The organism is Peteryoungia ipomoeae, from assembly GCF_004912165.1.
Taxonomy (GTDB): domain Bacteria; phylum Pseudomonadota; class Alphaproteobacteria; order Rhizobiales; family Rhizobiaceae; genus Allorhizobium; species Allorhizobium ipomoeae.
Map to the genome: position 1 here is coordinate 1 of NZ_STGV01000005.1, position 112,572 is coordinate 112,572.

General features: G+C 60.6%; 106 protein-coding genes, 1 tRNA gene and 2 pseudogenes (1 of these 109 only partly in view). 58 read left to right on the forward strand and 51 right to left on the reverse strand.

Going from position 1 to position 112,572, the window contains the following annotated elements; translation table 11 throughout:
• Window positions 1-510: 510 nt before the first annotated feature.
• Complete coding sequence (locus FAA97_RS14735; protein ID WP_136599330.1) at window positions 511-1,581, forward strand: hypothetical protein; 1,071 nt, start codon at window positions 511-513, stop codon at window positions 1,579-1,581.
• A gap of 57 nt (window positions 1,582-1,638) precedes the next feature.
• Here the strand turns inward: FAA97_RS14735 and FAA97_RS14740 are convergent, their stop codons facing one another.
• Complete coding sequence (locus FAA97_RS14740; RefSeq protein WP_136599331.1) at window positions 1,639-4,200, reverse strand: GcvT family protein; 2,562 nt, start codon at window positions 4,198-4,200, stop codon at window positions 1,639-1,641.
• 247 nt (window positions 4,201-4,447) lie between these two features.
• Window positions 4,448-4,879 carry a pyridoxamine 5'-phosphate oxidase family protein gene (locus FAA97_RS14745; protein ID WP_136599332.1) on the reverse strand — a complete coding sequence of 144 codons (432 nt, stop codon included), beginning with the start codon at window positions 4,877-4,879 and terminating at the stop codon, window positions 4,448-4,450.
• Between the two features lie 247 nt (window positions 4,880-5,126).
• Here FAA97_RS14745 and FAA97_RS14750 point away from each other — a divergent pair, with 247 nt between their 5' ends.
• Window positions 5,127-5,657 (forward strand): DUF992 domain-containing protein, encoded by a 531-nt coding sequence (locus tag FAA97_RS14750; protein WP_136599333.1) that lies wholly within the window; start codon window positions 5,127-5,129, stop codon window positions 5,655-5,657.
• Between the two features lie 210 nt (window positions 5,658-5,867).
• Here FAA97_RS14750 and FAA97_RS14755 read toward each other — a convergent pair whose 3' ends face one another.
• The 3 genes from FAA97_RS14755 to FAA97_RS14765 all read right to left on the reverse strand — a co-directional run bounded on the left by FAA97_RS14755 (window position 5,868) and on the right by FAA97_RS14765 (window position 8,768).
• The gene (locus FAA97_RS14755) at window positions 5,868-7,328 is read right to left on the reverse strand and encodes a protein adenylyltransferase SelO (RefSeq protein WP_136599334.1); all 1,461 of its coding nucleotides are present in this window, start codon (window positions 7,326-7,328) and stop codon (window positions 5,868-5,870) included.
• A gap of 203 nt (window positions 7,329-7,531) precedes the next feature.
• The gene (locus tag FAA97_RS14760; protein ID WP_136599335.1) at window positions 7,532-8,416 is read right to left on the reverse strand and encodes a CsgG/HfaB family protein; all 885 of its coding nucleotides are present in this window, start codon (window positions 8,414-8,416) and stop codon (window positions 7,532-7,534) included.
• A gap of 10 nt (window positions 8,417-8,426) precedes the next feature.
• A complete protein-coding gene (locus tag FAA97_RS14765) occupies window positions 8,427-8,768 on the reverse strand; it encodes a hypothetical protein (RefSeq protein ID WP_136599336.1) in 342 nt (113 codons plus the stop codon).
• A 248-nt stretch (window positions 8,769-9,016) separates the two neighbouring features.
• Between FAA97_RS14765 and FAA97_RS14770 the strand changes: the two genes are divergently transcribed.
• Complete coding sequence (locus tag FAA97_RS14770; protein WP_136599337.1) at window positions 9,017-9,433, forward strand: hypothetical protein; 417 nt, start codon at window positions 9,017-9,019, stop codon at window positions 9,431-9,433.
• A 48-nt stretch (window positions 9,434-9,481) separates the two neighbouring features.
• Here FAA97_RS14770 and FAA97_RS14775 read toward each other — a convergent pair whose 3' ends face one another.
• Window positions 9,482-10,549, reverse strand: a complete 1,068-nt coding sequence (locus FAA97_RS14775) for a hypothetical protein (protein WP_136599338.1) — start codon at window positions 10,547-10,549, stop codon at window positions 9,482-9,484.
• A gap of 97 nt (window positions 10,550-10,646) precedes the next feature.
• Complete coding sequence (locus tag FAA97_RS14780) at window positions 10,647-11,618, reverse strand: VOC family protein (RefSeq protein WP_136599339.1); 972 nt, start codon at window positions 11,616-11,618, stop codon at window positions 10,647-10,649.
• Between the two features lie 648 nt (window positions 11,619-12,266).
• On the opposite strand from FAA97_RS14780, the gene FAA97_RS14785 reads away from it, so the two are divergent.
• The 3 genes from FAA97_RS14785 (at window position 12,267) to FAA97_RS14795 (ending at window position 14,631) form a co-directional block, all read left to right on the forward strand.
• Window positions 12,267-13,040 (forward strand): amino acid ABC transporter substrate-binding protein, encoded by a 774-nt coding sequence (locus FAA97_RS14785; RefSeq protein ID WP_136599340.1) that lies wholly within the window; start codon window positions 12,267-12,269, stop codon window positions 13,038-13,040.
• Window positions 13,041-13,198: 158 nt separating this feature from the next.
• Entirely contained in the window at window positions 13,199-13,879 is a 681-nt protein-coding gene (locus FAA97_RS14790) for an ABC transporter permease subunit (RefSeq protein WP_136599341.1), read from the forward strand.
• Window positions 13,876-14,631, forward strand: coding sequence for an amino acid ABC transporter ATP-binding protein (locus FAA97_RS14795; protein ID WP_136599342.1), 756 nt, complete (start codon window positions 13,876-13,878; stop codon window positions 14,629-14,631). Before FAA97_RS14790 ends, FAA97_RS14795 begins: the two co-directional genes overlap by 4 nt.
• 78 nt (window positions 14,632-14,709) lie before the next feature.
• Here the strand turns inward: FAA97_RS14795 and FAA97_RS14800 are convergent, their stop codons facing one another.
• From FAA97_RS14800 to FAA97_RS14810, 3 genes are all read right to left on the reverse strand, one after another.
• Window positions 14,710-15,060, reverse strand: a complete 351-nt coding sequence (locus tag FAA97_RS14800; RefSeq protein ID WP_136599343.1) for a hypothetical protein — start codon at window positions 15,058-15,060, stop codon at window positions 14,710-14,712.
• Between the two features lie 74 nt (window positions 15,061-15,134).
• The gene (queF, locus tag FAA97_RS14805; protein ID WP_136599344.1) at window positions 15,135-15,599 is read right to left on the reverse strand and encodes a preQ(1) synthase; all 465 of its coding nucleotides are present in this window, start codon (window positions 15,597-15,599) and stop codon (window positions 15,135-15,137) included.
• Window positions 15,600-15,718: 119 nt separating this feature from the next.
• Complete coding sequence (locus FAA97_RS14810; RefSeq protein WP_136599345.1) at window positions 15,719-16,627, reverse strand: cation diffusion facilitator family transporter; 909 nt, start codon at window positions 16,625-16,627, stop codon at window positions 15,719-15,721.
• Window positions 16,628-16,812: 185 nt separating this feature from the next.
• Between FAA97_RS14810 and FAA97_RS14815 the strand changes: the two genes are divergently transcribed.
• The 4 genes from FAA97_RS14815 (at window position 16,813) to FAA97_RS14830 (ending at window position 17,990) form a co-directional block, all read left to right on the forward strand.
• Window positions 16,813-17,097, forward strand: a complete 285-nt coding sequence (locus tag FAA97_RS14815) for a type II toxin-antitoxin system RelE/ParE family toxin (protein WP_136599685.1) — start codon at window positions 16,813-16,815, stop codon at window positions 17,095-17,097.
• On the forward strand, window positions 17,069-17,383 hold the full coding sequence (locus FAA97_RS14820; protein ID WP_136599346.1) for a HigA family addiction module antitoxin: 315 nt from the start codon (window positions 17,069-17,071) through the stop codon (window positions 17,381-17,383). The genes FAA97_RS14815 and FAA97_RS14820 overlap by 29 nt, the downstream gene beginning before the upstream one ends.
• Before the next feature lie 62 nt (window positions 17,384-17,445).
• Window positions 17,446-17,697, forward strand: coding sequence for a type II toxin-antitoxin system ParD family antitoxin (locus FAA97_RS14825; RefSeq protein WP_136599347.1), 252 nt, complete (start codon window positions 17,446-17,448; stop codon window positions 17,695-17,697).
• A 2-nt stretch (window positions 17,698-17,699) separates the two neighbouring features.
• A complete protein-coding gene (locus tag FAA97_RS14830) occupies window positions 17,700-17,990 on the forward strand; it encodes a type II toxin-antitoxin system RelE/ParE family toxin (protein WP_136599348.1) in 291 nt (96 codons plus the stop codon).
• A gap of 67 nt (window positions 17,991-18,057) precedes the next feature.
• On the opposite strand, the gene FAA97_RS14835 is transcribed toward FAA97_RS14830, so the two are convergent.
• Window positions 18,058-20,241 (reverse strand): anthranilate synthase, encoded by a 2,184-nt coding sequence (locus FAA97_RS14835; RefSeq protein ID WP_136599349.1) that lies wholly within the window; start codon window positions 20,239-20,241, stop codon window positions 18,058-18,060.
• 287 nt (window positions 20,242-20,528) lie between these two features.
• On the opposite strand from FAA97_RS14835, the gene FAA97_RS14840 reads away from it, so the two are divergent.
• Window positions 20,529-21,527: an extensin-like domain-containing protein gene (locus tag FAA97_RS14840; protein ID WP_136599350.1), complete on the forward strand. Its 999-nt coding sequence runs from the start codon at window positions 20,529-20,531 to the stop codon at window positions 21,525-21,527.
• Between the two features lie 27 nt (window positions 21,528-21,554).
• Here the strand turns inward: FAA97_RS14840 and FAA97_RS14845 are convergent, their stop codons facing one another.
• Entirely contained in the window at window positions 21,555-21,923 is a 369-nt protein-coding gene (locus FAA97_RS14845; protein WP_136599351.1) for a TIGR03067 domain-containing protein, read from the reverse strand.
• A 46-nt stretch (window positions 21,924-21,969) separates the two neighbouring features.
• Window positions 21,970-23,637, reverse strand: a complete 1,668-nt coding sequence (locus tag FAA97_RS14850) for a formate--tetrahydrofolate ligase (RefSeq protein WP_136599352.1) — start codon at window positions 23,635-23,637, stop codon at window positions 21,970-21,972.
• A 201-nt stretch (window positions 23,638-23,838) separates the two neighbouring features.
• Here FAA97_RS14850 and FAA97_RS14855 point away from each other — a divergent pair, with 201 nt between their 5' ends.
• The gene (locus FAA97_RS14855) at window positions 23,839-25,392 is read left to right on the forward strand and encodes a DUF2235 domain-containing protein (RefSeq protein WP_136599353.1); all 1,554 of its coding nucleotides are present in this window, start codon (window positions 23,839-23,841) and stop codon (window positions 25,390-25,392) included.
• A gap of 93 nt (window positions 25,393-25,485) precedes the next feature.
• The gene (locus FAA97_RS14860; RefSeq protein WP_136599354.1) at window positions 25,486-26,007 is read left to right on the forward strand and encodes a TIGR00645 family protein; all 522 of its coding nucleotides are present in this window, start codon (window positions 25,486-25,488) and stop codon (window positions 26,005-26,007) included.
• 117 nt (window positions 26,008-26,124) lie between these two features.
• Here the strand turns inward: FAA97_RS14860 and putA are convergent, their stop codons facing one another.
• The gene (putA, locus tag FAA97_RS14865; protein ID WP_136599355.1) at window positions 26,125-29,244 is read right to left on the reverse strand and encodes a bifunctional proline dehydrogenase/L-glutamate gamma-semialdehyde dehydrogenase PutA; all 3,120 of its coding nucleotides are present in this window, start codon (window positions 29,242-29,244) and stop codon (window positions 26,125-26,127) included.
• A gap of 107 nt (window positions 29,245-29,351) precedes the next feature.
• On the opposite strand from putA, the gene FAA97_RS14870 reads away from it, so the two are divergent.
• Both FAA97_RS14870 and FAA97_RS14875 read left to right on the forward strand, forming a co-directional pair.
• Window positions 29,352-29,816 (forward strand): Lrp/AsnC ligand binding domain-containing protein, encoded by a 465-nt coding sequence (locus FAA97_RS14870; protein WP_136599356.1) that lies wholly within the window; start codon window positions 29,352-29,354, stop codon window positions 29,814-29,816.
• A 151-nt stretch (window positions 29,817-29,967) separates the two neighbouring features.
• Complete coding sequence (locus FAA97_RS14875) at window positions 29,968-30,684, forward strand: helix-turn-helix transcriptional regulator (protein ID WP_246041504.1); 717 nt, start codon at window positions 29,968-29,970, stop codon at window positions 30,682-30,684.
• Window positions 30,685-30,751: 67 nt separating this feature from the next.
• Here the strand turns inward: FAA97_RS14875 and FAA97_RS14880 are convergent, their stop codons facing one another.
• The 7 genes from FAA97_RS14880 to FAA97_RS14910 all read right to left on the reverse strand — a co-directional run bounded on the left by FAA97_RS14880 (window position 30,752) and on the right by FAA97_RS14910 (window position 38,882).
• Window positions 30,752-31,861 (reverse strand): DUF2333 family protein, encoded by a 1,110-nt coding sequence (locus FAA97_RS14880; protein WP_136599357.1) that lies wholly within the window; start codon window positions 31,859-31,861, stop codon window positions 30,752-30,754.
• Window positions 31,854-33,152 (reverse strand): DUF6638 family protein, encoded by a 1,299-nt coding sequence (locus tag FAA97_RS14885; RefSeq protein ID WP_136599358.1) that lies wholly within the window; start codon window positions 33,150-33,152, stop codon window positions 31,854-31,856. Before FAA97_RS14885 ends, FAA97_RS14880 begins: the two co-directional genes overlap by 8 nt.
• A gap of 4 nt (window positions 33,153-33,156) precedes the next feature.
• Window positions 33,157-35,070, reverse strand: a complete 1,914-nt coding sequence (locus FAA97_RS14890) for an AAA family ATPase (RefSeq protein ID WP_136599359.1) — start codon at window positions 35,068-35,070, stop codon at window positions 33,157-33,159.
• Between the two features lie 3 nt (window positions 35,071-35,073).
• Window positions 35,074-36,222, reverse strand: a complete 1,149-nt coding sequence (locus FAA97_RS14895) for a hypothetical protein (protein WP_136599360.1) — start codon at window positions 36,220-36,222, stop codon at window positions 35,074-35,076.
• 47 nt (window positions 36,223-36,269) lie between these two features.
• Entirely contained in the window at window positions 36,270-37,160 is an 891-nt protein-coding gene (locus tag FAA97_RS14900) for a prohibitin family protein (RefSeq protein WP_136599361.1), read from the reverse strand.
• Between the two features lie 37 nt (window positions 37,161-37,197).
• On the reverse strand, window positions 37,198-38,286 hold the full coding sequence (locus tag FAA97_RS14905) for a hypothetical protein (protein WP_136599362.1): 1,089 nt from the start codon (window positions 38,284-38,286) through the stop codon (window positions 37,198-37,200).
• 209 nt (window positions 38,287-38,495) lie between these two features.
• Complete coding sequence (locus tag FAA97_RS14910) at window positions 38,496-38,882, reverse strand: c-type cytochrome (protein WP_136599363.1); 387 nt, start codon at window positions 38,880-38,882, stop codon at window positions 38,496-38,498.
• A gap of 296 nt (window positions 38,883-39,178) precedes the next feature.
• Between FAA97_RS14910 and FAA97_RS14915 the strand changes: the two genes are divergently transcribed.
• From FAA97_RS14915 to aptA, 6 genes are all read left to right on the forward strand, one after another.
• Window positions 39,179-40,105 carry a choline ABC transporter substrate-binding protein gene (locus tag FAA97_RS14915; protein ID WP_246041522.1) on the forward strand — a complete coding sequence of 309 codons (927 nt, stop codon included), beginning with the start codon at window positions 39,179-39,181 and terminating at the stop codon, window positions 40,103-40,105.
• A gap of 92 nt (window positions 40,106-40,197) precedes the next feature.
• Entirely contained in the window at window positions 40,198-41,067 is an 870-nt protein-coding gene (gene choW, locus FAA97_RS14920; protein ID WP_136599365.1) for a choline ABC transporter permease subunit, read from the forward strand.
• Window positions 41,064-42,110 carry a choline ABC transporter ATP-binding protein gene (gene choV / locus FAA97_RS14925; protein WP_136599366.1) on the forward strand — a complete coding sequence of 349 codons (1,047 nt, stop codon included), beginning with the start codon at window positions 41,064-41,066 and terminating at the stop codon, window positions 42,108-42,110. The genes choW and choV overlap by 4 nt, the downstream gene beginning before the upstream one ends.
• Window positions 42,111-42,148: 38 nt before the next feature.
• Window positions 42,149-42,895: a HugZ family pyridoxamine 5'-phosphate oxidase gene (locus FAA97_RS14930; protein ID WP_136599367.1), complete on the forward strand. Its 747-nt coding sequence runs from the start codon at window positions 42,149-42,151 to the stop codon at window positions 42,893-42,895.
• 113 nt (window positions 42,896-43,008) lie between these two features.
• Window positions 43,009-43,326 carry an ArsR/SmtB family transcription factor gene (locus FAA97_RS14935; RefSeq protein WP_136599368.1) on the forward strand — a complete coding sequence of 106 codons (318 nt, stop codon included), beginning with the start codon at window positions 43,009-43,011 and terminating at the stop codon, window positions 43,324-43,326.
• A 387-nt stretch (window positions 43,327-43,713) separates the two neighbouring features.
• Window positions 43,714-45,042 carry an omega-aminotransferase AptA gene (gene aptA, locus FAA97_RS14940; protein ID WP_136599369.1) on the forward strand — a complete coding sequence of 443 codons (1,329 nt, stop codon included), beginning with the start codon at window positions 43,714-43,716 and terminating at the stop codon, window positions 45,040-45,042.
• A 72-nt stretch (window positions 45,043-45,114) separates the two neighbouring features.
• On the opposite strand, the gene FAA97_RS14945 is transcribed toward aptA, so the two are convergent.
• Window positions 45,115-45,738, reverse strand: a complete 624-nt coding sequence (locus FAA97_RS14945) for a thymidine kinase (protein ID WP_136599370.1) — start codon at window positions 45,736-45,738, stop codon at window positions 45,115-45,117.
• A 305-nt stretch (window positions 45,739-46,043) separates the two neighbouring features.
• Here FAA97_RS14945 and FAA97_RS14950 point away from each other — a divergent pair, with 305 nt between their 5' ends.
• Both FAA97_RS14950 and FAA97_RS14955 read left to right on the forward strand, forming a co-directional pair.
• The gene (locus FAA97_RS14950) at window positions 46,044-46,283 is read left to right on the forward strand and encodes a hypothetical protein (protein WP_136599371.1); all 240 of its coding nucleotides are present in this window, start codon (window positions 46,044-46,046) and stop codon (window positions 46,281-46,283) included.
• A gap of 172 nt (window positions 46,284-46,455) precedes the next feature.
• Complete coding sequence (locus tag FAA97_RS14955) at window positions 46,456-47,562, forward strand: branched-chain amino acid ABC transporter substrate-binding protein (RefSeq protein ID WP_136599372.1); 1,107 nt, start codon at window positions 46,456-46,458, stop codon at window positions 47,560-47,562.
• A 76-nt stretch (window positions 47,563-47,638) separates the two neighbouring features.
• Here FAA97_RS14955 and FAA97_RS14960 read toward each other — a convergent pair whose 3' ends face one another.
• Window positions 47,639-48,484, reverse strand: coding sequence for an SDR family oxidoreductase (locus FAA97_RS14960; RefSeq protein WP_136599373.1), 846 nt, complete (start codon window positions 48,482-48,484; stop codon window positions 47,639-47,641).
• A 103-nt stretch (window positions 48,485-48,587) separates the two neighbouring features.
• On the opposite strand from FAA97_RS14960, the pseudogene FAA97_RS14965 reads away from it, so the two are divergent.
• A pseudogene (locus tag FAA97_RS14965) lies at window positions 48,588-49,539 on the forward strand (LysR family transcriptional regulator).
• A 191-nt stretch (window positions 49,540-49,730) separates the two neighbouring features.
• Window positions 49,731-50,534: a hypothetical protein gene (locus FAA97_RS14970; RefSeq protein ID WP_136599374.1), complete on the forward strand. Its 804-nt coding sequence runs from the start codon at window positions 49,731-49,733 to the stop codon at window positions 50,532-50,534.
• 88 nt (window positions 50,535-50,622) lie between these two features.
• Here FAA97_RS14970 and FAA97_RS14975 read toward each other — a convergent pair whose 3' ends face one another.
• The 3 genes from FAA97_RS14975 to FAA97_RS14985 are packed head-to-tail and all read right to left on the reverse strand — an operon-like array spanning window position 50,623 to window position 51,611.
• Complete coding sequence (locus tag FAA97_RS14975) at window positions 50,623-50,838, reverse strand: hypothetical protein (protein WP_136599375.1); 216 nt, start codon at window positions 50,836-50,838, stop codon at window positions 50,623-50,625.
• Window positions 50,839-50,880: 42 nt separating this feature from the next.
• Window positions 50,881-51,291 carry an SRPBCC family protein gene (locus FAA97_RS14980; protein ID WP_136599376.1) on the reverse strand — a complete coding sequence of 137 codons (411 nt, stop codon included), beginning with the start codon at window positions 51,289-51,291 and terminating at the stop codon, window positions 50,881-50,883.
• Complete coding sequence (locus tag FAA97_RS14985; RefSeq protein WP_136599377.1) at window positions 51,288-51,611, reverse strand: ArsR/SmtB family transcription factor; 324 nt, start codon at window positions 51,609-51,611, stop codon at window positions 51,288-51,290. The genes FAA97_RS14980 and FAA97_RS14985 overlap by 4 nt, the downstream gene beginning before the upstream one ends.
• Before the next feature lie 141 nt (window positions 51,612-51,752).
• Between FAA97_RS14985 and FAA97_RS14990 the strand changes: the two genes are divergently transcribed.
• From FAA97_RS14990 to FAA97_RS15005, 4 genes are all read left to right on the forward strand, one after another.
• Window positions 51,753-52,154, forward strand: a complete 402-nt coding sequence (locus tag FAA97_RS14990) for a rhodanese-like domain-containing protein (protein WP_136599378.1) — start codon at window positions 51,753-51,755, stop codon at window positions 52,152-52,154.
• A gap of 124 nt (window positions 52,155-52,278) precedes the next feature.
• Window positions 52,279-52,641 carry a hypothetical protein gene (locus FAA97_RS14995; protein WP_136599379.1) on the forward strand — a complete coding sequence of 121 codons (363 nt, stop codon included), beginning with the start codon at window positions 52,279-52,281 and terminating at the stop codon, window positions 52,639-52,641.
• Between the two features lie 118 nt (window positions 52,642-52,759).
• The gene (locus FAA97_RS15000; RefSeq protein ID WP_136599380.1) at window positions 52,760-53,629 is read left to right on the forward strand and encodes an aldose 1-epimerase family protein; all 870 of its coding nucleotides are present in this window, start codon (window positions 52,760-52,762) and stop codon (window positions 53,627-53,629) included.
• 137 nt (window positions 53,630-53,766) lie between these two features.
• On the forward strand, window positions 53,767-54,579 hold the full coding sequence (locus FAA97_RS15005) for a cyclase family protein (protein ID WP_136599687.1): 813 nt from the start codon (window positions 53,767-53,769) through the stop codon (window positions 54,577-54,579).
• 145 nt (window positions 54,580-54,724) lie between these two features.
• Here FAA97_RS15005 and FAA97_RS15010 read toward each other — a convergent pair whose 3' ends face one another.
• Window positions 54,725-56,059: a hypothetical protein gene (locus FAA97_RS15010; protein ID WP_168801012.1), complete on the reverse strand. Its 1,335-nt coding sequence runs from the start codon at window positions 56,057-56,059 to the stop codon at window positions 54,725-54,727.
• Window positions 56,060-56,201: 142 nt separating this feature from the next.
• Here FAA97_RS15010 and ade point away from each other — a divergent pair, with 142 nt between their 5' ends.
• From ade to FAA97_RS15030, 3 genes are all read left to right on the forward strand, one after another.
• Window positions 56,202-57,896, forward strand: coding sequence for an adenine deaminase (gene ade, locus FAA97_RS15015; RefSeq protein ID WP_136599382.1), 1,695 nt, complete (start codon window positions 56,202-56,204; stop codon window positions 57,894-57,896).
• A 52-nt stretch (window positions 57,897-57,948) separates the two neighbouring features.
• A complete protein-coding gene (locus tag FAA97_RS15020) occupies window positions 57,949-58,149 on the forward strand; it encodes a hypothetical protein (protein ID WP_136599383.1) in 201 nt (66 codons plus the stop codon).
• A gap of 409 nt (window positions 58,150-58,558) precedes the next feature.
• The gene (locus FAA97_RS15030) at window positions 58,559-59,347 is read left to right on the forward strand and encodes a potassium channel family protein (protein WP_136599385.1); all 789 of its coding nucleotides are present in this window, start codon (window positions 58,559-58,561) and stop codon (window positions 59,345-59,347) included.
• A gap of 3 nt (window positions 59,348-59,350) precedes the next feature.
• On the opposite strand, the gene aac(6') is transcribed toward FAA97_RS15030, so the two are convergent.
• On the reverse strand, window positions 59,351-59,800 hold the full coding sequence (aac(6'), locus tag FAA97_RS15035) for an aminoglycoside 6'-N-acetyltransferase (RefSeq protein ID WP_136599386.1): 450 nt from the start codon (window positions 59,798-59,800) through the stop codon (window positions 59,351-59,353).
• Between the two features lie 2 nt (window positions 59,801-59,802).
• A complete protein-coding gene (bglA, locus tag FAA97_RS15040; RefSeq protein WP_136599387.1) occupies window positions 59,803-61,461 on the reverse strand; it encodes a beta-galactosidase BglA in 1,659 nt (552 codons plus the stop codon).
• A gap of 200 nt (window positions 61,462-61,661) precedes the next feature.
• Between bglA and FAA97_RS15045 the strand changes: the two genes are divergently transcribed.
• Window positions 61,662-62,756, forward strand: a complete 1,095-nt coding sequence (locus FAA97_RS15045) for a glycosyltransferase family 4 protein (protein WP_136599388.1) — start codon at window positions 61,662-61,664, stop codon at window positions 62,754-62,756.
• A gap of 26 nt (window positions 62,757-62,782) precedes the next feature.
• Here the strand turns inward: FAA97_RS15045 and der are convergent, their stop codons facing one another.
• The 3 genes from der to FAA97_RS15060 form a co-directional block, all read right to left on the reverse strand.
• Window positions 62,783-64,204 carry a ribosome biogenesis GTPase Der gene (gene der, locus FAA97_RS15050; RefSeq protein ID WP_136599389.1) on the reverse strand — a complete coding sequence of 474 codons (1,422 nt, stop codon included), beginning with the start codon at window positions 64,202-64,204 and terminating at the stop codon, window positions 62,783-62,785.
• A gap of 37 nt (window positions 64,205-64,241) precedes the next feature.
• Entirely contained in the window at window positions 64,242-64,913 is a 672-nt protein-coding gene (locus FAA97_RS15055) for a tetratricopeptide repeat protein (protein WP_136599390.1), read from the reverse strand.
• 113 nt (window positions 64,914-65,026) lie between these two features.
• Window positions 65,027-65,605: an NnrU family protein gene (locus FAA97_RS15060; RefSeq protein ID WP_136599391.1), complete on the reverse strand. Its 579-nt coding sequence runs from the start codon at window positions 65,603-65,605 to the stop codon at window positions 65,027-65,029.
• A gap of 126 nt (window positions 65,606-65,731) precedes the next feature.
• On the opposite strand from FAA97_RS15060, the gene FAA97_RS15065 reads away from it, so the two are divergent.
• Entirely contained in the window at window positions 65,732-66,790 is a 1,059-nt protein-coding gene (locus tag FAA97_RS15065; protein WP_136599392.1) for a polysaccharide deacetylase family protein, read from the forward strand.
• A gap of 12 nt (window positions 66,791-66,802) precedes the next feature.
• Here FAA97_RS15065 and FAA97_RS15070 read toward each other — a convergent pair whose 3' ends face one another.
• Window positions 66,803-67,687 carry a DMT family transporter gene (locus FAA97_RS15070; RefSeq protein ID WP_136599393.1) on the reverse strand — a complete coding sequence of 295 codons (885 nt, stop codon included), beginning with the start codon at window positions 67,685-67,687 and terminating at the stop codon, window positions 66,803-66,805.
• A gap of 382 nt (window positions 67,688-68,069) precedes the next feature.
• On the opposite strand from FAA97_RS15070, the gene FAA97_RS15075 reads away from it, so the two are divergent.
• The 4 genes from FAA97_RS15075 to FAA97_RS15090 all read left to right on the forward strand — a co-directional run bounded on the left by FAA97_RS15075 (window position 68,070) and on the right by FAA97_RS15090 (window position 71,876).
• Window positions 68,070-69,479, forward strand: coding sequence for a circularly permuted type 2 ATP-grasp protein (locus tag FAA97_RS15075; protein ID WP_136599394.1), 1,410 nt, complete (start codon window positions 68,070-68,072; stop codon window positions 69,477-69,479).
• Window positions 69,480-69,487: 8 nt separating this feature from the next.
• A complete protein-coding gene (locus FAA97_RS15080) occupies window positions 69,488-70,429 on the forward strand; it encodes an alpha-E domain-containing protein (RefSeq protein WP_136599688.1) in 942 nt (313 codons plus the stop codon).
• Window positions 70,430-70,443: 14 nt separating this feature from the next.
• Entirely contained in the window at window positions 70,444-71,274 is an 831-nt protein-coding gene (locus FAA97_RS15085) for a transglutaminase family protein (protein WP_136599395.1), read from the forward strand.
• An 89-nt stretch (window positions 71,275-71,363) separates the two neighbouring features.
• The gene (locus FAA97_RS15090; protein WP_246041506.1) at window positions 71,364-71,876 is read left to right on the forward strand and encodes a hypothetical protein; all 513 of its coding nucleotides are present in this window, start codon (window positions 71,364-71,366) and stop codon (window positions 71,874-71,876) included.
• On the opposite strand, the gene FAA97_RS15095 is transcribed toward FAA97_RS15090, so the two are convergent.
• Complete coding sequence (locus FAA97_RS15095) at window positions 71,867-72,334, reverse strand: MarR family winged helix-turn-helix transcriptional regulator (RefSeq protein WP_246041508.1); 468 nt, start codon at window positions 72,332-72,334, stop codon at window positions 71,867-71,869. The genes FAA97_RS15090 and FAA97_RS15095 overlap by 10 nt on opposite strands.
• Window positions 72,335-72,626: 292 nt before the next feature.
• On the opposite strand from FAA97_RS15095, the gene FAA97_RS15100 reads away from it, so the two are divergent.
• Window positions 72,627-72,703: transfer RNA gene (locus FAA97_RS15100), tRNA-Arg, on the forward strand.
• Between the two features lie 44 nt (window positions 72,704-72,747).
• Here the strand turns inward: FAA97_RS15100 and FAA97_RS15105 are convergent.
• Window positions 72,748-73,928, reverse strand: a pseudogene (locus FAA97_RS15105) (IS481 family transposase).
• Window positions 73,929-74,308: 380 nt separating this feature from the next.
• Here FAA97_RS15105 and FAA97_RS15110 point away from each other — a divergent pair.
• Window positions 74,309-75,244 (forward strand): HD-GYP domain-containing protein, encoded by a 936-nt coding sequence (locus FAA97_RS15110; protein ID WP_136599398.1) that lies wholly within the window; start codon window positions 74,309-74,311, stop codon window positions 75,242-75,244.
• A 24-nt stretch (window positions 75,245-75,268) separates the two neighbouring features.
• Here the strand turns inward: FAA97_RS15110 and FAA97_RS15115 are convergent, their stop codons facing one another.
• Window positions 75,269-76,891: an ABC-F family ATP-binding cassette domain-containing protein gene (locus FAA97_RS15115; RefSeq protein WP_136599399.1), complete on the reverse strand. Its 1,623-nt coding sequence runs from the start codon at window positions 76,889-76,891 to the stop codon at window positions 75,269-75,271.
• 150 nt (window positions 76,892-77,041) lie between these two features.
• Complete coding sequence (locus FAA97_RS15120; RefSeq protein ID WP_136599400.1) at window positions 77,042-80,710, reverse strand: beta strand repeat-containing protein; 3,669 nt, start codon at window positions 80,708-80,710, stop codon at window positions 77,042-77,044.
• Between the two features lie 659 nt (window positions 80,711-81,369).
• On the opposite strand from FAA97_RS15120, the gene FAA97_RS15125 reads away from it, so the two are divergent.
• Together FAA97_RS15125 and FAA97_RS15130 are read left to right on the forward strand one after the other, a co-directional pair.
• Window positions 81,370-81,759 (forward strand): globin domain-containing protein, encoded by a 390-nt coding sequence (locus FAA97_RS15125; protein ID WP_136599401.1) that lies wholly within the window; start codon window positions 81,370-81,372, stop codon window positions 81,757-81,759.
• 8 nt (window positions 81,760-81,767) lie between these two features.
• Complete coding sequence (locus FAA97_RS15130; RefSeq protein ID WP_136599402.1) at window positions 81,768-82,133, forward strand: DUF423 domain-containing protein; 366 nt, start codon at window positions 81,768-81,770, stop codon at window positions 82,131-82,133.
• Window positions 82,134-82,229: 96 nt separating this feature from the next.
• Here FAA97_RS15130 and FAA97_RS15135 read toward each other — a convergent pair whose 3' ends face one another.
• The 5 genes from FAA97_RS15135 to FAA97_RS15155 all read right to left on the reverse strand — a co-directional run bounded on the left by FAA97_RS15135 (window position 82,230) and on the right by FAA97_RS15155 (window position 84,524).
• Window positions 82,230-82,610 carry a VOC family protein gene (locus FAA97_RS15135; RefSeq protein WP_136599403.1) on the reverse strand — a complete coding sequence of 127 codons (381 nt, stop codon included), beginning with the start codon at window positions 82,608-82,610 and terminating at the stop codon, window positions 82,230-82,232.
• Between the two features lie 48 nt (window positions 82,611-82,658).
• Window positions 82,659-82,940 (reverse strand): hypothetical protein, encoded by a 282-nt coding sequence (locus FAA97_RS15140; RefSeq protein WP_136599404.1) that lies wholly within the window; start codon window positions 82,938-82,940, stop codon window positions 82,659-82,661.
• The gene (locus FAA97_RS15145; RefSeq protein WP_136599405.1) at window positions 82,912-83,316 is read right to left on the reverse strand and encodes a DUF2325 domain-containing protein; all 405 of its coding nucleotides are present in this window, start codon (window positions 83,314-83,316) and stop codon (window positions 82,912-82,914) included. Before FAA97_RS15145 ends, FAA97_RS15140 begins: the two co-directional genes overlap by 29 nt.
• A gap of 153 nt (window positions 83,317-83,469) precedes the next feature.
• Window positions 83,470-83,862 carry a FliM/FliN family flagellar motor switch protein gene (locus FAA97_RS15150; protein ID WP_136599406.1) on the reverse strand — a complete coding sequence of 131 codons (393 nt, stop codon included), beginning with the start codon at window positions 83,860-83,862 and terminating at the stop codon, window positions 83,470-83,472.
• A gap of 131 nt (window positions 83,863-83,993) precedes the next feature.
• Window positions 83,994-84,524 (reverse strand): hypothetical protein, encoded by a 531-nt coding sequence (locus tag FAA97_RS15155; RefSeq protein WP_136599407.1) that lies wholly within the window; start codon window positions 84,522-84,524, stop codon window positions 83,994-83,996.
• Between the two features lie 217 nt (window positions 84,525-84,741).
• On the opposite strand from FAA97_RS15155, the gene FAA97_RS15160 reads away from it, so the two are divergent.
• The 3 genes from FAA97_RS15160 to FAA97_RS15170 all read left to right on the forward strand — a co-directional run bounded on the left by FAA97_RS15160 (window position 84,742) and on the right by FAA97_RS15170 (window position 90,306).
• Window positions 84,742-86,103 carry an NAD(P)-dependent oxidoreductase gene (locus FAA97_RS15160; protein WP_136599408.1) on the forward strand — a complete coding sequence of 454 codons (1,362 nt, stop codon included), beginning with the start codon at window positions 84,742-84,744 and terminating at the stop codon, window positions 86,101-86,103.
• 27 nt (window positions 86,104-86,130) lie between these two features.
• Window positions 86,131-87,444: an NAD-dependent dihydropyrimidine dehydrogenase subunit PreA gene (preA, locus tag FAA97_RS15165; RefSeq protein WP_136599409.1), complete on the forward strand. Its 1,314-nt coding sequence runs from the start codon at window positions 86,131-86,133 to the stop codon at window positions 87,442-87,444.
• 186 nt (window positions 87,445-87,630) lie between these two features.
• Window positions 87,631-90,306, forward strand: a complete 2,676-nt coding sequence (locus tag FAA97_RS15170; protein WP_246041509.1) for a bifunctional diguanylate cyclase/phosphodiesterase — start codon at window positions 87,631-87,633, stop codon at window positions 90,304-90,306.
• A gap of 34 nt (window positions 90,307-90,340) precedes the next feature.
• Here FAA97_RS15170 and FAA97_RS15175 read toward each other — a convergent pair whose 3' ends face one another.
• A complete protein-coding gene (locus FAA97_RS15175) occupies window positions 90,341-90,979 on the reverse strand; it encodes an exopolysaccharide biosynthesis protein (protein ID WP_136599411.1) in 639 nt (212 codons plus the stop codon).
• Window positions 90,980-91,125: 146 nt separating this feature from the next.
• On the opposite strand from FAA97_RS15175, the gene FAA97_RS15180 reads away from it, so the two are divergent.
• On the forward strand, window positions 91,126-92,067 hold the full coding sequence (locus FAA97_RS15180) for a DMT family transporter (protein ID WP_136599412.1): 942 nt from the start codon (window positions 91,126-91,128) through the stop codon (window positions 92,065-92,067).
• On the opposite strand, the gene FAA97_RS15185 is transcribed toward FAA97_RS15180, so the two are convergent.
• Window positions 92,057-92,719, reverse strand: coding sequence for a TetR family transcriptional regulator C-terminal domain-containing protein (locus tag FAA97_RS15185; protein WP_136599413.1), 663 nt, complete (start codon window positions 92,717-92,719; stop codon window positions 92,057-92,059). The two genes, FAA97_RS15180 and FAA97_RS15185, sit on opposite strands and share 11 nt — an antisense overlap.
• Before the next feature lie 287 nt (window positions 92,720-93,006).
• On the opposite strand from FAA97_RS15185, the gene FAA97_RS15190 reads away from it, so the two are divergent.
• The 4 genes from FAA97_RS15190 to FAA97_RS15205 all read left to right on the forward strand — a co-directional run bounded on the left by FAA97_RS15190 (window position 93,007) and on the right by FAA97_RS15205 (window position 97,136).
• On the forward strand, window positions 93,007-94,260 hold the full coding sequence (locus FAA97_RS15190) for a Zn-dependent hydrolase (RefSeq protein ID WP_136599414.1): 1,254 nt from the start codon (window positions 93,007-93,009) through the stop codon (window positions 94,258-94,260).
• A 110-nt stretch (window positions 94,261-94,370) separates the two neighbouring features.
• On the forward strand, window positions 94,371-94,919 hold the full coding sequence (locus tag FAA97_RS15195) for an endonuclease domain-containing protein (protein WP_246041511.1): 549 nt from the start codon (window positions 94,371-94,373) through the stop codon (window positions 94,917-94,919).
• Between the two features lie 292 nt (window positions 94,920-95,211).
• A complete protein-coding gene (gene hydA, locus FAA97_RS15200; protein ID WP_136599415.1) occupies window positions 95,212-96,666 on the forward strand; it encodes a dihydropyrimidinase in 1,455 nt (484 codons plus the stop codon).
• A 2-nt stretch (window positions 96,667-96,668) separates the two neighbouring features.
• Window positions 96,669-97,136, forward strand: a complete 468-nt coding sequence (locus FAA97_RS15205; RefSeq protein WP_136599416.1) for a hypothetical protein — start codon at window positions 96,669-96,671, stop codon at window positions 97,134-97,136.
• A gap of 8 nt (window positions 97,137-97,144) precedes the next feature.
• Here the strand turns inward: FAA97_RS15205 and FAA97_RS15210 are convergent, their stop codons facing one another.
• Window positions 97,145-97,558: a cupin domain-containing protein gene (locus tag FAA97_RS15210; protein ID WP_136599417.1), complete on the reverse strand. Its 414-nt coding sequence runs from the start codon at window positions 97,556-97,558 to the stop codon at window positions 97,145-97,147.
• A gap of 121 nt (window positions 97,559-97,679) precedes the next feature.
• Here FAA97_RS15210 and FAA97_RS15215 point away from each other — a divergent pair, with 121 nt between their 5' ends.
• The 8 genes from FAA97_RS15215 (at window position 97,680) to FAA97_RS15250 (ending at window position 107,750) form a co-directional block, all read left to right on the forward strand.
• Window positions 97,680-98,468 (forward strand): ABC transporter ATP-binding protein, encoded by a 789-nt coding sequence (locus tag FAA97_RS15215; RefSeq protein ID WP_136599418.1) that lies wholly within the window; start codon window positions 97,680-97,682, stop codon window positions 98,466-98,468.
• A gap of 192 nt (window positions 98,469-98,660) precedes the next feature.
• Entirely contained in the window at window positions 98,661-98,996 is a 336-nt protein-coding gene (locus FAA97_RS15220) for a hypothetical protein (protein WP_136599419.1), read from the forward strand.
• A gap of 2 nt (window positions 98,997-98,998) precedes the next feature.
• A complete protein-coding gene (locus FAA97_RS15225) occupies window positions 98,999-99,883 on the forward strand; it encodes an ABC transporter permease (RefSeq protein ID WP_136599420.1) in 885 nt (294 codons plus the stop codon).
• Window positions 99,880-100,746, forward strand: coding sequence for an ABC transporter permease (locus tag FAA97_RS15230; protein ID WP_136599421.1), 867 nt, complete (start codon window positions 99,880-99,882; stop codon window positions 100,744-100,746). The genes FAA97_RS15225 and FAA97_RS15230 overlap by 4 nt, the downstream gene beginning before the upstream one ends.
• A 33-nt stretch (window positions 100,747-100,779) precedes the next feature.
• A complete protein-coding gene (locus FAA97_RS15235) occupies window positions 100,780-101,769 on the forward strand; it encodes an ABC transporter substrate-binding protein (RefSeq protein ID WP_136599422.1) in 990 nt (329 codons plus the stop codon).
• Between the two features lie 329 nt (window positions 101,770-102,098).
• Entirely contained in the window at window positions 102,099-103,289 is a 1,191-nt protein-coding gene (locus tag FAA97_RS15240; protein WP_136599423.1) for an efflux RND transporter periplasmic adaptor subunit, read from the forward strand.
• A gap of 14 nt (window positions 103,290-103,303) precedes the next feature.
• Entirely contained in the window at window positions 103,304-106,627 is a 3,324-nt protein-coding gene (locus FAA97_RS15245; RefSeq protein WP_136599424.1) for an efflux RND transporter permease subunit, read from the forward strand.
• Between the two features lie 421 nt (window positions 106,628-107,048).
• Entirely contained in the window at window positions 107,049-107,750 is a 702-nt protein-coding gene (locus tag FAA97_RS15250; RefSeq protein WP_136599425.1) for a Crp/Fnr family transcriptional regulator, read from the forward strand.
• A 12-nt stretch (window positions 107,751-107,762) separates the two neighbouring features.
• On the opposite strand, the gene ureG is transcribed toward FAA97_RS15250, so the two are convergent.
• The 6 genes from ureG to ureC all read right to left on the reverse strand — a co-directional run.
• Window positions 107,763-108,374 (reverse strand): urease accessory protein UreG, encoded by a 612-nt coding sequence (gene ureG / locus FAA97_RS15255; RefSeq protein WP_136599426.1) that lies wholly within the window; start codon window positions 108,372-108,374, stop codon window positions 107,763-107,765.
• 35 nt (window positions 108,375-108,409) lie between these two features.
• The gene (locus tag FAA97_RS15260) at window positions 108,410-109,117 is read right to left on the reverse strand and encodes an urease accessory protein UreF (protein WP_136599427.1); all 708 of its coding nucleotides are present in this window, start codon (window positions 109,115-109,117) and stop codon (window positions 108,410-108,412) included.
• On the reverse strand, window positions 109,089-109,550 hold the full coding sequence (gene ureE, locus FAA97_RS15265) for an urease accessory protein UreE (RefSeq protein ID WP_136599428.1): 462 nt from the start codon (window positions 109,548-109,550) through the stop codon (window positions 109,089-109,091). Before ureE ends, FAA97_RS15260 begins: the two co-directional genes overlap by 29 nt.
• 108 nt (window positions 109,551-109,658) lie before the next feature.
• Window positions 109,659-110,447 carry a GGDEF domain-containing protein gene (locus FAA97_RS15270; protein ID WP_136599429.1) on the reverse strand — a complete coding sequence of 263 codons (789 nt, stop codon included), beginning with the start codon at window positions 110,445-110,447 and terminating at the stop codon, window positions 109,659-109,661.
• A 221-nt stretch (window positions 110,448-110,668) separates the two neighbouring features.
• The gene (locus FAA97_RS15275) at window positions 110,669-111,349 is read right to left on the reverse strand and encodes a TIGR02117 family protein (protein ID WP_281281342.1); all 681 of its coding nucleotides are present in this window, start codon (window positions 111,347-111,349) and stop codon (window positions 110,669-110,671) included.
• Window positions 111,350-111,353: 4 nt separating this feature from the next.
• Window positions 111,354-112,572: the 3' portion of an urease subunit alpha gene (gene ureC / locus FAA97_RS15280; RefSeq protein ID WP_136599430.1), read on the reverse strand. The gene runs 494 nt beyond the window's last position; the window shows 1,219 of its 1,713 coding nt (coding positions 495-1,713); the start codon falls outside the window, past its right edge; it ends in the stop codon at window positions 111,354-111,356.

Consider the following 112,572-nt stretch of genomic DNA (forward strand, 5'->3'; position numbering starts at 1 on the left):
GGGGGTGAGTATGGGGCCTGTGCGGGAGACGGGGATGATTGAAGGCGCGGGGTGTTGATTTTGTTGGAGATTTTTCGGAATTCATCCCCCTTTTTTCGGGAATTGGGGCGCCGAGGCGGAACCTCTTCTCCCCGGCGGGGAGAAGGTGGCGCGAATGCGCCGGATGAGGGGGGCGGCGCAGCCGCACGTCACCAGGCACAAGATCAATATGAACCCTCAACCATCGTGCTATCCGGTTTTGCGCTTCGCGCCCCCTCATCTGCCCTTCGGGCATCTTCTCCCCGCTGGGGAGAAGCGGGAGCGCGCCGCTTACGCATTGAATATGGTTCTTTTCCCTCGCCCGGTTATTCCTGCAGAACAAATAATAATTTGAGAATCAAAATTGCTATTCAAATTCAGCCAAATCTTAAACGTCCTAAAGTTGCGCCTCCCAACTTAGAAGACCATGATGGTGTTAAAACGATTCGAATCTCACACAGTGATTGAGATCAGGAAAGACGGCGAACTGAAATGAATATGAATATACTGTCTGGGAAATGGATTGGAGATCTTCGAGGCACCATTTATGCCAACGCTTTTGCCGAAGTCCGATCGGAGAATGGAAAAGCTACGATCGAGCTTCGAGTGAATGCTCCTGGAAAGCCTTTGATACTCTGCGGCCCCATACAAATGGATGTCGACGGGAAGGTGTCGGGCACTCTGAGGCCTACTCAAACACCTGAGCACTTAAACCGCGATATGGTGGCGACAATAACTTTCAGCAGTATCTCTGAGGACCGACTGGAAGCCGAGTGGGGGCTAGACGATGGCAATGCTGGATTGCTAGCGCTTGTCAGATTCAATACGCAAGACGCGTCGCGCTCCAACCTCGCTCCTGCATCGCCCATACAGCAAATTCACAAGACACGACAGCTTCCCAAAATTACGCTTTATAGAGATCAAATCAAAGAGTTAGTTGAAATTCTCAAGTCGTCCATAGAGACTCCGTTTGAGGTGGTGATTGCGGTAAACAGCGACCGCAAAGGACTAAAGCGGCTCGCGTCAAATTTCTGGGACATCCCAAATCTGCCAGCAGAAGCACAATCGCTAAGCCTTTCCATTAGCGAACCCGGAGAGGGTGTGAATAGGCAGATCACAATAAACGTGAGTGAAGAAGACAGTTCATTTAATGTTGTCGGCCGCGATGAAATCTGGGTTTCAGGCACGACAATCGAAATCGAAGAAGCGTTACGGAGTAAATCTAGCAGAGTTAGGTGGCTTTACGAGAAACATGGCCTTAACATAAACAGCGTTGCGTTCTTGACAACGCTAGCATTACTTCCAGATTTATCAATTGGTCAAAGATTTATCTTAATAGGAATAACAATTATTTTGGCACTTGGACTGAAAAAGCTTCACGACTCCACTACCGCCGTTCGGATATTTCTTAAAAAAGACTACAAAGAAGCTAGCTACATAGATGTGCCCAGACTAGCGACCACACTCGCGGGTGCGGCAATCCTTGCACTAATTGGCGGCACATACAGACTGCTAACAGATGGCAGCGCTCAGCGTGTCGTTGAGTGGCTAGTATCAAATTAAAACCCGCCGGTCTCCCAACCGACGGGTCCATAACCCCCTGAGCAAACCGCCCTGCCCTCAGCTGCGCGGCTTCAAATTCTCCGGGTCATACAGCGGCTTATACCCCACCGCCGCCACCTCGACCGGGAAGCTCTCGGCAAAGTATTCCACGTTCAGCTTCCGCCCCACCTCGCAATACTCCGCCGGCAGATAGGCGAGTGCGATATTCTTGCCAATGGTTGGGCCGAAGGCGACGGAGGTGGTGTAGGAGCGACGGCCGAGGCTGTCGACCAGGACTTCGCCGGTGGTGGGGTCGACGACCGGCATGGAGCCGACCGGGTAGCGGGCCACGCCTGACTTGTCGACATTGTCGGTCATGACAAGCGTGCAGAGCATGGCCGGCTGCTGGGCGCGGGCCTTGTATTCCAGATGCTTTTCCTTGCCGCGGAAATCGGCTTCCTTGACCTTCGGACGCGCCAGATCGGCTTCGATCAGGTTGTACTGGGTCAGAAGGTCGCCGTTCTGCAGACGCAGGCTCTTTTCCATGCGGCGCGAATTGGCATAGGTCTCGACGCCGAAGGCCATGACGCCGGTGGAGCGCAGTGCATCCCAGACGGCGAGGCCATCTTCATACTTCATATGCAGCTCCCAGCCCTGCTCGCCAACATAGGAAATGCGGAAGGCAGCGACGGACTTGCCGGCAATCTCGATCGGCTTGATCGACGCGAACGGGAAGTTCTCGATGTCGAGGCCGGCGGGGTCGGCGACAACCTTCTTCAGGTTTTCTCGGGCGTTCGGGCCCCAGATGCCGATGGTGATGAACTTCTCCGACACATCGGTGATGGTGACGTCAAGGCCGCGATCCTCGGCCACGCGCTTCATGTAGTGGAAGTCGCGCGGGCCGGCATCGGCGCCGTTGACGAGGCGGCAGCGGTCACCTAAGCGGAAGACGGTGAAGTCGGCCCGCACCATGCCCTCGTCGTCGAGGAAGTGGGTGTAGATGCCCTTGCCGATATTGGCGTCGCCACCGATCTTGGCGGCGCAGAGCCATTCGAGAAGCTCGACATGATCGGGGCCTTCGATGTCAACCATGTGGAAATGGCTGAGGTTGACGATGCCGCAATCGTCGCTCATCGCCAGATGTTCGGCATTCGAAACGCGCCAGAAGTGTCTGTTATCCCACTCGTTTTCGCGAACCGGAACGCGATCGCCATACTTTTCCAAGAGGTGCTCGTTGGCGGCGTAGCCATGCGCACGCTCCCAGCCGCCAAGCTCCATGAAGTAGCCGCCGAGCTCGACCTCGCGTTCATACATCGGCGAGCGCTTGGCGCCGCGACCGGAAGCATAGGGTTCGCGGGTGTGAACGGCCGGGAAGTAGATCTTCTGGGCGGCCTCGTAGCAGCGACCGGCGATGAAGTCTTCGGTCAGCTGGTGCGGATAGAAGCGGGCATAGTCGATCGAGTTATGGTCGATCTCGGTGCGGCCATCGGTCATCCAGTCGGCAATCAGCTTGCCATAGCCGGGGCCGTCCTTGACCCAGATGGCGACGCAGTACCAGAGGCCGCGCACCTTCTGGCTTTCGCCACAGGACGGACCGCCGGCAGCGGAGACCTGGAGAAGACCATTGAAGGAATGGCCTTCGTTATAGCCGAGCTCGCCGAGGATCGGCGTCAGTTCCATCGCACGCTCGAGCGGCTCGAGGATCTGCTCCATGTCGAGATCGCGCTGCGAGGGCGAGAGGCGCGCCTCGTGCTTTTCAAGGAGTTCGCGCGGATGGCACATGCGCGGATTGTGCTGCTCGTAGTAACCCCATTCGATCTGGCCGCCCTCGGTGGTCTTCGGGTCACCGGTATCGCGCATATAGGCCGAATTGCCCTGGTCGCGCAGCAGCGGATAACCGATTTCCTTGCCGGTGCCTTCGAATTCGTTATACGGACCGAAGAAGGTGAGCGGATGGTCGACCGGCATGACGGGCAGGTCTTCGCCAACCATTTCGGCAATCAGGCGGCCCCAGAGGCCGGCGCAGACGATGACGTGATCGGCCATAACAGTGCCGCGATGGGTGACGACACCCTTGATGCGACCGCCCTCGACGATCAGCGATTGCGCCGGCGTATTGCCGAACATCTGAAGCTTGCCGGATTTTTCCGCCGCATCGACGAGCTTGCCGGCAACCGTCTGGGAGCGCGGGACGACGAGACCGGCATCGGGATCGAACATGCCGCCCATGACCTGATCTTCCTCGATCAGCGGGAACATCGCTTTGATCTCGGAGGGGGAGACATAATGGGCGCGGGTACCGAAGGCGCGAGCCGACGAAAGCTTGCGCTTGATTTCTTCCATCCAGGTGTCGTCGCCGGTACGGGCAACTTCCAGACCGCCGATGCGGGCGTAGTGGCCCATCTTTTCGTAGAAATCGATGGAGTACTGCGTGGTCCAGACCGACAGATAGTCGTGGCTCGTGGTGTAGCAGAAATCCGACGCATGGGCGGTGGAGCCGATATCGGTCGGGATGCCCGACTTGTCGATACCGACGATGTCATCCCAGCCGCGCTCGATCAGGTGATGGGCGATGGAGGCGCCGACAATGCCTCCAAGCCCGATGATGACGACCTTTGCCTTGGACGGAAACTCTGCCATAGCCGAAAACCCTGATGTCTGGGAGTGAATGATGTGACGCCGATCTTAAGAGGCGTAACGAGACAATTGCAGCCTGTCTGCGACATTCTGCAAGGGACGCACGACCAGTTATCCACGCTGCAATCTGTCAGATCGCGGCGGCAGGAGCATTTGTGATGTCGCCGGCGGAATAGAAAACAGGCGCCGGGGCAAACCAACGCCTGATTTTACACCATCGGGTGAAAGCGAAAGGGCGCCGATACGCCGCTTAAAGGCTGATGACGCCGTTCTCCTCGCCGTCCCAGTATTCGGCCTTGTCGGCATGCACCTTGATGAGCACGATGCCGGGGGTATCGATGCCATCCTTGAACCAGCGATCAAGATCCTTGGTCCAGTGCGCCTCGAAGACGGCTTTGTCGGCAATCAGGCTCGCGCGACCGGAGACGGCGACGAAGATGCCGGGCTTGCCGAGCAGGCTGGGCGGCGCGGTGAAGGTGAGCGAGACGGTCGGATCGGCTGTCAGCTCGCGGACCTTGCGGGTCTCCATATAGGAGAAGAAGTAGCTGTCGCCATCATAGTCGACATCACCGTTGTTGCTCATCGGTCGGCTGGAAATGGTGCCGTCGCCCGAATGGGTGATCATCATGCAGAAATCGATCTTCTGCATCTTCTTGGAAAGCTCTGGCAGGGTCAGCGTCATCGTCGATCTCCTCGGGTTCTGTGCGCCGGGATAAGACGGGCGGCAGAAGAAGGTTCCGAGGCCCTCCCCGCGGGCCATCAAGAGCCCTTGCCGAGCGCCGGATTGCCTGAGCGCTCAGCCGCGGACACACCAATCTCTGCCACACTTGGATCATTCTTCGCATTTAAGCGTTTGTTCCCGGAACTGTCCGAAGAAGCCGAAAGTGGCCACCTTCCGACGGGCAGTCTGATGCAAGGAGATTATCACCATGAAGAAACTGATCGCGGCGAGCATCGCCACTCTTTCTGTTGCCGCCCATGCCGGCATCGCCACCGCCGCCGACATGACCTATGCCGACCCGGCTCCCGTCTATGAGGAAACCGGCGCCTCGGGCGGCGTTCGCATCGGCTACCTCGATTGTGCTGTTGGCCCCGGCTTCGGTTATGTTCTCGGTTCGGCCAAGACCGCAGACTGCGCCTTTACCTCCGTGATGGGCGGCGAGCCGCTCGACATGTATTCCGGCGCCATCAAGAAATTCGGCGTCGACCTCGGCTACACCGCCAAGGGCCGCATTGTCTGGGCCGTGTTTGCCCCGACGGCCGGCTACCACAAGGGCTCGCTCGGCGGCCTTTATGGCGGTGCAAGTGCGGAAGCAACCGTCGGCGCGGGCGTCGGTGCAAACGTGCTGTTCGGCGGCACGGAAGGTTCGATCCACCTGCAGCCGGTCAGCGTTTCCGGCCAGCTGGGCCTGAACGTGGCTGCCACCGGCACGTCCATGACGCTGACGCCGGCAAGCTAAGATCCGGATCAGACAGATCGACGGAAAAAGGGCGCTCTGTTCGGGAGCGCCCTTTTTTCGGTCTTGCCTGGATGATGTGGCCTCGCCGCACGGCAAACAGGCTGCGCCTGATGAGCGTCGGAGAGAAGGCGCCCGCCTCCTCAGCCCGCACGACATGGGGTCAAGGCCGAAACTGCGGATCCTGATCTGGAAATCGTTGCGCCGGAGACATCACGTGCCGCAAAAGGTGCGCGTGACGCGCTCCTCAGGCCTCGGAGGCAATCGCAGATCAGCCGAGGCCAAGCTTTCCGTAAAGGGGGCGGCGACGGCATCCACCAGCCGGTGGAAGATAGAGAAGTCACCGTAAACGGCCGCGGCAATCGCCTCTTCAATGCGGTGATTGCGAGGGATCAGCGCCGGATTGACCGCTTCCATAGCCGCTTGCAGCGCCGCCGGCGAGCGACCATCATCAAGCCGTGCACGCCAGCGCATGAGCCAATCGCCAAGATCGACCGATGGATTGAACTGCTCGACAAGAACCTCGTCGGCAGCACCGCCCGCCAGTTTCGAGAGTGCCCGAAAGGTCAGGGTAAAATCAGCCTCGCCCCGATGCATCACGTCGAGGAAATCGCTGACGAGCAGACGATCATCCGCCCCCTCGCCGACAAGACCGAGCTTTGCCCGGAAGCGCTGCAGCCAGGCTGCCTGGAAGAGATCACCGAAGGCTTGCAAGACGCCGTTTGCAGCCGCAACCGCCTTCTCCTCATCCGGATCAAGAAGCGGAAGCAGGCACTCGGCAAGACGGGCAATGTTCCACTGGGCAATGCCCGGTTGATTGGCATAGGCATAACGGCCGCGCTGATCGATGGACGAGAATACCTTGCGGGGATCGTATTCATCAAGGAAGGCGCAAGGGCCGAAATCGATCGTTTCCCCCGACACGGCCATGTTGTCGGTGTTCATCACGCCGTGGATGAAGCCGATGGACAACCATTGCGCAACAAGTCGCGCTTGCGCCGCAGCGACCTCGTGAAGCAATGCAAGATAGGGATTTTCCTCCGCCAAAACAGAGGGATAGTGACGTTTGATGACATGATCGGCCAACTGCCGAACGGCGGCGTCATCGCCCTGGGCGGCAAAATACTGGAAGGTGCCAACGCGGATATGGCTCAACGCAACGCGGGTGAGCACTGCGCCCGGCAGGGGCACCTCGCGCCGTACGATCTCGCCCGTCGCGACAGCCGCCAAGGCTCGCGTGCTCGGCACGCCGAGGGCGGCAAAGGCTTCCGACAGGATGTATTCCCGCAAGACGGGGCCGAGCGCGGCCAGTCCATCGCCATTGCGGGAAAAAGCGGTTGGCCCGGAACCCTTCAGCTGAATATCCCGGCGCTGACCGCTGCGATCCACGACCTCTCCGAGCAGAAGGGCGCGCCCATCGCCGAGTTGCGGATTGAAATGGCCAAACTGGTGGCCGGCATAAGCCTGGGCGATCGGCTCTGCGCCGACAGGAAGAACCTGCCCTGCGAGAACGGCGGCCAGTCGCTCTTCATCGACGCCTTCGACATGAAGACCCAAAGCCTGCGCCAGATCCGCGTTGAACCGAATGAGCTTCGGCGCGCGGGCGGGCGCCGGTTTTGCCGGACGATAAAAGATCTCGGGCAAACGGGCATAGCTGTTGTCGAAGGCAAACAAGAAGAACTCCTCGCCCGAAGGTCTCGGGCCGCCTGGCTTTCTTCCGCATATAGGCTCCACGCCCCTGACTGCAAGACAACCGCGCATCACCATGCAAGAAGGACGGACTGAAACCCGCGCTTCAGAGGCGATCACAGACGATGAAAACGCATCGTCGGCTGAGGCTTGTCACCGATGGCCGCGCAAGCCTGAGCTCAAGCGCATCAGCCAGCGGTCGCGACCTCGGTGCCGGTCTGGCCTGCGCGATCATCCTGGGATGCCGCCGGCAAAAGCGCATCGCAGGCGCCCTTGTGACCGGTCAGCTCCTTGACCAGATCATAGGTGGCATCCGCCAGGGTCCAGCGCACGGCGGCCTGCAGCCCTTCCTGCGATTTGCTGCCGATCTTGATGTCGAACAACTCATCGGAGAAGAAGCGGAAGACGGAAGCGAAGACTTCGCGGCCAACCGCCTGTTTGGAATAGGATTTCGCCCTGATGATGCGGGTGGACTTGGTGTCGGTGACACGGATGTCCATCGCGGCGGTCACGGCGAAGCGCCGCGCGCCCCCACCTGCCCCACCGACAGTCGCCTCAAGCCCGCCGGAATAGGTGTTGAAATCGAGCTGCGTGATCACCCCGTCAATGACATAATCGGAGCCGCGCAGCGCGCCCTTGACCAGCGGCCGGAACGGCAGGCTTTCATCGCCGACCACGACATTGCCACCATCGCCGAGGATCTGCTCGCGCGCTCTGGCGATTTCCCACTCCGAAACGGCCGTATTGGAGCGGTTGACCTGCTTGACGCCCGCCTTTTGCAGAAGCGATACCATCATGCCGGCGCTATCACGCGGCAGATAATTGCCAGTCTCATCCGCCGAATAGCGCCCCGTCTGATCGGTGATCACGTGGACGGCAAAGATGCGCGGATAGCGCTGCACCTCCGGCGTCTTCGCCAGGCATTCGAGAGCGGCATCAACCGGCGTACGGGTGGCAATCGGCACCGGCCCGAGAAACGGTTCCTTCGGCGCTTTCTCAGCGGTCTGCGACTGGCAGGCCGCGAGAAGAAGGACAGGTGCGACGACGAGACTGCGGAATTTCCCCCAAATCATGCAGACCGCCTCAGTTGTTCAGAATGGAATTGTTGCTGTCAGTCTGGGTGATGGTCTGGTTCCCATCATTATCCTGCGTCACCGTGACAGTATTGCCGGACCCATTGATGTTGATGGTCGTGGCATTGCCGGTCTGCTGGGTGCCCAGTCCCGAGCCTGAGCCGACACCGGTATTGGCGCGGAACTCCCCCTTCAACTCAAGGCGGGTGCGCTCCAGGTTGAGCAGCACCTGACGTTCATTGGCGGAGCGGAACTGATAGGGGCGATCATCGCCCAGACCGTTTCCCGACGCGATCGACGGCGCCGCCACAACCAGTGCGACAAGCCATGCGATGTCCCGATGAGCAATCATAAAACCCCCAAAATTTTAAGGCTTTCAGCAACGCCTGTAAAAGTCATCCCTCGACGGGATAGCACTAAAGATACTGGCACACAGCGAAAATCTACCAATAGAACGGTGTAAACACAAAGAGACCGGCCACTCGTTGCCAAAAGACAACACGTATTTTCTATAACAAACCTACGAATCAGACCTATGGACAATAGAATACAAATGACGCAACAATCCCGAAACGACAAGTGGATGTATAGGCGGCTCATATGCGCATATTTATATCTTTGACGATTGTAATGAGCTTTGGCGCCGCATCGGCCGCGGCCCAAACCAGTCCGGTGGAAAACTTCGTCCGCGCCATGGTGGAGCTGAAACGCACCAGTGCCACCTGCGACCGTTATGTACAAGGCTCTCCACTGAGCCTGATGACCGGGATCGACGCCTATTTCACGGCCTTGAAACAGCCGGTTCCGGCGCCTGTCGATGAAAAAACGCGCGACAGTATTGGCAAGCTGATCAAGCAGCATGCCGCTTACATATGCTCGACGAAACTTGTGAAAGCGCAAAACAATTACATGCGCGCGGCAGCGGCTTACATGGACAAGAAACCGGCGCAATGGCCGGATGCGCCCTGGATCGAATTTCCGCAATGGTGCCAGGATCCGGCTTGCGCTGAGTATTGAACCGATATTCTACATCTCAGGATGGCTGCGGCTTTCGGATGATCTTGCCTATCGCTCGATGACGACGGCATTGCCGGTCTGGGCGGTCGCAGCGCCATTGGCGCCCTGGACGGACTGGCCGTAATCGGCCTTTTGCAGGACATCGACCACCTGCGAGCTGCCATCCGGCAGCTTCGTCTTCAACACGATCATGTTGACGAAGTTGTTGGAACTCTGCGTGATATTGGGGGACGTGATCGACTTCGTCAGTCCGTCGAGCGTGACCACATCGACGCGATTGTTGACCTTCTGCTCCCCATTCTCGGTGGTCTGCTTCAGATAATTGATGCTTTCCGCCTCGATATAGTTGGCAATATTGGTGCCGCTCTGACTGATCGATCCCCAGGTTGCCCCTTCCTGTAGCGTCACCACATTGTTGATGATCTGGCTGCCGGAGAAATCGCGCACGACTTCATCGACCTTGCTGGCGACAATGATATTACCGAGATTGGTGCCTTCCTGGACAATTGAACCATTGCCACCGGACCCTGTCACTGTCAGACGGTTGTCGACGAGCTGCTGCGCCGTCCTGGTGAAATTCTGCGAGCTCAGCGCGACCGACTGTTCGGAATAGACCATGTTCATGGTGTTCGAGCCAGACTGCCTGAGCGTGCCCGGGAGATCGGGAAGCGTCAGGCTGTTGATCGCATTCTGCACCGAGCCATCGGCGAAGTACTGCTCGACATTGCCGATATCACCGCCGATGACGGCATTGCCGACATTCGAAGCATCCTGCTCGATCGTTTCCAGCGCCGACACGGCATTGAGCACGATCTCGTTGATGGAGAACTGCTTCCCTTCAAAATTCTGGCGAACGCTGTTGAGCGGCCGGTCACTGACATCGACCACGTTGCCGGCATTGCTTCCAGTCTGGCGGGCGGACTTGGCAACCGAAACATTGGACCAGCCGATCGACTGGTTCGCATCCTGACGGCCCTTGAAATCCTGAAGGATCTGGACGGGCGAGAGCGCCTCCTGCGACGGGATCAGGTCCAAGGGCTCCGCGACCGGGAGACCGGGTACCGAAACCACGACCGCACAGGTCACGGCGAAGGAAACTCGCAAACTCCGGGACATGGAAACACGCATTCCGGTTCGTTATGAACCGGCTCCCTGACGTCTTATTCTCACGAAAAAGGGCCAGGCTGAATGATCAGCCTGGCCGATGACCGGATCAGTTGAGATCGCCGATCGAGTTGGCAACATTGGTTGCGCTCTGCACGACAGCCTGCACGGTGCCGTTTGCATCGATCAGGTTCGATGCATTCTGCGAGACGAAAGCAACCTGGCTGATACCAAGACCGGTATCGATAGAATCGATGGATACGAGGTTGGCCGCGTTGACGGCAGTCTGCTCGAAATCCCAGATCTGCGAATTGCTTCCGACGGAATCGGCGACGTTGCGTGCCTTCTGGTCAACAGCGGAAAACTGCGCCAGCGTCAGGTTGACGCTCGGAACGGAGACGCTGTTGATGACGTTGGTGGCATCCTGAGTGGATGGAACCACCTTGCCGGCGACAACCTTGTTGCCGTCGATCCATTTCTTGAACTCGATCGTATTCAGGGCATCCTGATCACCGACGGCGAACTGCTTGATTTCATCCAGATCCGGAGCGTCCATTTCGAGCGAAATCAGGTTGGCAGCATTGACCGCTGTCTGGGCCACATCTTCGACCGTATAGGCAACCTTGATGTCGTTGGTCGCGTACTGATCAACGAAGGCCTTCTGCTTGATCGAATCCAGGACGCCAGCCGTGCCGATTGGCGGCGTAGAAGCGCCGAGCGACACAGAGTTCGCCACATTGGTCGCATTCTGCGTAACACCCTTGATCGTTACGTAGTCAGGCTCCCACTTCCACTTCCAGACGTTGAACTTCCAGCCGGATTCGATGCTGTTTTCCGCATCCTGCTCGACAGCGGACTTTTGCAGGATCGTGTCGAGATTGGCGGCATCAGCAAGCGAGACCAGGTTGACAGCGTTGACGGCATCCTGAGCTACGTCGGTAGCCTTGGTGACGTCCTTGATGTCGTTCAGAGCTTCCTGGACGCCAACGGCGAACTGCATGATGTCGGCGTCGTAGTCTGTGGCGAACGCCGATGTCGACGTCATCAGGGCAAGCGCTGAAGCTGCGATAATCGTTTTCATGTTAAACTCCCCTTGTTTACTGTAACACTCTGATCAACGCTAGCATTCAAATCCGATCTCGAAGATCGGTTTGACCAAGGCAGCAGAGCACACCTTCCGTTGACCCATGCCAACGAAACCCTTCGATGGGATAACCGAGCATCTGAAACTCAGTCTAACCCACTATAATTGCTAGTATTATACCGAACGATCCGACGGCACGCGCATTTGCCCGGCAAGCCGCCATTCCTGACCAGCGTTCAAGCTGCATCAAGTTAGTCTCGGTCTATAGTCTGTGTTTTTTTATTCAACCCTCAGGTAGCAAGTATAAACACAATAACTGCTACAGGTCCACGACGTTTAACAATTTGTTAAGGACGAAAACTTGGGTCACACATTCAAAGAATCTGCTTGACGAATCAGAGGCTTGCACGAGAGACCCTGAATTTAAACAGGTATAAGTTGCAAAAACCCCCAAAAATGGCCTGGCGAAATTGGCCCCTTTCTGGCCCTCGATACGAGGGCGGGAATGGCCAGATATCAAAGTATTCCTGCATGTCTGAGCAAAAATTTCTCCTAATTGGCAAAAATTCGCGCAAATCGCCCCTCCGCCGTCGGCGGCTTTGGCCTACATGGAAGCCATCGAAATGCGGCCGAAAGGACATCATCATGCGCTTCATCAAAACCATTGCCGTTGCAGCGGCTCTCCAGACCCTCGCCTTTGCCCCGACGTTTGCAGGTGAAAACCTCGACGCCATCAAGGCAGCCGGCGTTTTCAAGATCGGCACCGAAGGCACGTATGCGCCCTTCACCTTCCACGACGCTTCAAACAAGCTTGTCGGTTTCGATGTCGAGATCGGCGAAGCAGTCGCGGCCAAGCTTGGCGTCAAGGCCGAATTCGTGGAAGGCAAATGGGACGGCCTGATCGCCGGCCTCGACGCCAACCGCTATGACGCCGTCATCAACCAGGTGGGCATCACGGAAGCGCGTAAAGAGAAGTACGACTTCTCCGATCCCTACATCGTCTCCAAGGCCGTGCTCGTGGTGAAGGAAGGCAATGAGGACATCAAGAGCTTCGAGGACCTGAGGGGCAAGAAGTCGGCCCAGTCCCTGTCGAGCAATTTCGGCAAGATCGCCGAAGCGGCCGGCGCCGAACTTGTCGGCACCGATGGCTTCGACCAGTCGATCCAGCTGGTTCTGACCGGTCGCGCTGATGCGACGATCAATGACAGCCTGTCCTTCCTCGACTTCAAGAAGCAGAAGCCGGATGCGCCGGTGAAGATCGCCGCTGAAAAAGCCGAAGCCGATGCCTCCGGCATCATCGTGCGCAAGGGCGATGCAGAACTGGTGACCGCCATCAACCAGGCCCTGACCGACATCAAGGCCGACGGCACCTACAAGGCCATTGCCGACAAGTATTTCGGCCAGGACGTTTCGAAGTAAGGCAAGCTTGCCTCAGCAGGCGACGCAAACGGTAAACGCCGGATTGGCGCGCGCCGGGTGTCGCCTTCTTCGCCATATGTCTATAATCGAGATCGCAGCAGAGGTGCCTCCCGCCTCTGCTGCATTCCGTTTTCGTCCGCACCGCCAAGGACATCTCCATGCCGCACTGGCTTCAACTGATGCTCGATTCCCTGCCGACACTTTTGTGGGCCGGGGTGAAGTTCACCATTCCACTCACTCTGCTGTCCTTCGCGTTCGGCCTGACGCTCGGCCTGATCACCGCCATCACGCGCCTGTTTGCGGCCAAGCCGCTGGTCATGATCGCCCGCTTCTATGTCTGGGTCATCAGGGGCACGCCGCTTCTGGTGCAGCTCTTCGTCATCTTTTACGGCCTGCCAAGCATCGGCATTCTGCTCGACGCCTTCCCGGCGGCCCTCATCGGCTTCACGCTCAATATTGGCGCCTACTCATCCGAGATCATCCGCGCGGCAATCTCCTCTGTGCCCAAGGGCCAGTGGGAGGCGGCCCATTCGACCGGCATGACCTGGAGCCAGGCGATGCGCCGCACGATCCTGCCGCAGGCCGCCCGCGTTGCCGTACCGCCACTGTCCAACACCTTCATCTCGCTGGTCAAGGACACCTCGCTGGCGGCCGCGATCACCGTGCCGGAGCTCTTCCAATCGGCCCAGCGCATCGTCGCGACCACCTATGAGCCGCTGATCCTCTATATCGAGGCAGCCCTGATCTACCTCGCGCTGAGCTCGGTCCTGTCCAACCTGCAGGCGCGCCTGGAGGCCCGCTTCGGACGTTATGGCGGCATGCTGGAGGCCAACCGATGATCACCCTGTCCCACATCATCAAGCGTTTCGGCACGGCGACGATCCTCAACGACATCTCGCTCTCGTTTCCCGAAGGCAGCGTCACTGCGCTCGTCGGCCCGTCTGGCGGCGGCAAGAGCACGCTGCTGCGCTCGATCAACCTTCTGGAACAGCCAACCTCCGGCAGCGTCCAGATCGGCGAGCACACGGTGGATTTTGCGCCCGGCCGCAAGGTGCCGTTCAGCCAGATCCAGAAGATCCGCTGCGAAACCGGCATGGTCTTCCAGAACTTCCAGCTGTTTCCGCATCGCACGGCACTCGAGAATGTCATGGAAGGCCTCGTGACGGTACAGAAATGGTCGCGTGAAAAGGCCCGGGCCCGGGCGGTCGATCTTCTGGAAAAGGTCGGCATGGGTCACAAGATCGAGTCTTGGCCGGCCGAACTTTCCGGCGGCCAGCAGCAGCGCGTGGCAATCGCCCGGGCGCTCGCCCCCTCGCCCAAGGTTCTGCTCTGCGACGAGCCAACCTCGGCGCTCGATCCGGAACTGGCGGGCGAAGTGGTCGACGTGCTTGGCCAACTCGCGGCTGAAGGCACGACCATGGTGATGGCAACGCATGATTTGCGGCTTGCCTCGAAGATCGCCAATCAGGTGGTGTTTCTCGAAGCCGGACAGGTGGTCGAGACCGGCAGCGCCGAGCAGATATTCCGCGATCCGCAGCGCGAGCGCACCAAGCGCTTCGTCTCCTCGATCAGCGCTGCCCAGACGCTCTGAGCAGACGTGATGGGCTGATGCGAAAAGGGCCGCCGGGAGACCGGGCGGCCCTTTTGTTTGCACAGGAGATCGGCCGGTTCAATCCGGCGGATCGGTGACAAAAGGCATGATGTCGACCCCATCGCCGGGAAAGACGGTGATATGCGGATGGTCGCGGAAGAGTTCGGCGGCCGCCTGCGCACTCTCAGCCTCGACGATCAGATAGCCGCAGATCGGATTGGATGTCGCGGCAATGCCGTTGCGGGTGACGCGCGTCGTCTTGCCCACCATGCCGCCGCGATTGACGATGTGGGCTGCATTGCGCTCCTCCCATGCGACCCATTTTGGAATACCCTCGGCATCGATCGCATCCTGCTCGGCCTTGGAGAGATTGCGAAAACGCGCGAAATCCTCCGCTTTCATCGTATAGACGGCGAGAAATGTCGGCATGTCGCGGCTCTCCTTTTTTGTCAGACAGCGCTTATTTAGGAATGAGAGAGGCCGAAGTCACCCCGTGCAGGCGCTCAGCCACGGCCGCGATAGGTGGCGACACCCTGATCCGGCAGCCAGACACCTTCCGGCGGCGCACCGGTCTGCCAGAAGACATCGATCGGAATGCCGCCGCGCGGATACCAGTAGGCGCCGATCCGGAGCCATTTCGGATCGAGCAGTTCGACGATGCGCTTGGCGATATAAACGGAGCAATCCTCGTGGAAGGCGCCGTGATTGCGGAAGGCAAACAGGAAGAGCTTCAGCGACTTCGATTCCACCAGCCAGTCGCCGGGAATGTAGTCGATGACGATATGGGCGAAATCCGGCTGGCCGGTCATCGGGCAGAGCGAAGTGAATTCGGGCGCGGTGAAGCGCACGACATAATCGGTGCCGGCATTGCCGTTCGGTACACGCTCGAGCACGGCGGTCTCGGGGCTGGTCGGGGCTTCGACGGCCTGGCCGAGCTGGGTCAGGCCGGATGTATCGGTTTTGCTCATGATGGATCCTTTAATTCTAGAGTATTTCCGGTGAACACAGGTTCACCGGAAATACTCTATCTTTTTGATTTTGCCGCATTGTCCGACGCCGAAGCGATCCCGCTTCGGCTGGAAATGCTCTAACGCCCGAGTTCGACGCCGGCGCCATGCGCCATTTCGTCTTCGGGCTCGACATGAATGGTGACGCGGGTACCCGGCACGGCCTTGTGGACCGCCATTTCCAGCCGGTCGCAGATGACATGCGCGTCGCGCACCGTCATTGCCTCGGGCACGACAAGATCGAAGGCGACGAAGGTGGCAGCCCCGGCGCGGCGCGAGCGCAGGTAGTGCACACCAAGCGAACCTTGTGAATTTTCCTTGATTGCGGCACGGATCGCCTCGGCCTCCTCCGGCGACACCGCGACATCCATCAGCCCTGCCACCGACTGCGCGATCACCTTCCAGCCCTGCCAGATGATGTTGAGCGCCACGAGAATGGCAAGCACCGGATCGAGGATGGCATACCCCGTGGCGAGCACGAGAACGAGACCGATTAGAACGCCGATCGAGGTGACGACATCGGACATGATGTGCTGACCATCGGCGGAAAGTGCCGGCGAACGGTGACTACGGCCGACACGGATCAGCAAGGTTGCCCAGACGGCATTGATGACGCCCGCAATCGCGTTGATCGCCAAGCCCAGATACGGCGCATCCGGCAGCGTCGGCGCCTGCAGCGCCGGGATCGCCTCGCGAATAATGAGGAGCGCGGCCACCACAATCAGCACACCTTCGAGAACGGCCGAGAGATATTCCGCTTTGTGGTGACCGTAAGGATGATCGTCATCGGCCGGTTTCTGCGCATAGCGGATGACGAAATAGGCGATGAAGGCGGCAATCACATTGACGGTGGATTCAAGCCCGTCGGACAAAAGCGCCACGGACCCCGTGACCCACCAGGCAAGAAGCTTCAGGCCCATTACCCCGAAGGCCAGAGGAATGCCCCAGAAGGCCAGCCTTTGCACCAGATTGTCTTGGTTCGCCACCATGGCCTTGATCCCTGCAGATGCGAGTGAATTGCAGACGCAATCCCGAAAACGACAAAACCGCCCGGCAAAGCGGGCGGTTCGGTTGGATGGCAGCGTAATGCCGCAGGGTTGAGGAAAGGTCAAGGCGGGAGGTGGGATGGAAAGTGGACAGTTGCCAGCTATAACGCACTGCGTTATAAATGAACATGATCCAAAGTTTCGCAGAAGGTGAAACCGAGCGCATCTTGTCCGGCCAGCGAAGCCGAAAGCTTCCGCCGGACATACAAGGCGTCGCGTTGAGAAAACTGCGCTTGATGAACAGTGCGCGAAACCTCAACGACCTGCGGGTGCCGCCGGGGAACCGACTGGAAGCGTTGAAGGGCAACCGGCTTGGACAACACAGCATCCGAATCAATGACCAATGGCGCATTTGCTTCACCTGGAATGAAGGAGGACCAACCGATGTCGAGATCGTCGACCACCATGACTGACCTGCTCCCCAACCCGCATCCGGGAGACATCCTGCTGGAGGATTTCCTGAAGCCCATGGGATTGAGCCAGAATGCTTTGGCACGCGCGGTAAACGTCCCGCCCCGCAGGATCAATGAGATCGTGCTGGGCAAGCGATCTCTGACGGCGGACACCGATCTGCGTCTATCACGCTACTTCGGCGTTTCCGAAGGTTTTTTCCTCGGGCTGCAGGCGGATTACGACCTCATGCAGAGGCGGCGCGAGATCGGAGCGGAGTTGCAGCGAATTGAGCCGAGGGCCGCTTGATGCCCCCTTGCTGCAATGCCTCCCGTTAGAGATACTTTCCGCGTTGAAGATTGGAGACCCCAATGCCGGGCATCACCATCGCACTTCCGGACGATCTGAAAGACTGGATCGACGAGAAAACCCAGAGCGGCGAATTCTCTGATTCCGGCGCCTATGTCTCGGATCTGATCCGCCGGGACCGGGAGCGGTCCGAAAAAATCGCAGCGATGCAATCTGCCGTGGATGCAGGCCTGGCAAGCGGCGTGGGCGATCGCACGGCAGAAGATCTGTTCGAGACGGCAAGGCGCCGGGTACAAACGGCCCGTGGCGCGTGAAGATGCGCTATCGGCTGTCTCGAAAAGCGGAAGCCGACATCATCGACATTGCCGAAACCGGCATCCGCAACTGGGGCCTTCGACAGGCGCGAACATATCACGACGGGCTTTTTGAACTCTTCGAGCTGATCGCATCCACACCGGAAATGGCAAGGGAGCGAGACGAGCTCATTCCTCCCATGCGCGTCCAGCGGTTCAGGGCGCATCTGATTGTCTATCGGATCGAAGACAACGAAGTCCTTATCGTCCGCATTCGCCACAGCCGGGAAGATTGGCAGTCAGCCTCTAGATGACAGTCATATAGCGTGGTTCAGGTGCCCCCAATGCAATCGGGGCGCCGAAGCGCCCCGCTCTGTTGGCTCACGCCGCCTTCACCTTCTTCCGCTTTGCCAGCTTCTCCACCACGTTCTCGATCATCCGCATGCCGGCGTCGCCGCCGAGCGTCATGATCGATTCCGGGTGGAACTGGACGGCGGCGACCGGTTCCTTCGTGTGCTCGATGCCCATGATCGTGCCGTCCTCGCTTTCGGCCGTGATGATGAAGTCACGGTGAAGCGTCGAGGGATCGGCAAAGATCGAATGGTAGCGGCCAACGGTGACTTCGTGGCCGAGGCCATCAAAGACGAGACCCGGCTCGAGCACGCGGATGCGCGACGGCTTGCCATGCATGGGAACGGCGAGCTGGCGCAACTCCCCGCCATAGGATTCGGCCAGCGCCTGAAGGCCAAGGCAGACGCCGAAGATCGGCAGCTCGCGGGCGCGCGCCTTCTTGATCGTCGCCTTGCAGTCGAAATCGGTCGGCGAGCCCGGACCGGGCGAGAGCACGACGAGATCGGGGTTGAGACGATCGAAGATCTCTTCCGGCACCGGCGTGCGCACCGTGTTCACGGTCGCCCCCGTCTGGCGGAAGTAATTGGCGAGCGTATGGACAAAACTATCCTCGTGGTCGACGAGCAGGATGTTGACGCCCTGCCCCACGCTTGCCACGCCGCGCTTGGATTTCGGATCGGACTTGGCGTCGCGGATGGCTGCAATCATGGCGGATGCCTTCAGTTCGGTTTCGGCCTCTTCCTCATGCGGATCGCTGTCGTTGAGCAGCGTCGCACCGGCACGCACTTCAGCAATACCATCCTTGATGCGCACTGTGCGCAACGTCAGCCCCGTATTCATGTCGCCATTGAAGCCGACCATGCCGATCGCGCCGCCATACCAGGCGCGCGGGCTCTTCTCATGCTTCTCGATGAAACGCATGGCCCAGAGCTTTGGCGCACCGGTCACCGTGACGGCCCAGGCGTGAGAGAGGAAGCCGTCAAAGGCGTCCATGCCGTCGCGCAGGCGGCCTTCGATGTGGTCCACGGTGTGGATGAGGCGCGAATACATCTCGATCTGGCGGCGGCCGATGACCTTGACCGAGCCCGGCTCGCAGACGCGGGACTTGTCGTTTCGGTCGACATCCGAGCACATGGTGAGCTCGCTCTCGTCCTTCTTGGAGTTGAGCAGCTTCAGGATCTGGGCGGAATCCTCGATCGGATCCGCGCCGCGCCGGATCGTGCCGGAGATCGGGCAGGTCTCGATGCGGCGACCATTCACCCGCACGAACATCTCCGGCGAGGCGCCGACGAGATATTCCTGATGGCCGAGATTGATGAAGAAGGAATAAGGCGACGGATTGATGTCCTTCAGTCGCTTGGAAATCTGCGACGGCTTGGAATCGCAGCGTTCCATGAATTTTTGCCCCGGAACCACCTCGAACAGGTCGCCCTTGCGGAAGCTTTCCTTCGCCTTGACAACGAGTTCGGCATATTCGCCCGGCCGGTGATCGCCACGCGGCGGGATCGTATCGACATGCTGGAAAGGCTCCGGCGCGATCTCTTCCGCCTGGCCGATTGTCGTCACGTCACCCTTGGTGAAGTCGTAACGATCGATCCAGGCCTTGGCCGAATAGTGGTCGACGACAAGGATCTCGTCCGGCAGAAACAGCACCATGTCGCGCTGGTCGTCCGGCCGGGTGAGCTTGAGCTCGATGGCATCAAACTGGAAGGCCAGATCGTAGCCGAAGGCGCCGAACAGGCCGATGGCGGAATCTTCTTCCGAATAGAACAATGCAGTGATCGCACGCAGAACCGTGAAGACGGTCGGCATCTTCGAGCGTTCTTCCTCGGTGAACACGCGCGACGGCAGCTTGACGTCGAGATCAAGCCGGGTGGCAGTGCGGGCGCCGAGCGCCAGATCCTCGACGCCGGCCAGCGCCTCGGCAATCATGGTCAACAAGGCCTCGCCGCGACCGTTATAGGCCTCGATCCAGACCTTGCGGCCAAAGGAGGAAATGCCGAGCGGCGGATCGACGATGGCCGTGTCCCAGCGGGTGTAGCGGCCGGGATATTCGTAATTGGAGGAAAACACCGCGCCGCGCCGCTCGTCGAGCTTGTCGACATAGGTCGAGATCGCATCGGCATAGGAGGTCGGCCGCCGCTTGCGCGTGACGGTCACGCCGCCGCGCGTCTGATAGGCTTCCGAGCCGTCTTCCTGCAAAATCGTCGACATGTCTGTCCTTCTCCATTCATGAGGCCCGCCTGATGAGCAGGCCTTGAATACAAAAAAGCCGCCTCAGGAAAGTTTCCGGGCGGCTTTGGGGTCAATCCTATCAAGACATGACTGGTCAAGGCCGCGTTAGCGTGCCCACCACCAAGCAAAGGTCTTCGATACGATCTTCATGGACGAATGCATAACGCGACGGCCCCGCCTTAGCAAGGGCGTTTTGCGGACCGACAAGCGGGAAACCTTTCGCGTGTTCGCGCTTTTTACCTCCGGGCTGGGGATAGGGAGACGAGATGACAAAGACGATAGTCCCTGCCCTGATCGGATTGGCTCTGGTTTGGCCCCTGGCAACCGGCGTGACGCTGCCGAACCGCGGACCAAAGCCTGCCAAGCGGCCGGAGATCACAGCACCCGCTGCTCCGGCAAATCCGCAAGCGGATGCTGCCGCTGACGAAACAGAGGCCGCCCCGCCGGCGAGCGTGCCGAAGCCGGACCCGAAGCCTGCAACACCACCCGAAGACGTGGCGAAGCCCAAGCCGGCGCCCGAGGACCCAAAGACTGAGACGTCGCCTAAGTCGGAGGCGCCCGCAGGCTCGTCGCAAGAGGATGGGCCATCGCCGAAACAGGGTGCCGATACGTCCGCGCAGGACAAGGACGTCGACAGGGAAAACACAGAGGACGACAAGGCGGAGGAAAAGGCGGAACCCATCAATCCGCCACCGCCCGCCGAGGATCCACAGGAGCTGGCGGCCTGCCTTGCCGAACTGAAGGCCATTGGCGCAAGCTTCGAAGTCAAACCGGTGATCGACGATGCCGGCGGTTGCGGCATGGCAAGCCCGGTCATTCTCAAAAAGCCCATGCCGGATGTGGCGCTTGAGCCGGAGGCAACACTCCGATGCGAGACCGCGCTGCAGCTGTCGCGGATGACGCGCGACATGATCGGTCCGGCGGCAGCGATCGCCTTTCCCGACAAGCCGAAGCTCAGCGCCATCCTGCAGGCATCAGGCTATGTCTGCCGCAACCGTAATAGCGCGGAGACCGGCAAGGTTTCCGAACACGCCTATGGCAATGCCATCGATATCGCCGGCCTGCGGTTCGGCAAGGAGGATCAGGCCGTGATGATTGCCAAGCAGGACGACGGCACCGCCGAAGCCGCCTTCCAGCGCGCCTTCAATGCTTTTGCCTGCCTCTACTTCACGACCGTGCTCTCGCCGGGCAGCGATGCGACCCATCAGGATCACATGCATCTTGATGTGATCGAGCGAAAGAGCGGCTATAGGTATTGCCGCTAGGGGGCGCGGTCGCCGCCCTCGCCCGCCTCAGGCTCTGGAAAATCCGCGAAGGGTAACACCGGGCCCGCCGCGAAAATCGGCGGGTCTTTGCATATCCGCATCGGCGGCGGCGAAGGCAAAACTGTCGCTCGAAAGGGTGTAGATGGCCGGCAACGGCCGCCCCGCATCCGGCCCGACACTGTCGATCCAGTCGATCGCCTTGGGCGACGTCGTCTCGTCGAGCACGAAGGCCCCTTCGATCAGCGTCTCCCCGCCGGGAATGGCGACATGGAAGCGATTGCCTGAAATCGTCATGATCGCGCCGTCGGCGCCATGCGTGTCCGGCGGATCGACCACGCCATTTTCTTCAAAACGAACCTGTCGCCATCGCCCCTGAAGCGCGTCGAAATCAGTCATCAGCAATCCCGTCTATCGCCTTTAAAGCCGCTCCTGCTCCAGCGTCTCAAAACAGCCCCTCGATTGCCCCGGCCTCGTTGAGACGGATGCGCTCGGAAGAAGGTACGCGTGGCAGGCCGGGCATGGTCATGATCTCGCCGGTGATGGCGACGACGAAGCCAGCACCTGCCGAGAGACGCACTTCACGCACATGCACGCTGTGGCCTTCCGGCGCGCCGCGCAGTGTCGGATCGGTCGAAAACGAATACTGTGTCTTCGCCATGCAGACCGGAAGATTGCCATACCCCTTGGCCTCCCAGTCGGCGAGCTGGTCGCGCACTGCCTTTTCGGCCGTCACCTCGCCGGCGCGGTAAATCTCGGTGGCGACGCGCTCGATCTTGGCAAACAGCGGCATTGCGTCAGGATAGAGCGGGCGGAAATCCGAAGGTTTGTCCGCCATGCGAACCACGGCTTCGGCAAGATCCGTGATGCCGGCGGAGCCTTCGGCCCAGTGGCGACAAACATGAACCTCGGAGCCGAGGCCGGCGGCCACCGCCCGGATCGCCTCGATTTCGGCCATGCTGTCGCCGGTGAAGTGGTTGATCGCGACGATCGCCGGGACGCCGAATTTGGCGAGGTTTTCGAGATGCCGGGCAAGGTTGACCGAGCCGCGCTTCACTGCCTCGACATTTTCCGCGCCAAGATCGTCCTTGGCGACGCCGCCGTTCATCTTGAGCGCGCGGACTGTGGCGACCAGCACCACCGCTGCCGGGGAAAGACCGGCCTTGCGGCATTTGATGTCGAAGAATTTTTCCGCTCCGAGATCGGCGCCGAAGCCTGCTTCGGTCACGACATAGTCGCCGAGTTTCAGCGCCGTCTTCGTCGCGATCACCGAATTGCAGCCATGCGCGATATTGGCGAAGGGACCGCCATGCACGAAGGCGGGATTGTTCTCCAGCGTCTGCACGAGGTTCGGCTGCAGCGCCTCCTTGAGCAGCACGGCCATGGCGCCATCCGCCTTCAGGTCACGGGCGAAGACGGGGCTCTTGTCGCGCCGGTAACCCACGATGATCGCGCCGAGGCGGCGCTCCAGATCGTCGAGATCCGTGGCAAGGCAGAGGATCGCCATGATCTCGGAGGCAACCGTGATGTCGAAACCGGCTTCACGCGGAAATCCGTTGGACGGGCCACCGAGCGAGGTGACAATGCCGCGCAGTGCCCGGTCGTTCATGTCCATGACCCGGCGCCAGGTGATGCGCCGCGTATCGAGATCCAGCGCATTGCCCCAGTAGACGTGATTGTCGATCAGGGCTGACAAGAGATTGTGCGCAGACGTGATGGCGTGAAAGTCGCCGGTGAAGTGGAGATTGATCTCCTCCATCGGCACCACCTGGGCATAACCGCCGCCAGCAGCCCCGCCCTTGACCCCGAAACAGGGGCCAAGCGACGGTTCGCGCACGCAGATCACGGCGCGCTTGCCGATCCGGTTCAGCCCGTCGCCGAGGCCGACGGTTGTCGTGGTCTTGCCCTCGCCTGCTGGCGTCGGGTTGATGGCCGTGACGAGAATGAGCTTGCCGTCGGGACGATCGGCGAGGCTATCGATGAAGGCAGAGGAGACCTTGGCCTTGTCATGGCCGAAAGGAATGAGGCTTTCTGCGGGAATTCCGAGCCGAGAGCCGATGTCCTGAATGGGGCGTTTCTGCGCCGCGCGGGCGATCTCGATATCGGAGGTCATGTCGTTCCTGCTTCAGATTATGTCGCGTGACCATCGTTTGCCGCTGCTTCCGAGGCAAGAGGGACAGCGGCCTTTTCCACGGCGGGGCGCGCCTTGGTGGCATGAGCCCGTCCCGCATTGCACTTTCTGCGGATCTTGGCATCATTCTGCAACGCAAGGCGGCAGGCCACATCATCAACCCAAGGCAGCGTGGAGGCAGGCATGAAGACGATCGTGATCTGTGCCGATGGCACCTGGAATACGCCTGACATGAGCGACAACGGCATCCCGTCGCCGACCAATGTCTGGAAATTCTTCCATGCCGTCGCCGAACGCGAAGCCTCCGGCATCAAACAGGAGAAATACTACCACCCCGGCGTCGGCACCGACGGCGGCAAGCTGCGACGGCTGATCGGCGGCGGCACGGGAAAGGGCCTCGATCAGAACATCAAGAGCGCATATCGCTGGCTTGCAGGCACCTATGCGGCCGGCGACCGGATCTTCCTTATCGGCTTCAGCCGGGGTGCCTATACGGTGCGGAGCCTTGGCGGCATGATATCGAAATGCGGCCTGGCCGATCTGCCCTTTGGCAACCATCCAAAGCAGGCTTGGGCGGCGGTTGATCGCATCTTCGATGCTTACCGTGCCGACGGCCCAAGCTCCGTTGCGGCCGCAGCCGACCTGCCCTTCCACAATGCGGAAGCCGGTACCCTGCCGGCCAAATCGACACGGATCCGCTTCATCGGCGTCTGGGATACGGTGGGCGCGCTCGGTATTCCCGACGATCTCGCCTTTCTCAACCTGCTCGACAATCCCGACAAGCACCGTTTCCACGACACGGAAATCAGCACGGTGGTGGACATCGCCCGCCACGCGGTGGCAATCGACGAATGGCGCCAGAGTTTTCTGCCGACACTGTGGCAACCCAACCCCGACATCGACATGCAGCAGGTCTGGTTTCCCGGCGTGCATGGCAATATCGGCGGCGGTTATGCGAGAACCGGGCTCTCGGATGGCGCGCTCGAATGGATGGTGGGCGAAGCGCAGAAGGCAGGCCTTGGCTTCAATCCCGATACGATTGCACAGATCAGGCCAGATCCGCGCGACATGCTGCATGACAGCCTGAAGGGTGTGTTCAAATCCTTGAAGACCCGTCCCCGCGCCGTGCCGCGCTTGAGCAATGCCCATCCCGATCCCGCCATTCATGCCTCTGCGCTGGAACGCCAGAAAGATCCGCCGATCACCGCTGGCAGCTATTGGCCGCATCGCCCGCTTCCCGCGACCGTCGACGTGTTTGCCCGCGAACTGTGGAACGCGACCGGCATCTATCTGGAAAAGGGCCAGCGCTACCGGCTGGAGGCGCAAGGCGAATGGAAGGACGCCGAAATCACGGCGGGGCCGGCAGGCACCGGCGACGGAAAATTCCAGCCGCGGGAGTTCCTTCACCTGGCCGGCACGGCCATGGGCAAGCTGGAATCGCTGACCCGCAGGCTGATGAAAAACGAACAGCTGGATTTCTGGCTGACAAAACGGGTGGAGGATGCCGCCTGGTTCGCGTTGATCGGCGTGATCGCCAACAATCATCCACCGCCGAAACGCAAGAATGATGAGCGGATCGTCGACCGCCTGCCGCACGAGGTTTTTGTCATCGGCACCGGCCTCGACATCACGCCGCAGGCAAGCGGCTATCTCTACTGCTTCGCCAACGATGCCTGGCAGACCTATGGCAACAACCGCGGCAACCTACGTCTATCGGTCACTCCGCTCACCGTCTGATCCAGCAAGTCGCACGACATCGGGCATTGCATCTTGTTCTTGTCATCGTCAGCCATTATCTGGCCCGAGCGTTGCCCCTGCATGAGGATTGCCATGAAATCTCTGGAACTGCTGATCGAAAAAATCATCCTGTCGAGCCGTTGGATCCTCGTGGTCTTCTACCTGGGGCTCGTCGCGGCGCTTGCCGTCTACGCTTTGTCTTTCGGCTACAAGTTCCTGAAGATCGCGCAGAATGTCTTCGTCTATGAAGACTTCGAGATGATCCTTGCCATGCTGGCCCTCATCGATGCGGCCTTGGTCGCCAGCCTGATCGTCATGGTGATGATTTCCGGTTACGAGAATTTCGTCAGCCGCTTCGACGAGGCAGACGATCAGGTCTCCTTCCTCGGCAAGCTCGATTCCGGCAGCCTGAAGATCAAGGTCGCCTCCTCGATTGTCGCGATCTCCTCGATCCACTTGCTTCAGGTTTTCCTGAATGCCAATCACTATACCGACAGCAAGCTGATGTGGCTGACGCTCATCCACCTCGCTTTCGTCGTCTCAGCGGTCATGCTCGGCTATCTCGAAGTGATGATGAACGGCAAGAAGAAGACGGGCGACGCCGACAAGATCTAGAGGACTGCCAGCCGAAGCGCACTTGCTCGGGCGTCGGACAATGCGGTCAAATCAAGAGCCCCAGCTGCCTACAGTATGAAAACCCGCCCGCTGAGGCGGGTTTTCCGTTCCTGGCGTTCACCCCTCGCCGATCGCAATCAGGCTGGCATTGCCGCCGGCAGCAGCCGTGTTGACCGAGATCACCTGCTCCAGCGCAAAGCGGCTGAGATAGGCAGGTCCGCCCGCCTTGAACCCCGTGCCGGACATGCCCGAGCCACCGAAGGGCTGGGTGCCGACGACAGCGCCGATCATGTTGCGGTTGACGTAGATATTGCCGGTGTCGAGCGCGTCTGTGACCTTGCGGATCGTCGCCTCGATGCGGCTGTGCACGCCAAGCGTCAGGCCGTAACCGGTGGCCGAGATCGACGCGATGACCTGATCGAGCTGATGCGCCTTCCAGCGCACGACGTGCAGGACCGGACCGAAGATTTCCCGCGTCAGTGCCTCGGCGCGATCGAGCTCGATGATGTGCGGCGCGAAGAAGTTACCCGTGGCCGGAACGGAACCGGCATAGCGAACCTTCTGCGTGCGGCTCATCGCAGCGACGTGATCCGACAGCATCGCCTTTTGCCGCTCGTCGATGACCGGGCCGATATCGCTGGTGACCTCGAGCGGGTTGCCGAGATTGAGTTCGCGCGCCGCCCCTTCGATCATCTCCAGCATGCCGTCTGCGATATCTTCCTGCAGATAAAGGATGCGCAGAGCCGAGCAGCGCTGGCCGGCCGAGCGGAAGGCCGACATCACGACGTCGTCCGCCACCTGTTCCGCAAGCGCCGTCGCATCGACGATCATCGCGTTCATCCCGCCGGTTTCGGCAATCAGCGGCACGATCGGGCCGTTCTTGGCGGCCAGCGTCCGGTTGATGGCCTGCGCCGTTGCCGTCGAGCCGGTAAAGGCAAGGCCGGCGAGCTGCGGATGGGCGGCGATCGCTGCCCCGATATCGCCGGCACCGGGCAGCAGCATCAGCACGTCTTCCGGCACGCCCGCCTTGTGGAACAGCTTCACCGCCTCAAAGGCAATCAGCGGCGTCTGCGGCGCGGGCTTGGCGATGACGGCATTGCCGGCAACGAGGGCTGCCGAAACCTGTCCGAGGAAGATGGCGAGCGGGAAGTTCCAGGGCGAGATGCAGGCAAAGACGCCGCGTCCGCGCCAGGAGAGGCGGTTGAGCTCACCCGTCGGACCGGGCATCACCTCTGCTTCGCCGAACTGCTTGCGGGCCTGCACGGCATAGTAGCGGCAGAAATCCACCGCTTCGCGGATCTCGGCCATGCCGTCGTCCAGCGTCTTGCCGGCTTCGAGCGCAAGCAAGGCGAGCAGACGCTCGCGATCCGCTTCCAGAAGGTCGGCGAGTTTTTCGAGCGCTGCGGCGCGGGTGTCCACCGGCAGCCGCGACCAGCGCGCAAAGCCTTGGCGACCGGCGGCAAAGGCACGGTCGACATCAGCGGGTGCCGCATTGCGAACCGTGCCGACCTTACGCGCGCGATCCGAGGGCGAAGTGATCGCCTCCTCGCTCGTGGCTCCGGCAGCGCCGGGCACCAGCGGCCGTGCGGCAATTTCCGCAACCGGCTGGGCAAGGCGCGCCATCAGGCGATCAAGCGTTTCGCGATGGCCGAATTCGAGGCCCGCGCTGTTCTTGCGGTCGCCGTAGAGACCGAGCGGCAGCGGGATCTGGCTGTGGCGGGCACTTACGCCCTGCCCCAGACCGAGCTTTGCGGCGGGGCGCTCCAGCAGAGATGCGATCGGGATATTCTTGTCGCCGGCAACCGCGACGAAGGAGGAATTCGCGCCGTTTTCGAGCAGGCGGCGAACGAGATAGGCGAGAAGATCCCGGTAGCCGCCAACCGGTGCATAGATGCGGCAAGCGATGCGGTCATTGCCGGAGAGAAGATTGTTGTAGAGCGCCTCGCCCATGCCATGCAGGCGCTGGAATTCGAAGCCGGTGCGATCGGCCCCGGCAAGCTCGAGGATCGTCGCAACCGTCAGCGCATTGTGCGTGGCAAACTGCGGGAAGATGCGGGCCCGCTTGTCGAGAAGCTTCGCCGCGCAATGCTGGTAGGCAAGGTCGGTCGCCGGCTTGCGGGTCCAGACCGGGTAATCGTCAAGACCGCGCTCCTGCGCCCGCTTTACTTCGGTGTCCCAATAGGCGCCCTTGACCAGACGCACCATCATGCGACGGCCATGCTGACGGCAGAGATCGTCAATGTAGTCGATGACCTGCGGCGCGCGCTTCTGATAGGCCTGGATCGCGAGCCCAAAACCGTCCCAGCCGGAGAGCGAGGGATCGGCGAAGACGGCGGCAATCACGTCGAGCGACAGTTCCAGCCGGTCAGCCTCCTCGGCATCGACGGTGAAGTTAAGCTGATGCGCTTTGGCCATCTGCGCGAGCGACAGAAGGTCCGGCACGAGTTCGCGCATCACGCGGTCGCGGTGGGTAGCGAGATAATGCGGATGCAGCGCCGAGAGCTTCACCGAAATGCCCATGCGGTTCGGCAGCTGCTGGCTCTTGCCATGCTTGGCCATGAAGGCGCCGATGGCCTCGATGGCGCTGGCATAAGACTTGAAGTAGCGCTTGGCATCGGCAGCCGTCCGAGCGCCCTCGCCCAGCATATCGAAGGAATGGCGGTAGCCCTTTTCCTCGCTCTTGGCAGCGCGGGACAAAGCGTCCTTGATGGTTTCACCGAGCACGAAGTGATGACCGAGGAAGCGCATGGCCTGCTTGGTCGCAGACCGCACCGTCGGCAGGCCGAGCCGCTTGACGAGGCCACGCATGACACCCTCTGGCGTTTCACCGGGGCGGATGACGCGGGCGGAAAGGCCGAGCGCCCAGGCCGAGGCCGAGACGAACCAGCTTTCGCCCTGCGCCTCGTGTTCGCTCCAGCCGCCCTCTTTCAGCTTGTCCTCGATTAGCCGATCCTGGGTCAGCGCGTCCGGCACGCGCAAAAGCGCCTCCGCGAGCACCATCAGCGCCAGACCTTCGCGGGTCGACAGGCCGTATTCGCGTAGGAAATCCTCGACGCCGCCAATTGAGCCCGACCCATCGCGGATCGCCTCGATGAATGTCGTCGCACGCCGATCGATCGCGGCATTCTGACTGTCCGTCAACGCCATCCTGGCAGAAAACTGCCGGATCAACGTGTCATCATCGCCGGCAAAGGGAGCATCGAATTGCGGAAAATCGGTCATGGCAGCCTTGATCATTGTTATCTCCGTGTGATCCGCAACATATCTTTGGATTTCTCGCGTTTCCCACTATTATTAGGGCACCGCTCCGCGTTATTCTCCAGAAAACGCCGACGAGATAGAGAATGAGTAAAGAAATAGACCGCCTCGACCGCAAGATCCTCAGGGCGCTTCAAAGCGAGGGTCGGTTGACCAATATCGAGCTTGCCGAACGGGTGAACCTTTCGCCGACGGCAACGGCTGAGCGCGTGCGCCGGTTGACGCGTGAGGGCTACATTACCGGCTACATGGCCATGCTGTCACCCCAGAAGCTGGGGCGCAATCTGCTCGTCTTCATCGAGGTGAAGCTCGACCGCACCACGGCCGACGTCTTCGACACCTTTGCCGCAGCCGTGAAGCGCTCAGACGATGTGATGGAATGCCATATGGTTGCTGGCGGCTTCGATTATCTGGTAAAGGCCCGCGTGACGGGAATGGAAGCCTATCGGCAGTTTTTGTCCGAAGTCATCCTGCCGCTGCCGGGGGTGCGCGAGACGCATACCTACGCAGTCATGGAAGAGGTCAAAGCGGTTGCAACGCTACCTGTATGACAAAATTGGAACGTGTGTGACTTTTTAACTGGCGACGTTCAGAAATTAATCATATTAATGCACCCCAGTTCCAAAAAGAGCTGGCATTTCCCATCGCCTGGGATATGTCTCCCAAACCATCACCTTTTTGTCAACTTTCGAAATAGCGAACATGTTTCCAGAACGTCAGACGCTCTTGAGTGAGGGGATCGGGAGTTGTCACAACCGCGCCGAGCTCATGGACCATTGGCGCCGAGCCGCCCAGGAATATGGCTTCGAGCATATTACGCTCGCCCACGCGCCCACACCGCAGGACCGGCATTTTTCGCCGCTGGTGCGGGAAACCACGCTGCCAAGTGAATTTAGCTTGGAATTCGACCGTCTTGAGCTTCTCAAGGTTTGCCCGACGGTCACGCATATGGCCCGCTCGATCATGGCGACGACATGGGACGTCGGCCTTGAGGGCGACAAACCCGATTTCGATTGCCCACCCCATTTTGCCAAGCTCTTCCGCCGCTTCGGTTTGCGCTCCGGCGTTTTGTTCACGCTGCATGCCCTTGATGGCGGCCGCTTCATGGTCCGATACGACGGCAATCGCGAGCCTCCATCACAGGCCGAAATGAACGAATTGTCGATGTTGAGCACCCAGGCTTTCGATGTCTTCGATCGATTGCGCCGCACCGCCAGCAACACGAATGTGCTTTCGGCCCGCGAACTGGAAGTCGTACGCTGGACCGCGCAGGGCAAAACCTCGCTTGAGATCGGCCAGATCCTCTCGCTCTCCGACCACACCGTGAATGCTTATATGACAAATGCCATCCGCAAGCTGGATTGCGTCAACCGCACGCAGCTGGTGGCGAAAGCCATCCGGATGAAGATCATCACCTAAATCGTCATGGCCTTGGAGCGGCCCAGTGACCGCTCCTCCGAAGCGCCGCAGTCGGCGCTCTCCATCCTCAGCGATCAAGGATCGACTGGATCTCCACCATGTTCGAGCGCACGCGCAGAATGTAAAAGCCCATGGTGGCAAGGTGGGTCGGCATGATCCAGCCGTCTTCGCTGCCATTGGAAATGATGGCGGGCTGGATTCTGAGTGCTGCCTGCAGCTGCCGCTCCATCTCCGTCCAGATCGCCGTCAGATTGCGTTCCCGCACCACATTGCTGAAATCGGCGCGCGTGGCCTGCATCAGCGCATATTGCGCATAGAGCTGGCCATAGGCGAACCAGAAGCGGTCATCGGCGCGCGTATCGAACCAGCCGGCGTTGAACTCTTCCGAACGGCGACGCAGAATATCCGAGGTATTGCCGAGATCGCTCGCCATGCCGTCCAGCAACTGCAAGAGGTTATCGGCGCGCGTGTCGAAGACGGCCTCGCAGGTGACGAGCGACTGATTGAACTTGCCCCAGCTTTCGACGGCTGCCCGGTAGTAGCTCGGGGTCGGCGTCTTGAAGCCGAACGGATCGACACCGAAATACCAGGTGCTCTCGTCGAACTGGATGTTGCCGCGTGCATTTTGCAGGTCGCTGTTGATGCCGGACGTTCCGCGAACGCGGCCGAGATTGTCAGCCAGCTGGATGGCGGTGCGGCGCACCACCTGATTGACGCCCCGCTGGAACGACGCCTTGTTGTCCATGAAAGGCGTGTTGTCCCAGTCGAGACCGAACAGGCCGAGCTTGTAGAGAAGCGTCGAGGAGACCCAGGAGTTCTGGTTGACGTTCTGATCGGTCAGCGCAGCACTCACGGTGACGATTGCCGAATCCTGGCAGGCATTCTGCTGATCGGGGAGCGCTGTCCCCGCCGGCACTGTGCGTTCCTCGAACTTGTAGGCCTGCACGAAAGCAGGATCGAAGCCGTTCCACATCTGGGTGCGATAGAGGAAGAGCCCGTAAAAGATGACGAGCAGCACAAGCACCGCGAGGATTGGCCCGCGGATGATCCAGGTACGATCGCGGTACCATCCATGCGCAGCCAGGAACGGCCACAGCAACCAGGCAACCACCATGCCGATCCCGCGTCCGATGGCAGCAAAGACACGCTGGAAGAACGCAATGATCGGATCAAGCATGGTCGTCGTCTCCTAGGCCGAAGAGGCGTTTGCGAAAGAGTGGCTTGTCTTGCAGATAGGTGGAGACCAGCCGCGATACAACATAATCGCGATATGCCTCCGGATAATCTTCATAGGCGCGGTAGAAGCCCTGTTTGTCAAAGACAAAACGGGAGACGAAATCCTCCGCCGTCAGATGCGCGATCAGCCGGCTCGTCAGCCACTGATCCGCATGGCCTGGCAGGGCGCGGACAAGCCAGAGGCGCAGCTTCGGATCGATATCGGCCATCCTGATGACACCGGCCCGGCTGAGACTGCGCATTGCCTCCTGCAACATCGGATAGACCTTGTGCTCGGCAAGCGCACGGGCCTGGGAATGCTGCAAGGTCTGCAGCCAGACCGGATCGACCCGCTTGAAATCCGGCACCGGATCGAGACGGGCGGCGATGGACAGAAGCACCATCTCGGCGCGGTGGGCAAAAAGCCCGCTCTCTTCGACCCAGCCCGTGCGCGGCAGTTCGATGCGGCCCGTACGGGCGAGGAAATCGAAGATCTGGGCGTGATCATCAAGCGCGATGTAGCTCACCTGCCAGGGGCGCGAGCGGCGAAAGCCCGGTGCATCCGGATTGCAGATCACTGTCGTCAGCTTCTCATCGACAAAGACGAAAACGCCGCCGAAGTGATCGGCCCAGAAGGCATCGTGGCGAAAGACCAGCTGGTCCGGCACCAGGGCATTCTGCCGGATATCGCCTGTAACCTTTGCGAGGTCGACCATGCGGTTGATGAGCGCATCGTCGCGCCAGGCCGTTTCGCTCGTTGTCAGTTGATCGCAGAGCTTTCGCAGCTCGCCGGCGCGCCCGAGCAGATCCTCAGCCGAGAGAACCCGGAACGTCACTTCGTTGATCGACAGCAGATGCTCGAGCGTCTGCACTTCCGCAACGCTGTCTTCGATCTCGCCATACAGCGCATCCTTCAGCGTGATCGCATGGATCGCCCGACGATTTGCCGCAAAGAATTCGTGCATCAGGCCAGCGGTGTTGGAGAAGCTGGTATGGACCACGGGCAAACGATCCTGCTCGGGCGTCAGAATGATGAAGCGGCGATTGACCTTCTTGGGATCGAGATAATCGGCATCGCCAAGCTCGGCTGCGATCTGGGGGGAAAAGCCGGTGATATCGATATCGAACTCGGCAAGCCCGGTCTCCGGCAAGCCGAACCCGGCAAGCGCCTTGTTGTAACGCGCAATCAGATGCGGCTCGCGAATGGTCAGCAACCGACCATAGATGAGTTCGGCTTCGAGGAGACGGTTCATCGGCTCACCACTTCCCCTCGCCCTTCATCCGCTCGATTTCGCCGATGGCTCGCTCGCGCTGGCGTTCGCGGCGGATGATGTCGTCGATGGCGGCATCGTCGGATTTGTCGGCATAGCGGAATTCGGAATCGGCGTAGCGGTTGATCTCCTGCAGGATCAGTTCGAGCGTCACCGGGCCGCGCAGCTCCGCGATCATGGATTTTTTCTCGTCATAGCTCTTGTGCAGGAAGGTTTCGGGATTTTCGAACCAGGCGTCCGGCAGCTCGATATCCATCGCCCGCATCTTGATGGCGTCGGTGATGTTCTTGATGGCGCGGCCGGTGAAGCGCGGTTCGGCAAGCTTGATCTCGTGCAGATAGGCACCGACATCGGCAAGCGTCGCGATTGCCCCATGCGCCTTCTCATAGCGCTCCCAGACGGCTACGAGCCCTTCCTCCTTCGGGCGATCATGCTCGCCATAGGAGCGGCTGACAGCAGTCTGGATTTCCTGGCCGGCAAACAGCTGGTGATCGCCAAGCGGGATCTGATGGTTCTTGCCGACGAGCAGCGAAAAGATGTCGATGTAATCTTCCCGCGTCTGCGGGCCATCCACCAGCCAGCGGGCACCGGCGCGCTGTCGCAGGGCATCGTCGACCTTTTCCGGATAATTGGAAAACATGCCGAAGCTGGCATTGCCGCGCACCACGGTGGAGGCCCCGGCAAAGCTTTCCATCAGCACGGCTGTCACCTCATGCTGGCCGGCAGAGGCGCGGTCGTCGGAACGGCGCGCGGTCACCTGGTCGATGTCGTCGATGGTGCCGAAGCCGATGACCCGGGGGTTCAGCACATTGTTGACGAAGCTCTTGGCATTCTGGCCGGATTTGCCCTGATAGGAGGAAATCTGGTCGACGCCGAAATTCTCGTAGTGGAAGGCATAGCCTGCCACCTTGCAGTAATCGTGGAGGAGGCCGGCGAGCATCTGGATAAGGATCGTCTTGCCGGTGCCCGGCATGCCGTCGCCAATGAAGGTGAAGAGAAAGCCGCCGAGTTCGACACAGGGGTTCATCTGCCGGTCGAAATCATAGGCCATCACCATCTTGGCAAGCTTGAGCGCCTGATATTTGGCGATGTGGTTGCCGATGATTTCTGCCGGCTTCTTGAAGCTCATCGACAGCGGCTTGGAACGGAGACCCGGCGCGGCATCGAAACCATCGAGGGCAAAATCGTCCTGGTCGACGCGGATATGCGCGTTCTCGAAGGCTCCGAGATGCTCGAACCGGCTCTTGCGCAAAAGCAGTCCGTCCAGCGAGACATCGGCCAGCGCCCGCACCCGGGCCGTGATGGTGAGATCGTCGCCAGCGCCGGCAAGGGCTGAATCGAGGGCTGCAATCAGGCTCTTCAGCGCATCCTGCGGGGTGTCTAACAGGTAGTCCGGCTCCCGCACGGTATCGGGAGACCCTGCCTCGCCGGCAATCGTTGTTTTCAGATAGGCGGCAAAGGAAAAGGCAACGACATAGGCCGACGAGGACAAAAGCGCCTTGAAGCGGGCAGCCTCCTCCCCCTGAAGGGCAGCGGCAAGATTGGCGGCCTGCATCCGCTCCAGATCCGTCTGGCGGGCAAACACATCGGCAATGGCAAGCGCAATCTGCGCCCCGCGCCGCACGCGGTAGAGCACCGTATGCTGCGCCGGCGTCAGCAGTGGATCGCCCTCACCGCTTGCCTGGAGGGTCTTTTGCAGCTCCACCTCCCGCGTCTTGCGCACCGCCCCCGTGGAGACGGTCGAGACGAAGCGCCGCCCGGTTCCGGCAAGCGGGGCGGCCGATTGGGCATCGCCGCCGTCAAGCAGGATGAAGCGCGTCACAAGCCCTTGGGCGACCGGCAGATGCCGGGCGATATCGGCTTCCCGCAATGTGGTGAGACCCGCCGTCAACTCGCTCATTGTTCAAACCTCGCTGACGATCTCGCCGCCGGAAATGACATGCACCTTGAAATTCTCGAAGATCGCCTTGGCCTCGCCATTGGCGTAAAGCGCCTGATAGGCATCATGCGGCACAAGCGCATGTTTCTCGTAAGTCGAGACCCCCATGCGCGCGGCCTCGAGATCATGCGTCTCGATGTGATATTCCTGGACCGCCGGCGTCGACGAGAAGAAACCGTTGACCGCCGGCTGCTCGCGTTTGGAAAACACTTCCTGCACCGTCCAGGTCATGACCCAGGCATTTTCCGGTCGACGCACATTCGACAGGATGTCCGTGACCCGTCCGGCATTTTCGGTGATGCCCGCCGAATAGAAGGGTCCGAGCACGACGCGACCAATCGATCTGGGATGCAGCGTCGGGAAATCCCGATCCATATTGGTGGCAATGGTGGCCGGCGTGAGCGAATAGGCGGAATTCTTGATGCAGAAGGCATCAAAGGCCCGGGCAAGCTGCGGATTAAGCAGGCCGCCGACCGGCAGCGGTATGTCGACATCGCGGTTGAGGCCACCTTCGGAGGTGACGAGAAGCCTCAGCATCTCCTCGGAACTGTCCTCGATGGTGGCAAGGTAGATCATCGGCAAGGTGCTGACGCCGTCAAAGGCCGCCCAGGTCACGAGGCAGCTCGGCCGGCGCGTCTTCGGATTGACGCTGACATTGACGGTAGTCGGGAGAACCAGCGGTGAAAAGACCTCGCCGGAGATCACCCGTTCCAGATAGATCCGCTCGGCAATCTGGCTCTGCAATTCCCCGGGAAACGCGCGTTTTCGCAGGATGAAATCGACCATATCCTGCTTGAGGGCGGAAGCCTTCGGCATCGCGGCCAACCGTTGCGCCGCGCCCTCGCGATCGTTTTCAAGCTCGAGCGCATTCTGGAAGACCGGGAAACCGCTTTCAGCCCGGGCAATGCGAAACTGTCCGGTAAAATCCACCCGGTTCTGCCAGCAGGCCAGCGAGTTGCGCAATCGGTCGAGATAGGGAAGCACATGCAAGGCAGCCGGCCCCAACAGCGCATCGGGGCCAAGCGGTCTGGCGAGATAGATCTCCAGACCGTCAAGTGCTGCGCGCATCGCGGTAAAATACGGCGCAGTGGCTGCGTCCTTTGCCTCGACCATGAAACCCCTTTCCCCTTGCGGTCTTTCAACCGCCTGTCTGCAGCCCCTTACTTCACCCCGATGAAGGGAAGGGCTGCCCCCGGCACCATGGTTGCCGGCAATTCCCCGTTCCAACGCTCGGCCGAGGTCAGGTTGATCAGTTCCGGGTTGTCGCGCAAGGCCGCACCCTTGGCGCGGATGGCATCGGCCTCCGCCTGACCGGCAAGACGCGTCGCTTCCGCCTGCGCTTCAGCCTCCGCCCTGATGGCAGAGGCCCGCGCATTGGCCTGGGTGACGGTAATCTCGGCCTGCACCTTTTCCCGCTCGGCATTTTGCCTCAGCTTCTGCACCTCGACTTCGGCCAGCATGCGATTTTCGATCGACTGTTCGTATGCCTCGGAGAAGTCGATGTTCTCCACCTGGACACTGTCGATGATGACAGGTCCGATCACCGACTCGCGAATGGCCTGTTCGACTTCCAGATTGAGCCGTGCACGCTCCTGTATGGCGGTCACGGCATTGAAGCGGCCGAACACGGTCTTGGTCTGTTCATAAACACGCCGGTCGATCAGACGGGTGACCACGCCGCTTTCGCCGCCGTAATCGGCGTAGATCCGCTCCACCTGATCCGGCGGCAGGCGGTAGTTGACCGAAAGCGTCAGATTGGCCGCCTGCTGATCGCGCGAATAGGTCGAGACCTGATCGTAAAGCTGGGACCGGCTTTGCACGCTGACCTTCACCACCTCATCAAGGAAGGGCAACTTGAACCCCAGACCGGGCGCCGCGGTGCCCACCACCGCGCCTGTTCTCAGGATAACCCCGCGCTCGCCCTCATCCACCGTGTAGAAGCTGCCATTGGTCACCATCAAGCCCACAAGGCCGACCAGACCAATGAGAACGAGGCTGGGCAGAAGGCGCCGAGCGGCAGAAGACCGTTCGGACTGGGAAAGCACTGTCATGTAGAGGGTCTCCGCAGAGGTAGGACTTAGGCCTGTTTCAAGGCTTCACGTAATTGGCAGAATTGTGCTTGTCGATCACGGCCTGGAAGCGCCGGGCAAACGCGTCATCGGCAAGCTTCTTGCGGCGCTGGATGTCCTGCGTCGAAAGCATGTTTTTCTCATGCATTTCCAGGAGATCGCCGATATGTCGCTGGGCAGCCGCCCCAATGCCGGCCATGGTCTCTTCCGCTGCCGTATCGACCTGGCTTCCCAGCGTGTTGATGCGGTGGGCAACCTCCTGCTGGGCTGCCGTTTTCAGCGAATCTTCGAGCGCCTTGTAAAGCACGATGCGCTGTTCGGTATCGATGGTCAGCTTGTTGATCAGCGTGTTCTGCGCGGCAATCTGGTTGTTCAGACTGTCGACGAAGGTCTGGAACATCGAGGTGTAGCGCTCGAGCGTCTGGCTTTCGGCGAGCAGCTCCTGTTCGCGCGCCTGGGCCTGATTGTATTCCGTTGCCAGAGCAGAGCGTTCGGCTTCCAGATTGGTCCGTTCGCCGGTGTCGGTCGAGGCGGCAATCCGGTTCTCGATGTCGAGCAGCATCGGGTTCAGCGCCTCGATGCGCGCCTGCGTCGTCTCGAGTGTGGCAATCGTCTGCTTGCGCCGCTCGATCACCTGGATCAGGCTCGCCTCGGAACTTGCATAGCGACTTTCAAGGACCGATTTCTGCTCCTTCAGAATGCCGACGATGCTGTCGGACTTGGAGAGCAGCTCCTGCAGATTGCCGGCAAGCGACATGTTGCGCACGCGCTCGGTGCGCATCCGTTGCGCCTTCTGCTTGGAGAAAATGCCGATGAATTTTTCCATGCCGGAAAAGCTCTTCATGCTCTCGAATTCGGAGCCGAAGATATTGGTGGCGTCTTCCAGGCCGATGATGAGATCGGCAATATTGCCCTCCATCACCTTCTGCTGCTTCAGCACATCCTCGATGCGCGCATTCTCGATATCGAAATTCTGGTCACCGATGACTTTGTCGCTCTTCGCCAGCGTGTCCAGCACCGTGCCGGACTGATCGATCTTGCTGCGCATGTCCGCAACGATTGCGCGGGTTTTTTCGATTTCGCTGTCGAAGGATTGCAAAGTCGCCATCTCGTTCCCCTGTCGCGCCGGCGATCCGCCGCCGGGCCCTGTCACTCCACCATAGCCAGATTCGCATGACGAGAAAGTAGCATGCCGCACACAATCGAAACTGGCGGAACAGAGATCGGGATCCTTCACGGCAACGACAAGGGCCGCAGGCGGCAATTCGCTCGATTGCCATCTGCGGCTTGCGGACCTCTGTTCTGGCGAAGACGTGCTTACTGCCCCGCGGCAGCCGGATCCTTGAGATAAGCCAGGAGATTGACGATATCCTCCTCCTTCTTCATGCCGGCATAGGCCATCTTCGTGCCCTTGATCACGCCTTTCGGAGCCTTGAGATAGGCCGTCAACAGGGCCTCGTCCCACACCTTGCCCGCACCAAACTCGGTCATGGCAGGCGAATATTTGTAGCCCTCGGCTGTTCCGACGGCGCGGCCCACGATGCCGACGAGATGCGGCCCGACCTTGTTTTTGGCTTCCGATGCAGTGTGGCATGCCTGACAGGCCTTGAAGGCCTTTGCGCCAGCGACCGGGTCGCCACCGGCCATGGCGACGGCGGGACAGCCAAGCGCCGCAAGCAGAATGAGTTTGGCGGAAATCTTCATCAATGACTCCTAGTTGACCTCAACGAGCAGATGCGATCGCCGAGGAGAATGCGAAAGCATTCTAGACCCTTCGACCATGATTGAGCCTTGATGCGCATCAACGCCACGCGATTTTTTCCACCGAAAACCGACAGGCCCCGTCCCGCATGGCCTAAAGGTCGCAAACCGTGCCACTTTGGCGACGCAAATACGCGGGCCTCCTTGCATTTATCAGGTATTGAATGTTGACTTGGGAACATCAAAAAAAATGAACCGGGAGTTATCACATGCAAAACGCGACACAATTTCGACGCCTGATGGCCGCAACCGTCTCGCTGATCGCCATCAGCACGCTGCCGGTTGCAGCCGCTGAAGCGGAGAGCTGCTCGACCGTCCGCTTCTCCGATGTCGGCTGGACCGATATCACGGCGACGACGGCGACCGCATCGGTGCTGCTGAAGGCCCTCGGCTACGAGCCGACCACAACGGTTCTGTCCGTTCCGGTCACCTATTCCTCCCTGAAGAACAAGGACATCGACGTCTTCCTCGGCAACTGGATGCCAACAATGGAAGGCGACATCGCGCCTTACCGCGAAGACAAGTCGGTGGAAAGCTTCGGCCCGAACCTTGAAGGCGCGAAATATACCCTTGCCACCAATGCCAAGGGCGCTGAGCTCGGCATCAAGGATTTCGCCGACATTGCCAAGCACAAGGATGCACTGGACGGCAAGATCTATGGCATCGAGCCGGGCAATGACGGCAACCGCCTGATCCTCGAGATGATCGAAGGCGGCAAGTTCGAACTGGCCGACTTCGAGGTTGTCGAATCCTCCGAACAGGGCATGCTGGCGCAGGTCGCGCGTGCCGAGAAAGATGGCGAACCGGTGGTCTTCCTCGGCTGGGAACCGCATCCGATGAACGCCAATTTCAAACTCACCTATCTGACCGGCGGCGACGATGTCTTCGGCCCGAACCTCGGCGGCGCGACGATCTACACCAACACCCGCGCTGGCTATACGACCGAGTGCCCGAATGTCGGCAAGTTCGTCACCAACCTCAAGTTCTCGCTGCAGATGGAAAACGAGATCATGGGCAAGATCCTCAATGACGGCGAGGACGCGGAAGCGGCAGCCACGGCGTGGCTGAAGGCCAATCCGACGGTGATCGACCCGTGGCTTTCCGGCGTGACCACCAAGGACGGTGGCGATGCGGCCGCAGCAGTGAAGACGGCACTCGGCCTCTAAGACCTGTCCATCGACGAGGAGACCGCGCGGTTGGGAGGGGGCCAGCCGCGCGGCCTTCCAGGCATTGAACACACGCCGGCCCGGGGACATCAATGGATTTTCTGACAGACTATAAACTGCCGATAGGACCGGGCTCGAAAAGCGTGGTCGACTGGTTGACGGACAACGTTGAATTTCTCTTCGATATCGTTGCCACCATTTTGAGCGCATCCATCGATGCCATGCTTTGGGTTCTGCAAGGCAACTTCCTCAAGGGCACGGCGGCCCAGGATTACTATCCCCTGGTGATCATCCTTGCCTTTGCACTCCTGGCATGGGTCATACGCCGCTCGGCCGGCATTGTTGCCTTTACCTTCTTCGGGCTGCTGCTGATCTACAATCAGGGCTACTGGAAAGAGACGATGGAAACGCTGGCGCTGGTGCTGGCCGCCACAGGCGTCTCCATGGTCATCGGGGTTCCGATCGGCATTGCCTGCGCCAGACGGCCCTGGCTCTATGCCATCGTGCGGCCCGTACTCGACCTGATGCAGACCATCCCGACTTTTGTCTATCTCATTCCAGCGCTTATTCTTTTCGGCCTCGGCATGGTGCCCGGCCTGATTGCGACGGTGATTTTTGCCATCCCCGCGCCGATCCGCCTCACGCGTCTCGGCATCATCTCGACGCCGCCGTCGCTGGTGGAGGCGGCGGTCGCCTTCGGTGCAACGCCGACCCAGGTCCTGCGCAAGGTCGAGCTGCCCTTCGCCACGCCGCAGATCATGGCGGGTCTCACGCAAACCATCATGCTCTCGCTCTCCATGGTCGTGATTGCAGCCCTGGTTGGCGCAAGCGGGCTTGGCGTTCCCGTCGTGCGCGCGCTCAATACGGTAAACATCGCCCGCGGCTTTGAGGCGGGGCTCTGCATCGTCATCCTGGCGATCATTCTTGATCGGATCTTCCGCATTCCAGGAGAAGACGCATGACCGACGCAGTCACTTTCGAAAATGTCGACATCGTCTTCGGCGACAATCCGGCCCGCGCCATCGAAATGATCGACGAGGGCAAGACCCGCGACGAGATCGGTCGCGAGACGGGGCTGGTGCTTGGGGTGGCGGGCGCAACGCTCTCCGTCAAGGAAGGCGAGATCCTGGTGCTGATGGGGCTTTCAGGCTCCGGCAAATCGACGCTGCTGCGGGCGGTCAACGGATTGGCACCGGTGGTCCGCGGCAAGGTTGGCGTGCGCACCGACAAGGGGTATATCGACCCTTACCAGGCAGGCGCACAGCAATTGCGGGACCTGCGGATGCGCACCGTGTCGATGGTGTTCCAGCAGTTCGGCCTTCTGCCCTGGCGAACCGTTGCCGAAAATGTCGGCTTCGGCCTCGAACTCGCAGGCATTGCGGAGGCCGAGCGCAAGCGGACCGTCGCCGAACAGCTCGAACTCGTCAATCTCAGCCAATGGGCCGAACGCCGGGTCGACGAGCTCTCGGGCGGCATGCAGCAGCGCGTGGGGCTTGCCCGCGCCTTTGCGACCGGCGCCCCGATCCTTCTGATGGACGAGCCTTTCTCGGCACTCGACCCTCTGATCCGCACGCGCCTGCAGGACGAACTGCTCGAATTCCAGGCCCGCCTGAAGAAAACCATCCTCTTTGTCAGCCACGACCTGGATGAGGCTTTCCGCATCGGCAACCGCATTGCCATCATGGAAGGCGGGCGGATCATCCAGTGCGGTACGCCGCAGGAGATCGTCCAGAACCCGACGAACCAGTATGTCGCCGACTTCGTTCAGAACATGAACCCGATCAGCATGCTGACGGCAGCCGATGTGATGCGCCCGGGTGTATCGCCCGAAGACGCAGCCGTCAGCGCCACGACATCGCCAAAGACGGCGCTGGTCGAGGTGATGGACGCACTGGCCAACCGCCCCGGCACCGTCGGCGTTGTTGACAACGGCGCTGTGATCGGCACCATCACGGCTCAGGATGTGGTGAGCGGATTGACCCGGCACCGGCGCAGCAAGGCCTGACCCGGAGCCGCCGTCGTTTGCCGGAGGCTTAGGCAGTCATGAACGACAAGGCCAAACTGATTCGCGATACAGACGATGCGGCGCGCCGCCAGGCGCGCACGCTTCTGCGCGGCGCCCGCTTTGCCGCAATGGGTGTCATCGATCCCGAAACGGGCTTCCCCTCCGTCAGCCGCGTGCTGATCGTTACCGACATCGATGGCGTGCCGGTCATTCTGGTTTCCGAGCTTTCGGCGCACACCCAGGCGCTTTCACGGGACAAGCGTTGCAGCCTGATGACCGGCGAACCGGCCAAGGGCGACCCCCTCGCCCATCCACGCCTGATGGTGCAGTGCCTGGCCGAACCGGTGGATCACGACAGCGAAACCCATGGACGTCTGCGCGCGCGCTTTCTCGCACGCCATCCGAAGACGCAGCTCTATATTGATTTTTCGGACTTCCGTTTCGTCAAACTTGTGCCGCAACGAGCCGCTTTGAATGCCGGATTCGGTCGCGCCTTCCATCTCGACGCCGATGACCTGCTGATTGAGAACGGACCATATGAATTCTTGGGGTCTGAGGATGGATTATTGCTAGAATTGGGGGGGCAGTTTCCGGAGCTCGCTTCGCAAATTGCTACGGGTATTTATGGGGCAGCACCCGGCAATTGGCGCTTCTGCACCGTCGATAAAGCAGGAATAGATATATCTTTCAATGACTTGATTGTTCGACACGAGTTCGGGCAGCTCGTTCGAACGAAAAACGATATGAATTTAGTGTTACCTAATTCAGTATACGCAGTACCTTAAATTTAGGCATATACAAATTTGTCACCCCTGTTAGAGTTCGGGACATAGCGAACGCATTGTTTTTCAACGGGTGCCAGTCCCCCGGCAGCACCCGAGCTAGGAAAGTTGAACTCATGAATACACGCGATTTGTCCGAGCAGTCCAATGTAGCGGCAAGCCTTCTTTCGGCCATGGCCAACCCAAAGCGCCTGATGATCCTGTGCAGCCTCGTTGAAGGTGAAGTCCCCGTCGGCGTTCTGGCCAACCAGGTTGGCCTCAGCCAGTCGGCCCTCTCGCAGCACCTGTCGAAGCTGCGTGCACAGAAGCTGGTCAAGACCCGCCGCGATGCTCAGACGATCTATTACTCGTCCACCTCCGAATCGGTCATCAAGATCCTGTCTACGCTGGAAAGCATCTATTGCGCTCCTGCCGCCGCGCGGAACGCCGCGTAATGACAGCGCTGCCAAAGCCGATGGCTCTGGCGGGGTTTCAAACCTGGGACGGTTGAAAGATCGACCTTGATCGCATGGTCAGCTGGCCGCAGGCGATCACTCTCAAAAACCTTCGCCCATCGCGGCGGAGGTTTTTTCGTTTCTGCCGGACAGTCAGCGGACGGCATGGCAGCGGCTGGCGGCCACCTTTTGCCGCCCCGCATTGGCCAGGCGCTGACCGCTCTCATCACGCCCTGTGCGCAATCCATGACCTTTGTTGATGCGCCCCCGCCCATGGCTTGACGGCCTATCGCGCCCTGCTAACGTGATGGCGCAACAAAGCCGCCGACGTTCAGGCCGGGGCCGGGCCAGTGGCCGCCCGCAATGACATGGGCCATGGAGAACACGATGTCGAACCGCCTCAATGCCACGCCCAACGATCTGCGCGCCTTCTGGATGCCGTTCACGGCAAACCGCCAGTACAAGAAGGAGCCTCGCCTTTTCGTCGGCGCCAAGGACATGCACTACACCACCCATGACGGACGCCAGGTGCTCGATGGCACGGCCGGCCTCTGGTGCGTGAATGCCGGCCACTGCCGGCCGCTGATCACAGAGGCGATCCGCGAACAGGCTGGCGAACTGGACTATGCACCCGCCTTCCAGCTCGGACATCCCAAGGCCTTCGAGCTCGCAAACCGTCTCATCGACATCGCCCCCGACAACATGGCCCATGTGCTCTACACCAATTCCGGATCGGAATCGGTCGAGACGGCGCTGAAGGTTGCGCTCGCCTATCAGCGCGTGAAGGGGCAAGGCTCGCGCACACGCCTGATCGGCCGCGAGCGCGGCTATCACGGCGTCAATTTCGGCGGCATCTCGGTCGGCGGCATTGTCTCCAACCGCAAGATGTTCGGCACGCTTCTGACCGGCGTCGACCACATGCCGCACACGCATCTGCCGGCCAAGAACGCCTTCACCAAGGGCATGCCGGAGCATGGCGGCGATCTCGCCGACGAGCTGGAGCGCATCGTTACCCTGCACGACGCCTCGACGATCGCCGCCGTCATCGTAGAGCCGGTCTCCGGTTCGACCGGCGTGCTGATCCCGCCGAAGGGCTATCTGCAGCGCCTGCGCGAGCTTTGCACCAAGCACGGCATCCTGTTGATCTTCGATGAAGTCATCACCGGTTTCGGCCGCCTCGGCGCGCCGTTTGCTGCCCAGTATTTCGACGTGAAGCCCGACATCATGGTGACCGCCAAGGGCCTGACCAATGGCGTCATCCCGATGGGGGCCGTTTTCGTCACGGCGGAGATCCACGACGCCTTCATGACCGGCCCGGAACACATGATCGAGTTCTTCCACGGCTACACCTATTCGGGCAATCCGATCGCCTCGGCCGCGGCGCTGGGCACGCTTGACACCTATCGGGACGAAAACCTGCTGACCCGCGCCGCCGAACTCGCCCCGTACTGGGAAGAGAAGCTGCATTCGCTCCGCGATTGCCCCAATGTCATCGACATCCGCAATCTCGGCCTGATCGGCGCAATCGAGCTGAAGCCCATCGACGGCGAACCGACGAAGCGCGCCTTCAACGCCTTCCTCAATGCCTATAACGACGGCCTCCTGATCCGCACGACCGGCGACATCATCGCGCTGTCGCCGCCGCTGATCATCTCGCATGCCGAGATCGACGAACTGTTCGACAAGCTGCGCAAGGTGCTGATGAACAACATCTGATCGGCAGCCTGATGCTACAGACGAAAGAAGCGGCCGGTGGCCGCTTCTTTTGCTTTGGAGTGTCCAGCGGCGTCAGCCGGAAACGACCGCGAGCCTTGGACTTGCCGGCTCGACTTCCTCGCAGGCCATCTTGTCCTCCCAGTGGCGCCGGCAGAGCGAGACGTAGCGGTCATTGCCGCCGACTTCGACCTGCGCGCCCTCGCGCATGACGTCGCCATCCTCGCCGACCCGGACGACCATGGTGGCCTTGCGACCGCAATGGCAGATGGTGCGCACTTCACGCAGCTCGTCGGCGACGGCCAGCAATTCGTGCGAGCCGGGAAACAGCTTGCCTTGAAAATCCGTCCGCAGCCCGTAGGCCATAACCGGAATGCCGATCCTGTCGCAGACCCGCGCGAGCTGCCAGACCTGCCTGGCGGAAAGAAACTGCGCCTCGTCAACGAAGACGCAGGTAATCGGCTCCTCGGCGTGCAGATCCGCAATCTGGGCAAAGAGATCGTCCTCGCCGCCGAAGGGTATGGCTTCCGACGACAATCCGATGCGCGAGGCCACCCTACCCTTTCCGGCACGATCATCCAGCGCGGCGATGAAGATCACCGTGCGCATGCCGCGTTCGCGGTAGTTGTAGGAGGCCTGCAAGAGCATGGTCGACTTGCCGGCATTCATCGTTGCGTAGTGGAAGTAGAGCTTGGCCATGTCCGTCTTTTGCTGCGAAGGCAGGCGATGGGAAAGATGTGACCTCGACAAACCACAGAAAAATGGGGCCCACCACGCGCAGCCGGCGCGCTCCCTCTACCCCGGAGCAAGCGGCGATGCATGCGTCACCGCTTGCCTTTCGCCCCATTTACGCCCTATTCTGATCTGGTGATTCGCACGGTTGGACTGACGCAGATGAGTGCGTTTCGACAGGCCGTAGACGACAGCAGCGCCCGACGGCATCGGTTTCGACATCAGGTCGAAGACTTGGCCTGAACGGTGCAGATCCCCGGCAGGACCTTTCCGTGGTCGAACTCATCAAGCGCCTTTTTGGCAAGAACATCCCCTCGACGGACATTGATGCAACCCTTTCCCCGCAGGAACGCGAGGAAGCGCAGCGCGCCGCCCGGCGCGCCCAGGTGATCAGCGATCTTATCGAGTTGCAGCGCATCGCAACGGCGGAACTGGCGCTGCGCCAGAAGCAGGACGCCGAGGCCGGCATTGAAGGCCAGGCTCCTTTCGGCCAGCGCATTGCCATCATCTGACAGCCAGGGCCGACAGCCGGTCCTGCAATATCCTGTGATGTGACCCTCTCCGGTCACAACCGGGCTTTTGTCGCGCCTTGTTTTTGGCTAAATAAGGCCAAGGGGAGCAATAAAAGAACCCGAAGGGCTGACAAACCGACAGAGATCGATCGCCCGACCCAAGGAGCAGGACATGAAATTTCACCTTCTGGCGGCGACCGCGCTCGCTGCCCTCATCGCCTCGACCCCGGCTGCCTATGCCGATATCACCATCGGCCTGATGGCCCCGCTGACCGGCCCGCTGGCTGCCGTCGGCGCGCAGATCAAGAACGGTGCCGAGACCGCCGTCGAGGAAATCAACAAGAAGGGCGGCGTCAACGGCGAGCAGCTCGTGATCAAGGTTGCCGACGATGCCGGCGAACCGAAGCAGGGCGTATCGGCGGCCAACCAGCTGGTCGGCGAAGGCATCCGTTTCGTCGTTGGCCCGGTCACCTCGGGTGTTGCCGTGCCGGCCTCCAGCGTTCTTGCCGAAAACGGCACGCTGATGGTTACCCCGACCGCAACCGCGCCGGATCTGACGGCCCGTGGCCTGACGACCGTTGTCCGCACCTGCGGCCGTGACGACCAGCAGGCCGATGTCGCCGCCAAGCTGGTTCTTGAAAAGTTCAAGGACAAGAAGATCGCGATCCTCAACGACAAGGGTCAGTACGGCAAGGGTCTCGCCGACGCCTTCAAGGCAGCGCTGAACGCCGGCGGCGTGACGGAAGTCTTCAACGACGCCCTGACGGCTGGCGAAAAGGATTTTGGTGCCCTCGTCACGCGTCTGAAGGCAGAAGGCGTCGAAGTGATCTATTTCGGCGGCTACCACCCGGAAGCCGGTCTTCTGGTTCGCCAGATGAAGGATGCCGGCATGACGGCACAGCTGATCGCCGGCGATGGCCTGTCGAACAGCGAATACGTCACCATCTCAGGTGATGCCGGCGAAGGCACGATCTTCACCAACGCTGCCGATGCGCTGAAGAACGCCGACAGCAAGGCTGCCGTCGACGCGCTGACCGCCAAGAACGTCCCGGCCGAAGCCTTCACGCTGAACGCCTATGCCGCCGTCGAAGTTCTGGCCGCCGGCATTGCCAAGGCCGGCACCACCGATGACGCCGAAGCCGTCGCCACCGCCCTCAAGGACGGCTCGGAAATCCCGACCGCCATCGGCAAGCTGACCTACGGCGAGACCGGCGACCTGACCTCACAGAGCTTTGCCGTCTACAAATGGGAAGGCGGCAAGACGGTTGCTGCCGAGTAAGCGGCACGACGATTGAACCTCAAGGAGGCGGCCGGAAACGGCCGCCTTTCTGTTTTCCGAGACATGCGGTCAAATGTTACAGCCGCGACAGCTCCGCCGGCGTGTAGTCTGACGCGAGCGCAACATCCTTCTGTGCCTCCAGCGCGGCCAGTCTGTCCGAGAGCGCCTTGCGGACATGATGATAGGCATCGACACCGAGTGTCAGGCGAAGCGGCGCCTCGGCAAGTTCGGTCGAGGCGACGATCGCATCCACCATGCGCACCGGATCCCCCGCAATTACCCAGGTGCCGTTTTCGGCGGCCGCGAGCAGCGCACGCGGCGGCGTGCCCTCATAGGCTTGCAAGGGCTTCGACACGACAAGGCCGGCGGCGAAATTGGTGCGCGTGGCGCCGGGCTCGATCAGGGTGAACTCAATGCCGAAGCCCCGCACCTCCTGTGCAACGCTTTCGACGAAACCCTCGATACCCCATTTGGTCGCATGGTAGAGGCTGAAGCCAGGATAGGCAATCTGGCCCCCTTCCGATGCCACCTGCAGCACCCGGCCGCCGCCCTGTGCCCTCAACCGCGGCAACAGGGCCCGGATGAACCGGATGGAACCGATCAGGTTCGTCTCGATGATCTGCGTCAGTTCCTCCTCCGAGGCCTCCTCGGCAGCGCCGAAAACGCCATAGCCGGCATTGCTGACGGCGACATCGATGCGACCGAAGCGGTCGAAGGCTTCTCCGACAGCGGCTTCAATCTGCGGACCGTTCCTGAGGTCAAGCGCAAGGACAAGCAGCCGATCGCCATAGTCGGCGCTAAGATCCGCCAAGGCTTCGGGTCGGCGGACGGTTGCCGCGACGCGGTCGCCGCGCTTGAGAAGTGTTTCGGTGAGAATGCGGCCAAATCCGGAATTGGCGCCGGTGATCATCCAAGTCTTCATGACGTCTATCTCCTGTGTTTGCGTCTATGGCAGGAAGATAGCTCACAACCTTTGATGGGATTAGACCTTGAATTCCGCATGATCTGCTGAATAATTGCCAGCAATGACGACACCAACGCTCAATGACCTCAAAAGTTTTGCGGCAGTCGCGACCCATCGCAGCTTCCGCAAGGCCGCCGACGAGATCGGCGTTTCGCCCTCGACGCTCAGCCACACGATGCGCACGCTCGAGGGGCAGCTCGGAGTCCGCCTCTTGAACCGGACAACGCGCAGCGTCTACCTGACGGAAGCCGGCGAGCTTCTGCTCGCACGTCTGAAACCGGTGCTTGCCGACCTCGCCTCCGCCCTCGAGGATATCGATCCCTATCGCGCGACGCCGGCCGGAACCGTCAGGATCAACGCTGCCGGCACGGCCGCAGGCCTACTTGTTCGCCTCGTCGTGCCGGAGGTCATGAAACGGCATCCGCATGTCTCGGTTGACATCGTCAGCGAGGGCCGACTGGTGGATATTGTCGAAGGCGGGTTCGATGCCGGCATTCGTCTTGGCGAGACGGTGCCCCCGCGACATGGTCGCCGTGCGCTTCGGTCCGGAGCTCCGCTTCATCTGCGTCGCGGCGCCTGAATATCTTGAGCGTGCGGGAGTGCCGAAGACCCCGGATGACCTCGCTGCACACCAATGCATTCGCCACCGTTTGCCGAGCGGCAAACTCTATCGCTGGGAGTTCGAACGGCTGGGGCAGGAAATGCTGGTGGATGCACCCGGTCGGCTGACCCTCGACGAGCAGGGACTGATGATCGATGCCGCAATCGCGGGCCTCGGCATCGCCTATATCGCGGAACAGGCTGCAACGGAGGCCTTGGCCGCCGGCCGACTGGTGCCGCTGCTGCTCGACTGGTGCCCGCCCTTTCCGGGCCTCTTTCTCTACTACCCCGGCCACCGCAGGGTACCGCCGGCACTTCGAGCCTTTATCGACGTCCTGAAGCAGGTGGAGCTGCCGCCGTCGGTTCTGGCGCAGGAACTGCAGGACACCGCCAGTACCACTCATTCCGCATAGACCATCTTCCGCGTCACACCATCTCGGGCGTCAACACCGGAGCTGTCATGAAGCCTGCATCGACGAGATAGAGAACGGGCTTGGCGACATCCTTCGAGCACCTACCAAGGCAGTTTGGTCGCACGCCATATATTTACCAGAAATTGCATTGCCTTCTAATTGCAGCCCTAATGATTTTCGCGTGGTGAGCAATGTTTGAAAAGTCAGCTCTCGGATTCTTTTGCGCGTTTTTGCTTTTAGCCCTGTCCAGCCCATTTCTTCCCCGTTTTTTAATCGGCAAAGCCCTGATCCTCGCAGGTTTGGCATATGCGACAAGCTGGCTTTTGTTGCCACCGTCGCCCCTTGGTGAAGGGTTGGACTCACGTGCCATCCTTGGTTTTCTGATTGTTTCTTATCTTGTGGTCGGATTTGCGATAGCAATCCGTCTGGCAGGAGAAGTCATCTACCGCTCCTTCAACTCAAGCGAGGTCAGATGGGACCGGAATACGGATCGGCTTGACAGGATCATTGTTGCCGCCGCCGGCGTGGTTGGCGGCATCGCGCTCGTCCCGGTGCTCGGAGCACTGATGGGAGGCAGTGCAGGTGGTCTTGTGATGGACCTGACAGTCGGCCTCATTTCAGCGGCGCTGGCGTGCTATTTCTATCTTCGACAGCGCCTGCCGATCGACCTTGGCGCCGCCATGCTGTCACTTACCGTGGCCATCATCTCTTTTGGCGGCGCATTTCAAACCCAGAATATTATCGACGACGCCATCCGACTGGCTCAAGGGCGAGCATGGTGCCTGACGATGCCAAATGCGCGAGACCGGGACACGACCCGCGCCGATTTGGGCTTCTACGCGCTGCCAAAGGACTGGTGGTCACCACACCTCGTTCTTACCATCTCGGGCGAGAAGCAGATGCTCCTCTGGTCGGTCCGGAGGCAGGAATTTGGCTCCGGGAACATAGAGGCAAGAGAGCGATGCGACCCCACAAAGGTCAGCGGGATTTCCTGAGATTGAACCCGACGCTCGGAACACCCCGATCGAATGGGCAAAATCCGGCAGCGCTGACCTGCTGCTGCCAAGGCATCCCTCTCTGCTGCTAAGTCTCACGGGCGATCGAGCCACGCCGCCGATAGGGCAGTAGAAAAAGATAGATCCCGGTCGCCAGAAGCGGCAGCAGGGGTATGAGCGCGAGAAAGCCGATCCATTGCGGCGATCCGGGTATCATCATCGCGACGATATTGGCGATGACGGCGAGCGTAAAGGCGAGCGAGAGAAAGCGATGCCATTGGCGCATGCGGTGGGAAAACGGCATGGAAAGACCCTTGTTTCTATGGCTGTGGTAAAATGATCCTGATCAGACGATCCTGTCGAGCAGCGCTTCCAGACCGTCGAAATAACGCGGCCAGCCCAGTTTGGCGCCGCCGTAAAATTGCGGCTGATCGCGACGGAAGCCTGTCTGCTCCATGCGCAGCAGCGTCCCGCTGCCGCTCGGCGTCAGTGTCCAGGTGACCAGGCTTCTGAGCGCGCCCGAATTCCAGCTATAGGCGAGCCGCGTGTTCGGCTCGACCACCTGCACCTCGCAATCCACCGTCCCCCAATCCGCAACGAGTGTGAAAGCGTGGCCGGGCTCGGGGCTAAAAGCGTTCTGCATCAGCCAATCGGCGATGAGTTCCGGCTGCGTCAGCGCCCGCCAGAGCTTTTCCGGCGCGTGGCGGAAATGCCGCTCGACGGTAACAGTCAGCACATCATGGCTACGGTCGGTCATTGATCCATCCTGTTCAACACATCCTCCAGCGCATCGAAGCGCGTCTCCCAGAAGCCGGCCATCTGACGCGCCCAATTGAGCAGCGGATCGAGCGCCTCGGCCCGCGCGCGGTAGTGGCTCTGGCGGCCGCTTACCCTATCTTCCACCAGTCCGGCGCGCTTGAGCACGGCGAGATGCTTGGAAACGGCAGGCTGGGAGACGCCGGCACCTGCTGTCAGCTCCCCCACCGTCTGCTCGCCATCGCGACAGAGACGCTCGAAAAGCCCGCGTCGGGTCGGGTCGGCAAGGGCGGCAAAAAGGGCATCCGTGGCAGACGTCATCCGAAATCCATAACCGATCAGCTATGGGATATTCATAGCTATGGGGCTATGCGATTGTCAAGCGCAATCCCTGCACGCCTCCCCCGTGACAGAACGCGCCGCAGTGTTACACTCCGCCGGCACGGCTGATGGGGGAGCGCAATGAAGAAGGGCTACAAGGACTTGCTGGCGGAAGCCAATGCCTTGGTCGAGGCGGTGGACGCTGTGGAAGCGTCGCGGCTGCACGGGGCAAGCAACGTGCTGTTCGTCGACCTGCGCGATCCGCGCGAGCGTGAACGGGAAGGCACGATCCCGCACGCATTTTCCTGTCCGCGCGGCATGCTCGAATTCTGGATCGATCCGGATAGCCCCTATCACAAACCGGTCTTTGCCGAAGACCGGCTGTTCCTCTTTTTCTGCGCCAGTGGCTGGCGGTCGGTACTCGCTACCAAAACGGCACTGGAGATGGGGCTCGAAAACGTCTGCCACCTCGATGGTGGCTTCACCGCCTGGCGGACGGCAGGGCTTCCCGTGGAGGCGGCGCCCGCGAAGACCAAAGCCTAAGCAGGCATAGACCCAAGATTGCAGGAAATGCGCAACTGCCCTATTTTCAAGGGTAAACCGTTAAGCTCGCCACCATGTCGATCACTGCAGGCTGGTCCGGCGCGGGTTTTGACAGGAGACAGTCATGGTGAAGCGTGTCAGCCGCATCTATCCCGGTGAAGCCTCCAACCAAGCGGAGGTCGGTCACACCCTGAACCTCGGCTCGGATCCGCTCAATACCTGGGTGTCAGCCCGCCAGTCGAAGATCAATCATGATATCGAGGAGCGGCGGCGCACTGCGCCAGACGAGCATGCGGATCACGGCTCGGCAAAGGAGCAAGAGGCGGAGCATGGACACCCCTCGCGCCATCTGATCGAGCCTGACGATACACGGAACGCCACAGAATGCGCGCCCGAGGAACCCCGCCTCTCCGGTGAAAGCGAACGCATCGGCACCCAGAACTTCGACGAGGATACGCCCTTTGGCGACCGTGTCGCGATAATCTGACGGACCAGCCGCGCGCCAAAGCCGTATCGCCGGCGCAACAGCGCCTCACCCTTCGCAGATGCAGGTCGCAGTTTTGCGGCATTCACTCTACTCTGGCGCAAACAGACAAGGATGCCCCATGCCCCAGACGATTCGCATCGCCAATGACCAACTCAGCGTCGACGTTTCAAGCCTCGGTGCCGAAATGCAGAGCCTGCAATCAGCCGACGGTCGCGACTGGCTCTGGAATGGCGATGCCGCCTGGTGGACAGGGCGTTCTCCAATCCTCTTTCCGATTGTCGGAAAAGCGCCGGACGACCTTCTGGCCGTCAATGGCAAGACCTATCCCATGGCTCAACACGGCCTTGCCAGGCGCCGCGAGTTTCAGCTCGTCGAGCAAACCGAAGATGCCTGCTGCCACAAGCTCGTCTCGACAGCCGAAACCCGCGCGGTCTATCCCTTCGATTTCCGATTGTCGCTGGAGCACCGCCTCGACGGCCAATCGCTAAGCGTCACGGCAACGGTAGAGAACACCGGGGACGCCCTGCTGCCCTTCGGCATCGGCTTCCACCCGGCCTTTCTCTGGCCCCTGCCCGGTGCCGACGGCAAGCCGCATACGATGACGCTCGACAATGGCGCTGAGCCGGGTGTTGTACAGCTTGAAGGCGGCCTGATCGGCAAGACGTTGCCGGCCTCCCCGTTCAAGGCAGGCCGCCTGGCGCTCGAGCACAGCCTGTTCGACAATGACGCCCTGATCTTCCCCGAGGGTGCCGGCACCGGCCTGACCTTTGGCGCGGAAGGCGGCCCCTCGCTGCACTTTGCCTTCGACAACCTGCCGAATATCGCGCTCTGGCAGAAACCCGGCGCGCCCTTCCTCTGCATTGAGCCCTGGCACGGCATGGCCGCCCATGCCGGCGGAACGGCAGAACTCGTGGAGCGCCCCTATACGGTGGCGCTGGCTAAGGGCGAAAGCATGCGTTTCGGCTTTGCCGTGACGATCAGCGGCTGACCATCAACTTCGACCGCGCAACAAGGATCGGTTGTCCGGTATCGCAGACCGCACGCAAGCCGCTTGCCCTCCAATGACCATCGGCTACTCTGGATGTGCCAGTGCAACGGCAAGTCCAGATGGAGAGGATGATCCTGATGTGCAATCACTGCGTGATCGAGACTGTGAAACAGACCATGCTATCGCGACGCTCCCTGTTTCGGGGGATGGCGGCGGCGAGTGCCACGATGGCAGCAACCGGCGTTGCGGCCCCGGTCCGCGCGGCGCCTGCCACAGGCGAGGTGGTGGACCTGACCCATACTTACGACGCAAGCTTCCCGACCTTCGATGGCACGCCGGGCATCCAATATGAATGGGCCGTGGAATTTGCTGGCAATGGCTACCAGCTGCACAAGCTGACGATCTTCGAGCACACGGGAACGCATATCGACGCGCCCCTGCATTTCAGCGCGGATGGCGCCGGCGTCGACGAGATCGAACCGGAAAAACTGGTTGCGCCGCTCGCCATCATCGACATCACCGACCGGGCAAAAGAAGATGCCAATGCCACGGTGGAAGCTGCCGATGTGGAAGCCTGGATCAGCGCCAATGGCGAGATCCCCAAGGGCGCGGTTGTGGCACTGCGCTCCGGCTGGGCAAGCAAGGTCAAGGAACCCGCTTTCCGCAATGACGGCGAAGGCAAATTCGCCTTTCCGGGCTTCGGCAAATCCGCGACAGACCTCTTGGCAACCCTCGACGTCGCCGCGATCGGTGTTGACTCCCTGTCGCTCGATCCCGGCAACTCCGCTGACTTTGCCGTGCATACGAGCTGGCTGCCGGCCGGCCGCTACGGCATCGAATGCCTGAACAACCTGGAAGACCTGCCGGTCAAGGGCGCCACCATCATCGTCGGTGCGCCGAAGCACAGGGGCGGAACCGGCGGCCCCGCCCGCGTGCTGGCGCTCGTGTGATATGCCGTCCTTTGGAGGCCAGGCGACGTTGCGCCATCCTTGGCCGACGCCATGCGCTTCGGCTTTCCGCTGAGGGTGTGATCGCTTGAATGCCCGATGTCCGCGCTCAACGCCCTTGGCTCCGCGGACATCGGCTTTGACACGCTTAAAACAGCACCGTTCGTCCCTGGTCCCGGGCCTGCGCCTTGGAATAATGGACCAAATGGGCGGTGTGACCATCGCGATTGACGAGGCGGATTTCGCCGCCCTGGTTGGACAACTGGATCGACTGCGACGGCAGCCTGACGATGGTAGCAAGCCCCGGCTCTGCCACATACGCCGAGAGACCGAACCGCAAGCCCCCCTTGTCAACCAGGAACCAGCCTTCGAGCGGCTGCCGTGTCGTGCCGATATTGATAAGGGTGACGGTTTCCTGACCCTCATCATGCCCAGCCGGATTGATGAGGGCTGCGATGATGCGAACATCGCCGCCCGCAACCGGGTTGAGCGGCGGCTCCACCGGACCAACATCTGGAATGTCCGGGCTTGGGCTTGGGCCAGGCCCTGGCCTCGGGCCTGGAACAGGTTGATCGGGGATCGGGCCTGACGGTCCCTTGTAGACGGGATAGAAGGTGCGGATGTGCTGGTCGTTGGCGCTGCGAAACACTTTCATGTCGTAGCGCGCACCGTTGATAACGGCCTCCTTCGGCGCCCGTGCCCCAAGATGGGCGCGCACCGTGCCAAGCGCCATCAGCCCCTCCACGCTGCACCCCACGAAGAAACCGCCCGTCGGCTTGGTCAAAGGGCGCACCAGCGCCGATGGATCGCCGCCTGCAACGTAACGCTCGTAATCCGGGGCATTCCAGCGATAGGAGATGGTCACCGATTCCGGGAAACGCTCCTGCCCGTCCCCGTATTTGCCGCGCACATAGACAATGCGATCATCGGCGAAGCCCGGAAAGCGATGGCGATCGATCATCTGCGCCATGCCGTCATCGAGATAATATTTGTACCAGAAATGATAGCCCTGAACCTTCGGTCCTTCCTGCTCGCCGACAAAGACATGCTCGAAGCCGGTCAAGGCTGGATCGCCGTTTTGCGAGAAGGCACGGAACCAGTGTTCCAGAAGAACGCCATACCAGCGGTCGCGTGAAATCACCGTCTGGCTTGCCTGGGCCACGTATTCCCGCGCAACCAGCATGGGTGGCGTGTCGAGAACGGCTTCAAGGAGATCATGCACCTCCTGGCGTTCTTCCGCCGTCTCGATCTCGTTGGACTGCTCGTCCAGTGCATAATTGTCGAAAAGGGCCAGCGCCCGGTCATAGGTGAAGCGTTTGTGACTGGGGATGCTGACATCGTGGATGACCCTCACATCCTCGCCCACATCGCGGTTATTCACCACAACATAGCCGGTGGAAGGATCGCCGCTCTCCCCTTTGAGGATCGGCTTCAGTCCGCTACCGGACTGATCGGCATTCCAGATCTGCTGATAGATATCCATGACACAACTCCCCTGAGTTGAGAGACATGCTAATTGCAATTTGCAACAGTTCTTCGACAAGCGCAAGGATGGGTGCCGCTTTGCGCTCAACAAGCGATCTGGTCTAGAGTGCTGCATTGCAAACGAAGACAGGGGCTATCTGATGACCGACCTCGCACGCCGCATCGACCAGGGCACGGGCCGCGAGACGGCGGACATCGTGCTGAAAGGCGGCCGCTTCTTCGATCTGGTGACCGGCGAACTGGTCGCATCCGACATTGCAATCTGTGGCGAGACCATCGTCGGCACGATCGAGAGCTATGAAGGCGCCGAGGAAATCGACATCTCGGGCAGGATCGTCGTGCCGGGTTTCATCGATACGCATCTGCATATCGAAAGCTCGCTGGTGACGCCGCATGAATTTGACCGCTGCGTGCTGCCTTATGGGGTGACGACGGTTGTCTGCGATCCGCATGAGATTGCCAATGTTCTCGGCACGGAAGGCATCCAGTTCTTCCTCGACAGCGCCGAACAGACGATCATGGACATTCGCGTCCAGCTCTCATCCTGCGTACCGGCGACGCATCTGGAGACCTCCGGCGCAGATTTGCCGATCGAGCGTCTCCTGCCCTTCCGCAACCATCCGAAGGTGATAGGGCTTGCCGAATTCATGAATTTCCCGGGCGTGATCCACAAGGATCCGACCTGCATGGCAAAGCTTGACGCATTTCAGGACGGTCATATCGATGGCCACGCGCCGCTGCTCTCCGGGCGCGATCTGAACGGTTATCTCTCCGCCCGCATCCGCACGGACCATGAATGCACGACCGCCGAAGAGGCGATGGAAAAGATCCGCAAGGGCATGCACATCCTTGTGCGCGAGGGTTCGGTCTCCAAGGATCTGCACGCCTTGATGCCGATCCTGACGGAACGGCTCTCGCCATACCTCGCGCTCTGCACCGATGACCGCAACCCGCTTGACATCGCCGAACAGGGGCATCTCGACTATCTGATCCGGGAGGCGATCCGCAACGGCGTGGCACCGCTTGCCGTGTACCGCGCCGCCTCGATTTCGGCGGCCCGTGCCTTCGGGCTTCGCGATCGCGGCCTGGTGGCGCCGGGCTGGCGCGCCGATCTCGTCGTCATCGACAGCCTGGAAAGCTGCAAGGCCGAGATGGTGCTTGCCGGTGGCCGGCGCGTGACGGACGCGCTTTTCGCCACCCGCAAACCGGTAGCCCCCGTTGGCCTCGACAGCGTCAAGGCAAGGATCGTCAAGGCTGCCGATTTCGCCGTGCCGGTTGCGGAAGGCGAAACCTCGGTGATTGGCGTCATGCCCGGAAAGATCATCACCGAACACCGCCGCTGCCGCTTGCCCACCTTTGGCAACCAGACATCGGTGGATCTGGAGAACGACGTGATCAAGGTCGCCGTGATCGAGCGGCATGGCAAGAACGGCAACCACGCCAATGGTTTTGTTCAGGGATTTGGTTTGAAGAAGGGCGCAATCGCCTCGACTGTCGGCCATGACAGCCACAATATCTGCGTGGTCGGCGTCTCGGAGGAAGACATGGCACATGCCGCCAACCGCCTCACCGATATCAAGGGCGGCTTCGTCGTTGTCGAGGACGGGCGAGTAACCGGCGAAATTCCGCTGCCGGTTGCCGGGCTGATGAGCCTTGAACCCTACGAGAGCGTGCGCGACACGCTGCATCACCTGCGAAAGGCAGCCTATGCGCTAGGGACGACCTTGGAGGAGCCGTTCCTGCAAGTCGCCTTCCTGCCGCTGCCCGTGATCCCGCACTTGAAGATTTCGGACATGGGCATGGTGGATGTCGACCAGTTCAAGCTGATCGGGTGAGGATTGGCAGAAAGAGGATGAGACGTTATCCTTTAAGCAAAGAGGACTTATGATGAGCCGAATTGACCAACTGGTAGAAAGAGTGCGCGAGTTATCACCGGAGGAGTTCGAAACCTTCGCCAACTCGATTGAAGCTCTGCGCTCAGAGCGCTGGGATCAGCAGATCGCCCAAGACTCCGCCAGTGGAAAGCTGGACAAGACGTTGGAGGAAGCTCTTGCTGCGCACTCGAAAGGACAGTCCAGGCCGCTGTGACACACCACGCAACGCCTCAGTTTTGGGCTGGCTATAACGCGCTTCCGAAAGCTGTGCAGCGTTTGGCTGATCGGAATTTCGAACGCCTCAAAGTTGACCCTGACCATCCCTCCCTTCATTTCAAGCAAATCGGCAAAATTTGGTCAGCGCGCGTTGGCATCGGTTATAGAGCCTTGGCGATACGCTCGGGGGACGACTGGATCTGGTTCTGGATTGGCTCGCATGCCGATTATGACAAGCTGCTGGAGCGTTGAGCACAATTCGGATTATGATCACAGACCGCCCACTTGGTCAGACGAAGTCCAAAATCAGAGTCTGGAACGCCGCATGGTCTAATCCGTTATCGGCACGCACGAAGACAAGACTCCGATCTCCCTGCAATGCCGCTTCCATTATTGACGGGAACCCGATGGACGAAGAGACCTCAAAGCCGCTGACACGCACCCTGCGTCAGCACCTCGCTCGCCTCTATTTTGGCCGCGACACCGCCGCGATCCGCTTCCAGTTTACCCTGATGGTGATCGACATCGCGATTATCGGCTTTTTCCTTGCCGGTCCCTATCTGCGCGATCGCCCGAGCTACCTGATCCTCGACTACACGATTGCCGCATGGATTGCGCTCGAACTCGTGGCACAATGGTCAGCGTCCTGGTCGACACGGCGCTTCCTGATGCGACCGATGACCTGGGTCGATATCTTCGTGCTCGGTACGCTTCTCTTTCCGCAATGGCTGTTCAACTTCGCCTTCCTGCGTGTTGCACGCATCTGGGCGGTTGCCCAACGGCCGATCTTCAAGCTCATGCTGAAGCGCATGGGCCTGAAGGAGCAGACGGATGTCGTCACCGCCTTCATCAACCTTTTTGTCTTCCTCTTTCTGGTCACCGGCTTCGTCTACAGCTTCTTCTTCTATCGCGAAGATGCCGGCACCGGGTTTATCGATGCGCTGTACTTCACCGTGGCAACCGTTACCACGACAGGCTTTGGCGATATCACCCTGCCCGGCACATTCGGCAAGCTGACATCCATTGTCACGATGATCATTGGCATCTCGCTCTTTGTCCGGCTGGCACAGGCCATCGTGCGGCCTTACAAGGTTACCTTCCCCTGCCCCGAATGCGGCCTGCAGCGGCACGATGCCGATGCCGTGCATTGCAAGGCCTGCGGCCACATCCTCAATATCCCCGATGATGGCGAGTGAGGGTCAGAGCGACTTGCGAAAGTAGACCACCCTCTCCGTTTCCTCAAAGCCGAGAGCAGCGTGCAGCGCATGCGAGGTGTCATTGTCGGCAGCAGCATCGGAGGCGATTTCTGTGACACCTCGTGCGACGGCCCAGTCGCACACCGCGCCGACGAGGGCTGACGCCACCCCGAAGCGCCGGTGTTCGGGCTCAACAAAAATGCCTTCGAGAAAGGCAACCGGCGATGTGGTGCAGCCGTTGACATGGTCCGAGCGGAGGCTTGCCTCGGCAAAACCGGACAACACACCACCAGGCGACACGCAGACGAATGCCGCGAACCGGTCGGGCTGCGTGAGAGCGTCCGCAACCTCGTCGCGGTGACCATCCAAGGAGAGACTGGGCCACAGCCTGTGCCGGAGCTCTACCCATGCCTCCAGATCGCGAACATCGGCTCTGCGCACGAGATGTTTCATCCTCAGAACCTCGCACAGAAGCCGTTCAATGGGCCGATATGAATCTCGCCATCGACAAGCCTGCCTTCAAGCCCCGGCATGGGCACTGTGTCCCTTATGGCAAGCTTCTGCGGTAGCCTGATCTCCTGCGGACCGCGCCGCAAATTGAACACGAAAAGAAAACGCTCCTCCCCCAGGGTTCGGGTGAAGGCAAGAACATCCTCATTCGTTTCGAGGAAGTCCATGTCGCCACTGAGAAGAGCCGGATAGGCTTTGCGGAAGGCAAGCACGGCGCGGTAATGTGCAAGAACCGACTGCGGGTCAGCCTCCTGGACATCGACGGACAGAGGGACATGCTCCCCCGGCACCGGCAGCCAGGGTTTTGCCGTGGAGAACCCCGCCTGCGGCGCATCCGCTTCCCAGACCATCGGTGTGCGGCATCCGTCGCGGCCCTTGAAGGCCGGCCAGAAGCGGATGCCATAGGGGTCGCGCAAATCCTCAAAGGCGAGATCCGCCTCCGGCAGGCCGAGCTCTTCGCCCTGATAGAGGCAGATTGAGCCGCGCAGGCTCGCCAGCACCGAGATGGCAATCTTGGCGACCGCCGCCTGCTCGGCGGCATTGTGCGCAAAGCGACTGACATGACGGTGCACGTCATGGTTCGAGAAGGCCCAGCACACCCAGCCGTCGGCCACATGTCGATGGAAGGACTGGACGCAATGGCGAATGTGATTGGGGGTGAAATCCGGACCGAGCAGATCGAAGGTATAGCACATGTGCAGCTTGTCGCCGCCGGAGGTGTAAGACGCCACCGTCTTCAGCGAGCGTGCGCCGTCCCCCACCTCGCCGACCGTCGTGCGATCGGGGTATTCGTCCATAAGCGCCCGAAAGCGTTTGAGGAATTCCACGTTTTCCGGCTGCGTCTTGTCGTAGAGATGGCTCTGCATGCCATAGGGATTGACGTCGGGCGCATCGAGGCCGGCGTCCTCGCTATCAGGCACATGCGGTGGATTGTCTCGCAGTTCCTCGTCATGGAAATAGTAGTTCACCGTGTCCAGCCGGAAGCCATCGACACCACGATCGAGCCAGAAGCGGACGCTATCCAGCACGGCATCCTGCACATCGCGATTGTGGAAATTGAGGTCCGGCTGCGAGGTGAGGAAATTGTGCATGTAATACTGCTTGCGCACCCCGTCCCACTCCCAGGCCGGCCCGCCAAAGACAGACAGCCAGTTGTTGGGTGCTGTGCCGTCCGGCTTGGCTGCCGCCCAGACAAACCAGTCGGCCTTCGGATTGTCCCGGCTCGTGCGGCTTTCCTTGAACCAAGGATGCTGGTCGGACGTGTGCGAGATCACCTGATCGATGATCACCTTCAGCCCGAGTGCGTGAGCCCTTTCCATCATGACGTCGAAATCGGCAAGTGTGCCGAACATGGGATCGACATCGCAGTAGTCGGAGACATCATAGCCCATATCCGCCTGCGGCGAGGTGAAGAAGGGCGAAAGCCAGATCGCATCGACACCGAGCGACGCAATATAAGGCAGCCGCTCGATGATGCCCTTGATGTCACCAATGCCGTCGCCGCTCGTATCCTGGAAGGACCGGGGATAGACCTGGTAGATGACGGCCCCACGCCACCAGTCGGGGTTCTTCGATGTGGCGGATGTCGCAGGCGATTTGGTCATGCTGTCGTCCTTCGGCTGGTCTCGGGAGGCGGTTAAGGGCGGGCACCGGCAAGCCAAACGCCTTGGCGCGCAATTGTCAAACCGGTTCGCAAGGAGAGACTGACATCAAGCTGTAATGTTCCCGCCGCATAACCACCAAAGAGCCATTTTGCAGCGGAATCGCCGAAAAATCGCGGCGCTTCGGAGAAGGGCGGCGCAGCATGCCGAAACTCACCATCGTCACCGATGCCTGGCATCCGCAGGTGAACGGCGTTGTCCGTTCCATTGAAACGACAAACCGAGAATTGGCGAAAATTGGCGTCGACGTCTCGATGATCACGCCGGAGCCTTTCGCCAGCGTTCCCATGCCGACCTACCCCGAAATCCGCCTGTCGCTGGCCTGGCCCGGTGAGGTGGGTCGGATGATCGAGGCCGAGAAGCCGGACTATGTCCACATCGCAACCGAAGGACCTCTGGGACTGATGGCGCGGCGCTGGTGCCTGCGAAACGGGCAGCCTTTTTCGACCAGCTACCACACGCGCTTCCCCGAATATGTCGCAGCCCGCATCCCCGTCCCGCTGACCTGGCTCTACGCCTTCGTGCGCTGGTTCCACAATCGCGGCGGGGCCTGCATGGTGGCAACCGAAAGCCTGCGCCGGGAACTCCAGGCCAAGGGCATCAAGAATTTGAGCCTGTGGAGCCGCGGCATCGACACGACACTCTTTCGCCCCCGGGAAAAGACAGCAAAGCCATTCGGTCTCACGCGCCCGATCTTCATGACCGTCGGCCGTGTGGCGGTCGAAAAGAACCTTCCCGCCTTTCTCGACCTCGACCTCCCCGGCACGAAGGTGGTTGTCGGCGACGGCCCTGCGCGCGAGGAATTGCAGGCGCGCTATCCGGATGTACTGTTCACCGGCATGAAGCATGGCGAGGATCTGGCCGCGACCTATGCCGAGGCCGATGTCTTCGTCTTTCCGTCGAAGACAGACACGTTCGGAAATACCATTCTCGAGGCGCTCGCCTCTGGCGTTCCGGTCGCAGCGCATCCTGTCACCGGTCCGGCAGACATCATTCCCCAGGGCTCCGACGCTGGCGCGCTGCACCACGACCTGCGACAAGCGTGCCTCACCGCCCTAAATGCATCGCGGACATCAGCGCGTCGGCTGGCCGAGACCTATTCCTGGGAAGCGGCGACACAACAGTTCTTCGACAATGTCGTGGAAGCCAGGGAGCAGCGCCGTCGGCGGGGCTTGCGGCAACGGTTCGGCATACGCCCGACCGAGGCCAATATTCGTGGAAACCCGGCTGCCGAATAGCCGGGTCTTGCGCCTGATGTCAGCGATTATCGCTTCTTCTTGCGGCCCTCGAACGGATTGTCGCCCGCCTTGAGATGGATGCGGATCGGCACGCCCGGCATGTCGAAATCGGCGCGCAGACCATTGGTCAGATAACGGATATAGCTTTCCGGCAGGGCATCGGGCCGCGTGCAGGAAATCATGAAGGCCGGCGGGCGGGCCTTGACCTGCGTCATGTATTTCAGCTTCAGGCGACGCCCGGACACCGCCGGCGGCGGATGCTGCGTGGTGACGGAATCGAGCCAGCGGTTGAGCTTCGAAGTCGAGATACGCTTGTTCCACACCTTGTCGGTGTCGATGATGTTCTGCATCAGCTTGTCGAGAGCGTAACCGGTCTGGCCGGAAATCGGCACGGCGCGAATGCCGCGCGCCTGCGGCAGGAGCCGTTCGGTCTTTTCACGCAGGTCCGCAAGCACCGCCTGCTGATCTTCCACGAGATCCCACTTGTTGAAGGCAAGCACGGCAGCCCGGCCTTCGCGCAGGCAAAGATCGACGATCTGGATATCCTGTTTCTCGAAGGGAATGGTGGCATCGAAGACGATGACAACGGTTTCGGCAAAGCGGATAGCCCGAAGCGTGTCGGCGACCGAGAGCTTTTCGAGCTTTTCCTGCACGCGCGCCTTGCGGCGCATGCCGGCCGTGTCGAACATCTTGATGGTGCGGCCGCGCCAATCCCATTCGACCGAAATGCTGTCGCGCGTGATGCCCGCTTCCGGACCCGTCAGCAGACGGTCTTCACCCAGAAAGCGGTTGATCAGTGTCGACTTGCCGGCATTCGGGCGACCGACAATCGCCACGCGCAGCGGCTTGCTGTCGTCGTATTCCGGCTCGAAATCCTCGTCTTCGAATTCGTCATCGTCGCGCAGGACAATATCGGTTTCGGCGACATCGTCGGGTTCAGGAAACGCGCGTTCTTCGCCCAACGCCTCGACGATCGCATCGCGCAGGTCGATCATGCCCTGGCCGTGTTCAGCGGAGATCGGCACCGGTTCGCCGAGGCCCAGCGTATAGGCGTCGTAGAAGCCAGCATCCGAACCGCGGGCTTCCGACTTGTTGGCAACCAGAACAACAGGCTTGCCGCGGCGACGCAGCATTTCGGCAAGCGACTGGTCGATCTGAGTCAGGCCGTATTTGGCGTCGACAACGAACAGCGAGAGGTCAGCCTCGTCGATGGCGGCTTCCGTCTGGGCGCGCATGCGGCCTTCAAGCGTGTCCGGGCCGGCCTCTTCCAGGCCAGCCGTGTCGATGATGGTGAAGCGCAGGTCCACGAGCTTGGCCTCGCCCGGACGGCGGTCACGGGTGACGCCCGGCGTATCGTCGACAAGCGCCAGCTTCTTCCCCACCAGACGGTTGAAAAGCGTGGACTTGCCGACATTCGGGCGACCGACGATGGCGACTGTGAAACTCATGGAAACTAGCCTTCTGACCCTTTTGGCCGTGTTGTCTTTACGACGCCTTGCCGGATGCCGTGATGTTGTCGAGCAGCATCTGGGCGCGGCTGCCGACATTGCGCGGCGTCTCGGTGTCTTCGGTGATCTGCTCAAGCCACTCGCGCGCACGCGTCATGTCGCCCGCCTTGTAGGCGGCAAGGCCAAGCACTTCGCGGGCGCTGTGGCGCATGGAATGCGTCGGCGTCGCCATGACTTCCACGAGAGCGGAAATCTCGTCATAGGTGCCGGTATCGACCAGGATCCAGGCGGCCCGCTGCTTGGCGGCATCCCGCACGGCCTCAGGAACAGACGTATCGGCAGCAATGCCGCGGAAGGCTTCGACCGCTGCAGCAAGCTCGCCCTTTTCCGCCTGCAGGGCGGCGATCCGGAAGCGGGCGAGGATGTCATAGGCGCCGTAGCCATCCTGCTCCAGAACCTTCAAGGCGGCTTCCGCCTCATCGCGCTTGCCCTGCTCGGCGAGCGTCAGGGCGGCAATGAACTTGTCGCCGGCGTCAGAGGCCTGGGTGGTGTCCCAATGGTTCCACAGACGATGGCCCGCCGTACCGAGAATGATCAGCACGGCGAAGGCAATGATGAAGCGGCTGTAGCGCTTCCAGGCATTGCGCACCTGATCGGAGCGGAGCTCCTCATTGACTTCGCGGATAAAGCTGTCGTTCTGGTCAACCATTCACATTTCCGGAACAGGCGTCCGGCTCCAATTGGCATGCAGTGTCTTTGATTGCCGGCTTCTAGCGGATTTTCGCAGGTTTGTAAGCGGAAATCCGCCAAAATCCTTAAGCCTCACATCGGAAGCGGCGAAACGCCGATCAGAAGCGCGTGAAGCCAGAAGGTGATCAGGACCCAGCTGAGAAGGCCAAGCGCGATGGCAGCCAGATCCCATTTCGCTGAGACGAAGACTTTCGGCTGGATTTCGCCGGCTTGCAGACGTCGCTTGTAGTTGATGCGCAGCACGACGCCGTAGGCCAGCAGCGACACGAAGAGAAGGACGGAGGCGAGATCGCCATTGGCAAGAAGATGCGCAAGAGCCCAGATCTTGATCGACAGAACGATGGGATGCTTGGTCTTCGCTGCAATGTGACCGGCCGGCAGGAAGCCTGAACAGAGAATGATCATGGCCGGCAGCATCAAGGTCAATGTGAGATGGTTCATGCCGAGAGGCGGGAACCACAGATTGACATAGGGCGCGGTCGCATACCCCCAGATGAGCAGGGCGAGCGTCAGAATGCTGAGGACCGAGTGCAGGCCTCTCCAGCCCGTTTCGCCGAGACGGGCAATCATGGTGTTGCGAAAGCCGGGCGCGACGACGCGAATGAGATGCACCGCGAGAAACAGAACAATGCCAAGAAGCAGAAGTGCCATTATCGAGACCTTTCAAGGGAATATGCGCCAGCCTTACTGCCGACAGCCGGGAATTGCCAGCATGTTCAAAGCTTCGCCGCATTTCAATGACACAGAACGCCGCGACGTTGAGTGGGGACTGATTTCATGGTCAAGCGTATTGTCGCCCTTCTGCTGGGGGCTCTTGCCCTTCATGGCACCAGCCTGCCTGCGGCTGCAGAAGCAAATGGTGACGGCAAGGCTGCCGCCAAGCCACGGCAGATCATCCTCATTTCATTCGATGGCGCCCTCGACAACCGGCTCTGGCAACGCAGCCGGGATTTCGCCCGCCGCAGCAATATCGACTTCACCTATTTCCTTTCCTGCGCGACGCTGATCCCGCGCGAGCGCGCGGCAGACTACAAAGCGCCGGGAATGAAGGCGGGGCGCTCCAATATCGGTTTTGCGCCAACGGTCGAGGATGTCGCAACCCGCCTCGATCACATCTGGGCGGCGCGAAACGAAGGCCATGAGATCGCCAACCATACCTGCGGCCACTTCGACGGCAAGGAATGGTCTCGCGAGGAGTGGCTGACGGAATTCAAGACATTCGACCGCGTCATGCGGGACGCCTGGAAGGACAATGGCCTTGCCGACCAGGAACCTGAAGGCTGGTCCGACTTCGTGCGCAACGACATTTCCGGCTTCCGCGCACCGTATCTCTCAGCGCCCGACAGCCTTTTTGCCGCGCAGAAGGCACATGGATATCGCTTCGATGCCAGCACGGTCACCGATGCGCCGCTGCCGCCGAAGGAGAAGAAGGGCCTTTATCGCTTCGGCCTTCCGCTCATCCCCGAGGGCCCGAGCGACCGCAAGATCATCGCAATGGACTACAATCTCTTCATTCGCCATTCCGCCGGCATCGATCATCCGAGCAAGGCGGCGGATTTCACCGAACGCAGCTACAAGGCCTTCCGTGCTGCCTTCGACGCACAATATCATGGCGACCGCGTGCCGCTGCAGATCGGCCTGCATTTTGTCGAGATGAACGGCGGCGCCTATTGGGCCGCGATGGAACGGCTGGCGGCAGACGTCTGCCACCTGCCGGATGTCGCTTGCGTCACCTACAGCAAGGCGCTTGCCCTGATGGCGGATGACCGACGAAGGCTCGCCCAATCCGGCCAGAGACAGGACGCTATCGAAGCGACAGGCTCACTGACGCCCTGATCCCCTGCCCGATCAGTCCTTGTCCGCTTTTGTCCTGCGGTTTGTCAGATAGACGCCGATCATCACGATCAGGGTTCCAACGATCATCGGCAGTGTCAGGTCTTCGCCAAAGAAAAGTGCTGCCTCGATCGCGGCCAGGGGTGGAACCAGATAGATCAGGGAGGCTGCCTTCGAGACCTCCCCCTGCCGCACCAGGTGCAGGAGAAGGGCAACCGCGCCCATCGAAATCCCGAGAACCGACCAGACGAGCACGGCGAAGAAACCGATCTCCCAGTCGACATGCATATCCTCAAGCAGGAAAGCAGCCGGCAAGGTGACGGCAAGCGCACCGACATATTGCAGCGTGGCCACCGCCCGCAGATCGCCGTGTTTGAGAAAGCGCTTCTGATAGATCGTGCCGGCCGTGACGAAGACCATGGCGACCACGTTCACGGCCACGGCATAGCCCGGAATGCTGACGGCATCGAGTGCCAGCACATTGGGCAGCACGGCAACCGCAATTCCGACAAAGCCCAGCGCAAGGCCGAGGCGCTGGACCCCGCTCAAGCGCTCACCGACGATGAGGCCTGCAGCCACGGCCGTCATCAGCGGTTGGAGGCCGGCAATGATGCCTGAAAGGGCCGCTGGAACGCCCTGCCCGATCGCCCACCAGACGAGCCCGAGATAAAGCCCGTGCAGGAAAACGCCGGAGACAATCGCATGCCACCAGCCGCTTTTCGTCTTTGGCCACGCCACACCGGCAAAGCGGCACACGGCATAAAACAGGATCACCGCCGACAGATAGCGAATGACCAGGAACGTTAGGGGATCCGCATAGACTGCTGCATACTTGGCAGATACCCAGCCGGTGGACCAGAGAAGCACAAAAAGGGCGGGCGCAAGCCGGGTAAGGGTCATTGACGATCTTTCAATTATGTCCCGCCACAACGTCAAAATCGAAGCGCGGGCAAAGCTCGGTAGGCCCTGCTGCCCGCCAGGTCAAAGCAGATTTGCTGATCGCTTCATTGAAATCCGTTGAGCCTGAAGACGTCAGAAAAAATCATCACAAAATTCGCCCAAAGATTAGGCAGATCGGGCGGCCCCATATGACGGCAAACGCCGACAGAGCGGGCAAGAAGACATGGCCGCCCTACAACTCTCCGAAGAACCGCCCAAAGTCTGTGCGATTGCCGCGCTTTTAAGCGCAGGCTTTGTCAGCACTTTCTGACATGCCGGCCAATCAGCGGCTTGCATTGCGCAAATGGTTGTACTCAAATGGGAAAAAAAGGGGACGGCGCCATTGGCATTCGATGAGATGATCACGGCGGGAGAGACGCCGCGAGGACCATATCAGACCTACCACAACTGGTATTCCAGCCAGGATCCGGCGAGACTTCTCAACAAGTCGCGCGACGCGGAAAACATCTTCCGCAAGACGGGAATCACCTTTGCCGTCTACGGCCACGAAGACTCCTCCGAAAAGCTCATCCCCTTCGACATCATCCCGCGCATCATATCGGGCCGGGAGTGGCGCAAGCTCGCGCAGGGCATCGAACAGCGTGTTCTGGCACTCAACGCCTTTCTTGACGACATCTATCACAAGCAGGAAATCATCAAGGCTGGCAGGATCCCGCGCGAACTCATTGAAAACAATGAGGCATTCCTTCCTGAAATGATCGGCTTCCGGCCGCCGGGCGGCGTCTACACCCATATCGTCGGCACCGACATTGTGAGAACCGGCGAAGACCAGTTCTACGTGCTCGAAGACAATGCCCGCACCCCCTCCGGCGTCTCCTACATGCTGGAGAACCGGGAAACCATGATGCAGATGTTTCCGGAGCTCTTCCAGCTCAACAAGGTGCAGCGTGTCGAAGACTATCCGCATCTCTTGCGCCAGTCGCTCGCCTCGCTGGCGCCTCCTGGCTGCAAGGGCAAGCCGCGCGTGGCGGTGCTCACCCCCGGCATCTACAATTCCGCCTATTACGAGCACTCTTTCCTTGCCGACATGATGGGTGTGGAACTTGTCGAAGGTTCGGATCTGCGCGTCATCGACGGCAAGGTGAAGATGCGCACGACGCGCGGCTACGAGGCGATCGACGTGCTCTATCGCCGCGTTGACGACGACTTCCTCGATCCGCTGACATTCCGGCCCGACAGCTGCCTCGGCGTGCCCGGCATCATGGATGTCTACCGCGCCGGCAACATCACCATCGCCAATGCGCCCGGCACCGGCATTTCGGACGACAAGGCGATCTACTCCTACATGCCGGAGATCGTGGAGTTCTACACCGGTCGCAAGGCAATCCTCGAAAACGTGCCGACCTGGCGCTGCTCGGAAGCCGACAGCCTGAAATACGTGCTCGAACACCTGAGCGAACTCGTGGTCAAGGAGGTGCACGGCTCCGGCGGATACGGCATGCTGGTCGGCCCGACCGCGACAAAGCAGGAATGCGCCGATTTCGCCGAAAAGCTGAAAGCCCGCCCCTCCAACTACATCGCCCAGCCGACACTGTCGCTTTCGACCGTGCCGATCCTCGTCGACAAGGGGATCGCACCCCGCCATGTCGACCTTCGCCCTTACGTCCTCGTCTCCGACAAGGTGCAGATCATTCCCGGTGGTTTGACGCGTGTCGCCCTGAAAGAAGGGTCGCTCGTGGTCAATTCCAGCCAGGGCGGCGGCACCAAGGACACCTGGGTATTGGAGGATTGAGGATGGTGATGCTCGGAAGAACCGCCAACGGCCTCTACTGGATGTTCCGCTACATCGAGCGGGCGGAAAACATCGCGCGCCTCGTCGATGCGGGGCTTCGCATGTCGCTGACCCGCTCCGGCGCCTCTGATGACGACTGGGACGCCGTCTTGCAGAGTGCGGATGTGCGCGCACTCTATGCCGAACACTGCGGCAAGCTCACCTCAAGCGATGCCATCGATTTTCTGCTGCGCGATCCCGCCAACCCTTCGAGCGTCATGTCCTGCATCGACGCGGGGCGCAATAATGCCCGTATGGTGCGAACCGCTTTGACGCGGGAAACCTGGGAAGCGACCAACGAATGCTGGATCGAGCTCAAACAGATCCTCACGGGCAAGCTCAAATCCTCCGATCTGCCGGAGGTCATCGACACAGTCAAACGCCGGGCCGGCCTCATCCGCGGCGCCTTTCACGGCTCCATGCTGCGCAACGAGATCTACAACTTTGCCCGCATCGGCACCTTCATCGAGCGCGCCGACAATACCAGCCGCATCCTTGACGTGAAGTATTACGTGCTCTTGCCGGCGATCACCCATGTCGGCTCCTCGCTCGACAACATGCAGTGGGAATCGATCCTGCGCTCGGTCTCGGCCCATCGCTCCTATCGCTGGACCTATGACGGCGAGTACCGCGCCGCCAACATTGCGGATTTTCTCATCCTCAACGGCCAGATGCCGCGATCGCTCGCCTATTGCTGCGAAAAGATCGCCTCCAACCTCGCCTATATCGGCAAGGATTATGGCGAACGGCTCGACGCGCATGAAACGGCGGATGCCACGTTGGCCTTGCTGAAATCCACCACGATCGAGAAGATCATGGATCAGGGCCTGCACGAATTCCTGGACGACTTCATTGCCCGCAACAACCGGTTGGGCAGTGAAATCACCGAAGGCTACCGTTTCTACAGTTAAGCAGGACTGGCGCCATGCGTTTGCGGATCACCCACACCACAGACTATCGCTATGATGACCCGGTGCATTATTCGCTGCAGCGCCTGCGCCTGACGCCACAAACGGGGCCAGGGCAAACGGTGCGCCAGTGGTCGATCGAGGTCGATGGCGCCAAGGTTGAGGCCGGTTATGCCGATCAGTTCGGCAACCAGACCCATCTGGTCTCCATGGAAGGCGAAAGCCATCGCGTGCACATCGTCGCCTCCGGCGAGGTCGAGACGGAGGATCGTGCGGGCGTGTTCGGCCCGCATCAGGGGTTTGTACCGCTCTGGCTTTATCTGCGCGCAAGCCCGCGCACGCTGGCCGGACCACGCATCACCGCGCTGGTGGAAAGCCTTGAGGGCGACAGCGATCTGGCCCGCATGCACGACATGATGGAGAAGCTCAACGGCCTGATCCGCTACGAACCTGGCGCGACCGGCACGGAGACGACGGCCGAAGAAGCACTCGAAGCCGGTGCCGGGGTTTGTCAGGATCACACCCATGCGATGATTTCCGCTGCCCGCCATATGGGTCTGCCGGCCCGCTATGTCTCGGGATATCTGATGATGGATGACAGCATCGAACAATCAGCCAGCCATGCCTGGGCGGAGGTGCATTTGCAGGGTCTGGGCTGGGTCGGTTTCGATGCTGCCAACAGACATTGCCCGGATGAACGGTATGTCCGGCTTGCCTCAGGCCTGTGTTATGCCGACGCCGCCCCCGTATCGGGTCTGCGGCTTGGGCCGGCCGGCGAAAACCTCAGCGTCACCCTGACGGTAGAGCCGGTCGGTCAAAGCCAGAGCCAGAGCCAGTCCCAGAACTGAGCCCCAGGCCTCCTTCAAGGCAGGCACGCAAGCCCGACACCATGCAACTATGCTGCACTCCGCTTGCAGCCTTGCATGTTCGGAGACAGATGGTGTTGTTTGGAAGATCCCTGTTCCAGTCCGTGGTGGATCGCTTGTTGCATGAGGCGGAGAGCGCCGAAGAGGCCGTCGATCAGACCGGCACGGATTTCCGCATCCGGGGGTTTGGCGCAGGATTCGTCGCCGCGCGCCCCGCAGCAGCGTCCACGGACAGCGCAAGCAGAAGCGCCGATGCCTATCTGGAGATCATGGAGGATTTCAAGCCCGAGCCGCCGCCTGCCGCAGCAGAGATAGTCCCGACACCGCCAATCTGGATCAACCGGCTCTCGCCCGAGGAAATCGGCGCCGATCTTGCCATCTCAGCCGATGACGACAGCGATACGCTGATGGAAAAGCGCCGGATCTTTGCCCGGGAAAACCACCCCGACCGTGTCGACCTGCGCTTTGCCGATGCGGCAACCACCCGCATGAAGATCGCCAACCTGCTGATCGATGATGCGATCAGGGCGAGACGCCTGCAATCCTGCACGATACCCGTGTCGCAGGACCGTCGTCAGTCGTAAAGCCGCTGCAGCAGCGTATTGACGGTATCGCGCTCGCCAACGCCCCCCAGCTGCTCCAGCACCCAGCGCTCGTGATCGAGCCAGATCGGCATGAGTTCGGAAAGATAGGCCTCACCAGCCGGCGTCATGTAAAGCGACTGCACGCGGCGGTCGGTCTCGGATTTGCGCCGCTCGATGAACCCCTTGTTTTCCAGGCCATCCACGATTGCGACGAAATTCGCGCGCTGAATGCCCAGCGCTTCGGCGACCTCGCTCTGCTTTGCCCCTTCATTGCGGGTCAAAAGCAGAAGCACGGCAAAATCTGTCGGCCGCAACCCCTTGGATGAAAAAGCTTCATTAAAGTGTTGAAATACAGCAAGCTGCGCACGTCGCAGTCGATAGCCGACGGCGTCGTCCATGGCCGAGAAGTCGAGTTTCGACTCCATCGGCTGCAATTGATCAGTCCCAGCATCACGCATTTATGCGCCTTTTATTATATTTACCCCTAAGAATGAACTAAATATGCCCATCCCTTCAAAGCATGATCTTTACCTATATGCACCGCACACTCAAGGGCGGTGACAGGCTCGTGACAGGTTTCCCATCAAATTTATTGGATTAAACCAATAAATGCCGCATTTCTGGAGCGCTCGATCACCCCTATCGAGCCCAACCGGGGACAGTGCGCCTCGATCTGCGTTTTTGCGATTGAAGCGGGCGAGCGACTAGGTTATGACCGCTCTCGGAACGGCGAATTGATCCGCCGCGGAAGCACCCGTAGCTCAGCTGGATAGAGTGTTGGATTCCGATTCCAAAGGTCACAGGTTCGAATCCTGTCGGGTGCGCCATTTTTCCGGTTGTCCATACCGAAGACATAGGTAACATCATGTACCTAAGACATGGGTGACAACCTCGTGCCGAACGGGTTGTCGATGGTTTGCAAGGTCCTCTGCTCCAGATCGATGTATCCTAGATCATAGCGCATGAAGCTGACGAGCCAAATGCCGTCGTCGACTTCCTTGATGCCGAGCTTCTGGCCTGCCATGACGACGGAGATGTTGATCTTCTTGCGATGCATGCAGATGCGCCCGCATGAGGTGACCAGCACATCCCTGTCGTGGAACGGATAATCGACCTGCGGCAGGCCCTGGTAGGGTCGGGTCGAGGCGCTGTAGATGTCGTGCGGTGTCCGCATGTCGAGTGCCTCGTGCGGACGTTCCGTATTGAATTCGGTGACGAAGGCGTCGAAACGAGCCTGCTGCTGCAGCATGTTCATGCCCGCAGGCCGTGTGGCTTCCTTCTTCAGTGTCAGGTGCATGCGCTCGTGCCGGCCGTTCTGTTGCGGATGGCCGGGCTTGATACGTTCGATGGCGATGCCCAGCCTCAACCACCAAACGGAGAGCTTTGACAGATTGTAAAGGCCGTTCGGGCTGGCGAAGGGCACGCCGTTGTCGCTGCGGATTGCGTTTGGCAGACCACGCTCGGCAAACAGCCGGCGAAAGGCCTCGATGACGGGAAGCTCCTTGTTCGACGAAAAGGCTTCGCAGGCAAGAAGATAGCGTGACGCCTGGTCGGTGACCGTCAAGGGGTAACAGTATCGTCCGTCCCCCAGCTTGAACTCGCCCTTAAAGTCGACACACCAGAGATCGTTGGGAGTGATCGCATGAGAGAGGTCCGTGCCCTCGGCCTTGTTGCGATGGCGCCTACGGGCTTGGGCTACCAGCCCATGGCGATCGAGAACCGCATGAACAGTGCTGGTCGAGGGGATGCGCATATCACCTGCGAGCTTGCGGACAAGGAGCTCCCTGATCTTGCGCGCACCCCAATGCGGCTTGTCTCTCTTTGACGCGACGATCATCGCCTCAATCTGATCTGGTAGTTGATTGGCATAGCGCACCGGACGGCGCGACCGATCCGTCAACGCCTCCAGACCCTCCTGCCTATAGCGATTGAAGATCTTATAGCCAGTCTTGCGCGATATGCCGAAATCTCGGCACACCTCGCTCATCCCTCCAACAGTCGGGCGACAAAACGAAGACGTTCCTCCATGACCGAAGTCTCTCTCCACGGCATCAACACCTCCCGCAAAAAGCGAAAAGTGTTACCCATGTCTTCGGTACAAAACGTCACCTATCTCTCAGGTCGGACAGGTCTGGCCAAGGCCTGGTCCAGTTGCTCTATCCGGGCAGCATCTTCGGCTGGTGAATAGCGCGTGCTTCCCGCATGCGGAGCAAGCGATCCGCGAGGTGTAGACCCATCGAGACCGCAAAAGCCTCGTTCGGTTGCGAACGAAAATCCACCAACATGCGAAATTATGCCCCGCCCCGCGCTAAAATTCCGAGCGCCGAGAGACCAGTGCAACCGCAAGATACAAAAAACATCGGCAACGATTTTACCGGTTTATTAGACTGCCTCGATGTATTTAGGGGTATTACACCTCAGGGGCGCTTGTCTTGCTTGTTCACGTTCCGAAAGACCGCATTTGCAAGGGCATGTTCATCGAACTGGTGGAGTGCCCGCACAGTGAATTTGGCAAACGCCGCTTCTTGCTGACGCAGGAACGCGATCGGCAGGCAATCATGGCGAGCTCGGCCGAACGCGTGTTGGTCAACACGGCGCTCGGCATCGACCAGACTGGTCGCCCATCCAGCATACCCGCCATCGCCAAGGGTCGGCTGACCATCGAGCGCGTCCAGGAAAAGGTCGAGACCGCAACGGTTGAGTTGCGCACCAATCTCGACCAGATCAGCGACGGCGAGCGTCCCGACTTCCACAAGCTTGGTCCACTCGTCCAGACCATGGCCGACGTGTGGCATGCGACGCCGACGGTCGCGCTGGAGATGACCCGGCTCAAGACGAAGGATGAGGGCACCTACGTCCATTCCCTCGCAGTGGCCACGATGATGACGCAACTCGGCGACATCTGCGGCCTGGACCACGAGGAAACGACATTGCTCGGCGTGGCCGGCCTTCTGCATGACATTGGCAAACTGAAGATCCCCGACGAAATCCTCAACAAGCCCGGTCGGCTGACGGAGGAAGAGCGGGATATCATACGCTCCCATCCCGATATCGGTTATGATTGGCTCCGGCAGTATGACGAGATCCCGCAACTGGTTCTGGATGTCACCCGGCTGCATCACGAAGTGCTGGACGGATCAGGCTACCCGCTGCGCCTCACAGCCGACGAGCTGAGCCTGCCAGTCAGGATCAGCACCGTCTGCGATGTCTTTGAGGCCCTCACCTCCGCCCGCCCCTACAAGGCAGGCTGGCCGGCCCAGGAAGCGCTCGACTGGATGTTTGCGCGCCCGCACCTCTTCGACCGCAAGCTTGTCGTCCGGCTTGGAGGACTTTTGATGCCGCACGAAGACCAGGCGCTCGTGAGTTGAACAGCTGAATTCACAGCCTCACGATCAGCTGCGCAGACCCGGCGCCTCATGGCCCGTGCGCTCGACATACTCCGTATAGCCGCCGCCATATTGGAAGATGCCTTCCGGCGTCAGTTCCAGCACCCGGTTCGACAATGCGCCGAGGAAATGGCGGTCGTGGCTGACAAACAGCATGGTACCCTCATACTGCGAGAGCGCCTGGATCAGCATCTGTTTGGTATCGAGATCAAGGTGGTTGGTCGGCTCGTCGAGCACCAGCAGGTTCGGCGGATCAAACAGCATGATGGCCATGACCAACCGCGCCTTCTCGCCGCCCGAAAGCACCCGGATCCGCTTGTCGATGTCATCGCCGGAAAAGCCGAAGCAACCGGCCAGCGCCCTAAGCGGCGCCTGGCCCGCCCGTGGAAAGGTGGTCTCGAGCATCTCGAAAATGGTCATGTCGCCATCAAGCACATCCATGGCGTGCTGGGCGAAATAGCCCATCTTGACGCTGGCGCCGATCGTCACCGTGCCGTCATCCGGCTTGCTATCACCCGCCACCAGCTTCAGCAGCGTCGACTTGCCGGCGCCATTGATGCCCATCAGGCACCAGCGCTCCCGACGGCGGACCATGAAGTCAAAGCCGTCATAAATCACCTTGTCGCCATAGCGCTTTGAAACACCCTTCAGGCTGACGACATCCTCACCGGAGCGCGGCGCAGGCTGAAATTCGAAAGCGACGACCTGACGGCGCTTCGGTGGCTCGACCCGGTCGATCTTCTCGAGCTTCTTGACCCGGCTCTGCACCTGGGAGGCGTGCGATGCGCGCGCCTTGAAGCGCTCGATGAACTTGATTTCCTTGGCCAGCATCGCCTGCTGCCGCTCGAACTGCGCCTGCTGCTGCTTCTCGTTCTGCGCCCGCTGCCCCTCGTAGAAGCCGTAGTCGCCCGAATAGCTGTTCAGCTGGCCGGCATCGATTTCGATGATCTTGGTGACGATGCGGTTCATGAACTCGCGGTCATGCGAGGTCATCAGGAGCGCGCCCTCGTAGCCCTTGAGAAACTGCTCGAGCCAGATGAGGCTTTCGAGGTCCAGGTGGTTGGAGGGTTCGTCGAGCAGCATCACGTCCGGACGCATCAGGAGAATGCGGGCAAGCGCCACGCGCATCTTCCAGCCGCCCGAAAGCGCACCGACATCGCCGTCCATCATCGCCTCGGAAAACGACAAGCCCGCCAGAACCTCGCGCGCGCGGCCTTCGAGCCCGTAGCCGTCGAGTTCCTCGTAGCGCGCCTGCACCTCGCCGTAACGCTCGATGATCTGATCCATCTCGTCCATCCGGTCAGGATCGACCATGGCAGCTTCCAGCTCCCTGAGCTCGGCGGCGATCTCACTGACCGGCCCTGCCCCATCCATGACTTCGGCAACGGCCGAGCGTCCCGACATTTCGCCGACATCCTGGTTGAAATAGCCGATCGAAACACCCTTATCGACCGAAACCTGTCCCTCATCCGGCTGCTCCTGCCCGATGATCATGCGAAACAACGAGGTCTTGCCAGCACCATTCGGCCCGACAAGCCCGATCTTTTCGCCGCGATTGAGTGCCGCGGACGCCTCGATGAACAGGATGCGGTGGCTGAGCTGCTTGGAGATGTTTTCTATACGGATCATGGAAACGGCGCCTGATGGAAAGTCGGCGCCTTATGTCACGACTTCTGCGATCTGTCGCTTTCAAAGTGACGAAGGCGCAGGCGTGATACCCATGCAAAACAAAACGGCGCCCAAAGAGCGCCGTTTCGCAACCGACTGGCAGATCGCGGATCAGATGCCCTGGTAGGCAGCAATGATCGCGTCGACCTGCACGTCGCTCATCGCGTTGATCTGCTTGCCGGTGAAGGCCTGCAGCTGGGCATCGCTGAGCACCGTGGAGATATCGTTCGCCGACAGACCCGAAATACCGGATGTCGAGAGCGCTGCGATGTCCAGAATATCGAAGCGCTGCAGATCCCCATCTTCCATCGCATCGATCTGCAAGCCTGTGAGGGCCGCCGTCTGCGTCGGGGTGAAGGCCGCAATCTGATCGGCGGACATGTCCTGGATCTGGGTGACTGTGAGTGCTGCGACAGCCGCCTTGCTGAGGCTCGACACCTGCCCAGCGGTAAGCGCCTGGATCTGTGCAGTGTTCATCGAACCGATCTGCGACGCGGTGAAGGCGCCGGCCTGGGCAGGCGTGAAGTACCCGATCTGGGTCGCGGTCAGAGACGTGATCTGCGTGGTCGTGAGAGCCGCGACGCGATCATCGGCAAGGCCCTGGATCTGCAGCTGGTCGAGACTGCCGATCGCAGCGCCGGTCAAGCCGCTGATGGCCTTGCGGCTGATGGATCCGACCTGGGCAGGCGACAGTCCATCGATATCGGCGGCATCCAGGCCGGAGACCTGATCGCTGGTGAGAGTGGCCAGCTGCGTCTGCGTCAGTGCCGCGGTCTGGGTTGAGTCCCAATTGGCGATCTGGGCTGACGTGAGACCGGCAATCGCCTTGGCACTGATCTTGGCAATCTGCGCCGCGTCAAGGCTGCCCGTCTGGGTGGTGCTTGCGGCGGTCAGCTGGGCTGCCGTGATCGCTGCGATCTGATTGTCATCGAACGAATCCAGCTGTGTCGTCGTGAAGCTGGTGAACTGGGTGCCCGACAGGCCCGCAATCTGTGCCGGCGTCAACGCGTCGATCTGGTTGGCGTCGAGCGCCTGAATTACCGTTCCCGTCATGCCGGACATGGCCTTGGGGCTGATCGCCGCGAGTTCTGCCGGAGTGATGAGCGGCAGGTCATCCGCCATCAATGCACCGACCTGCGGAGCGGTAAAGGCTGCAAACTGCTGCGCGGTGAAGCCGGCCACATTGGTGTTGAATGTGTCGATCTGCCCGACCTCAAGGCCCGGAATGGCCTTGACGCTGATCGCACCGACCTGGCTGTTGGTCAGCGCTTGGATCTGCGGGCTGGTGAGAGACTTGATCTGCGACGCCGTGATGGCACCGATCTGGTCATTGGTCAAAAGGCCGATGTTCGTCGGATTGAAGGCGGCGATCTGGGCGCCACTCATTGCCGCGATCTGGGCTGGCTGGAGCTCGACGAGCTGCGCCGTTGAGAGAGCGGTGATGATTGCCGGATCGAGCGTTGAGATGGCCTTGGCGCTGATGGAGCCGACTTCTTCAGGCGTGAACAGGGCGATATCCGCAGCCGTCAGGGCCGCGACCTGACCGCTGGTGAATGATGCCACCTGTGCCTCCGACAGACCAGCGAGCTGCGTGTCTGTCATTGCAGCGATATGCCCGGCGGTAAAGCCGGAGACCGCCTTTGCGCCCATGGCGCCGATCTGAGAGGCCGTAAGCTCTGCCACCTGAAGATTGGTGAAAGCTGCAATCTGGGTCGATTTCAGCACGCTCATCTGGCTATTGTTCATGTCCGCAATAGCACTGACGGCAAGCTCGGCAATCTGATCGGCCTTAAGAGCCGCGACCTGCGCTTCGAGGAGAGCGGCAACCTGTGTGTCATTGAGAGAGCCGATAGCCGCGGCCGTCAATCCGCTGACGGCTTTGGTGCTGATGGCTGCAACTTGAGCCGTGCTGAACCCGTCGATGTCGTCGGCCTGAATGCCGGCGGCCTGCACGGCCGTCAGCGCGCCAAGCTGCGTATTGGTCAAGGCGGCAGTCTGCGTCGGCGACAATGCCGAGATCTGCGCCGCCGAGAAACCGGCGAATGCCTTCGGCGAAATGGACGCAATCTGGGTTGTGGACATTGCGGCCAGCTGGCCATTGGTCAGGGACTTGACCTGGTTTGCGGTGAAGGCGCCAACCTGCGCATCCGAAAGGAACGGAATTTGGGTCGTTGTCAGAGCAGCAACCTGGGTTGGCTTCAGGGCGGCAATCTGGCCTGTGGAGAGGGCGTCGATCTGCGGCTCGTCCAATGCGGCAATCGCCGGATCAACCAGCGAACCGATCGCCTTGACGCTGATGGCGCCAATCTGGCCTGCCGAAAAACCGTCGACATCGCCGGCTTCCAAAGCTCCGACCTGCGTGGCTGAAAGCACCGCAATCTGCGCCTCGGTGAATGCCTGGGTCTGCGTGGTGCTCATGCCAGCGATATGAGAAGCCGAGAAGCCCGAAATTGCCTTGGTCGACAGCGAGTCGATCTGAAGCACGTTGATCGCCTGAACCTGGGCAACCGACATGTCCTTGGTCTGGACTGCCGTGAGAGCGCCCACCTGGGCATCCGTGAGCTTGCCGATCTGCGTCGTCGTCAACGCCCCGATCTGGGCTGGCTTCATGGCGGTGATCTGAGCGGGCGTGAGAGCTGCGAGCTGCGGATCAGTCAGGGCAGCGATCGCCGTCGTCTGGAGGCCCGAGATCGCCTTGGGTGTGATCGCGGCAATCTGCGTATTGCTCATGGTGGCAATATTGGCATCATTGAAGGAGCCAATCTGAACCGAGGTCATCGCCGACATCTGAGCAGGGGTCAAAGCATTGCTTTGCGTCGTGGTCAGCGCCTGGATTTGCGGCGTCTTCAGGCCGGCGAGCTGGGTGGTGCCAAGACCTGCGAGCTGCGATGTGGTGATGGCTGCGACCGCCGTGGTGCTGAGGCCGGAAATGCCCTTTGCGCTGATCGACGTGAACACGCTGTCGGCCATGCCGGTGATGTCTGCAGCTTCAAGACCCGCAACCTGCACGGCGGTCATGGCGGCAACCTGCGGTCCCGTCAGGGCAGCCGTCTGCGTTGTCGTCATGCCCGTGATCTGGCCCGCGGTAAAACCAGCCATGGCTTTTGTGGAGATACCGGCAATCTGCGTGGCATCCAGCTCGGCGATCTGGGCCGTCGAGAGCACCTTGGTCTGCGTCGCCGTCAATCCACCGATCTGCGCTGCTGTAAAATCACCGATCTGCGCCGCGGTCAGCGCTTCGATCTGGGCTGGCTTCAAGGCCGCGATCTGCGCCGTGCTCAGCTCCCCGATCTGGGCTGTCGTCAGCGCCTGAAGGGCGGCAGACGACAGGGAACCGATGGCCTTGGCGCTGATCTTGCCCACTTCACCGGCCTGCAAATTGCCGATGTCGGTCGCACTGAATGTCGCGACCTGCGCTGCGGTCATCGCGCCGATCTGATCTCCTGTCAGCGCGGCAAATTGCGTATCTGTCAACGCTCCGACCTGCGCGGCACTGAGAGCAGCCACCTGCTTTGTCGTGAAGGCGTCAATATTGCCAGCATCGATGGCTGCAATCTGCGTCGTGGTCAGCCCCTTGATGCCGCTCGTGGAAATCGACTTCAACTGGTCTTCGTCGAGAAATGTGACATCGGAAGCGAGCGCGGCGACCTGCGCGCCACTGAGCGCACCGACCTGGGCCGTCGTCATGGCTTCGACATCCTCCTGATTGAGCGCGCCGATGGCCGTCGTGGACATGGCTCTGATCTGGGAAATCGAAAGCGAAGGAATGATCGTCGTCATTGAGGAGTCGCCTTTAGCGTTGATTAGAAATCAATGAACTTTCCTGCCGCATGCCCCGCTGACCCTCCCGGATCGACACAGATGGCTCAGGCGCATCCTGCACCTGTAGACGGCTTGGACCGTGGCGAACCCCACAATCCCGCTGCTGGACACAGCTCTGAAATAAGAGACATGGCTCCGAAAAGCCGCAGCAAGGACTGCATCATGCCCACGAGACAAATTTCTCGCTGTCCTTGCCTTAAGCAGCGCCCGAACGCCGGACTTCACCAAAACTACAAGTATGGGTCGAGTCTTCACGCAGGACGCTAAGAATAAAGCTCTAATAATGGATTAATGGTTGCGAACAACACCTCTAAGCACACCAACACAAAACAAGATCTATTATCACTCATACTGAAATACATGAACACAACTCAACAACAATAAAGAACAGATTATATTCAAAGACCAAACCACAAAGAACGATTTTGATTCATTTTTTAGTCGCATTCCCAAAAACCCTAAAAATTAACTTATTTTTCGTTCATTCGAAAACAATTACCTCCGCAACTGTTCGACCTGAAAATCCATCCGCAGCGGATCGCCGCAGGTTGAAATCGGCGATTGCACGGGACGGCCGGAGGCGGCAAAAGGAGACGGAGAAACTGCGAGCTGCCTGGATGAGCGACGATACGATCACCCTTTATGAAGCCATTGGCGGAGAAGCGACCGTGAAGGCGCTGACCGACCGCTTCTATGAGCTGATGGATACCCTTCCCGAGGCCGCACGGTGTCGGGCGGTACACCCGCCGGACCTGACCGAAAGCGCAGCAAAATTCAACGACTACCTCATCGGCTACCTCGGCGGTCCGCCGATCTACATGCAAAAGCGCGGCCACCCCATGCTGAGGCGACGCCATTTCGTTGCCGAGATCGGGCCAGAAGAGCGCGACGAATGGCTTTTGTGTTTTCGCCGCGCACTCGACGAAACCGTCGAGCATCCGAAACTGCGGGAAATCATCTGGCCGCCGATCGAGCGGCTCGCGCATCACATGCAGAACAAGGAGTAATCCCGCAAATGGATACGCACCGCCTTCAAAAACCTCTGGTTTTGGCAGCCGGCCTGATCGGCGCCATGGGGGTGGCGCTTGCCGCACTCGCAAGCCATGCCGGCGGTGAAGCCTTTTTGCGTCCGGCATCGATGATTGCACTGACCCACGCGCCAGCGCTCCTGGCACTCGGCCTTGCCGGCTCGGGACTGCGGATGCGCGCCTGGACGGGTGCCGGCCTGACCCTCGGCATCCTGCTTTTCAGCGGTGACCTGATCTCGCGCCATTTTCTCGGCGCAAGCCTGTTTCCGATGGCGGCACCGACCGGCGGGATGATCCTGATCCTGTCATGGCTTGCCCTAGGGCTGTCCGCACTGGTCACAAGACCTCGCTGACACCGACCCGCGGCGAGCAAAGCCATAAAAAACCCAGCCGAGGATCATCGCCGGCTGGGCAGCATTGAGGTTGATCTTCAGATCACCGGTTCGGTGTTAATGCGTGCATCCCTCGGCGCCGGCAAACATCAGCATGTTGCCATGCGGATCGCGGACATAGAACCGAACGGGGCCGTCACCGGCGCTGGACGAGGTGACTGTTTCGATGCCGCGATCGCGGAGGTCCTGGTAGATCTCCAGCGGCGAGCCCGAACGGAAGAATACGGAACTGTTCTGGCATTGCATGGGATCGTCGCTGAGCCAGAAATGAAGCTCCATTCCATCGCGCTGAACGACGAGATAATCGTCGCAGGCAATGCCTACCTCTTCAAAGCCGAGGCCAAGAACATAAAAATCGCGGGTCTGGGAGAAATTCAGGGAGGGCAGGATCGGGACGGCGTTCAAGGTGGGTTTTGCGATGGCTGGGAGAGCGCTCATGCTTAGGTTCCTGGTGACCCGTACCGAAGCGCTCGAAGCACGAGGCGGCTAGCTGCGCGCCTTCGCGTTCTGACGCCATCGGGGCGCGGGGAATTCGATCACGTGGGCGGACGCCCCCGTGTATGGGCGGTACATGGGTTTGGGTTTGCGCTGATGCAAGCCCGGCAAAGTGACGATTTCACAAACCGTCACTTTATTGAAACACATCTTCGTGACGTCTTGCGGCAGACCTGTGATCCGCCCCTCCTCCCCGTCACGGGACAATTGTTCCTTGCGCCCATTTATGGCATTTTTCGTGCAGTCATCGATCATGATTTCGAACTTCATCATTTAGATTTTGCAATGCCCGCTCAAGGCTTGATTTTGATCCGTTTCGGAGCGGAATGAAGGTCTTGCCGAACTTCTTGCAGCCACTTTTGACCCTGAGACAGGCGTCGTGGCTGATACAGTCGATCGGGCAGAACACACAGTCCACCGAGGGCAGAACCGTATCGATGCGTGACACGGCTTCTCTCAGCCCGCCATCGTGATGGATAAGCTCGGCGCCGAAATTGCTGGCGATCTGCCGGAGATGCGCAACCTGGCAATCGCGGCCGCCGACATACAGGAAACTCTGGATTGGCTCGCGCTTGCTGATAGCCCCCGGCGCAGTGACCGCCTGTTTTGGTTCCGACGCCTTGGCAGGCTTCTTCAGTTTCTTCGCCATGATCCCTCCTGATGCGGCGGCCGGTTCCAACCGGTTGCCAACTGATCCGAGCGAGACCCTAATTAACTTGATAAAAGGAGTAAAGATTAAAGATGACTCGAACAGTCATCTTTTTTCCAGCGCATCTCGTGGGGCGTCATATGGCGGTCGAGATCAGGACTTGATGGTGACCGAGGTCAAGCGGATGCCAATAGCCGTGTCGTTATGATCAGCAACGATCTCGCCATAGCCGATGACCCGGCCATTCACCTGAAGTTCGACAGGCTGACCGAAATGCGTATCGAGATGCAGGCGCTCACCCTCTGTGGCGGTCATCAACTGCGCCACCGGCAAACGGGTCCGACCCAGGACCGCAACGACATCGACCGGGATGTCTCCGATCCGCACATCGTCACGCACTTCAAGTGGCGCACTGGTTCGGGGTTCGATGGAAATCGCAGGCCAGTCTTCCCCTGCGGGGCGAGAGGGTGGGCGCGCAATACCCGCCTCACCGCGCCCCCCACTCCAATCGCTGGTGGAAGAACGCAAATCGATCGCGTCAGTCATTCAATCTACCTCTTTTAGTATATGCGAAACTGAAATTCGTCACGCAAAGGTAGAAGATTCGGTCAAAATCCGCGTCCGCAATTCCCTGTTAAGGTTGACGGTGCGTAAACATTCACAGGCAAAACCGATGCTCAGTTCGCGCGCTTCTTCCTATTGATGCGCGCTTCGATCACGGACTCGCAGCGGCCCTTCATTGTTCTCAGGGTGGCGAGCGGAAAGCTCAGGCGACGCAAGGCCTCGATAAGCTCCAGGCTTTCCGGCTGGGCGAAGGTCACGAACATGTCCGCCTTGACAACCAACTTCTTGGCACAGGTGAAAAAGATCTCCTGATCGCCGAGACACAGATAGAAATGATCCGGCAGAAATTCGATGGCGCTCGATTGAACAATGGCGCCGCCCTCATGCAGCCCGACGATTCGGACCTGCAGGCTGCAAAAGGATTTCACGCCTGCCGCACGCGGATAGATCGCACGCGCCACCAGGTTCGCCTTGCCATAGCGGGCATGCGGATTGTCATTTGCGCCATAGAACTCGGCAAGATAGTGCCGACGCCGCTTCTCAAGCATGTATAAATGCCTAATATAGATGATTAACAATTGGTTAAGACGATAAACCATCAGCACCACGCTGACAAGCGGTTGCAGACCCGCGCCTGTGAACAACCGCTTTCCAAGGTCATCTGCGATGGTGCCGGGTTGCCGATCGGGACCGCAGGTTCACGCGCGGGCTCCCCTGCCCCGAGATGCCGAGATTTCCATCCCGGAATCCCGCAAACCCAGGGGCTCTAGCCGGCGTCACCGAATTTTTTTACCGTTTGATAAAAGTTTGAAGCTGCGTTACGCTTTCGACATCGCTCCAAAAATAAAAGAGGGAACTGCGATGCGAAGACTGGAACCGGGCCTCAAGGCCGGGCGGCTTGACGCTGCCGATTATGTGAAGAACTTCCAAGACCTCCACCCGCGTTTCGGCGACCACGAGGCGCTTGTCGCCTCTGATCGCTGCTATTTCTGCCATGATGCGCCTTGCATGACGGCCTGTCCCACGGCCATCGACATCCCGATGTTCATCCGGCAGATCTCGACCGGAAATGCGCTGGGTGCCGCAAAGACCATCTTCGACCAGAACATTCTTGGCGGCATGTGCGCCCGCGTCTGTCCGACCGAGACGCTCTGCGAAGAGGCCTGCGTGCGCAACACGGCCGAAGAACGTCCCGTCGAAATCGGCCGGCTGCAGCGCTTTGCAACGGACATTGCGATCGACGAGGGACGCCAGTTCTACCAGCCGGCGGCATCCACCGGCAGGACGGTCGGGATCGTCGGCGCCGGGCCCGCAGGTCTTGCGGCCGCCCATCGGCTTGCCCTCAACGGTCACTACGTTACGATCTACGAGGCCCGGGAGAAAGCCGGCGGCCTCAATGAATACGGCATCGCCACCTACAAGACGCCGAATGATTTCGCCCAGAAGGAAGTCGACTACATTCTGTCGCTCGGGAATATCGATGTGCTCGACGGTCAGGAGATGGGCATCGATTTCACGCTGGCAGATCTCCAGGCAAAACATGACGCCGTCTTCATCGGTGCTGGCCTTGGCAATGTGAACGGGCTGAACATCGAAGGTGCGGGCATCAATGGTGTGCTCGACGCCGTGGAATTCATCGCCAACCTGCGCCAGGCAGACGACAAGGCCGATGTTCCCGTGGGCCGCGACGTCGTCGTCATCGGCGGCGGCATGACCGCGATCGACGCCGCCGTGCAGGCCAAGCTCCTCGGCGCGGAAAACGTCACCATCTGCTATCGCCGCGGCAAGGAGCATATGAACGCCTCCGAATTCGAGCAGGATCTCGCCACTTCGAAGGGCGTCCATATCCGACACTGGCTGCAGCCGAAGGAAGTCGCCCATCACGGCGGCCACTGTTCGGCAATCACCTTTGAATACACCCATCTCGAAAACGGCCTGATGAAGGGCACCGGCCACACGACAGAGATCAAGGCCGATCAGATCCTCGTGGCAATCGGCCAAAAGCTGGATGGCCAGGGCCTGGACGGCCTGAAGCTCGAAGGCGGCAAGATTGCCATTGACGCGGAAGGCCGTACCTCGCTCCCCGGCGTCTGGGCCGGTGGCGACTGCGCCTTCGGCGGCAAGGACCTGACGGTTTCGGCCGTCGCCATGGGCCGCGACGCGGCCGAAAGCATCAACCGCTCTCTCGCCGTTTCGACGGCGGGCGTGACAGCCGTCGCATGACGCATCGCTCTCGAGAGGATTTGAAACATGGCTGATCTCAGGAATAATTTCGTCGGCATCAAGTCGCCCAACCCCTTCTGGCTGGCCTCGGCACCGCCAACCGACAAGGCCTACAATGTCGAGCGCGCCTTCAAGGCCGGCTGGGGCGGCGTCGTCTGGAAGACGCTCGGCTCGGAAGGCCCGCCGGTCGTCAATGTCAACGGCCCGCGCTACGGCGCCATCTGGGGCGCCGACCGCCGCCTGCTCGGGCTGAACAACATCGAGCTGATCACCGACCGGCCGCTGCAGATCAATCTGCAGGAGATGAAGCAGGTTAAGATGAACTGGCCGGACCGGGCGCTCGTTGCCTCGATCATGGTGCCTTGCGTCGAGGAAGAGTGGAAGGCGATCCTGCCGCTGGTCGAAGAGACCGGCGCAGACGGCATCGAACTCAACTTCGGCTGTCCGCACGGCATGTCCGAACGCGGCATGGGCGCCGCCGTCGGGCAGGTGCCGGAATATATCGAAATGGTCGTGCGCTGGTGCAAGCAATATACCCGCATGCCCGTCATCACCAAGCTGACCCCCAACATCGCCGATATCCGCAAGCCGGCCCGCGCCGCCAAGGCCGGCGGCACGGATGCCGTCTCGCTCATCAACACGATCAACTCCATCGTTTCGGTCGATCTCGACAACTTCGCCCCCAACCCGACGGTTGGCGGCAAGGGCACCCATGGCGGCTATTGCGGCCCGGCGGTCAAGCCGATCGCGCTCAACATGGTGGCCGAGATCGCCCGCGATCCGGAAACCTACGGTCTGCCGATCTCCGGTATCGGTGGCGTCACCACCTGGCGGGATGCCGCAGAATTCATGGTGCTCGGCGCCGGCAATGTGCAGGTCTGCACCGCCGCCATGACCTATGGCTTCAAGATCGTGCAGGAGATGATCTCGGGCCTCAACGACTGGATGGACGCCAAGGGCCATCGCAATCTTGATGACATCACCGGCCGCGCCGTGCCGAATGTCACCGACTGGCAGTATCTGAACCTCAACTATGTCGCCAAGGCGCATATCGACCAGGATGCCTGCATCAAATGCGGCCGCTGTCACATCGCCTGCGAGGATACCTCGCACCAGGCGATCACCAGCATGGTCAATGGCGTCAGGCATTTCGAGGTGATGGAAGACGAGTGCGTCGGCTGCAATCTCTGCGTCAATGTCTGCCCGGTCGAAAACTGCATCACGATGGTTGGCCTTGATGCCGGCACACTGGACCAGCGCACTGGTCGCCCGGTTGATCCCAACTATGCCAATTGGACGACGCATCCGAACAACCCGATGTCGGTTCAGGCGGCGGAATAGCCCCGCCAGCGACAAATGCCAGGATAAGCCCGAGCAACTTTAGCCCGGGCTTATCTAACAAAGTGCAGATGATTTTTTGTAATCCGTTTAGGAATTTTTTAGCGCCGTCCTTCAACCTGCACACTTATGAGGGGTCGGAAACTCAACCGAGCGCCCCGCAAATGGGGGCGACGGGACACTGATGTCATGAGTGGCGGCAGCTTCAGTTTCTTCAACACGAGGTCGCGCTGGGCCATTTTGGCCCCGGTGGCTCTGATCGTTTTGACGGTCGTGTCCACGGCCTTTTACGCCGATCACCAGCAGCGCTTGATCGTGCGTGACGACAGCCGCCGGATGGTCCAGGAGCGGCTGGACCTGATCCGTACGCGGCTCCAGGGCCAGATCAACGCCAATATCCGCCTCGTGCAAGGCCTTGTTGCCGTCATCAGCGCCGAGCCCGACCTTGATCAGAAGCGCTTTGCCGCCCTGAGCCAGAGCCTGCTTGGACAAGGGACACCATTGAGGACCATTGAGGCGGCACCCAATTTCATCACCAGCTTCGTCTATCCGCAGACGGAAGCCCAGTCGGCACTGGGCGCACAGATCTTTACCACCAACGAGCGCAGCATTCTGGAGCGCAAGCTCAAAGATCAGGGACGCACCGTCATCCGTGGGCCGCGTCCCTTTGCCTCTGGCGGCTCCGGCCTTTCCGTCATCCTCCCGGTTCGCACGGTCAGCGAAACCGGCGAGCCGGTTTTCTGGGGCGCTGTGGTCGGCACGATCGATCTCGCCCGCCTTTATGATCAAAGCGGCCTCATGGATTTCGACCTGCCGATCTCCATTGCCATTTCGCGGGCGCAGGAAAGCGGCCGATCCTCGATCATCTACGGCGACACGCGCGTTCTCGAACAATATCCGGTGCATATGGCGCTCGATCTGGGCAGCGACCGCTGGAGCATTGCCGCGATCCCTGTGGAGGGTTGGGATGCTGCCGACAGCCCCTCGCTTGTCTTCAGGATTATCGTCACGCTTTTGGCCAGCGCCGCCATTGCCGGCTGCCTGTGGGTGGCACTGCTGATGCGCGATCGGCAGCGTCACTACGCGGCGCTGCATGTGCGCGAAGAAGAGCTGTCAGCCCTCTCCAACCGACTTGGCCTCGCCCTTGAAGCCTCCCGCATCGGGGTCTGGGAATATGAGGTGAATACCGGGGAGATCAAATGGGACCAGCGCATGTACGAGATGTACGGCATGAGCCCGGAACAGCCGGTCAACGACGAAAACTGGCTGACCTTCATTCATCCTGACGACCGGGCGCCCGTGCGCGAAAAGATGCGGCTTGCCCTGCGCACCCAGATGGCCCAGCAGGCGCAATTCCGCGTCTCCTGCCCCCACGGTTCCTATCGGCACTTGCGCAGCTTCGGGACGGCCTACACCAATCCTCGCGGTGAAACCTCAATCCTGGGGGTGAGCTGGGATGTCACGGAGGATGTCGCCCTGCACGAAGAGCTGCTGATGGCACGCAACCGCGCCGAACAGCAGAATGAAGCGCTGGACGCGGCGCGCAGACGCATGGAATACAACGCCTTGCATGACGCGCTGACGGGTCTACCCAATCGCCGCTATCTGGATCAGTACCTGACGGAACTCTCCACCGATCCAGAGGCCAACCAGCTTGCGATCCTGCATATCGATCTCGACCGGTTCAAGGAGATCAACGATACGCTGGGTCACGGGGCTGGCGATGCCATGCTGCGGCATACCGCCGTGGAACTACGCGAGAACGTTCGCGGCGAGGATTTTGTCGCCCGGATTGGCGGGGACGAGTTCGTCATCGTCTGCCTCGATGCAATTGCCGACGATCAGTATCTGGAAATGGGTCAACGGCTGATCGGCGCGATCAACCAGCCAACCCTCTATGCGGGTCAGGAATGTCGCGTCGGTGCGTCCGTCGGCGTGGCCGTCAGGGCCGACGCGACAATCAGCCCCCAGGACCTTCTGATCAATGCCGACATCGCGCTTTATGAGGCGAAAAGGCTCGGTCGCAACCGCGTGGAACGGTATAGCGACCACCTGAAAACCCGTAATCTCATCATCAAGCGCACCGGTGACGCGATCCTGAAATCCTTGGCGGACGATGATTTCACCGCCTATTATCAACCGCAATTCGATGCACACACGCTGGAAATCAACGGTGTGGAAGCACTTGCGCGCTGGATGCATCCTGAACGCGGCATTCAGCCTCCGGCAGCTTTCCTCGACATCGCCGAAAACCTGAATGTGGTTGCCCAGATCGATGCTCGCGTTCTCGACCACGCACTCCTGCAGCTGTCGCGCTGGCGTGCCGCCGACCTTGGCATCGAGCGCGTCTCGGTCAATATCTCGGCGCAGAGACTGTTCGACGAGAACCTGATCTCGCGCCTGGAGCAGCTGGATCTGATACCTGGAAGCGTGTCCTTCGAGCTTCTGGAATCGATTTCGTTCGATGACACGTCGCATGCAGTTGCCGCCAGCATCGAACGCCTGCGCAAGCTCGGCATTGCCATCGAGATCGACGATTTCGGCACTGGCTACGCCTCGATCCTGTCTTTGCTCAAACTCTCGCCAAGCCGTCTCAAGATCGACCGCGAACTTGTCGGGCCTGTGGTCGACAACCCGGCGCAACGGCGACTGATCGCATCCATCGTCGACATCGCGCGCACCTTCGGCATCGGCATCGTCGCCGAGGGGGTGGAAACCATGGAACACGTGGCGATCCTGCGCGACCTCGGATGCCACACCCTGCAGGGCTATGCGCTTGCCCGGCCCATGGATGCCCAGAGCCTGATCGAGTTCGCCAAGCAACACCGCGTCAAGCAGGACGAAATGCTGTTGATGCGCGCCTGACCCTTGCATCGACAAGGATCAGGCCTCGCCTGGTTTATCCGAATTGCGCCAGCCCCTGACCTGCCATCACGGCCAGATAAAAGATCAGGGCGAAATAGAGAAGCGTCAAACCCACCATGATGTGGCCAAGCGCCACCACGAGACCGTCGCGCTGCGAAATGCCGGTGGCCAGAAGCAGGATGGCAACGCCCGGCAGCGTGTTGGAAAAGGGGATGAGGCCAAGAGGCGCCATCAGCAAGACACCGGCAAAGGTCAGGATAAAACCGTTGGCGCGATTGACGGCAGCGCCCGAGGTCAGCGCCGGCAGCCGCGGCTTGACGTAATGATCGATGCGGCGCAGGACGCCCAGGCCGCGCTTTAGCACGGGAACCAGTTTCGCCGTCTCAAGCTTGCGATCAACGATCTTGCTCGGCAGCCATGGCAGGCGATTCGCCGTGATGGCGATCCCGATCAGCACGATGCCGGCGCCGAAAACCGTCGACACGCCGGGAATGGAAACCGGAATGAGAAACGGCAGGGACAACAGGCCACAAAGCAGCAGCAAGCCGCTTTCACCCATTTTCTCCAGCATGGCCCGCAAGGTGATCCGTTCCTCGGTCATACCGTCAATTACATCCTGCAGCACGGCGCTGGTGCTTTTCTCGGTATCCTTGAAACCGATCGTCATTGTCATCAGGTCCACTTTCGATTAACTGCCCCGGACGATGTCAAAGGCGCGATGGGATGGCTAATTAGTCCGGCCGCAATTGACCGTAAAATCTGGCCGGGTCAAGGCGTCCCCCGCATGCGGGACCAACCAAACCCGGACGAAGGATGCCAATGACCGAAGACGCCGTGCCCGCCTCCGCCACCGTCAATCGCCATACCACCCATGCAAAAGGCCGCGAGAAACTGCTTGCACACGCGGCCATGCTGCTGTTTGCCGCGCTGATTGCGGGCTCGTTTTCCTTCGGCGGCCTGGCCGCCCGGCATCTCGAGGCCGGCCCGCTCACACTCTGGCGCTATCTGATGACGATGGTGGTCATGGGCATACTTTCGTTCGGCATTCTGCGCGTGCCCTTCGCGCGGCCCCGGCGGATCTGGCGCTATGCGCTGCTCGGTGGGCTCATCGCCGTCTACATGCTGACGATGTTCATCGCGCTAGAGTTCACCAGCCCGGTGCAGACGGGTGCTGTGTTCACTCTCATGCCCTTGATCAGCGCCGGATTTGCCCTGCTCTTCATCGGCCAGAAGACGAGACCGGATGTGCTGGCAGCCCTTGTCATCGCGGCGCTTGGAGCGATCTGGGTCATCTTTCGCGCGGATCTCAACGCCATCCTGTCCTTCGACATCGGGCGCGGCGAGTTGATCTTTTTCGTCGGCGTCATCTGCCACGGCGCCTATGTGCCGTTGATCCGCAAGTACAATCATGGCGAAAACCCCGTCGCCTTCGGCTTTTGGGTGGTGGTTTTCACCATTCCCTGGCTGCTGCCGACCGGCGCCGTGCCTTTGGCGACGACGGACTTCATCAATCTGCCCAGTACCGTCTGGGCAACGATCGCCTACCTCTCCGTCATCACGACGGCGCTCACCTTCATGCTGCTGCAATATGCCTCGATGCGCCTGCCGGCACCCAAGGTTCTCGGCTACGGCTACCTGACGCCGACCTTCATCATTCTGCTGGAAGGATTGCTTGGCCATGGCTGGGCAAGTCCGGCCGTTTTCCTCGGGGCGCTTGTCACGGCCGCAGGCCTCGTGGTGATGGGTCTGCTCAAGGACTGATCTCGTCGCGGGCCGGTGCGAGCACCAGGCCATCGATAAACAGTCGCTCCAGGAATGCCGCCGCGCCATCAAAGCGATCGGAGAGCGCATCAGCCGAACCGAGCACCGCGCGGACCTGCACGTCGAAATCCGCATAATGCTGCGTCGTCGACCAGATGGAAAAGATCAGGTGGTAGGGATCGCACGGCCGGACCTTTCCGGCTTCGGTCCACGCCCTGATCACTTTGGCCTTTGCATCGACAAGCGCCTTCAACGGCCCCTCGAGCACGGTCATGATATGCGGCGCACCTTGCAGGATTTCGTTGGCGAAGAGCCGGCTTTCCCGCGGGAAATCGCGCGCAAGTTCAAGCTTGCGCCGGATATAGCCACGGATTTCCTGTCCCGGATCGCCGTCTGCGTCGAAGCTCTGCAACGGCTCGAGCCAGTTTTCCAGCACGCGGTCGATCAACGCCCGGTGCATCGCCTCCTTGGTGCGGAAATAGTAGAGCAGATTGGGCTTCGACATGCCCGCAACATCGGCGATCTGGTCGATCGTCGATCCGTGGAAGCCCCGCTGGGAGAAAACCTCGAGGGCCGCCTCGAGAATCTGCTCTTCCTTCTCTTCCTGGATGCGCGTTCGCCGCAGCGTCTGCGCCGCCCTCGGTATCGCCATCTCTCGGCTCTCCCCCTCTTAAGCCATTGAAGTCGGCCAACAATTGAGCCGCCTAAAAGACCGGCATCTGCACGGTTTTTTGTCGGCAAATTTTCCGTTTTCCGTCTTGAAGGTGCTGTCGGAACCTGTAATGTTTTACCAGTCGGTCAAATTATTGGTCAGATGCCCGCCAAAGGCAACTGCCGATCCGAAAGCGGATAAAAGCAAAAAGCAGCCGCTGCGGTGACCCGGGGAACTACAGGCCGAACGCAATACATTCGGCATCGAAAACAGGTGAGGACGAACACATGACGGCTCAACCCGGCACCAACTTGCGCGTGGACGGCGATCGGCTGTGGGACGCGCTGATGGAGATGGCGAAGATCGGCCCCGGGATTGCCGGCGGCAACAATCGCCAGACCCTGACGGATGAGGATGCCAAGGGGCGTCGCCTGTTCCAGCGCTGGTGCGAGGACGCTGGCCTCACCATGGGCGTCGACACCATGGGCAACATGTTCATGACCCGCGCCGGCACCGATCCGGATGCCCTGCCCGTCTATATCGGTTCCCATCTCGATACCCAGCCGACCGGCGGCAAGTATGACGGCGTGCTTGGCGTGCTGGCCGGCCTCGAAGTCATCCGATCGATGAACGACCTCAACATCAAAACGAAACATCCCGTTGTCGTCACCAACTGGACGAACGAGGAAGGTGCGCGCTTCGCCCCCGCCATGCTCGCCTCGGGCGTCTTTGCCGGCGTGCTGAGCCAGGACTATGCCTATGCCCGCAAGGACATGGAGGGAAAAACCTTCGGCGAAGAGTTGAAGCGCATTGGCTGGGTCGGTGACGAACAGGTCGGCGCCCGCAAGATGCACGCCTATTTCGAATACCACATCGAACAAGGCCCGATCCTCGAAGCCGAGGAGAAGCAGATCGGCGTCGTTACCCATTGCCAGGGCCTCTGGTGGCTGGAATTCACGCTGACCGGCAAGGAAGCCCATACCGGCTCCACGCCGATGAACCACCGCGTCAATGCCGGCCTCGCCATGGCCAGGATCATGGAAATGGTGCAAGCCGTCGCAATGGACAACCAGCCCGGCTGCGTCGGTGGCGTCGGCCAGGTGAAGTTCTCGCCCAATTCGCGCAACGTGCTGCCTGGCACCGTCATCTTCACCGTCGACATCCGCTCGCCGGACCAGACCAAGCTCGACGGCATGCGCGCAAGGATCGAAAAGGAAGCGGCCGAGATCTGTTCCAAACTCGGTGTCGGCTGCTCCGTCGAGGCCGTCGGCCATTTCGATCCGGTGACCTTCGATCCGACCCTCGTCGCCTCCGTGCGCAAGGCAGCCGAAGACCTCGGCTACAGCCACATGAACATCATCTCCGGCGCCGGCCACGACGCCTGCTGGGCCGCCAAGGTTGCACCATCAACCATGATCATGTGCCCCTGCGTCGACGGCCTCTCCCACAACGAGGCGGAAGATATTTCCAAGGACTGGGCCACAGCCGGCTGCGACGTGCTGCTGCGCGCGGTGCTGGAGACAGCGGAGATTGTGGGGTGATGGAAAGCTCGCTCCGCGCCCCCTCATCCCCGGTGCAACGCGTTGCACCTGATACTCCGGGCCACCTTCTCCGCGCCGGGGAGAAGAGGGAGCGCGTTGCGACATCGCACATGACCAGCTACCGCACTGTTTACGAGGCCGCCGCCTCAGCAAGATTGGATGCAAAACGGCGGCGTGACCTCTTCTCCCCCTCGGGGAGAAGGTGGCGCGTCGCGCCGGATGAGGGGGGCCGAACGGCCATGACGTACCCGCAAGATCCGACAAAACGCCTGCCCGGCCGAACCAGCAAAGCCCGCAGCCTTCGCACCAACGACACCGAAGCCGAATATCGTCTCTGGGGAGACATCCGGAATCGCCAGCTGAACGGTTACAAGTTCAGCCGCCAGATCCCGATCGGCGTCTACATCGTTGATTTTGTTTGCCGTGAACAGCGGCTTGTGATCGAGCTCGACGGCAGCCAGCATGCCGAAAGAGAGCGTGACTTGGTCAGAACCGAATGGCTCAATCAGCAAGGCTATTCAGTGCTGAGGTTCTGGAACGCCGAGGTCCTGCAGGAGCGGTCCGCCGTCCTCGATACGATTCTGGCCGTTCTGCAGGGCCAGATCGTCGAACGTTGCGACGCGATCCGCTTTTCGCCAGCAATTCAAGAGGGCCGGTAATCACCATGCCGCTACGGCCTTCGCTCCGCGCCCCCTCATCCGGTCCTTCGGACCACCTTCTCCCCGCTGGGGAGAAGAGGGAGCGCGTGGTGGCCTCGTCGTACCACAGGAAGAACTCCGGTCGCTGCACTGTAGCTGCAGGAAATCGGAGCGCACAGTGCCATCGTGACCTCTTCTCCCCAGCGGGGAGAAGGTGGCGCGTAGCGCCGGATGAGGGGGCGCCGCAGGCGAACAGATGCCGCCTGATGGCTCCAACAACTGCTTTCAAGAACAACACACGGGGAGAACAGTAATGGCCACAGTCATCAAGAACGGCACCGTCGTCACCGCCGATCTCACCTATAAAGCCGACGTGAAGATCGAGGGTGGCGTGATCGTCGAGATCGGCCCCAATCTCTCCGGCACCGAGACTCTGGACGCGACCGGCTGTTACATCATGCCGGGCGGGATCGATCCGCATGTGCATCTGGAAATGCCCTTCATGGGCACCTATTCCGCCGATGACTTCGAAAGCGGCACGCGCGCGGGTCTCGCCGGCGGCACGACCATGGTCGTCGATTTCTGCCTGCCGGGCCCCGACCAGTCGCTGCTCGACGCCTTGCAGATGTGGGACAACAAGACCTCGCGCGCCAATGCCGATTATTCCTTCCACATGGCGATCACCGGCTGGAACGAACGCGTTTTCGACGAGATGAAGACCATCGTTCAGGACAAGGGCATCAACACCTTCAAGCACTTCATGGCCTATAAGGGCGCGCTGATGGTGAACGACGACGAGATGTTCGCCTCCTTCCAGCGCTGCGCCGAACTCGGCGCGCTGCCCATGGTGCATGCCGAAAACGGCGATGTTGTCGCCTCGATGACGGCAAAGCTCTTGGCCGAAGGCAATAACGGCCCCGAGGGCCACGCCTATTCCCGTCCGCCTGAAGTCGAGGGCGAGGCGACCAACCGCGCCATCATGCTGGCGGATATGGCCGGTGTACCCCTCTATGTCGTGCACACCTCCTGCGAGCAGGCGCATGAAGCCATCCGCCGCGCCCGGCAGAAGGGCATGCGCGTCTATGGCGAACCGCTGATCCAGCACCTGACGCTCGACGAGAGCGAGTATTTCAACAAGGACTGGGATCACGCTGCCCGCCGCGTCATGTCCCCGCCCTTCCGCAACAAGCAGCATCAGGATTCACTCTGGGCCGGCCTGCAATCGGGCTCGCTCTCGGTCGTCGCCACCGACCACTGCGCCTTCACCAGCGAACAGAAGCGCTTCGGCGTCGGTAACTTCGCCAAGATCCCGAACGGCACCGGCGGGCTCGAAGACCGCATGCCCATGCTCTGGACCTATGGCGTGGCGACCGGCCGCCTGACGATGAACGAATTCGTCGCGGTCACATCGACCAATATCGCCAAGATCCTCAACATCTACCCGAAGAAGGGTGCCGTGCTCGTCGGTGCCGATGCCGATCTCGTCGTCTGGGATCCGAAGCGCTCAAAGACCATCTCGGCCAAGACCCAGCAGTCCTCGATCGATTACAATGTCTTCGAAGGCAAGCAGGTAACCGGCCTGCCACGCTACACGCTGACACGCGGCCATGTCGCGATCGAGGAGACGACGGTCAGGACGCAGGAAGGCCATGGCCAGTTCGTCAAACGCGAGCCGTTCACCGCGGTCAACAAGGCGCTGTCCACCTGGAAGGAACTCGTTGCCCCGCGCAAGGTCGAGCGCACAGGCATTCCGGCGACGGGGGTTTGAGCATGGAGCAGGCAAGGACGACATGGCTGCCGACCCTGGCCCGCTTCACAGCGGGTTATGCGGCCGCCGTGTTTGTCGGCGTCATGGGCATCTGGACCACCCTGGAAATCTCCGATGCCATCACCCTTGGGCGCCTGCCGCTGTTCATCCTGATATTCCCGGACCAGATCCTGAACGCCGTGAGGCTGACAGTGCAGGTCATGCCGGAGTCTCTCCTCCTCGCAGCCCCCTTTACAGCGCTTGCCACCTGGGTGCTGATACGCATGCGCTGGAACCGCTGGTGGCATTTCGCCATCGCCGGTGCCGCCTGCCCCCTGTCCGGCATCATCCTCGTGCAGCTGGCAAGCTGGGGCCGTTTCTTCCATCACAACGAGGCCGCAATGGCGCTGATACTGCTGCCGACCGGCATGATCTCCGCGCTCATCTATTGGCTGATCGCCGTCCGCCCCCTGCAGGTGCTCGCAAGATGACCTTGGCGCTACACCTCCACCAACCCATCCAACTCCGGCAGCAGCACGACGCTCTCCTGCTCGTTGGGATCGGTGCGGGCAATGATCGCCGAGCACGGCGCATTCGACAGGTTCGCCGGCAGATGCGGCACACCGGCCGGAATGTAGAACATCTCGCCGGCATGCAGGATCACGTGGTGCTCAAGCCTGTCGCCGTACCAGGTATGCGCCTGGCCGGAGAGGCAGTAGATCGCCGTCTCGTGGTTCTCATGCAGATGGGCCTTGGCCCGCGCGCCGGGCGGCATGGTCAGGAGGTGCATGCAAATGCCCTTCGAACCCACTGTCTCGGCGGAAATACCCTGGAAATAGCTGAGCCCCTGCTTGCCATCATAGGCATGCCCCGGCTTGACGATATGGCAGGTGGGCTTCGATGATGCGTCCATGGCGTCCTTCCCTCCTCTCGGGCGAAAGCACCGCCCGCTCTCTTCTCCCGCCTAAGGGCGGTATTGTCACAGAGTGCAAGAGGCCTGACGCCTTTGCAACCATTCCGATGGATATGACCGCATGACAGCATCCGCCTCCGTCGTCACGGCCAGGAATCTGAGCCTCACCTTCGAGACCAATGACGGGCCGGTCCATGCCCTGTCCAATGTCGATCTGGAGGTGCAGAAGGGCGATTTCGTTTCCTTCATCGGCCCTTCCGGCTGCGGCAAGACCACCTTCCTCCGCGTGATTGCCGACCTCGAAAAGCACACGGGCGGCGACATCACGGTCAATGGCATGTCACCGGAAGAGGCCCGCAAGGCCCGTGCCTATGGCTATGTCTTTCAGGCCGCCGCCCTATACCCCTGGCGCACGATCGAGAACAACATCGCCCTTCCGCTGGAAATCATGGGCTACAGCGCCGAGGAAAAGAAGGCGCGCATCGAACGTACGCTCGACCTCGTCAACCTCTCCGGCTTCGGCAAGAAATACCCCTGGCAGCTGTCCGGCGGCATGCAGCAGCGCGCCTCCATCGCCCGCGCGCTCGCCTTCGATGCCGACCTGCTCTTGATGGACGAGCCCTTCGGTGCACTGGACGAAATCGTCCGAGACCATCTCAACTCAGAACTGCTCAAGCTCTGGGCCCGCACCAACAAGACCATCTGCTTCGTCACCCACTCGATCCCGGAAGCCGTCTATCTCTCGACCAAGATCGTCGTCATGAGCCCCCGCCCTGGCCGCGTGACCGACATCATCGAATCGACGCTGCCAAAGGAGCGTCCGCTCGACATCCGCGAGACGCCGGAGTTTCTCGAGATCGCGCACAGGGTGCGTGAGGGTCTGAAGGCGGGGCATAGCTATGAGGAATAGGTCTTTGGCCTTCGCCCTCTGCAGTACCCCCCTCTGCCCTGCCGGGCATCTCCCCCACACGGGGGGAGAGCGGGATGCGGTCGCCGTCCCACTCCCATGGCAAAGCGCCAGCCGCCACTCTCCCCCCATGTGGGGGAGATGTCACGCAGTGACTGAGGGGGGTAATGCTCTCTCGACGCGAGGGATCACCCCATGAACCCTTCCTTCCTCCTCTGGCTGTCAGCCGCCATGGCCACCTTCCTCGGTGCCGCCACGGTGTCCCGCGCCTATGTCGACAATGGCAAGCTCTGGGTGCTCGCGGCCTCGCTTGCCCTTTACTGCATCGGCAATCTGATGATGGTGAAGCTGATGCGCGAAGGCGGGCTCGGCCTTGCGATCTCGGCCTCCGCCATCGCCCAGCTGGTGCTGATCAATGTCATCGCCTTCTTCCTCTTCGGCGAACGGCTGAGCATGGTGCAATCCATCGGCGTGGCGCTGGGTGTCGTTTCCATGGCCCTGATGCTCTATCCGGCAAAGGGAGGCGCGTGACCATGGCCCAACCCTCCATCTTCCGCGACCGTATCCTGCCCGTGCTGACGGTCATCCTCGCGATCCTCGTGATCTGGCACGTTTTCGTCGTCTACCTGAATGCCCCCTTCGTGCGCGACCAGGCGGCGCGTGCGGGCGAGGAAATTACCTTTTCCCAAGTGGTCGAACGCACTTTCGCGCAGGAACGCCCAATCCTGCCGGCCCCGCACCAGATCCTCGCCGAACTCTGGGACACGACGATCAACAAGGCCGTCACCTCCAAACGCAGCCTTGTCTACCATGCCTGGATCACGCTATCGGCGACGCTGATGGGCTTTGCCATGGGTACGGCACTGGGCATCGCGCTTGCCATCGCGATCGTGCACAATCGCGCCATCGACCGCTCGCTCATGCCCTGGGTGATTGCCTCCCAGACGATCCCGATCCTCGCCATCGCGCCGATGATCATCGTCGTTCTGAATTCGATCGGCATCTCAGGCCTCATGCCCAAGGCGCTGATTTCGACCTATCTTTCGTTCTTCCCCATCGTCGTCGGCATGGTGAAGGGCCTGCGCAGTCCCGACACGCTGCTGATCGACCTCATGCATACTTACAATGCCAGCCCCGCCCAGACCTTCTGGAAACTGCGCTGGCCGGCCTCGATGCCCTATCTCTTCACCTCGCTGAAGGTGGCGATTGCGATCTCGCTGGTTGGCGCCATCGTCGGTGAACTGCCGACTGGCGCTGTGGCCGGTCTCGGCGCCCGTCTGCTGTCGGGCTCCTACTATGGCCAGACCATCCAGATCTGGGCAGCCCTTTTCATGGCGGCGGGCTTGGCCGCCCTGCTCGTCTCGATCGTCGGCATGGCCCATACGCGGGTCCTCGCACGCATGGGGGTCAAGCCATGAATGCTTATCTCGTCTTCGCCTTCGTCTTCTGGCTCGGCGCCTGGGGGCTGAACGAATGGCTGGTGCGGCTTCGCCCCAAGCAGACGTCGAGCCGCCGCGCGATCGGCATCCTCGTCCCGGTCATTTTCGGCATCACCCTGCTCGTGATCTGGGAATGCATCGTCCATGGCTTTGCCATCCCGTCGATCCTGCTCCCTGCCCCCTCGATGATCTGGGGCCGCATAACCACCTCGCTGCCGACGCTCTGGGCGGATTTTCAGCAGACCTTCCTGAAATCGGTGATCACGGGCTATGTCGCCGGCTGCGGCCTCGGCTTCATCGCCGCGATCCTGATCGATCGTTCGCCCTTCCTGCAGAAGGGCCTGCTGCCGATCGGCAATTTCGTCTCCGCCCTTCCCGTGGTCGGCGTCGCCCCGATCATGGTCATGTGGTTCGGTTTCGACTGGCAGTCCAAGGTCGCGGTCGTGGTCATCATGACCTTCTTCCCCATGCTGGTGAACACGGTGCAGGGCCTCGCCTCCGCCAGCCACATGGAGCGCGACCTGATGCACACCTATGCCGCCTCCTGGTGGCAGACTTTGGTGCGCCTCAGGCTTCCCGCCGCCTGGCCTTTCATATTCAATGCACTGAAGATCAATTCGACGCTGGCGCTGATTGGCGCCATCGTCGCGGAGTTTTTCGGCACCCCGATTGTCGGCATGGGTTTCCGTATCTCGACCGAGGTCGGCCGCGCCAATGTCGACATGGTCTGGGCCGAGATTGCGGTTGCCGCACTCGCCGGCTCGATCTTCTACGGTCTGGTGGCACTGGCAGAACGCCAGGTCACCTTCTGGCATCCGTCCGTCCGTGGTGGCCGGACGTAAGACAAGAGCCTAACAAAAAAAGAGGGAACTGAAATGACTGTCAAACTCGCATCCCTGCTGCTTTCAGCCGCAGTTTCGCTCACCGCCATGCAGGCCGCGGCGGCGGACAAGGTAACCCTACAGTTGAAGTGGGTAACCCAGGCCCAGTTCGCCGGATACTACGTCGCCCTGGACAAGGGCTTCTACGAAGAGGAAGGCCTTGAGGTCGAAATCAAGCCCGGCGGCCCGGATATCGCACCGCCGCAGGTGCTCGCCGGTGGCGGCGCCGATGTCATCGTCGACTGGATGCCGTCGGCGCTGGCGACCCGCGAAAAGGGCGTGCCGCTCGTCAACATCGCCCAGCCCTTCAAGTCCTCGGGCATGATGCTGACCTGCCTCAAGGAAACCGGCATCACCAAGCCGGAAGACTTCAAGGGCAAGACGCTCGGCGTCTGGTTCTTCGGCAACGAATACCCCTTCCTGTCCTGGATGAGCACGCTCGGCATCAAGACCGACGGTTCGCCTGAAGGTGTCACAGTCCTCAAGCAGGGCTTCAACGTCGATCCGCTGCTGCAGAAGCAGGCGGCCTGCATCTCCACGATGACTTACAACGAATACTGGCAGGTCATCGATGCCGGCATCAAGGCGGAAGACCTCGTCACCTTCAAGTATGAGGACGAAGGCGTCGCCACCTTGGAAGACGGCCTCTATGTGCTGGAAGACAAGCTCAAGGACGCCGCCTTCAAGGAAAAGATGGTCAAGTTCGTCCGCGCTTCGATGAAGGGCTGGAAATATGCCGAGCAGAACCCCGATGAAGCCGCCGACATCGTGCTCGAAAATGACGCCTCCGGCGCTCAGACAGAAGAGCACCAGAAGCGCATGATGGGCGAAGTGGCGAAGCTGACCGCCGGCTCCAATGGTGCGCTCGACAAGGCCGACTACGACCGCACGGTCAAGACCCTGCTCGGCGGCGGTTCCGACCCCGTCATCACCAAGGAGCCGGAAGGCGCCTACACGACGGAAATCAGCGACGCGGCGCTGTAAAGCATATCAGCAAATAAACAAGAAGCGCGGAACCCTCTGCGCTTCTCTTGCACGATCGGTCTGCCCCTGAAAATGCAGGGGCAGACAGTGCAAAGCGGCAACAGTTTGGCGTCTCGTGGGTGCTTTTTTCGCAGCCGCGAGCAAGATTCGCGTCACTTGGTCTTGCAAGCAATTTTACAATCCCCCAACTCTACGCCAGCAACTTCCGGAACAAATGCGCATAAACCTTTCGAACTGTATCCTGATGGCCAATCAAGAGCCGTCGGGAGTGAGCCGATAGGGTGTGGTTTGCGTAACCGGAGGACACGATCACGCGAATGGGGAACAGAATGCCAGCTTCACACCGCCGCCAAACGGCCCTTCTCGCCATGGCGATTGCTCTGATGGCAGGAACAGCCATTGGTCAGGATCAGGCACCGGCCATGGCAAGCGAACAGAAGCTGCCATCCATCGTCGTCACACCGGCAAAGACCCGAATGATTGTCGACCGCGTGGTTGCCACCGGCACGATAAAAGCCGTCGAGGAAGTCTACGTCCAGCCGCTGGTGGAGGGTCTTCAGGTCAAGTCGCTGGAAGCCGATGTCGGCGACATCATCGAAGCCGGTGCTGTCATGGCGCGGCTGAATGACGATACGCTTCTTCTGCAACGCAGCCAGCTCGTTGCCAATCTGGCAAAGGCGGAGGCTGCCGTCGCCCAGAGCCGGGCCCAGCTGACCGAAGCAGAAGCCAGCCAGAACGAAGCGCTGCGGCAATTCGAGCGGACAAGCCGTCTTGCGCAATCCGGCACCGCCACCACAGCACAGCGCGATCAGGCAGAGACGGCCCTTGCCAGCGCAAAGGCGCGTCAGGTTACCGCCACTCAGGCGATTGCCGTCGCCGAAGCGGACATGAAGGTCGTTGAAAGCCAGATTGCCGATGTCGATCTGAGACTGGCCCGCACCGAGATCAAATCGCCCGTTTCTGGCACGGTTGCCGCGCGCAACGCCCGCATCGGCGCCATTGCCTCAGGTGCCGGCACACCTCTCTTTACCATCGTTCGCGACGGTGAAATCGAACTGGTTGCAGAAGTGCCGGAAGACGTTGTGCTGCGCCTGAAGCCCGGCCAGCCGGCAACGATCGCCGCGGCCGGCAAGAGTGAGCCTCTCAAGGGCACCGTGCGCCTTGTGTCGCCAGTCGTCGATGCCACAACGCGCCTTGGATCCGTCCACATTGCCATTGATGATGATGCCGCCGCGCGACCCGGCATGTTCGGCAATGCCTCGGTGACGATCTCTGAAGTGGAAGCCATTGCATTGCCGCTGTCGGCGGTGACCAGCGATGGCTCGCAGTCTACGGTCAACCTGGTCGAGAACGACGTCGTCAAGAGCGTGCCGGTCGAAACAGGCACGCAGGATGGCGCCTACGTTCAGGTAACCGACGGTCTGAACGAGGGCGCGCTGGTAATTGCCAAGGCCGGCGTCTTCGTGCGCGACGGCGAGAAGATCAATCCGGTGGAAGACACCGGCTCCGTGTCCAACTAAGGGAAGATGCCGCCATGAATTTCTCCGCATGGTCCATCCGCAACCCGATTGCGCCGATCCTGGCGTTTTTCCTGCTGCTCGTGATGGGCATCCAGTCCTTCAACGCGCTGCCGATCACCCGTTTTCCGAATATCGACGTGCCGCTGGTCGCGGTGACGGTTGGCCAGAGCGGCGCATCGCCTGCCGAGCTGGAAAGCCAGGTCACCAAGGAAATTGAAGACGCAGTCGCCTCCATCACCGGCGTCGATGAAATCAACTCGACCGTCACCGATGGACAGTCGCAAACCGTCGTCATGTTCCGCATGGAAGTGCCGACGGAACAGGCCGTTCAGGATGTGAAGGACGCCATCGACCAGATCCGCGGCGACCTGCCGGCCTCCGTCGAAGAACCCATCGTCACCAAAATCGATGTCGAAGGCCAGGCGATCCAGAGCTTTGCCGTCTCTTCACCCAACATGAACCTCGCCGAACTCTCGTGGTTCGTCGATGACACCGTCAAGCGGGCTCTCCAGGGACAGCCCGGCATCGGCCGCGTCGACCGCTACGGCGGGGCTGACCGTGAAGTCCGCGTCGAGCTTGATCCGAACCGCCTTGACGCACTCGGTGTGACGGCAGCCGATATTTCGAGCCAGCTCAAGGGCACCAATGTCGACCTCGGCTCAGGCCGCGGCCAGGTGGCCGGTGCCGAGCAATCGATCCGCACGCTCGGCGATAACCGCGATGTGCGCAGCCTCGCGGAAACGACCATCGCCCTTCCCGGCGGTCGCTTCGTCAAGGTGTCAGATCTCGGCACTGTGCGCGACACCTACGAGGAACAAAAATCCTTCGCCCGCCATGACGGCAAGCCGGTCGTCTCCTTCGCCGTGTTCCGCGCCAAGGGCGCAAGCGAAGTGACCGTTGCGGAAACCGTCTCCGAGACGCTGGAGCAGGTGCGTGCAGCCAATCCTGATGTCGATATCGAAATGATCGACGACTCGGTCTACTTCACCTACGGCAACTACGAAGCGGCCATGCACACGCTGGTCGAAGGCGCCCTGCTGGCCGTCATCGTGGTCTTTATCTTCCTGCGCAACTGGCGCGCCACGCTGATTTCGGCTGTTGCCCTGCCGCTCTCGGCCATTCCGACCTTCCTGGTCATGGATCTGATGGGCTTCTCGCTCAATCTCGTCAGCTTCCTGGCGCTGACGCTTGCAACCGGTATTCTCGTCGACGATGCCATCGTCGAAGTGGAAAACATTGCCCGCCATATCAAGATGGGCAAGACGCCGTATCGGGCAGCCATCGAAGCCGCCGATGAAATCGGCCTTGCGGTCATCGCGACGACCTTCACCATCATCGCCGTCTTCGTGCCGGTGTCCTTCATGCCGGGAATTCCGGGCCAGTACTTCATCCAGTTCGGCCTGACCGTTGCCTTCTCGGTCTTCTTCTCGCTTCTGGTGGCGCGCCTCATCACGCCGATGATGGCCGCCTACCTGATGCGTGCCGAAGATGCGATGGATGACCATCACGACAATGATAGCCTGATGATGAAGGGCTATACCCGGCTGGTGCGCGCGACCACCCGTCGCTGGTATTCACGCTTTGCCACGCTGATTGGCGCCGTCCTTTTCCTCGTCGGCTCGCTGATGCTGCTTTCCCAGGTGCCCGGCAGCTTCCTGCCACCTGAGGATGCAGGGCGCATCGTTCTGTCGGTCGAACTGCCGCCGAACGCAACGCTGGACGAAACGGAGAGCAAGACGGACGAAATCTATGCCGCAATCCGCGATATTTCCGATGTCTCCAGTATTTTCATCCTCGGCGGCACGTCTCCGAAGGGCGACCTGGAACTGCGCCGCGCAAGCGTCACCATGAACCTTGATCGCATTGAGCACTCTCTAGTGAAGACGCTGGTCAACAAGGGGCTGGGCGGCCTGCCGCTGATCGGCGGCTATCTGCCGAAGCTGCCCGAAAATGGCCGCGTGCGCCCGCAATGGGATATCGAAGAGGAGGTTTTCAACAAGCTCGCCTCGATCGCCGATATCAGGGTGCTGAAGCTCAACGACCGCGGTGAACGCGACATCTCGTTCAACTTCCTGTCGGCCAACGAAGCCGATCTCAACAATGCGGTTGCCATCCTGGAAACCAAGCTGCGGCAGGTTCCGGAGCTGGCGAATGTCAGCGCGGAAGGCGCGCTTCCGCGTCCGGAACTGCAGATTCGTCCGCGGGGCGATGAAGCAGCACGGCTTGGCATTACGGCCCAGCAGATCGCGCAAACAGTCCGCGTGGCCACCATCGGCGATATCGATGCCGCGCTCCCGAAGATTTCGCTTGACGACCGCCAGATCCCGATCCGCGTGCAAGCCTCGCTTGATCTCAGACGCGATCTGGCCGCCATCAAAGGGCTGAAGATCCGCACGGCCAGCGGCGCTGCCGTGCCGCTGTCGACCGTAGCCGAGATCACCTATTCGGAAGGCGTCTCCTCGATCAAGCGCAACAACCGCAACCGCGTCGTCACCATTGGCGCCGGCCTGCCACAGGGTGTGGCGCTCGATACGGCAACAGCGGCGTTCCGGAGCACGGTTGAAGCGGCGGATATTCCCGCCAGCGTTCGCCTGGCCGAAAGCGGTGATGCCAAGATCCAGGCCGAGATGCAGCAGAGCTTCGTCAATGCAATGCTGCTCGGTCTCTTGCTGGTGCTGACCGTGCTGATCCTGCTCTTCAAGGATGTCATCCAGCCTTTCACCATCCTGCTCTCACTGCCGCTTGCCATCGGTGGTGTGGCGGTCGGGCTGATCATCACCAACAACGCGCTGTCCATGCCCGTGCTGATCGGCATTCTCATGCTGATGGGCATTGTGACGAAGAACGCCATTCTGCTTGTCGATTTCGCCATCGAGATGCGGCGTCATGGCATGGACCGGCTGGAGGCCCTTGTGGAGGCCGGTCGCAAGCGCGCCCGCCCGATCATCATGACATCGATTGCCATGTCGGCCGGCATGTTGCCGTCCGCCCTCGGCGTGGGCGAAGGCGGCTCATTCCGCTCGCCGATGGCCGTGGCCGTGATCGGCGGCATCATTGTCTCGACCGTCTTGAGCCTTGTCGTCGTTCCCGCCTTCTTCCTGATCCTCGACGACGTCTCGCGTCTCATGAGCTGGGTCTTCGGACGCTTTGTCGGCAAGAAGGAAGAGGAAGCCGAAGCGCTTTCGCCGGAAGACCTCTCCTACCTCGCCCGCCAGCACGTGGAAGCTCTGCAGTCGATCGAAAAGCGCATCTCGGCCGTGGAACGGGGTCAGCCGTCGAACCGCAAGCCTGAGGCGAATGGCAATGTGATCAACCTGCCGCCCTTGGCGGCGGAGTGATCGCCGGAAAAACAACCTGAGAACGGGTGGGTAGGCAGCAATGCATGCCCACCTTTCCCTCCCAGAGAGATCGCGTGCCGCCTGCGGCTCACGAATGATCGCGGGGCGGACCGGGCCCGGAGGCTTGCCGGGACGCCAGACAACACCGCAACGTCACGGTGCCGGATAGATTTTGCACGGCACGAGACTATCACCGCCACCTTTTTCCCCTTGCAGCCGAAACATTTGCGCGTTGTTTGATTTCAATCAAACAGCCATTGCCGCTTGCCCAGTATGATTTGAGCGCTGGAAAGGAGCGACCCCGCCAATGGCAAGCCTTGCAAGGCCTGTCGAGACCGGATGTGCCGCTGTGAGGCGCCACTCTGCCTGAGCCGGGCAGAACTGGCCCACTCAGGTCAATCGCCCTTCTGCGCGTCCATGGATGGGGAGCCGGGAAACCGTGAACAAGATCTTGAGACTGAACACACGAGACAAGTCGACGCTGCTGCGATCGTCGTTTATCGCCCAGATGGGACCGACAGTCGTCCCTGCCATTCTGGAGCTCGTGAGCATCGTCAATGTCGAAGCCCGCGACGTTCTGTTCCGCGAGGGCGACCATGCCGATGCGTTCTACAGTGTTCTCGTCGGTTACGTCCGGCTCTACCGCCTCAACAAGGATGGCCGCGAGGCCGATATCCGCATCTGCGGGCCAAGCGACACCTTTGCAGAATGCCTGCTGGCACTCGGTGACACCTATGTCTACAACGCGCAAGCGGCCGAACCCGTGACGCTGGCACGCTTCGACCTGCAGCGCATGCGCCAGATCGCCGAGAAAAATCCGGAGGTCTTGAAGGCGGTCATCCGCTGCCTTTCCGATCACCTGCTTGTCTCGATGGACTGCATTGCCAACGACCGCCTGCAGACGGCACCACAGCGCGTGGCGCACTATCTCCTAGGCTCCGTCAATGCAGAGGAAGGCGCGACGTCGATCCGCCTGCCCTTCCAGAAAAGTCTTCTGGCGGGCAAGCTTGGATTGGCGCCTGAGGCCCTGTCCCGTGCCTTTTCCTCGCTCCGTCGTGTCGGTGTGACTGTGCGCGGTCGAACGATCCAGATCAGCGACATCAACGCCCTGAAGGACATCTGACCCGATAACGGTTCAGAGGCCACCGGTTTCTGTCAGATAAGCGACGATCTCATCGACGCCTTCGCCACGCTTGAGATCGGTGAAGACGAAGGGCTTCGCATTGCGCATGCGATCCGCATCCCGCTCCATGACGCACAAGTCGACGCCGACATGTGGGGCAAGATCCTTCTTGTTGATCACCAAAAGATCCGATCGGGTAATGCCCGGCCCGCCCTTGCGGGGGATCTCTTCGCCCTGGCAGACCGAGATGACATAAAGCGTCAGGTCGGCAAGATCGGGCGAAAACGTCGCAGCCAGATTGTCGCCGCCGGATTCGATGAAGACAATGTCGAGATCAGGGAAACGCTGGTTGAGATCGGCAATCGCCCTCAGATTGATCGATGCATCCTCCCGGATTGCGGTATGCGGGCAACCGCCGGTCTCCACCCCGATGATCCGGTCGGAGCTCAGCGCCTGCATGCGCACCAGCGCCTCGGCATCCTCGCGGGTGTAGATGTCATTGGTCACCACCGCCACCGAATAGCGATCCCTGAGGGCCCGACAAAGTTTTTCGGTCAGCGCCGTCTTGCCGGAGCCGACCGGCCCACCGATTCCCACCCGAAGCGGTCCGTTCATGGATGCCATGATCATCTTCCTGTCATCGCGGCCCGGCGCACCGCTCAAGATTGAAATAGCCGGGAATACTGGCTCTCATGCCGCATCGACAGCAGATCCGCCGTGATCGTTGCCGAGCCCAGATCATCCAAAGTCGAGCCGGCATAGAGTTTCGCAGCCTGTAAAAGCTCGGCCTCCAAACCCGCGAGGATCGTCACACCGCCACTCTGGCCGACAAGCCCGAGGCGCATGGCGACCGACACCGCCTGCGAAACCTGCGCCTGCAGAAAAGCAACAAGCGCGTCTTCGAGATCAACATCATGCGCCGAAGCGATCGCGCCAACCACAACGGGATAGGCAACCGGCCCTTCGAGCAGATCGGCAATTGGATGCGGCCAGGCGGCAGCGGCCGCGACAAAAGCGGCTCCAAGCCGCAAGCTCTCTTCATGGCGCTCTCGGGAGCTGGCAAGTGCTGCAGCAAGATCGAGAAGCGCACTCAGATCTTGGGCATCCTGATGACACCGATATGCCTCAGCCAGCAGGATCGCATCACTGCGCCAACCGCCTTCGGCCAGAAGCAGACTGAGCCACTCGGCAAGCGAGGACTGAGACACGATGTGCCCCTCGACGATGGCCGTCTCGAGCCCCGCCGAATAGCTGAAGGCCCCGGTTGGAAAGGCTGGTGAGAGCCAGGCCATGAGCCGCAACAGGCCTCGACGCCGCTCACTGACCGTGACAGACGCATCAGCCATGGCTGTGATGATGCTGGCCATGCGCTGCATGATAGGCACCGCGGACCGGCTGGAAGGCTTCGACGACCTCGGCAACCTCTGCCCCGAGCCCGATCAACATGTCCCTGATGACATGATCACGCAGGATCAGGATCCGTTCTTCCTCGATCTGGGCTGGCAGGTGCCGATTGCCCATGTGCCAGACCAGTTGGATCAGATGCAACCTGTCTTTCGCGCGCACCTCGTAGAGCCGCTCATCGGCGGCCCGGATTTCGACGCTCTCGCCGTCGTCCAGCAGCAGCCGGTCCCCTTGGGCAAACAGCACCGGCTCCTTCAGATCCAGCATGACCATTTCGCCGTCATCGAGATGCAGCAGCTTACGCCGCAAATGCCGTTCGTCATGGGAAAGAACGATGAGACCGCGGGGCGGGTCAGTGATGGTGCCGGCCGGGGCATAGGCGGTGGACCGCAGCATGGTGTCTCCGAAATGTCTATTTTTCAACCATGCACAACAATGAGGCATACTGCAAGACAGTTTCGGCTGAAGCTTCTCCTAAGTCCGTGAGCAAGCGTGGGAGCCCCGTCACGCCGGCAATATTGCCGCCTCGTCCTCAACCAGATTCTGCGCATGCACCACGCAGTTCCGCCCCGTCGCCTTGGCACGATAGAGCGCCCGATCAGCGCCGGCATAGACCATTTCCGCTCGCAGATCCGGCGTGATCTCGGCGATGCCGGCAGACACCGTGACGTTCAGGCTGACACCGGCCACCCGCATGGTTTCGCAGGCCACACGGTTGCGCGCACGCTCGACAAGGGCGAGCCGCTGAGCAATGCCGCCACCCGAAAGAATGAGGCCGAATTCTTCGCCGCCCAATCGCGCAACGAATCCCCGCTCTCCCACAACCGTCCGCAACACAGAGGCGACATCTCGGATCACCTTGTCACCTGCCTGATGACCAAAGCGGTCATTGATCTGCTTGAAGTGATCGATATCGAGAATGGCAAGCGAGGCATCGCTGCTCACCTGATCCAAAGCATCATTGAAGGCGCGACGATTGGAAAGACCGGACAGACTGTCCGTGCGGCTCAGGCGCTCGAATTCTGCTCGCGAGCGCGCAAGATCGCGGATGACTTCTCCCATCGAAAACACACAGGCGCCTGACATCATGCCGGCAAACAGCCAGGAGAGAATGACGATCAGGGTCATCGTTTCCCTCAAGGGCCCGCTGACCAGTTGGAAATGATAGAGCACCGGGGCGAGGAGAAGGCCGAACGCACAACCGAGGATGATGGAGCGAAAGGCTACCCGGAAAGCCAGCCGCCAAAGGGCTGCACGGCGATCCAGGAACGGCGCCTCCGTTCCGAGCATCATCCAATTCCGTCCAAGGTTCACCGTTCCAGTCTCCTGATCTACCCCGGTGAATTAGGGGGCGAAACCTTCCGCAATCCTTAATGAAATCGCTAAAGTCTGGCCCAACGCACAACTGAATTCCATCAGCCCAAATTTGGTGAAAACCGGGATGGGCTGAATGAGAAAGTGCCGATAATGCCTTGGCAAATGCCAGATCGTGACTGCTTGTCGAGAGCGAGCAGCTACCCCGAGTAACCAGCATGAACATCAAGCGAAAGCTCAAGCAATTGCGGCAACGGCGTCCAGAAGCCGGTCGTGATCCCGGCCTCTCGCAGCATGGCCGCCGTCCAGGTGTTGCAGCCAATAAGGGCGTTGAACAGGCCTTCCGCTTCATAGAAGCGATCAACGGACCCATAACCTGCGCCTTCGATGATCATGAGCCGTCCCTCCTCTCGGTTGAAGCTGCCCCGGATTGCAGCAAGCAGCCGGCGGTATCCGTCGTCCGTGAGGTCAAGAGTACGTACCTGCGAATGGTCAAGCGCGATATCGGCCGCGAGATCCACATGCATCACGGCCCTGTCGACCGTCAGCGAACGCAACACCGGCAGCGGCTTGAGGTCCGACCACTCAGGCGTTTCCAGATAAAATGACCGCCCGCCCCAGCCGATCACCAGATAGGTGCCCTCGCCCGTATCCAGCGGAAAACCATCGGCGACAAGGTCGGCAAAGGCGTCCCGCACCGTCCGATCGAGCGGCAGCGCGAGATCGGTGTGGATCGGGTTTGAGAGGACCAGGATCTGCCGCGTCCGTGACGCAGCCTCATGCGACGGCGACACGAGCGGACGCGGCACGAGGACACCGAGGCAAACCGCCATGATGAGACCGGCAATGCAGCCGGCCGCGCTGCGGAGGATACGTGCCAAACGCTTAGAACAGGAAATAGCGCTGCGCCATCGGCAGCTTCGTCGCCGGCTCGCAGGTCAGAAGCTCACCATCCGCACGAACTTCATAAGTTTCTGGATCAACTTCAATATGCGGGGTCAAGTCGTTGTGGATCATCGATTTTTTTGAAATTCCACCGCGCGTGTTCTTGACGGCGACCATCTGCTTGGCCGTGCCGAGCCGGTTTGCAAGCCCGGCATCCAGCGCCGCCTGGCTGACGAAGGTCACCGAGGAATTGGTGCGCGCCTTGCCATAGGCACCGAACATCGGACGGTAATGCACCGGCTGTGGCGTCGGGATGGAGGCATTCGGATCGCCCATCGGAGCTGCCGCAATCACGCCGCCGAGCAAAACCATGTCCGGCTTCACGCCGAAGAAGGCAGGGTTCCAGAGCACGAGATCAGCGCGCTTGCCGACCTCGATCGAGCCGATTTCGTGGGACACCCCATGCGCAATGGCGGGGTTGATCGTATATTTCGCGACATAGCGCCGTGCGCGCATGTTGTCGTTGTCGCCGGTCTCGGACGGCAGTGCGCCGCGCTGGCGCTTCATCTTGTCCGCCGTCTGCCAGGTACGGATGATCACCTCACCGACGCGGCCCATGGCCTGGCTGTCCGACGAGATGATCGAGAAGGCGCCGATGTCGTGCAGAATATCTTCCGCCGCAATCGTTTCCTTGCGGATGCGGCTTTCGGCAAAGGCAATGTCTTCCGGGATCGAGGACGACAGGTGGTGGCAGACCATCAGCATGTCCAGGTGCTCGGCCACCGTATTGACGGTGTAGGGGCGCGTCGGATTGGTCGATGACGGGATGACGTTCATCTGACCGCAGATCTTGATGATATCGGGCGCATGGCCACCGCCTGCCCCTTCCGTATGGAAAGCATGGATGGTGCGTCCCCGGATCGCACCGATCGTATCCTCGACGAAGCCGCTCTCGTTCAGCGTATCGGTATGGATCATCACCTGCACGTCGAACTGATCGGCAATGGAGAGGCAGCAGTCGATGGCGGCTGGCGTCGTGCCCCAGTCCTCATGCAGCTTGAGCGACGTCGCCCCTCCAAGCACCATCTCCTCCAGCGCCCCCGGCAGCGAGGCGTTGCCCTTGCCGGCGAACGCAAGGTTCATCGGAAAGGCGTCCGCCGCCTCGATCATCCGCGCGATATGCCACGGGCCGGGCGTGCAAGTCGTGGCAAGCGTGCCA

What these genes read in the sequence shown, in the direction of transcription:
- choW (WP_136599365.1), top strand. Translation starts at nt 40,198, where the DNA reads ATGGATTTTCTGACAGACTATAAACTGCCGATAGGACCGGGCTCGAAA.
- FAA97_RS14980 (WP_136599376.1), bottom strand. Translation starts at nt 51,291, where the DNA reads ATGACCGACCGTAGCCATGATGTGCTGACTGTTACCGTCGAGCGGCAT.
- FAA97_RS14880 (WP_136599357.1), bottom strand. Translation starts at nt 31,861, where the DNA reads ATGCTTGATCCGATCATTGCGTTCTTCCAGCGTGTCTTTGCTGCCATC.
- FAA97_RS14890 (WP_136599359.1), bottom strand. Translation starts at nt 35,070, where the DNA reads ATGAGCGAGTTGACGGCGGGTCTCACCACATTGCGGGAAGCCGATATC.
- FAA97_RS15065 (WP_136599392.1), top strand. Translation starts at nt 65,732, where the DNA reads ATGGTCAAGCGTATTGTCGCCCTTCTGCTGGGGGCTCTTGCCCTTCAT.
- FAA97_RS15090 (WP_246041506.1), top strand. Translation starts at nt 71,364, where the DNA reads ATGGTGTTGTTTGGAAGATCCCTGTTCCAGTCCGTGGTGGATCGCTTG.
- FAA97_RS14910 (WP_136599363.1), bottom strand. Translation starts at nt 38,882, where the DNA reads ATGAAGATTTCCGCCAAACTCATTCTGCTTGCGGCGCTTGGCTGTCCC.
- FAA97_RS15235 (WP_136599422.1), top strand. Translation starts at nt 100,780, where the DNA reads ATGACTGTCAAACTCGCATCCCTGCTGCTTTCAGCCGCAGTTTCGCTC.
- FAA97_RS14785 (WP_136599340.1), top strand. Translation starts at nt 12,267, where the DNA reads ATGCGCTTCATCAAAACCATTGCCGTTGCAGCGGCTCTCCAGACCCTC.
- FAA97_RS15115 (WP_136599399.1), bottom strand. Translation starts at nt 76,891, where the DNA reads ATGATCCGTATAGAAAACATCTCCAAGCAGCTCAGCCACCGCATCCTG.
- FAA97_RS14895 (WP_136599360.1), bottom strand. Translation starts at nt 36,222, where the DNA reads ATGGTCGAGGCAAAGGACGCAGCCACTGCGCCGTATTTTACCGCGATG.
- FAA97_RS14995 (WP_136599379.1), top strand. Translation starts at nt 52,279, where the DNA reads ATGGTGAAGCGTGTCAGCCGCATCTATCCCGGTGAAGCCTCCAACCAA.
- FAA97_RS14870 (WP_136599356.1), top strand. Translation starts at nt 29,352, where the DNA reads ATGAGTAAAGAAATAGACCGCCTCGACCGCAAGATCCTCAGGGCGCTT.
- FAA97_RS15225 (WP_136599420.1), top strand. Translation starts at nt 98,999, where the DNA reads ATGGCCCAACCCTCCATCTTCCGCGACCGTATCCTGCCCGTGCTGACG.
- FAA97_RS14990 (WP_136599378.1), top strand. Translation starts at nt 51,753, where the DNA reads ATGAAGAAGGGCTACAAGGACTTGCTGGCGGAAGCCAATGCCTTGGTC.
- choV (WP_136599366.1), top strand. Translation starts at nt 41,064, where the DNA reads ATGACCGACGCAGTCACTTTCGAAAATGTCGACATCGTCTTCGGCGAC.
- FAA97_RS14905 (WP_136599362.1), bottom strand. Translation starts at nt 38,286, where the DNA reads ATGGCGACTTTGCAATCCTTCGACAGCGAAATCGAAAAAACCCGCGCA.
- FAA97_RS15130 (WP_136599402.1), top strand. Translation starts at nt 81,768, where the DNA reads ATGGATACGCACCGCCTTCAAAAACCTCTGGTTTTGGCAGCCGGCCTG.
- FAA97_RS14790 (WP_136599341.1), top strand. Translation starts at nt 13,199, where the DNA reads ATGCCGCACTGGCTTCAACTGATGCTCGATTCCCTGCCGACACTTTTG.
- FAA97_RS15125 (WP_136599401.1), top strand. Translation starts at nt 81,370, where the DNA reads ATGAGCGACGATACGATCACCCTTTATGAAGCCATTGGCGGAGAAGCG.
- FAA97_RS14840 (WP_136599350.1), top strand. Translation starts at nt 20,529, where the DNA reads ATGACAAAGACGATAGTCCCTGCCCTGATCGGATTGGCTCTGGTTTGG.
- FAA97_RS14810 (WP_136599345.1), bottom strand. Translation starts at nt 16,627, where the DNA reads ATGGTGGCGAACCAAGACAATCTGGTGCAAAGGCTGGCCTTCTGGGGC.
- FAA97_RS15170 (WP_246041509.1), top strand. Translation starts at nt 87,631, where the DNA reads ATGAGTGGCGGCAGCTTCAGTTTCTTCAACACGAGGTCGCGCTGGGCC.
- queF (WP_136599344.1), bottom strand. Translation starts at nt 15,599, where the DNA reads ATGAGCAAAACCGATACATCCGGCCTGACCCAGCTCGGCCAGGCCGTC.
- FAA97_RS15260 (WP_136599427.1), bottom strand. Translation starts at nt 109,117, where the DNA reads ATGGCCAGCATCATCACAGCCATGGCTGATGCGTCTGTCACGGTCAGT.
- bglA (WP_136599387.1), bottom strand. Translation starts at nt 61,461, where the DNA reads ATGACCAAATCGCCTGCGACATCCGCCACATCGAAGAACCCCGACTGG.
- FAA97_RS15160 (WP_136599408.1), top strand. Translation starts at nt 84,742, where the DNA reads ATGCGAAGACTGGAACCGGGCCTCAAGGCCGGGCGGCTTGACGCTGCC.
- FAA97_RS15005 (WP_136599687.1), top strand. Translation starts at nt 53,767, where the DNA reads ATGTGCAATCACTGCGTGATCGAGACTGTGAAACAGACCATGCTATCG.
- FAA97_RS15270 (WP_136599429.1), bottom strand. Translation starts at nt 110,447, where the DNA reads ATGATGCTCGGAACGGAGGCGCCGTTCCTGGATCGCCGTGCAGCCCTT.
- FAA97_RS15180 (WP_136599412.1), top strand. Translation starts at nt 91,126, where the DNA reads ATGACCGAAGACGCCGTGCCCGCCTCCGCCACCGTCAATCGCCATACC.
- FAA97_RS14850 (WP_136599352.1), bottom strand. Translation starts at nt 23,637, where the DNA reads ATGACCTCCGATATCGAGATCGCCCGCGCGGCGCAGAAACGCCCCATT.
- FAA97_RS15190 (WP_136599414.1), top strand. Translation starts at nt 93,007, where the DNA reads ATGACGGCTCAACCCGGCACCAACTTGCGCGTGGACGGCGATCGGCTG.
- FAA97_RS15045 (WP_136599388.1), top strand. Translation starts at nt 61,662, where the DNA reads ATGCCGAAACTCACCATCGTCACCGATGCCTGGCATCCGCAGGTGAAC.
- FAA97_RS14760 (WP_136599335.1), bottom strand. Translation starts at nt 8,416, where the DNA reads ATGATTTGGGGGAAATTCCGCAGTCTCGTCGTCGCACCTGTCCTTCTT.
- FAA97_RS15135 (WP_136599403.1), bottom strand. Translation starts at nt 82,610, where the DNA reads ATGAGCGCTCTCCCAGCCATCGCAAAACCCACCTTGAACGCCGTCCCG.
- FAA97_RS15145 (WP_136599405.1), bottom strand. Translation starts at nt 83,316, where the DNA reads ATGGCGAAGAAACTGAAGAAGCCTGCCAAGGCGTCGGAACCAAAACAG.
- FAA97_RS15210 (WP_136599417.1), bottom strand. Translation starts at nt 97,558, where the DNA reads ATGGACGCATCATCGAAGCCCACCTGCCATATCGTCAAGCCGGGGCAT.
- FAA97_RS15250 (WP_136599425.1), top strand. Translation starts at nt 107,049, where the DNA reads ATGGGGAGCCGGGAAACCGTGAACAAGATCTTGAGACTGAACACACGA.
- preA (WP_136599409.1), top strand. Translation starts at nt 86,131, where the DNA reads ATGGCTGATCTCAGGAATAATTTCGTCGGCATCAAGTCGCCCAACCCC.
- FAA97_RS15000 (WP_136599380.1), top strand. Translation starts at nt 52,760, where the DNA reads ATGCCCCAGACGATTCGCATCGCCAATGACCAACTCAGCGTCGACGTT.
- hydA (WP_136599415.1), top strand. Translation starts at nt 95,212, where the DNA reads ATGGCCACAGTCATCAAGAACGGCACCGTCGTCACCGCCGATCTCACC.
- FAA97_RS15060 (WP_136599391.1), bottom strand. Translation starts at nt 65,605, where the DNA reads ATGGCACTTCTGCTTCTTGGCATTGTTCTGTTTCTCGCGGTGCATCTC.
- FAA97_RS14930 (WP_136599367.1), top strand. Translation starts at nt 42,149, where the DNA reads ATGAACGACAAGGCCAAACTGATTCGCGATACAGACGATGCGGCGCGC.
- FAA97_RS14815 (WP_136599685.1), top strand. Translation starts at nt 16,813, where the DNA reads ATGATCCAAAGTTTCGCAGAAGGTGAAACCGAGCGCATCTTGTCCGGC.
- FAA97_RS15030 (WP_136599385.1), top strand. Translation starts at nt 58,559, where the DNA reads ATGGACGAAGAGACCTCAAAGCCGCTGACACGCACCCTGCGTCAGCAC.
- ureG (WP_136599426.1), bottom strand. Translation starts at nt 108,374, where the DNA reads ATGGCATCCATGAACGGACCGCTTCGGGTGGGAATCGGTGGGCCGGTC.
- FAA97_RS14830 (WP_136599348.1), top strand. Translation starts at nt 17,700, where the DNA reads ATGCGCTATCGGCTGTCTCGAAAAGCGGAAGCCGACATCATCGACATT.
- FAA97_RS15195 (WP_246041511.1), top strand. Translation starts at nt 94,371, where the DNA reads ATGACCAGCTACCGCACTGTTTACGAGGCCGCCGCCTCAGCAAGATTG.
- FAA97_RS14780 (WP_136599339.1), bottom strand. Translation starts at nt 11,618, where the DNA reads ATGAAAACGATTATCGCAGCTTCAGCGCTTGCCCTGATGACGTCGACA.
- FAA97_RS14855 (WP_136599353.1), top strand. Translation starts at nt 23,839, where the DNA reads ATGAAGACGATCGTGATCTGTGCCGATGGCACCTGGAATACGCCTGAC.
- der (WP_136599389.1), bottom strand. Translation starts at nt 64,204, where the DNA reads ATGAGTTTCACAGTCGCCATCGTCGGTCGCCCGAATGTCGGCAAGTCC.
- FAA97_RS15010 (WP_168801012.1), bottom strand. Translation starts at nt 56,059, where the DNA reads ATGGATATCTATCAGCAGATCTGGAATGCCGATCAGTCCGGTAGCGGA.
- FAA97_RS14765 (WP_136599336.1), bottom strand. Translation starts at nt 8,768, where the DNA reads ATGATTGCTCATCGGGACATCGCATGGCTTGTCGCACTGGTTGTGGCG.
- FAA97_RS14945 (WP_136599370.1), bottom strand. Translation starts at nt 45,738, where the DNA reads ATGGCCAAGCTCTACTTCCACTACGCAACGATGAATGCCGGCAAGTCG.
- FAA97_RS15185 (WP_136599413.1), bottom strand. Translation starts at nt 92,719, where the DNA reads ATGGCGATACCGAGGGCGGCGCAGACGCTGCGGCGAACGCGCATCCAG.
- FAA97_RS14820 (WP_136599346.1), top strand. Translation starts at nt 17,069, where the DNA reads ATGTCGAGATCGTCGACCACCATGACTGACCTGCTCCCCAACCCGCAT.
- FAA97_RS15245 (WP_136599424.1), top strand. Translation starts at nt 103,304, where the DNA reads ATGAATTTCTCCGCATGGTCCATCCGCAACCCGATTGCGCCGATCCTG.
- FAA97_RS15240 (WP_136599423.1), top strand. Translation starts at nt 102,099, where the DNA reads ATGCCAGCTTCACACCGCCGCCAAACGGCCCTTCTCGCCATGGCGATT.
- FAA97_RS15095 (WP_246041508.1), bottom strand. Translation starts at nt 72,334, where the DNA reads ATGCGTGATGCTGGGACTGATCAATTGCAGCCGATGGAGTCGAAACTC.
- FAA97_RS14915 (WP_246041522.1), top strand. Translation starts at nt 39,179, where the DNA reads ATGGCCGCAACCGTCTCGCTGATCGCCATCAGCACGCTGCCGGTTGCA.
- FAA97_RS15085 (WP_136599395.1), top strand. Translation starts at nt 70,444, where the DNA reads ATGCGTTTGCGGATCACCCACACCACAGACTATCGCTATGATGACCCG.
- FAA97_RS14770 (WP_136599337.1), top strand. Translation starts at nt 9,017, where the DNA reads ATGCGCATATTTATATCTTTGACGATTGTAATGAGCTTTGGCGCCGCA.
- FAA97_RS14835 (WP_136599349.1), bottom strand. Translation starts at nt 20,241, where the DNA reads ATGTCGACGATTTTGCAGGAAGACGGCTCGGAAGCCTATCAGACGCGC.
- FAA97_RS14970 (WP_136599374.1), top strand. Translation starts at nt 49,731, where the DNA reads ATGTTTGAAAAGTCAGCTCTCGGATTCTTTTGCGCGTTTTTGCTTTTA.
- FAA97_RS14825 (WP_136599347.1), top strand. Translation starts at nt 17,446, where the DNA reads ATGCCGGGCATCACCATCGCACTTCCGGACGATCTGAAAGACTGGATC.
- FAA97_RS15205 (WP_136599416.1), top strand. Translation starts at nt 96,669, where the DNA reads ATGGAGCAGGCAAGGACGACATGGCTGCCGACCCTGGCCCGCTTCACA.
- FAA97_RS14735 (WP_136599330.1), top strand. Translation starts at nt 511, where the DNA reads ATGAATATGAATATACTGTCTGGGAAATGGATTGGAGATCTTCGAGGC.
- FAA97_RS14875 (WP_246041504.1), top strand. Translation starts at nt 29,968, where the DNA reads ATGTTTCCAGAACGTCAGACGCTCTTGAGTGAGGGGATCGGGAGTTGT.
- FAA97_RS15080 (WP_136599688.1), top strand. Translation starts at nt 69,488, where the DNA reads ATGCTCGGAAGAACCGCCAACGGCCTCTACTGGATGTTCCGCTACATC.
- FAA97_RS14975 (WP_136599375.1), bottom strand. Translation starts at nt 50,838, where the DNA reads ATGCCGTTTTCCCACCGCATGCGCCAATGGCATCGCTTTCTCTCGCTC.
- FAA97_RS15055 (WP_136599390.1), bottom strand. Translation starts at nt 64,913, where the DNA reads ATGGTTGACCAGAACGACAGCTTTATCCGCGAAGTCAATGAGGAGCTC.
- FAA97_RS14795 (WP_136599342.1), top strand. Translation starts at nt 13,876, where the DNA reads ATGATCACCCTGTCCCACATCATCAAGCGTTTCGGCACGGCGACGATC.
- FAA97_RS15020 (WP_136599383.1), top strand. Translation starts at nt 57,949, where the DNA reads ATGAGCCGAATTGACCAACTGGTAGAAAGAGTGCGCGAGTTATCACCG.
- FAA97_RS15140 (WP_136599404.1), bottom strand. Translation starts at nt 82,940, where the DNA reads ATGATGAAGTTCGAAATCATGATCGATGACTGCACGAAAAATGCCATA.
- FAA97_RS15120 (WP_136599400.1), bottom strand. Translation starts at nt 80,710, where the DNA reads ATGACGACGATCATTCCTTCGCTTTCGATTTCCCAGATCAGAGCCATG.
- FAA97_RS14900 (WP_136599361.1), bottom strand. Translation starts at nt 37,160, where the DNA reads ATGACAGTGCTTTCCCAGTCCGAACGGTCTTCTGCCGCTCGGCGCCTT.
- FAA97_RS15150 (WP_136599406.1), bottom strand. Translation starts at nt 83,862, where the DNA reads ATGACTGACGCGATCGATTTGCGTTCTTCCACCAGCGATTGGAGTGGG.
- FAA97_RS15175 (WP_136599411.1), bottom strand. Translation starts at nt 90,979, where the DNA reads ATGACAATGACGATCGGTTTCAAGGATACCGAGAAAAGCACCAGCGCC.
- FAA97_RS14740 (WP_136599331.1), bottom strand. Translation starts at nt 4,200, where the DNA reads ATGGCAGAGTTTCCGTCCAAGGCAAAGGTCGTCATCATCGGGCTTGGA.
- FAA97_RS14745 (WP_136599332.1), bottom strand. Translation starts at nt 4,879, where the DNA reads ATGACGCTGACCCTGCCAGAGCTTTCCAAGAAGATGCAGAAGATCGAT.
- FAA97_RS14800 (WP_136599343.1), bottom strand. Translation starts at nt 15,060, where the DNA reads ATGCCGACATTTCTCGCCGTCTATACGATGAAAGCGGAGGATTTCGCG.
- putA (WP_136599355.1), bottom strand. Translation starts at nt 29,244, where the DNA reads ATGATCAAGGCTGCCATGACCGATTTTCCGCAATTCGATGCTCCCTTT.
- FAA97_RS15215 (WP_136599418.1), top strand. Translation starts at nt 97,680, where the DNA reads ATGACAGCATCCGCCTCCGTCGTCACGGCCAGGAATCTGAGCCTCACC.
- FAA97_RS15070 (WP_136599393.1), bottom strand. Translation starts at nt 67,687, where the DNA reads ATGACCCTTACCCGGCTTGCGCCCGCCCTTTTTGTGCTTCTCTGGTCC.
- FAA97_RS14860 (WP_136599354.1), top strand. Translation starts at nt 25,486, where the DNA reads ATGAAATCTCTGGAACTGCTGATCGAAAAAATCATCCTGTCGAGCCGT.
- FAA97_RS14885 (WP_136599358.1), bottom strand. Translation starts at nt 33,152, where the DNA reads ATGAACCGTCTCCTCGAAGCCGAACTCATCTATGGTCGGTTGCTGACC.
- FAA97_RS15230 (WP_136599421.1), top strand. Translation starts at nt 99,880, where the DNA reads ATGAATGCTTATCTCGTCTTCGCCTTCGTCTTCTGGCTCGGCGCCTGG.
- FAA97_RS14960 (WP_136599373.1), bottom strand. Translation starts at nt 48,484, where the DNA reads ATGAAGACTTGGATGATCACCGGCGCCAATTCCGGATTTGGCCGCATT.
- ade (WP_136599382.1), top strand. Translation starts at nt 56,202, where the DNA reads ATGACCGACCTCGCACGCCGCATCGACCAGGGCACGGGCCGCGAGACG.
- FAA97_RS14985 (WP_136599377.1), bottom strand. Translation starts at nt 51,611, where the DNA reads ATGACGTCTGCCACGGATGCCCTTTTTGCCGCCCTTGCCGACCCGACC.
- FAA97_RS14845 (WP_136599351.1), bottom strand. Translation starts at nt 21,923, where the DNA reads ATGACTGATTTCGACGCGCTTCAGGGGCGATGGCGACAGGTTCGTTTT.
- FAA97_RS14935 (WP_136599368.1), top strand. Translation starts at nt 43,009, where the DNA reads ATGAATACACGCGATTTGTCCGAGCAGTCCAATGTAGCGGCAAGCCTT.
- aptA (WP_136599369.1), top strand. Translation starts at nt 43,714, where the DNA reads ATGTCGAACCGCCTCAATGCCACGCCCAACGATCTGCGCGCCTTCTGG.
- FAA97_RS14750 (WP_136599333.1), top strand. Translation starts at nt 5,127, where the DNA reads ATGAAGAAACTGATCGCGGCGAGCATCGCCACTCTTTCTGTTGCCGCC.
- ureE (WP_136599428.1), bottom strand. Translation starts at nt 109,550, where the DNA reads ATGCTGCGGTCCACCGCCTATGCCCCGGCCGGCACCATCACTGACCCG.
- FAA97_RS15220 (WP_136599419.1), top strand. Translation starts at nt 98,661, where the DNA reads ATGAACCCTTCCTTCCTCCTCTGGCTGTCAGCCGCCATGGCCACCTTC.
- FAA97_RS14955 (WP_136599372.1), top strand. Translation starts at nt 46,456, where the DNA reads ATGAAATTTCACCTTCTGGCGGCGACCGCGCTCGCTGCCCTCATCGCC.
- FAA97_RS14775 (WP_136599338.1), bottom strand. Translation starts at nt 10,549, where the DNA reads ATGTCCCGGAGTTTGCGAGTTTCCTTCGCCGTGACCTGTGCGGTCGTG.